General features: G+C 47.0%; 114 protein-coding genes and 1 pseudogene (1 of these 115 cut by a window edge). 62 read left to right on the top strand and 53 right to left on the bottom strand.

What is annotated here, in order from left to right; translation table 11 throughout:
* Both K9W43_07385 and K9W43_07380 read right to left on the bottom strand, forming a co-directional pair.
* A partial coding sequence (locus tag K9W43_07385; GenBank protein ID MCF2137056.1) for a hypothetical protein occupies nucleotides 1–725 on the bottom strand: 725 nt, incomplete at its 3' end.
* Nucleotides 726–729: 4 nt separating this feature from the next.
* Nucleotides 730–1758, bottom strand: a complete 1029-nt coding sequence (locus tag K9W43_07380; protein MCF2137055.1) for a hypothetical protein — start codon at nucleotides 1756–1758, stop codon at nucleotides 730–732.
* Nucleotides 1759–2010: 252 nt separating this feature from the next.
* On the opposite strand from K9W43_07380, the gene K9W43_07375 reads away from it, so the two are divergent.
* Nucleotides 2011–5034 (top strand): right-handed parallel beta-helix repeat-containing protein, encoded by a 3024-nt coding sequence (locus K9W43_07375; GenBank protein MCF2137054.1) that lies wholly within the window; start codon nucleotides 2011–2013, stop codon nucleotides 5032–5034.
* A gap of 287 nt (nucleotides 5035–5321) precedes the next feature.
* On the opposite strand, the gene mtnP is transcribed toward K9W43_07375, so the two are convergent.
* Nucleotides 5322–6095, bottom strand: a complete 774-nt coding sequence (mtnP, locus tag K9W43_07370) for an S-methyl-5'-thioadenosine phosphorylase (protein ID MCF2137053.1) — start codon at nucleotides 6093–6095, stop codon at nucleotides 5322–5324.
* Between the two features lie 280 nt (nucleotides 6096–6375).
* Nucleotides 6376–7044, bottom strand: coding sequence for a phosphoribosyltransferase (locus K9W43_07365; protein MCF2137052.1), 669 nt, complete (start codon nucleotides 7042–7044; stop codon nucleotides 6376–6378).
* A 206-nt stretch (nucleotides 7045–7250) separates the two neighbouring features.
* On the opposite strand from K9W43_07365, the gene K9W43_07360 reads away from it, so the two are divergent.
* On the top strand, nucleotides 7251–7733 hold the full coding sequence (locus K9W43_07360) for an acyl-CoA thioesterase (protein ID MCF2137051.1): 483 nt from the start codon (nucleotides 7251–7253) through the stop codon (nucleotides 7731–7733).
* A gap of 24 nt (nucleotides 7734–7757) precedes the next feature.
* Here K9W43_07360 and K9W43_07355 read toward each other — a convergent pair whose 3' ends face one another.
* Nucleotides 7758–8597: a 50S ribosomal protein L11 methyltransferase gene (locus tag K9W43_07355; GenBank protein ID MCF2137050.1), complete on the bottom strand. Its 840-nt coding sequence runs from the start codon at nucleotides 8595–8597 to the stop codon at nucleotides 7758–7760.
* Between the two features lie 104 nt (nucleotides 8598–8701).
* Between K9W43_07355 and K9W43_07350 the strand changes: the two genes are divergently transcribed.
* The 3 genes from K9W43_07350 to K9W43_07340 all read left to right on the top strand — a co-directional run bounded on the left by K9W43_07350 (nucleotide 8702) and on the right by K9W43_07340 (nucleotide 10873).
* Nucleotides 8702–9862, top strand: a complete 1161-nt coding sequence (locus K9W43_07350; GenBank protein MCF2137049.1) for a tetratricopeptide repeat protein — start codon at nucleotides 8702–8704, stop codon at nucleotides 9860–9862.
* Between the two features lie 10 nt (nucleotides 9863–9872).
* A complete protein-coding gene (locus K9W43_07345) occupies nucleotides 9873–10331 on the top strand; it encodes an NUDIX hydrolase (GenBank protein ID MCF2137048.1) in 459 nt (152 codons plus the stop codon).
* An 83-nt stretch (nucleotides 10332–10414) separates the two neighbouring features.
* Entirely contained in the window at nucleotides 10415–10873 is a 459-nt protein-coding gene (locus K9W43_07340) for a hypothetical protein (protein MCF2137047.1), read from the top strand.
* Between the two features lie 32 nt (nucleotides 10874–10905).
* On the opposite strand, the gene K9W43_07335 is transcribed toward K9W43_07340, so the two are convergent.
* From K9W43_07335 to K9W43_07325, 3 genes are all read right to left on the bottom strand, one after another.
* Nucleotides 10906–12408, bottom strand: a complete 1503-nt coding sequence (locus K9W43_07335) for a DHH family phosphoesterase (GenBank protein ID MCF2137046.1) — start codon at nucleotides 12406–12408, stop codon at nucleotides 10906–10908.
* A gap of 70 nt (nucleotides 12409–12478) precedes the next feature.
* A complete protein-coding gene (locus tag K9W43_07330; GenBank protein ID MCF2137045.1) occupies nucleotides 12479–12817 on the bottom strand; it encodes a hypothetical protein in 339 nt (112 codons plus the stop codon).
* A 138-nt stretch (nucleotides 12818–12955) separates the two neighbouring features.
* Nucleotides 12956–13486: a hypothetical protein gene (locus tag K9W43_07325; protein ID MCF2137044.1), complete on the bottom strand. Its 531-nt coding sequence runs from the start codon at nucleotides 13484–13486 to the stop codon at nucleotides 12956–12958.
* A gap of 237 nt (nucleotides 13487–13723) precedes the next feature.
* Here K9W43_07325 and K9W43_07320 point away from each other — a divergent pair, with 237 nt between their 5' ends.
* Genes K9W43_07320 through K9W43_07310 form a run of 3 tightly spaced genes read left to right on the top strand, consistent with a single transcriptional unit; the run spans nucleotide 13724 to nucleotide 15590 of the window.
* Entirely contained in the window at nucleotides 13724–14005 is a 282-nt protein-coding gene (locus tag K9W43_07320) for a cupin domain-containing protein (GenBank protein ID MCF2137043.1), read from the top strand.
* A gap of 31 nt (nucleotides 14006–14036) precedes the next feature.
* Nucleotides 14037–14840, top strand: a complete 804-nt coding sequence (locus tag K9W43_07315; protein ID MCF2137042.1) for an HAD hydrolase-like protein — start codon at nucleotides 14037–14039, stop codon at nucleotides 14838–14840.
* 54 nt (nucleotides 14841–14894) lie between these two features.
* On the top strand, nucleotides 14895–15590 hold the full coding sequence (locus tag K9W43_07310) for a hypothetical protein (GenBank protein ID MCF2137041.1): 696 nt from the start codon (nucleotides 14895–14897) through the stop codon (nucleotides 15588–15590).
* A 10-nt stretch (nucleotides 15591–15600) separates the two neighbouring features.
* On the opposite strand, the gene K9W43_07305 is transcribed toward K9W43_07310, so the two are convergent.
* The 3 genes from K9W43_07305 to K9W43_07295 form a co-directional block, all read right to left on the bottom strand.
* Nucleotides 15601–17559 (bottom strand): ATP-binding protein, encoded by a 1959-nt coding sequence (locus K9W43_07305; GenBank protein ID MCF2137040.1) that lies wholly within the window; start codon nucleotides 17557–17559, stop codon nucleotides 15601–15603.
* A gap of 161 nt (nucleotides 17560–17720) precedes the next feature.
* Entirely contained in the window at nucleotides 17721–18338 is a 618-nt protein-coding gene (locus K9W43_07300; GenBank protein ID MCF2137039.1) for a hypothetical protein, read from the bottom strand.
* A 49-nt stretch (nucleotides 18339–18387) separates the two neighbouring features.
* Nucleotides 18388–19605 carry an MFS transporter gene (locus K9W43_07295; protein MCF2137038.1) on the bottom strand — a complete coding sequence of 406 codons (1218 nt, stop codon included), beginning with the start codon at nucleotides 19603–19605 and terminating at the stop codon, nucleotides 18388–18390.
* Nucleotides 19606–19678: 73 nt separating this feature from the next.
* Between K9W43_07295 and K9W43_07290 the strand changes: the two genes are divergently transcribed.
* Together K9W43_07290 and K9W43_07285 are read left to right on the top strand one after the other, a co-directional pair.
* Nucleotides 19679–20041 (top strand): hypothetical protein, encoded by a 363-nt coding sequence (locus K9W43_07290; protein MCF2137037.1) that lies wholly within the window; start codon nucleotides 19679–19681, stop codon nucleotides 20039–20041.
* A 75-nt stretch (nucleotides 20042–20116) separates the two neighbouring features.
* Nucleotides 20117–21883: a DASS family sodium-coupled anion symporter gene (locus K9W43_07285; protein ID MCF2137036.1), complete on the top strand. Its 1767-nt coding sequence runs from the start codon at nucleotides 20117–20119 to the stop codon at nucleotides 21881–21883.
* Nucleotides 21884–22184: 301 nt separating this feature from the next.
* On the opposite strand, the gene K9W43_07280 is transcribed toward K9W43_07285, so the two are convergent.
* The gene (locus K9W43_07280; protein MCF2137035.1) at nucleotides 22185–22415 is read right to left on the bottom strand and encodes a hypothetical protein; all 231 of its coding nucleotides are present in this window, start codon (nucleotides 22413–22415) and stop codon (nucleotides 22185–22187) included.
* A 169-nt stretch (nucleotides 22416–22584) separates the two neighbouring features.
* Here K9W43_07280 and K9W43_07275 point away from each other — a divergent pair, with 169 nt between their 5' ends.
* From K9W43_07275 to K9W43_07240, 8 genes are all read left to right on the top strand, one after another.
* The gene (locus K9W43_07275; GenBank protein MCF2137034.1) at nucleotides 22585–22833 is read left to right on the top strand and encodes a ribbon-helix-helix domain-containing protein; all 249 of its coding nucleotides are present in this window, start codon (nucleotides 22585–22587) and stop codon (nucleotides 22831–22833) included.
* A complete protein-coding gene (locus tag K9W43_07270) occupies nucleotides 22799–23308 on the top strand; it encodes a type II toxin-antitoxin system VapC family toxin (protein MCF2137033.1) in 510 nt (169 codons plus the stop codon). The genes K9W43_07275 and K9W43_07270 overlap by 35 nt, the downstream gene beginning before the upstream one ends.
* Before the next feature lie 218 nt (nucleotides 23309–23526).
* Entirely contained in the window at nucleotides 23527–24405 is an 879-nt protein-coding gene (locus tag K9W43_07265; GenBank protein ID MCF2137032.1) for a hypothetical protein, read from the top strand.
* Between the two features lie 164 nt (nucleotides 24406–24569).
* Nucleotides 24570–25337 (top strand): hypothetical protein, encoded by a 768-nt coding sequence (locus tag K9W43_07260; protein MCF2137031.1) that lies wholly within the window; start codon nucleotides 24570–24572, stop codon nucleotides 25335–25337.
* Nucleotides 25338–25413: 76 nt separating this feature from the next.
* Nucleotides 25414–25617 (top strand): hypothetical protein, encoded by a 204-nt coding sequence (locus K9W43_07255; protein MCF2137030.1) that lies wholly within the window; start codon nucleotides 25414–25416, stop codon nucleotides 25615–25617.
* 146 nt (nucleotides 25618–25763) lie between these two features.
* On the top strand, nucleotides 25764–26939 hold the full coding sequence (locus K9W43_07250; GenBank protein ID MCF2137029.1) for a hypothetical protein: 1176 nt from the start codon (nucleotides 25764–25766) through the stop codon (nucleotides 26937–26939).
* Nucleotides 26940–26947: 8 nt separating this feature from the next.
* Nucleotides 26948–27721: a hypothetical protein gene (locus K9W43_07245; GenBank protein MCF2137028.1), complete on the top strand. Its 774-nt coding sequence runs from the start codon at nucleotides 26948–26950 to the stop codon at nucleotides 27719–27721.
* 69 nt (nucleotides 27722–27790) lie between these two features.
* On the top strand, nucleotides 27791–30427 hold the full coding sequence (locus tag K9W43_07240) for a DUF5814 domain-containing protein (GenBank protein MCF2137027.1): 2637 nt from the start codon (nucleotides 27791–27793) through the stop codon (nucleotides 30425–30427).
* Here the strand turns inward: K9W43_07240 and K9W43_07235 are convergent, their stop codons facing one another.
* The 8 genes from K9W43_07235 to K9W43_07200 form a co-directional block, all read right to left on the bottom strand.
* A complete protein-coding gene (locus K9W43_07235) occupies nucleotides 30428–30697 on the bottom strand; it encodes a hypothetical protein (GenBank protein ID MCF2137026.1) in 270 nt (89 codons plus the stop codon).
* 439 nt (nucleotides 30698–31136) lie between these two features.
* Nucleotides 31137–31394 (bottom strand): DUF131 domain-containing protein, encoded by a 258-nt coding sequence (locus tag K9W43_07230; GenBank protein MCF2137025.1) that lies wholly within the window; start codon nucleotides 31392–31394, stop codon nucleotides 31137–31139.
* 13 nt (nucleotides 31395–31407) lie between these two features.
* Nucleotides 31408–31971, bottom strand: a complete 564-nt coding sequence (locus K9W43_07225; protein ID MCF2137024.1) for a hypothetical protein — start codon at nucleotides 31969–31971, stop codon at nucleotides 31408–31410.
* A 9-nt stretch (nucleotides 31972–31980) separates the two neighbouring features.
* Complete coding sequence (locus K9W43_07220) at nucleotides 31981–32985, bottom strand: MBL fold metallo-hydrolase (GenBank protein ID MCF2137023.1); 1005 nt, start codon at nucleotides 32983–32985, stop codon at nucleotides 31981–31983.
* 161 nt (nucleotides 32986–33146) lie between these two features.
* Nucleotides 33147–33749 carry a hypothetical protein gene (locus tag K9W43_07215; GenBank protein ID MCF2137022.1) on the bottom strand — a complete coding sequence of 201 codons (603 nt, stop codon included), beginning with the start codon at nucleotides 33747–33749 and terminating at the stop codon, nucleotides 33147–33149.
* Between the two features lie 249 nt (nucleotides 33750–33998).
* On the bottom strand, nucleotides 33999–34886 hold the full coding sequence (locus K9W43_07210; GenBank protein ID MCF2137021.1) for a hypothetical protein: 888 nt from the start codon (nucleotides 34884–34886) through the stop codon (nucleotides 33999–34001).
* Nucleotides 34883–35953: a 5,10-methylenetetrahydromethanopterin reductase gene (locus tag K9W43_07205; GenBank protein ID MCF2137020.1), complete on the bottom strand. Its 1071-nt coding sequence runs from the start codon at nucleotides 35951–35953 to the stop codon at nucleotides 34883–34885. The genes K9W43_07210 and K9W43_07205 overlap by 4 nt, the downstream gene beginning before the upstream one ends.
* 154 nt (nucleotides 35954–36107) lie before the next feature.
* Entirely contained in the window at nucleotides 36108–37592 is a 1485-nt protein-coding gene (locus K9W43_07200) for an NYN domain-containing protein (protein MCF2137019.1), read from the bottom strand.
* 471 nt (nucleotides 37593–38063) lie between these two features.
* Here K9W43_07200 and K9W43_07195 point away from each other — a divergent pair, with 471 nt between their 5' ends.
* The 3 genes from K9W43_07195 (at nucleotide 38064) to K9W43_07185 (ending at nucleotide 40747) form a co-directional block, all read left to right on the top strand.
* Nucleotides 38064–39053, top strand: a complete 990-nt coding sequence (locus K9W43_07195; GenBank protein MCF2137018.1) for an alcohol dehydrogenase catalytic domain-containing protein — start codon at nucleotides 38064–38066, stop codon at nucleotides 39051–39053.
* A 108-nt stretch (nucleotides 39054–39161) separates the two neighbouring features.
* Nucleotides 39162–40436, top strand: coding sequence for an endonuclease Q family protein (locus K9W43_07190; GenBank protein MCF2137017.1), 1275 nt, complete (start codon nucleotides 39162–39164; stop codon nucleotides 40434–40436).
* Nucleotides 40433–40747 carry a hypothetical protein gene (locus K9W43_07185; protein ID MCF2137016.1) on the top strand — a complete coding sequence of 105 codons (315 nt, stop codon included), beginning with the start codon at nucleotides 40433–40435 and terminating at the stop codon, nucleotides 40745–40747. The genes K9W43_07190 and K9W43_07185 overlap by 4 nt, the downstream gene beginning before the upstream one ends.
* Nucleotides 40748–40757: 10 nt before the next feature.
* On the opposite strand, the gene K9W43_07180 is transcribed toward K9W43_07185, so the two are convergent.
* On the bottom strand, nucleotides 40758–41063 hold the full coding sequence (locus K9W43_07180) for a transcriptional regulator (protein ID MCF2137015.1): 306 nt from the start codon (nucleotides 41061–41063) through the stop codon (nucleotides 40758–40760).
* A 227-nt stretch (nucleotides 41064–41290) separates the two neighbouring features.
* On the opposite strand from K9W43_07180, the gene K9W43_07175 reads away from it, so the two are divergent.
* The 4 genes from K9W43_07175 to K9W43_07160 all read left to right on the top strand — a co-directional run bounded on the left by K9W43_07175 (nucleotide 41291) and on the right by K9W43_07160 (nucleotide 45551).
* Nucleotides 41291–42547: a hypothetical protein gene (locus K9W43_07175; protein ID MCF2137014.1), complete on the top strand. Its 1257-nt coding sequence runs from the start codon at nucleotides 41291–41293 to the stop codon at nucleotides 42545–42547.
* Nucleotides 42548–42735: 188 nt separating this feature from the next.
* Nucleotides 42736–43182 (top strand): hypothetical protein, encoded by a 447-nt coding sequence (locus K9W43_07170; protein ID MCF2137013.1) that lies wholly within the window; start codon nucleotides 42736–42738, stop codon nucleotides 43180–43182.
* 123 nt (nucleotides 43183–43305) lie between these two features.
* Entirely contained in the window at nucleotides 43306–44829 is a 1524-nt protein-coding gene (locus K9W43_07165; protein MCF2137012.1) for a type II secretion system F family protein, read from the top strand.
* Nucleotides 44830–44897: 68 nt separating this feature from the next.
* On the top strand, nucleotides 44898–45551 hold the full coding sequence (locus K9W43_07160) for a hypothetical protein (protein MCF2137011.1): 654 nt from the start codon (nucleotides 44898–44900) through the stop codon (nucleotides 45549–45551).
* A 57-nt stretch (nucleotides 45552–45608) separates the two neighbouring features.
* On the opposite strand, the gene K9W43_07155 is transcribed toward K9W43_07160, so the two are convergent.
* On the bottom strand, nucleotides 45609–45887 hold the full coding sequence (locus K9W43_07155; protein ID MCF2137010.1) for a hypothetical protein: 279 nt from the start codon (nucleotides 45885–45887) through the stop codon (nucleotides 45609–45611).
* A 320-nt stretch (nucleotides 45888–46207) separates the two neighbouring features.
* On the opposite strand from K9W43_07155, the gene K9W43_07150 reads away from it, so the two are divergent.
* Complete coding sequence (locus K9W43_07150; protein MCF2137009.1) at nucleotides 46208–46771, top strand: ribbon-helix-helix protein, CopG family; 564 nt, start codon at nucleotides 46208–46210, stop codon at nucleotides 46769–46771.
* 20 nt (nucleotides 46772–46791) lie between these two features.
* On the opposite strand, the gene K9W43_07145 is transcribed toward K9W43_07150, so the two are convergent.
* Nucleotides 46792–47217, bottom strand: coding sequence for a hypothetical protein (locus tag K9W43_07145; GenBank protein ID MCF2137008.1), 426 nt, complete (start codon nucleotides 47215–47217; stop codon nucleotides 46792–46794).
* A gap of 224 nt (nucleotides 47218–47441) precedes the next feature.
* On the opposite strand from K9W43_07145, the gene K9W43_07140 reads away from it, so the two are divergent.
* The 4 genes and pseudogenes from K9W43_07140 to K9W43_07125 all read left to right on the top strand — a co-directional run bounded on the left by K9W43_07140 (nucleotide 47442) and on the right by K9W43_07125 (nucleotide 49027).
* Nucleotides 47442–47912 carry a hypothetical protein gene (locus K9W43_07140; protein MCF2137007.1) on the top strand — a complete coding sequence of 157 codons (471 nt, stop codon included), beginning with the start codon at nucleotides 47442–47444 and terminating at the stop codon, nucleotides 47910–47912.
* Nucleotides 47913–47915: 3 nt separating this feature from the next.
* Nucleotides 47916–48236 carry a hypothetical protein gene (locus K9W43_07135; GenBank protein ID MCF2137006.1) on the top strand — a complete coding sequence of 107 codons (321 nt, stop codon included), beginning with the start codon at nucleotides 47916–47918 and terminating at the stop codon, nucleotides 48234–48236.
* A gap of 233 nt (nucleotides 48237–48469) precedes the next feature.
* A pseudogene (locus K9W43_07130) lies at nucleotides 48470–48784 on the top strand (restriction endonuclease).
* Complete coding sequence (locus K9W43_07125; GenBank protein MCF2137005.1) at nucleotides 48773–49027, top strand: DNA-directed RNA polymerase subunit H; 255 nt, start codon at nucleotides 48773–48775, stop codon at nucleotides 49025–49027. The pseudogene K9W43_07130 and the gene K9W43_07125 overlap by 12 nt, the downstream one beginning before the upstream one ends.
* 8 nt (nucleotides 49028–49035) lie before the next feature.
* Here the strand turns inward: K9W43_07125 and K9W43_07120 are convergent, their stop codons facing one another.
* From K9W43_07120 to pseI, 4 genes are all read right to left on the bottom strand, one after another.
* Entirely contained in the window at nucleotides 49036–49806 is a 771-nt protein-coding gene (locus tag K9W43_07120; protein ID MCF2137004.1) for a hypothetical protein, read from the bottom strand.
* Between the two features lie 74 nt (nucleotides 49807–49880).
* Complete coding sequence (locus K9W43_07115) at nucleotides 49881–50657, bottom strand: competence/damage-inducible protein A (protein ID MCF2137003.1); 777 nt, start codon at nucleotides 50655–50657, stop codon at nucleotides 49881–49883.
* A 38-nt stretch (nucleotides 50658–50695) separates the two neighbouring features.
* Nucleotides 50696–51370, bottom strand: a complete 675-nt coding sequence (locus K9W43_07110; GenBank protein ID MCF2137002.1) for an HD domain-containing protein — start codon at nucleotides 51368–51370, stop codon at nucleotides 50696–50698.
* A gap of 42 nt (nucleotides 51371–51412) precedes the next feature.
* Nucleotides 51413–52462, bottom strand: a complete 1050-nt coding sequence (pseI, locus tag K9W43_07105; GenBank protein ID MCF2137001.1) for a pseudaminic acid synthase — start codon at nucleotides 52460–52462, stop codon at nucleotides 51413–51415.
* 127 nt (nucleotides 52463–52589) lie between these two features.
* Here pseI and K9W43_07100 point away from each other — a divergent pair, with 127 nt between their 5' ends.
* From K9W43_07100 to pseC, 3 genes are all read left to right on the top strand, one after another.
* Nucleotides 52590–53363, top strand: a complete 774-nt coding sequence (locus K9W43_07100; GenBank protein MCF2137000.1) for a glycosyltransferase family protein — start codon at nucleotides 52590–52592, stop codon at nucleotides 53361–53363.
* A 99-nt stretch (nucleotides 53364–53462) separates the two neighbouring features.
* Nucleotides 53463–54467 carry a polysaccharide biosynthesis protein gene (locus K9W43_07095; protein ID MCF2136999.1) on the top strand — a complete coding sequence of 335 codons (1005 nt, stop codon included), beginning with the start codon at nucleotides 53463–53465 and terminating at the stop codon, nucleotides 54465–54467.
* Between the two features lie 12 nt (nucleotides 54468–54479).
* Entirely contained in the window at nucleotides 54480–55616 is a 1137-nt protein-coding gene (pseC, locus tag K9W43_07090; protein MCF2136998.1) for a UDP-4-amino-4,6-dideoxy-N-acetyl-beta-L-altrosamine transaminase, read from the top strand.
* 46 nt (nucleotides 55617–55662) lie between these two features.
* On the opposite strand, the gene K9W43_07085 is transcribed toward pseC, so the two are convergent.
* The 3 genes from K9W43_07085 to K9W43_07075 form a co-directional block, all read right to left on the bottom strand.
* Nucleotides 55663–56115 carry a GNAT family N-acetyltransferase gene (locus tag K9W43_07085; protein ID MCF2136997.1) on the bottom strand — a complete coding sequence of 151 codons (453 nt, stop codon included), beginning with the start codon at nucleotides 56113–56115 and terminating at the stop codon, nucleotides 55663–55665.
* Nucleotides 56116–56162: 47 nt separating this feature from the next.
* Complete coding sequence (locus K9W43_07080; protein ID MCF2136996.1) at nucleotides 56163–56807, bottom strand: glycosyltransferase family 2 protein; 645 nt, start codon at nucleotides 56805–56807, stop codon at nucleotides 56163–56165.
* A 111-nt stretch (nucleotides 56808–56918) separates the two neighbouring features.
* On the bottom strand, nucleotides 56919–58007 hold the full coding sequence (locus K9W43_07075; protein MCF2136995.1) for an N-acetyl sugar amidotransferase: 1089 nt from the start codon (nucleotides 58005–58007) through the stop codon (nucleotides 56919–56921).
* A 106-nt stretch (nucleotides 58008–58113) separates the two neighbouring features.
* Here K9W43_07075 and K9W43_07070 point away from each other — a divergent pair, with 106 nt between their 5' ends.
* A complete protein-coding gene (locus K9W43_07070; protein ID MCF2136994.1) occupies nucleotides 58114–58746 on the top strand; it encodes a methyltransferase domain-containing protein in 633 nt (210 codons plus the stop codon).
* Nucleotides 58747–58962: 216 nt separating this feature from the next.
* On the top strand, nucleotides 58963–60363 hold the full coding sequence (locus K9W43_07065) for a hypothetical protein (GenBank protein MCF2136993.1): 1401 nt from the start codon (nucleotides 58963–58965) through the stop codon (nucleotides 60361–60363).
* 16 nt (nucleotides 60364–60379) lie between these two features.
* On the opposite strand, the gene K9W43_07060 is transcribed toward K9W43_07065, so the two are convergent.
* The 5 genes from K9W43_07060 to K9W43_07040 all read right to left on the bottom strand — a co-directional run bounded on the left by K9W43_07060 (nucleotide 60380) and on the right by K9W43_07040 (nucleotide 62811).
* Nucleotides 60380–60883, bottom strand: coding sequence for a hypothetical protein (locus tag K9W43_07060; GenBank protein ID MCF2136992.1), 504 nt, complete (start codon nucleotides 60881–60883; stop codon nucleotides 60380–60382).
* 24 nt (nucleotides 60884–60907) lie between these two features.
* On the bottom strand, nucleotides 60908–61864 hold the full coding sequence (locus K9W43_07055) for a hypothetical protein (GenBank protein MCF2136991.1): 957 nt from the start codon (nucleotides 61862–61864) through the stop codon (nucleotides 60908–60910).
* 161 nt (nucleotides 61865–62025) lie between these two features.
* On the bottom strand, nucleotides 62026–62430 hold the full coding sequence (locus K9W43_07050; GenBank protein MCF2136990.1) for a hypothetical protein: 405 nt from the start codon (nucleotides 62428–62430) through the stop codon (nucleotides 62026–62028).
* Entirely contained in the window at nucleotides 62318–62545 is a 228-nt protein-coding gene (locus K9W43_07045; protein MCF2136989.1) for a transposase, read from the bottom strand. Before K9W43_07045 ends, K9W43_07050 begins: the two co-directional genes overlap by 113 nt.
* Nucleotides 62518–62811: a hypothetical protein gene (locus tag K9W43_07040; protein ID MCF2136988.1), complete on the bottom strand. Its 294-nt coding sequence runs from the start codon at nucleotides 62809–62811 to the stop codon at nucleotides 62518–62520. Before K9W43_07040 ends, K9W43_07045 begins: the two co-directional genes overlap by 28 nt.
* A gap of 398 nt (nucleotides 62812–63209) precedes the next feature.
* On the opposite strand from K9W43_07040, the gene K9W43_07035 reads away from it, so the two are divergent.
* From K9W43_07035 to K9W43_07020, 4 genes are all read left to right on the top strand, one after another.
* Nucleotides 63210–64052, top strand: coding sequence for a glycosyltransferase family 2 protein (locus K9W43_07035; protein MCF2136987.1), 843 nt, complete (start codon nucleotides 63210–63212; stop codon nucleotides 64050–64052).
* Between the two features lie 427 nt (nucleotides 64053–64479).
* On the top strand, nucleotides 64480–65322 hold the full coding sequence (locus tag K9W43_07030) for a glycosyltransferase family 2 protein (GenBank protein MCF2136986.1): 843 nt from the start codon (nucleotides 64480–64482) through the stop codon (nucleotides 65320–65322).
* A gap of 91 nt (nucleotides 65323–65413) precedes the next feature.
* Nucleotides 65414–66244: a glycosyltransferase family 2 protein gene (locus tag K9W43_07025; protein ID MCF2136985.1), complete on the top strand. Its 831-nt coding sequence runs from the start codon at nucleotides 65414–65416 to the stop codon at nucleotides 66242–66244.
* A 19-nt stretch (nucleotides 66245–66263) separates the two neighbouring features.
* A complete protein-coding gene (locus tag K9W43_07020; GenBank protein ID MCF2136984.1) occupies nucleotides 66264–67307 on the top strand; it encodes a hypothetical protein in 1044 nt (347 codons plus the stop codon).
* A gap of 141 nt (nucleotides 67308–67448) precedes the next feature.
* Here the strand turns inward: K9W43_07020 and K9W43_07015 are convergent, their stop codons facing one another.
* Together K9W43_07015 and K9W43_07010 are read right to left on the bottom strand one after the other, a co-directional pair.
* On the bottom strand, nucleotides 67449–69017 hold the full coding sequence (locus K9W43_07015) for a (Fe-S)-binding protein (GenBank protein ID MCF2136983.1): 1569 nt from the start codon (nucleotides 69015–69017) through the stop codon (nucleotides 67449–67451).
* The gene (locus tag K9W43_07010; GenBank protein ID MCF2136982.1) at nucleotides 69018–70442 is read right to left on the bottom strand and encodes an FAD-binding oxidoreductase; all 1425 of its coding nucleotides are present in this window, start codon (nucleotides 70440–70442) and stop codon (nucleotides 69018–69020) included. It lies immediately after the preceding gene.
* Nucleotides 70443–70663: 221 nt separating this feature from the next.
* Between K9W43_07010 and K9W43_07005 the strand changes: the two genes are divergently transcribed.
* From K9W43_07005 to K9W43_06990, 4 genes are all read left to right on the top strand, one after another.
* Complete coding sequence (locus tag K9W43_07005; GenBank protein ID MCF2136981.1) at nucleotides 70664–71149, top strand: hypothetical protein; 486 nt, start codon at nucleotides 70664–70666, stop codon at nucleotides 71147–71149.
* Complete coding sequence (locus K9W43_07000; GenBank protein ID MCF2136980.1) at nucleotides 71146–71616, top strand: hypothetical protein; 471 nt, start codon at nucleotides 71146–71148, stop codon at nucleotides 71614–71616. Before K9W43_07005 ends, K9W43_07000 begins: the two co-directional genes overlap by 4 nt.
* A gap of 1113 nt (nucleotides 71617–72729) precedes the next feature.
* Nucleotides 72730–72894, top strand: coding sequence for a hypothetical protein (locus K9W43_06995; GenBank protein ID MCF2136979.1), 165 nt, complete (start codon nucleotides 72730–72732; stop codon nucleotides 72892–72894).
* A 320-nt stretch (nucleotides 72895–73214) separates the two neighbouring features.
* Nucleotides 73215–73973: a hypothetical protein gene (locus K9W43_06990; GenBank protein ID MCF2136978.1), complete on the top strand. Its 759-nt coding sequence runs from the start codon at nucleotides 73215–73217 to the stop codon at nucleotides 73971–73973.
* Between the two features lie 73 nt (nucleotides 73974–74046).
* Here the strand turns inward: K9W43_06990 and K9W43_06985 are convergent, their stop codons facing one another.
* Nucleotides 74047–74355: a hypothetical protein gene (locus K9W43_06985; protein MCF2136977.1), complete on the bottom strand. Its 309-nt coding sequence runs from the start codon at nucleotides 74353–74355 to the stop codon at nucleotides 74047–74049.
* A 71-nt stretch (nucleotides 74356–74426) separates the two neighbouring features.
* Between K9W43_06985 and K9W43_06980 the strand changes: the two genes are divergently transcribed.
* Nucleotides 74427–75155 carry a PD-(D/E)XK nuclease family protein gene (locus K9W43_06980; GenBank protein MCF2136976.1) on the top strand — a complete coding sequence of 243 codons (729 nt, stop codon included), beginning with the start codon at nucleotides 74427–74429 and terminating at the stop codon, nucleotides 75153–75155.
* A 2-nt stretch (nucleotides 75156–75157) separates the two neighbouring features.
* Here the strand turns inward: K9W43_06980 and K9W43_06975 are convergent, their stop codons facing one another.
* Nucleotides 75158–75997 carry a transglutaminase family protein gene (locus K9W43_06975; protein MCF2136975.1) on the bottom strand — a complete coding sequence of 280 codons (840 nt, stop codon included), beginning with the start codon at nucleotides 75995–75997 and terminating at the stop codon, nucleotides 75158–75160.
* 170 nt (nucleotides 75998–76167) lie between these two features.
* Here K9W43_06975 and K9W43_06970 point away from each other — a divergent pair, with 170 nt between their 5' ends.
* Nucleotides 76168–77637 carry a hypothetical protein gene (locus K9W43_06970; GenBank protein ID MCF2136974.1) on the top strand — a complete coding sequence of 490 codons (1470 nt, stop codon included), beginning with the start codon at nucleotides 76168–76170 and terminating at the stop codon, nucleotides 77635–77637.
* Here K9W43_06970 and K9W43_06965 read toward each other — a convergent pair.
* Nucleotides 77601–78068: a hypothetical protein gene (locus tag K9W43_06965; GenBank protein MCF2136973.1), complete on the bottom strand. Its 468-nt coding sequence runs from the start codon at nucleotides 78066–78068 to the stop codon at nucleotides 77601–77603. The two genes, K9W43_06970 and K9W43_06965, sit on opposite strands and share 37 nt — an antisense overlap.
* A 93-nt stretch (nucleotides 78069–78161) precedes the next feature.
* Here K9W43_06965 and amrS point away from each other — a divergent pair, with 93 nt between their 5' ends.
* From amrS to K9W43_06945, 4 genes are all read left to right on the top strand, one after another.
* The gene (gene amrS, locus K9W43_06960; GenBank protein MCF2136972.1) at nucleotides 78162–79208 is read left to right on the top strand and encodes an AmmeMemoRadiSam system radical SAM enzyme; all 1047 of its coding nucleotides are present in this window, start codon (nucleotides 78162–78164) and stop codon (nucleotides 79206–79208) included.
* A complete protein-coding gene (locus tag K9W43_06955) occupies nucleotides 79172–80116 on the top strand; it encodes a DUF2797 domain-containing protein (protein MCF2136971.1) in 945 nt (314 codons plus the stop codon). Before amrS ends, K9W43_06955 begins: the two co-directional genes overlap by 37 nt.
* Before the next feature lie 65 nt (nucleotides 80117–80181).
* A complete protein-coding gene (locus K9W43_06950) occupies nucleotides 80182–81036 on the top strand; it encodes a hypothetical protein (protein ID MCF2136970.1) in 855 nt (284 codons plus the stop codon).
* 123 nt (nucleotides 81037–81159) lie between these two features.
* A complete protein-coding gene (locus K9W43_06945; GenBank protein MCF2136969.1) occupies nucleotides 81160–81987 on the top strand; it encodes a hypothetical protein in 828 nt (275 codons plus the stop codon).
* Here the strand turns inward: K9W43_06945 and K9W43_06940 are convergent.
* The 7 genes from K9W43_06940 to K9W43_06910 form a co-directional block, all read right to left on the bottom strand.
* Nucleotides 81984–82808, bottom strand: a complete 825-nt coding sequence (locus K9W43_06940) for a radical SAM protein (GenBank protein ID MCF2136968.1) — start codon at nucleotides 82806–82808, stop codon at nucleotides 81984–81986. The genes K9W43_06945 and K9W43_06940 overlap by 4 nt on opposite strands.
* 6 nt (nucleotides 82809–82814) lie before the next feature.
* Entirely contained in the window at nucleotides 82815–83207 is a 393-nt protein-coding gene (locus K9W43_06935) for a roadblock/LC7 domain-containing protein (GenBank protein ID MCF2136967.1), read from the bottom strand.
* A 100-nt stretch (nucleotides 83208–83307) separates the two neighbouring features.
* Nucleotides 83308–84318 carry a hypothetical protein gene (locus tag K9W43_06930; protein MCF2136966.1) on the bottom strand — a complete coding sequence of 337 codons (1011 nt, stop codon included), beginning with the start codon at nucleotides 84316–84318 and terminating at the stop codon, nucleotides 83308–83310.
* A 45-nt stretch (nucleotides 84319–84363) separates the two neighbouring features.
* Complete coding sequence (locus K9W43_06925) at nucleotides 84364–85035, bottom strand: hypothetical protein (GenBank protein MCF2136965.1); 672 nt, start codon at nucleotides 85033–85035, stop codon at nucleotides 84364–84366.
* A 44-nt stretch (nucleotides 85036–85079) separates the two neighbouring features.
* Nucleotides 85080–86228, bottom strand: a complete 1149-nt coding sequence (locus tag K9W43_06920) for a hypothetical protein (GenBank protein ID MCF2136964.1) — start codon at nucleotides 86226–86228, stop codon at nucleotides 85080–85082.
* Between the two features lie 4 nt (nucleotides 86229–86232).
* The gene (locus tag K9W43_06915) at nucleotides 86233–88008 is read right to left on the bottom strand and encodes a DNA topoisomerase VI subunit B (GenBank protein ID MCF2136963.1); all 1776 of its coding nucleotides are present in this window, start codon (nucleotides 88006–88008) and stop codon (nucleotides 86233–86235) included.
* 46 nt (nucleotides 88009–88054) lie between these two features.
* Nucleotides 88055–88957 carry a hypothetical protein gene (locus K9W43_06910; protein ID MCF2136962.1) on the bottom strand — a complete coding sequence of 301 codons (903 nt, stop codon included), beginning with the start codon at nucleotides 88955–88957 and terminating at the stop codon, nucleotides 88055–88057.
* A gap of 279 nt (nucleotides 88958–89236) precedes the next feature.
* Here K9W43_06910 and K9W43_06905 point away from each other — a divergent pair, with 279 nt between their 5' ends.
* The 10 genes from K9W43_06905 to K9W43_06860 all read left to right on the top strand — a co-directional run bounded on the left by K9W43_06905 (nucleotide 89237) and on the right by K9W43_06860 (nucleotide 101520).
* On the top strand, nucleotides 89237–89662 hold the full coding sequence (locus K9W43_06905) for a DUF86 domain-containing protein (GenBank protein MCF2136961.1): 426 nt from the start codon (nucleotides 89237–89239) through the stop codon (nucleotides 89660–89662).
* A 94-nt stretch (nucleotides 89663–89756) separates the two neighbouring features.
* Nucleotides 89757–90725, top strand: a complete 969-nt coding sequence (locus K9W43_06900) for a radical SAM protein (GenBank protein MCF2136960.1) — start codon at nucleotides 89757–89759, stop codon at nucleotides 90723–90725.
* A gap of 100 nt (nucleotides 90726–90825) precedes the next feature.
* Nucleotides 90826–92223: an FAD-dependent oxidoreductase gene (locus K9W43_06895; protein MCF2136959.1), complete on the top strand. Its 1398-nt coding sequence runs from the start codon at nucleotides 90826–90828 to the stop codon at nucleotides 92221–92223.
* Between the two features lie 223 nt (nucleotides 92224–92446).
* Nucleotides 92447–92899, top strand: coding sequence for a hypothetical protein (locus tag K9W43_06890; GenBank protein ID MCF2136958.1), 453 nt, complete (start codon nucleotides 92447–92449; stop codon nucleotides 92897–92899).
* A gap of 18 nt (nucleotides 92900–92917) precedes the next feature.
* A complete protein-coding gene (locus tag K9W43_06885) occupies nucleotides 92918–95101 on the top strand; it encodes a CDC48 family AAA ATPase (protein MCF2136957.1) in 2184 nt (727 codons plus the stop codon).
* 156 nt (nucleotides 95102–95257) lie between these two features.
* Nucleotides 95258–97780 (top strand): glycosyl hydrolase-related protein, encoded by a 2523-nt coding sequence (locus K9W43_06880; GenBank protein ID MCF2136956.1) that lies wholly within the window; start codon nucleotides 95258–95260, stop codon nucleotides 97778–97780.
* Between the two features lie 88 nt (nucleotides 97781–97868).
* Nucleotides 97869–98759 carry a hypothetical protein gene (locus K9W43_06875; protein ID MCF2136955.1) on the top strand — a complete coding sequence of 297 codons (891 nt, stop codon included), beginning with the start codon at nucleotides 97869–97871 and terminating at the stop codon, nucleotides 98757–98759.
* A 94-nt stretch (nucleotides 98760–98853) separates the two neighbouring features.
* On the top strand, nucleotides 98854–99129 hold the full coding sequence (locus K9W43_06870) for an LPXTG cell wall anchor domain-containing protein (protein MCF2136954.1): 276 nt from the start codon (nucleotides 98854–98856) through the stop codon (nucleotides 99127–99129).
* A 243-nt stretch (nucleotides 99130–99372) separates the two neighbouring features.
* Nucleotides 99373–99663 carry a hypothetical protein gene (locus tag K9W43_06865; GenBank protein MCF2136953.1) on the top strand — a complete coding sequence of 97 codons (291 nt, stop codon included), beginning with the start codon at nucleotides 99373–99375 and terminating at the stop codon, nucleotides 99661–99663.
* Nucleotides 99664–99741: 78 nt separating this feature from the next.
* A complete protein-coding gene (locus K9W43_06860; GenBank protein ID MCF2136952.1) occupies nucleotides 99742–101520 on the top strand; it encodes a hypothetical protein in 1779 nt (592 codons plus the stop codon).
* Between the two features lie 10 nt (nucleotides 101521–101530).
* Here K9W43_06860 and K9W43_06855 read toward each other — a convergent pair whose 3' ends face one another.
* The 3 genes from K9W43_06855 to K9W43_06845 form a co-directional block, all read right to left on the bottom strand.
* Complete coding sequence (locus K9W43_06855; protein ID MCF2136951.1) at nucleotides 101531–102733, bottom strand: aminotransferase class I/II-fold pyridoxal phosphate-dependent enzyme; 1203 nt, start codon at nucleotides 102731–102733, stop codon at nucleotides 101531–101533.
* Nucleotides 102734–102833: 100 nt separating this feature from the next.
* Nucleotides 102834–103223 carry a roadblock/LC7 domain-containing protein gene (locus K9W43_06850; protein ID MCF2136950.1) on the bottom strand — a complete coding sequence of 130 codons (390 nt, stop codon included), beginning with the start codon at nucleotides 103221–103223 and terminating at the stop codon, nucleotides 102834–102836.
* 98 nt (nucleotides 103224–103321) lie between these two features.
* The gene (locus K9W43_06845; GenBank protein ID MCF2136949.1) at nucleotides 103322–104296 is read right to left on the bottom strand and encodes a hypothetical protein; all 975 of its coding nucleotides are present in this window, start codon (nucleotides 104294–104296) and stop codon (nucleotides 103322–103324) included.
* A 313-nt stretch (nucleotides 104297–104609) separates the two neighbouring features.
* On the opposite strand from K9W43_06845, the gene K9W43_06840 reads away from it, so the two are divergent.
* Nucleotides 104610–105755, top strand: a complete 1146-nt coding sequence (locus K9W43_06840; protein MCF2136948.1) for a hypothetical protein — start codon at nucleotides 104610–104612, stop codon at nucleotides 105753–105755.
* 78 nt (nucleotides 105756–105833) lie between these two features.
* On the opposite strand, the gene K9W43_06835 is transcribed toward K9W43_06840, so the two are convergent.
* From K9W43_06835 to K9W43_06825, 3 genes are read right to left on the bottom strand one after another with little or no spacing between them, the layout of a single operon-like run.
* Nucleotides 105834–106898: an ABC transporter ATP-binding protein gene (locus K9W43_06835; protein ID MCF2136947.1), complete on the bottom strand. Its 1065-nt coding sequence runs from the start codon at nucleotides 106896–106898 to the stop codon at nucleotides 105834–105836.
* The gene (locus K9W43_06830; GenBank protein MCF2136946.1) at nucleotides 106898–108544 is read right to left on the bottom strand and encodes an iron ABC transporter permease; all 1647 of its coding nucleotides are present in this window, start codon (nucleotides 108542–108544) and stop codon (nucleotides 106898–106900) included. Before K9W43_06830 ends, K9W43_06835 begins: the two co-directional genes overlap by 1 nt.
* 29 nt (nucleotides 108545–108573) lie before the next feature.
* Nucleotides 108574–109695, bottom strand: a complete 1122-nt coding sequence (locus K9W43_06825; protein MCF2136945.1) for a thiamine ABC transporter substrate-binding protein — start codon at nucleotides 109693–109695, stop codon at nucleotides 108574–108576.
* Nucleotides 109696–109775: 80 nt separating this feature from the next.
* Here K9W43_06825 and K9W43_06820 point away from each other — a divergent pair, with 80 nt between their 5' ends.
* Complete coding sequence (locus tag K9W43_06820; GenBank protein ID MCF2136944.1) at nucleotides 109776–110696, top strand: hypothetical protein; 921 nt, start codon at nucleotides 109776–109778, stop codon at nucleotides 110694–110696.
* A gap of 50 nt (nucleotides 110697–110746) precedes the next feature.
* On the top strand, nucleotides 110747–111334 hold the 5' portion of the coding sequence (locus K9W43_06815; GenBank protein MCF2136943.1) for a GNAT family N-acetyltransferase. The gene runs 282 nt beyond the window's last position; the window shows 588 of its 870 coding nt (coding positions 1–588); it begins with the start codon at nucleotides 110747–110749; its stop codon lies beyond the right edge, outside the window.

Genomic DNA, 111334 nt, shown 5'->3' with positions numbered 1-111334 from the left:
GAAACCGAAGCCTTGTACGTTCGACTACCATACCGATACTCAAGCTCCCAGACAGGAACATGGATCAGATAGGTCTCGCCAACATCAATGTCGTCATTGCGCTCGTCGATCTTGTCAACCTCATCCATTATCAATGCGGTCTGTCTCTCGAAGGCTAGGTTCTTTGCGATCTCCCGCGCCTCATCTTCACCGACTTGGCTATGCAGGACCTTCCCATCGAACTCCTCAGCATGTGCATGACTGAAGTATTCCTTCGCACGTGTGGGGATCGGGAAGTTCTTGATATCCTCGTCAATATTCTCTATACCCGGTACACTGAGCTCGTAGCGTCTCTGGAATCGCCCGGACTCGGGTTTCCAGTAGAAATCAATTCGCTTGTATGCACCGCGATACTGTGGCCACTCGTCGTAGAAGTTCGCATCCTTGCCCATACCCTTGTAGGTAGTATCTGCATCGACACGACTGATCCAGAATGGATAGAAGACCAGTTTGGCCTTGACAAACTTGGCTGCAACCGGAAGGTCATGCGGAGCACCGAGCTGTTTGGAACACCAATCAAGTAGGGTTCTCTGGGCCTCTGACTGCGGGAAGTGAACTCGAATCATATAATGATCCTTGAACTTCTTGCCAGCCGTTGTCTGTGCTGTACCACAGTATGGACAGACCAGCAGAACATCTCCAGGACCCGCCTCGAAATCAGCATCACAAAACGCACATCTCACCATGATATCACCCCCGCTTCTCCCGCTGCGTCATAAGCAGCACTCTGAAGCCAAAGAACGCCATGATCACACCAATGATTGCAGCGACAGCACCACCAATGATACGGCTGGTTGAATCAATCAGACTCCCGAGGTAAGCCAGTTCGCCACCGACCCCACCGACAATGATACCGATGAGACCGATCAGGGCCCACATAATTCTCTGGCCCTTGGTGATAGGAATCTCTCCAAGAACAACCTTACCTGAGTGAGCATCGAGAGCGCACTTGTACAGATCACCATGGAACTTGTACCGGATAAGTGCAAAGGGCGCTTGGAGATAGGTCGTTCCTCGAACATCTGTTGTGGTCCTACAATCAAAGAGCTCTGTAAGAGCCGACTTGGCCTGCGCACGATGACGGTCAGCAACCCTACTGTGAACCGCCTTCTCGAATTCCTCCTGTCCGATCTCGGCATTTAGAATCGTTGGGTTCAAGTCCTTGATCTTTTCAAAATTATAGGGTTCTGTGTCTTTTAGATTAATAGTCTCAAGATATTCTTCAAGACCATAGATCCGTGCCCCTTTTCTCGCCAAGAGCCGCTCATCTGTGTCTGTATGAATCTCATCCTGAACAGGGACATATCCGGTCTCGTATTCCGTCACTGTACGGGTCTGAGTGTGACCTTCACTATCGGTATAGGTCTCAGTCCGTTGAACAGGAACCTGAACCGTCTTATAGCCTTTGTACCAAGAGTCTGCCTTGACCTTTGCAGTCCAGACCGGCACGTAGATCAGGGTGTGTTCAACCACTTCGGCATCACGAACGAGGGACTTATTCATGCCCTTGTTCTTCTCGAGGAATTTCTTGAAACCTTTAATTCGGTCATCCTCGTCCTTTGCTGCCTCCATGAGATGATCACTGATCGCCTTCCCTTCGATTGTGGAGGTCTGCCCGCAATAGGGGCAGGTGATGACCACATCGTCGGGGCCGGTTCGGATATTGCCATTGCAGACTGGACATTTGAACATGTCCACTGTCTGTGCATCCGATCCCATCGCAGAATTCACCTTTTAGTGTAAACATTTGCGAATCCCAAATGTACCTTATTATGACTTGCGGTGATATTATCCATCCCTTAGTACATGATCATTCTGCCAGAATCTATTGTCATAGGTCAGGTGTGCGACCACAAAAAAGCGAAGACTTTTGAGGGGTGAAAAAACACAGAGTTCCAACGGTCATTACATTTTACGAGGTTTTTGACTGTTCATTCATAGAAACGTCTGCCACCAATTTAGGTGAAAATAGTGAACAAGCACGTCATCATACCGTACCTATTTGTAGTAACAATGATCTTTGCACTGGCAATAACTCTAAGCGGTGTAGAAAAAACAGTCATCAGACAGGATACACAGCTCATGCCGGAAAATACTGACTCGGGCAGTGCATTGGCCTATACCACACATTCCCCCATTCTAATCACATCTAATGCGGGTTTCTCAGCACAAGGTTTTCCAGGCACGGGAACTGCGGGTGATCCGTATAGGTTAGAGAACCTCTCCATCTCAAGTAGCTCGCAGACTCGAATAGAGATCAGGACAACGACTGCCTACTTTGTCATCAGAAACTGTTACATCACAAATTCATCAGGATCTGACTATACATACTACGGCATAGATTTGCATGACAATGATCATGGGGCCGTTGAAGATTGTATCATCAAAGTTCAGAATGAGGGTATTTACCTCAGTAACAACAATGACACAAGGATAACAAATACCACCATAACTAGTCCAGTATTCGGGATCCATGCAGCAATCTCAAATGACCTCTACATCCACAATTGTTCTATTTCCGATGTTCAATATGCAGTCATCATCAGCAACGTTGATGATGTGCTCATAGATAACTCGACCTTTAGTACAACTGATTACATGGGAATTAAGGCAACTATATGCAATAATGTCACGGTTTCACGGAATCTATTTACTGGCACAGGAACACAAGGAATCTATATCCACACTTCAAATACGTGGAACATCACTTCGAACAAGATCACCTCAACAGTTTCAACAGGCATCTACATGAATACTGTAAACTCTTCATACGTGACAAACAATCTCATTGCTAACGCTTCATCCTATTGCATTTCAATCACACAAGCGTATAATATATCGATGGCCCATAATACGCTCTATGGGATAGCAACTGGGATCTTTGTGAAACTAAGCCATACTTTCTCAGTAGACATGACCACAATAACGGGATGCGAAGTTGAAGGTCTCTATGTTCAAAGCTCGTATGATTACTCGCTGACCAACAGTGTCTTCGAGTCCTGCGGCGTCTACCTAGACGATACGAATCTGGATCATTTGATACTCCAAGAGAACAATAACACAGTCAACGGGAAGAAACTGGGTTACTTTTTGAACAGGACCAATGTGCTGGTAGATGGTACCAAGTATGGACAGATCATTATCGTCAACAGCACGGGAACGAAAGTATTTGGTGGAACTTTTTACAATGCCTCAATGTTGGTGACACACTCAAACTTTACACGACTCACCTCATGCATATTCGAAAATTACCGCAATACCCTTCAGATATTATATTCGGCAAATGTGACGATGAATAATTGCACTATTAGCAACTCAGCCACCAGTGCGTTATACGTGAATTATTCCGACAATTGTACGATCATGAATAGTGTTATTCGCGATACACAATTCTATGGGGTATTCATACAATACTCGAAACGGATGTACTTCCTCAATAACACTGTAAGATCAATACCACAACATAGTGTGTACGCCGAATATTCGCCTGATTCCCGCTTCATCAACAACACGGTATCAAATAGCGATACATCAGGAATTACAGTGTTAGCCTCGAACAGAACTCTCATTGAAGGAAATTCGGCCATAGCAACAAAATATGGAATCTACTTGTACATATCAACTAATGTTAGCATAACTAACAACTTGGTCACAGAATGTTCCGATTATGGAATCATAACCAATGGTGCATTCGATGTGTCTGTGAGAAACAACATCGCAATTACAAATAGGTACGGTATCTATGTCACCAGTTCCAATAATGCGACTCTGACAAACAATGCGGTAATAAAGAACAACATTACCGGGATTGTAGTTTTGTCCACAAGTAATGCCACATTCGTGGAGAACGTGATCAGCAAGAATCCAATTAACGCACAGGATAACGGCACGAATAATGCATGGGATGACGGCGTGAGCAAGGGGAATTCATGGAGCGACTATAATGGGACTGGGAACTATTCGGTACCCGGAAGCGCAGGCTCAATCGATCACTATCCCAGTGGGGTCACAAGACCAGTACCGCCAGAAGTCGAGGGGCCAGCAACTGCATCAATCATTGAAGACTCGACAGGCAACACGATCCTGTGGAACGCCCGTTCATTTAGTCCGAGCCATTATATTATAAAAAGAAATAACACCGTTGTCACTTCAGAGAACTGGGATGGCTCTAATATCTCATACAGCACCGATGGATTGGAACTTGGAACGTACAACTTCTCGATCACAGTATATGACAGCTTTGGCTTTACGAACACGACCTTTGTCATTGCGACCGTTGCGGATCAGACCGCTCCCGTTGTGGACCATCCACAGGATGCCTTCATCGAGGCCGGAAGCACTGGCAATGAAGTGATCTGGGCAGCCTCAGACCATCATCCGGCGACCTACTCAATCTTCAGAGATGGAGCAAACATTGCAAGTGGCACATGGACGAATACGGAAACTGTGAGAGCCAGCGCGGATGGACTTGATCTGGGAACATACAATTTCACAGTTCTCATAAAAGACGAGTCTGGAAACCAAGCAGTTGATTCTGTGTTCATCACTGTACGAGATACGATTGCTCCAACTATCACAACTCCTGAAGATATTGTCTACGTCATTGGAACGCGGGGGCACGTGATCTACTGGAACATCACTGACTTGTATTCAGCGAACTACAAGATATTTCGTAATGGAACACTTGTCATGTCAGGCCAATGGGTTGACTCGGCAGAGATCAATGTGGACTATCTCATGGCAGGGACGTACAACTTTACCATCGTAGCCTACGACTCGTCAGGAAATATGGTATCTGATACTGTGATCGTCACCGTGAGCCCTGCACAATCTACCACTACCACTACAACGACCACTACCACTACAACGACCACTACCACTACAACGACCACTATTCCAGACGAACTGATGGTTCCTGCGTGGGTCCTTGGACTGGTCGTAGGAATAATGTCGGTAGTCATTGTCATCATTATTGTGATCATGAAACGGCAGTAGGAACATCCAGTTGCGGAGTCACTAGACTCCGCCTCACCACTTTTTTATTGCATCAATGCACTACTCTTTTTGACAACAAGCATATGAGACTGTGGAGGCAATACCAGTGTGCCCATTCGACAAGACAGAGTTAGACCCAGAGGAGGAGGACGATGAGTGGGAAGACGAGGAAGACTGGGAAGAAGAAGATTGGGGCGATGATTGGGATGACATTGATGATGACGATGACTGGTAAGAGGAGCCCATAGAAAAAGAAGAGGCCGCAGTGCGGCCACAATATATCTTTATTAAAATATTCCGCCCTTCATCGCGGTCTGGCATTCACAACTCGGGGTCTCAGGAATCTTGTCAATCATTGCAAAAGTCAACTTGCGAACACGCTCGATGTTACTGGCCATCGTCTTCAGGACGAGCTCATGCGTGACAACCTCGTCACCATGAACATCATAGTCCGTCGGCATGGAGATGTTGACGAAACAGATCCCCGCCTCACGTGCAAGAGCTGCCTCGGGATAGGCGGTCATTCCGATGACATCCCACCCCTGATTGTGATAGAACATGGACTCAGCACGGGTCGAGAACCGAGGACCGTTGATGCATACGTATGTTCCCTTGTCATGCGCCTTGAAACCGAGTTCCTGAGCGGTCTCAAAGGCGATCTTCCTCAACTCGGGACAGAACGGCTCTGCAAATGCAAGGTGCGCGATGGTTCCACCCTCAAAGAATGTGTCCTTTCGAGTGCCAAAGGTTCGATCAAAGATCTGGTCCGCAATGACAAACTCACCAAGCTTGATCTTCTCAGGCTGAAGACTCCCACAGGCTGCGGGACTGATGATACGTTTGACACCAAGAGCCTTCATTCCCCAGATATTAGCACGGTAATTGATCATATGCGGGGGAATCGTATGACTGCGCCCATGTCTTGCCAAAAATGCAAAAGAACGCCCTTTAACAGTGCCAACAATGAAATTATCAGAGGGAGCTCCATAGGGAGTGAACACTTTTACTTCGATTGGGTTCTCCACAAGGGTCGGGTCGTAATTGCCACTGCCTCCGAACATTCCAATCTCGATCGGTAAGAGCGATTCGAACTCAGACTTCTTGCTTCGGTCAATGACCACATAATCCAGTTTGGCCTCAAATGCCATTTTTGATACCACTCCTGTTTCTCTCTGACCGAAGGCTCTACCTTCTCACATTTATACATAGTGTCATTATTCAATCAATAATTTTTAGACGAGTAAAGTTATAGAAAAATGCTCGTAAAAAGAAGATAGTAAAAACAAAACAAGAGGCGTATCTGGACATGCCAGACCGCCAGTAATTGATTGACCATACTATCTATTTCTTGAGTTTCCACTTACCCTGTGGAGAATCCTTCAAGTGTCCAAGGAAGATCATATGATTACGAACCTTCTCAAGTTCGTCATCGGGTAAAACAACATTGTTGTATTCTCGAAGGTGCTTCTTGACATCACGGGTCTCCATGTCGGTCAATTTTTCACCCTTAAACACTTCAAGAACGAGATGTGCAAGATCTTCCATCCGATTCCATGGGAATATCTCCCAAGCCCAGGTCACCTCTACACCGAAGTAGTCAGGCTTGAACTTGGAGCCAACAATATGCATCAGGGTAGCAGACCGGACATCGGCGGGACCCTGCTCCTTCACATGTTCCACGGCCATGGTCAGGCTCTCACCCGTATCAGTGATGTCATCTATCACAAGAACCTTCTTCCCCTTGATATCAGCATTCAGAGGGCTGGTCAATCGTGCCTTACCATCTTTCGTGGCAGTGACACCCCAGTGATCCACCTTTACACTGTAAAGTTCTTTGACTCCCAGCAGGTCACATTGGATTCGTGCATGCACCCAACCACCACGGGCGATGCCAACAATCACATCAGGACGCCAATTAGATTCCTTGATCTTGAGCGCAGTCTGATTGGCGTACTTGTAGATATCATCAAAGTCAAGCAAATAGCAGAGGGGGCCTTTAAGATCCATCATGAGTCACCATCCATATGGCCGCGTGGCATTGTATGTTAAAAATCTGCGCCTCAGTGCGAAACCATGTCTGAAGAGAAGATAGCGCGATTCCCATAATAGAGAAGAGAAGAAAGAGGGAGAATAAGAAGAACATATGAACAGCACGAAGATACTATAAACAAATGAGATGTGTCGGGAGTAGCAGTGATCACAAGGAGATGCCTGCAATGGATGGTAAATGTGTCGCGGACTCGAGGACGACGATGACTCAGGTCGTATTTCCAAATGATGTCAATAACAATGGTACCTTGTACGGAGGACGCCTTCTGGATTGGATCGACACACTAGGGGGAATTGTGGCAAAACGCCACAGTAGAAGCACAATAGTGACGGCCTCGATCGACTCACTGAATTTTCTGAACCCCATCCGCCAACGGGATATTGTGATGCTAGAGGCGTGGATCAACTATGTGGGAACTGCATCAATGGAGATCGAGGTACGAGTGACCTCAGAGAATCCGATAACGGGCGAGACCCGAAAGACATGCAGGGCGTTTCTCACATATGTCTCAATTGGTCCAGATGGCAGACCAAAACGAGTACCGCCACTCATCCTAACAACGGAAGATGAAAAGACAAGATTTGAACAGGCAAAGAAGAGAAGGGAGGAGCGACTTCACATCAGGACTCTTGAACCAATAGAGTGGTAAGAGAAGGGCCATCTATCGATCAGTCTATGAAACGCGAATCTCAAGGCTCCTCACATCCCCAGGAATATACCGGATAGCAACTACAACCTTATCACCAGTCTTTAGAGGAATGGGCGGGTCAAAGGGAAGAAAGAGATCACGCCAGCCATCCTCCATAACGAGATGGATTGATTCCGAGAGGTCGGCCTCAAAGAGACCAACCAGACCATGTGCAATACCATCCGAGACCGTAGTAAATGAGATCTCAGATTCCACGATCTCGGGCGCATCGGGATTGGTAAAATCGTGAGTGACAAGTAGGACAGCATCTGCAAGATCCCTTGACTCACCCCGACCAACTGTCTGAGGGACTCGTGGAAAGCCAAGTCCCGAGACCTCAAAACGCGACCATAACGAAGGGCACTCTACAGGCACAATATAGACACGAGCAGATCTTGGAAGGATGATCCCATTTTCCTTGAGTATATGCTTTGCTGCATATCTGCACGCGGGGACCTGTTGCTCGACAAGCATCATAGAGGAGAGCATCTCGCAGATAACAACATCCGCAGGCTCATCGGGGATAAACTCCGAAAAGTGCGCCGTCACGAAATCGATTTGGGTAAGACCATTGCGCCTAGCTGCGTGCATGGCATAGTCAATCGACATCTTATTAATATCAACAGCAGTGACTCTTCGCGCTCCCGCCTGTGCGGCGAGCATAGCCAAGACTCCCGTACCAGTCCCGAGATCAACAACATAGGATTCGGGAGTGACAACCTGTCGTATCGCTTCTTGGAACTTGTGAAGCCGTAACCGGTGACTGAGTAGACTCACAGCATGGAGCAGCGAGAAAGGAGTCGCATATTTTCTGGAACTCATCATTTTTGCCATATCGTGACCTACTTATAATCAAGATGCTCCTCAACGATTGATAGTTCAGATACGTCGTTCGCAATAAACACCTAAAAATCCACGAGGTTCAGACTTTGCAGACAAAGGAATTCGATCGTGCTATTGAGGCTCTTGAAGATCAGCGCTTCAAAGAAGCCACGGTCATCCTTGAGGATCTTGTGGAGACCAATGGTAATGATCCAGAACTGCTCGTCTATCTTGGTCTCGCATATCTACAGAACGAGCAGCCCAGGAAGGCTATTGATGTCCTCCTCGTGGCGAATGAACAGATCGAGAACCATTGCGTGGTCGCGCAGTTTCTAGGGAGAGCCTACAAGGCGATTCGCGATTACGACTGCGCAGAAACATATCTGAAACAGGCCATCAGTGCAGATCCTGAACTGTATGAGGCATGGCTCGATCTTGCGGAAGTACTCTACTTCACTAAACAGTATGGTGAGGCTGCACGAATACTGGAAGAGGCTGTCGTCCGGTTCCCTGAAGATCCAGCACTGCACTCGCTCCGAGCGATGAGCTTCTATCGTCTTGGTGACTATACGGAAGCAGCACGGGCATGGGGGGCGGTCAGTGCCCTGCGACCGGAATCGATCGTTGCCCTTGCAAACTATGGATACTCACTCCTCTTTGTCGGAAGAATCGATGATGCCAAGAATGTGATCGACAAGGCCAAAGAGATGGCCCCGGACCATTACAGGACGATCATGCTTGAGGGCGAAATGGCATTTCAAATGAGAAACTACAAGACGGCACATAACGCTTTCACCAAGGCCTTACATCAATGCCCAACAAGCATCGAAGCACTCAGTAGACTTGCGGTGATCACATACCAATTACACGACGAGATTGCAGCTGAAGGATATCTGAACAGGGCAAAGAGACTTGTAGAAGAAGAGCCAACCTCATGGCAGCGACTTTGTAATGTGCACGTGCTTCTGAAGAAGTTTGATGATCTGCTTCACTGCTTGAACATGGTCATCGAAGAAGATACAACCTCAGCAGCAGCATGGATTGCACTTGCCATTGAAGAAACCCGGAGAGGTCATTCTGAAGAGGCAAAGGTCGCATGGGTCAAATCGATCAAGCTCAGAGGGTATATCAAGACCTATTGCCCACAGTGCAATCAACACATGAGAATCCCTGTAGTAAACACAGCAAAAGTGAATCTTGATATCCCTGTCTATTGCGTGTATTGTGATAGGGAACTCGCATTGCCCGAACATCTATCAACAGTATGAGATGATCTTAATGTTGAGTGATAGATTGTATCCCAAACGCCCAATATGCGGGGTGGGTGCATTTGTCATAGGGCCAAAAGGATTACTCATGGCCCGCCGCGACAAGGAACCCGGCAAAGGACTCTGGAGCGTTCCAGGTGGCGCTGTTGAACTTGGCGAGACTCAAGAGGAGGCTGCCAAGCGGGAGATCCTTGAAGAGACTGGCATTCATATAGAGATTCTCAGACTGTTGGGTACAGCAGACCTCATTGAGCGAGACCCCGATGGAAAGATCATGTTCCATTATGTTCTCAACCATTACATTGCTAGACCACTTGACACAGAAACCCATGCTGAAACACCTGAGGGGGAAGTTGCATGGTTCCCACTTGACAACCTACCAAAAGACGAGATCCCTGAACTATTGTGGGGGGCCATCCAGAGGTACATGAGCGACCTCAAGGCTGCTGCAAACAAGTTAGAACGATAGGTATTGACATGTAACATATCTTCCCAAGAGATAAATAGGTTGAATACATTCACACTCCAGATAGATAAAGGAGCTGAACCAATATGTTCCGCACAATAATGGCCCTTCTCGTTGCACTAATCACTGCAATTCTCATCGGCGCTTTCCAGATCTTAGGGTTAGGAGTCGCTGACATCCAGACACTCCTTCAGAGTGCCAGTCTCACTAATGCCCTTGCGTATCAGGGTGGACTCCTCTTTGCACAGTTGATGCTGCCATATTCGATGGCTTTGAGCGGCATCTACGGACCACTGGTCGCATTAGGCGTTGCTGGCTTTGTTGCCGGACTGATCTCAAAGAACGGTATCAGAATGCTCATTGTCTCAGTAATCACTCTAGTCCTCTTCTTTGTCGGATACGTTGCGCTGACGATGGGTGCTTCACTTCAAGTGGACATCATTGCAACAATTGCTAAGAACATCGTCATTGACCTTGGGGTAGCATTTGCATTGCTCTTTGTCCCGGGTATGATCGGTGCATCACTGACCGCTGAAGAATACTAATAATAATATAATGTGGGATCATTCCCACATACTCATTTTTTTACGTCGCCACGAAGCACTTGTGCAAATCTCATGGATACTAGTTCTAAAAACTCATCAAGATGCTCACTGAGAACAAAGGCTCCTGCGGCCATGGGGTGACCACCTGCTTCCACGACGAGCTTGCCATATTGCTCATTTAGAATATGAGCAACTTCAACAAAGGTCTCCTTCAGATTGATACCGCGCTTCACAAGGAATTTTTGTGCCCGGCCAGAGATCTTGACAAAGGGGGAGTCATCTGTCGTCCGAGTGGCAATTCCAAGGACTGGACGATTTGTAGGAACGATTCGTGAGCCCTGAGCCATTCCAATCACAATACCCACAATAGTATCCGGGGTCTCGGGATCGTTGACAAGGTACATACCCTCGATCTCGTCGTAACCGTTCTGTTCAAGCCTACGAAGGGCCTGAGCCAGATTCTGACGATGGACCTGTAGCAGAGTCCGAGCCTGAACGTAGGCCTCTTCTGCATTCATGCACACGAGCACTCCAATCTCAGGACGCGAGTTTCGACCACAAGCGTTTAGAAGAGTAGAGAATTCTTTGGCATTTCGCATCTCGCTTCTGAGAGGACGGTGCAGCAACTCCACAACATCACCAATGATGCCCTGAGCAACATGTGTGCTGTAACCAGCGTCAATGATCACATGAATGATTCCTTGAATTGCGCGTGACTTTTCATCAGGAGAGAGATCGGTCCAGACCCGCCACTCATCATATTCGTTTTTGAGCGGAATGTGCCGTGACTCGAAGAATTCGTAACAGGCATCACGTTCCCCGGTCAACCCGGGTAAGTACGGATCAGTGGCATATTCGAGTAGAAATGGCAAGGGTCGGGTGTTGATCCCAAAGAAGGTCAGGTCACGTTTTATCCTGACGATCGAATGTTCTTCTGCGACTGCAAGTATCGATTTGTTGACCCCGACAAAACCTCGACCATAGTATCTCTGGAGATCACCAGTTGCACCGACAATTGCCAATTCGCTGAGATCTACATTTCGCGGGTCGGTGGCCATGGCCAGGAGGAACGACACACCTGCGCCTGAGACCTCATACGAACCATCGATCCCGTGATTGTGCGGATTGATCTCGATGATGCGTTCACTGTGAGGCTCATCGGTACCCGGAGTATCATCTTGGGGGAGATGGTGGTCCAAGATGATAACATGTTGGATATACTCTTCAGTCTTAACAAGTTCCTCAATCGAGCGCTTTTGCCCGGTACCCAAGTCGCTGAAGATCAAAAGGTCAGGTCGGTTTTCACGCACCAAATCGCGAACTTCTTTGATGGTCTCAGAATTTAATTGATGAATATTTCTCCAGATAGGAGTAAGGCCCGATCGTTCAAGGAGCTGGAGAACAATGGCTAGTGCAGTTATTCCATCAGCATCAATATGAGAGATCGCAACGACACTCTTTGCGTCACGAACTATATCAGCAGCCTCTGTCAAATAGTCCTTCATCTTTTGGGGTATGGTCTCAAGGATATCCATTGTCCTCAGTTACGGGGACACAGGGGATAATATAAGTCGGCCGCTCTGTAGTGACGAGTTTAGCGAGGGATCACTCTGCACCACGAGCAACTCGGGAGAGAGCAAGAAAGATCACAAAGAAGGCACTTGCAACAGCAGCGAGAGCCTTTGCGGCTTTTTGCCACAGTGTCTTTGGGACTTCAATATCCCGCAGCTCGTTCGTGATTCGGCGGAGATAGACACGACGGTCTGTATAGAGAGCTTCTGAGTCGTCCCATTGTGCGGAATAATCGGACCAACTAACATAGAAGGGCGGCTCCGGGTTGGTTGCGATCCACCCCTCCCAGATCGTAAGAAGGTCGTTCTTATGTGGTGAAGGGATTCCTGCAATCACCTTCCGAATCCGTGTATCAATCTCTGTGTCAATCATTTTTTTTTCGCACCTTTGTCCCGACATTTACATATTTCGTAAAGGGATTCAATGCTATTAAAGATATATACAACGTCCATTTTCGACGCTTTTTCGTCAGATTGTTTCAAAAAAAAGGAAGAGGGGAAATCCCCTCGATTATCTTGCCTGAGCCAGCTCTTTCTGCCAGCCCTTAAGGTCACTGCGCAGCTTGGCAATATCGGTAGGATTGATCGGGTCAACACGACCGTACGTCTTGAGAATCCGAACCCACCGCTGCATCTTAACAATGAGATTACTGCTCCCTCCACGTTCTTCGAAGAGCTCAGCGGTCTCACGGATTTTATCGGCAAGATCACTAGCGATCATCCCATCACGAATTTGAGAATCGAGGGTGTCAAGTAGTGAACTGAGAGAAGACACTTTGGCCTTTTCCTCAACAGAGGATGTGGCATGTCCTGCAGAAGCAGGGGCCGCAGTTCTTGCAGGCATTGTTTTTACCAGCGAGATCAACTCGTCGATCTTCTCACTATTTGCCGCCACTGAGAGTGCAAGGTCAGAGATCTGTTCATCCATTCCCACTGTTCGCGTCAACACTTCAATCATCTTGTTGAGCATCTCGGTCATGCGAGTGAGCGCTCCATTGATCTCGGTGAGCTTCGCACGGACATATGTGTCATCCTCAGCCATGTTAATCATACTCCTAAATCTGTCACGAATCGTGTTACTCTCACATCGCACATGGCAAAGGCATCACATAAAGTTTCTGTGGCCGTTCTGTCCACAACTGAAGACTATTATATACTCAAACATTGCACCCCAAACAGTAGAGTAACCACCGTAGAGGAGGCAGCTTAACTGTACGTCGTCAACTATCACGAACGCGAAGAGGTGGTCGTTAATTTACCAGGTAGTGAGAAGACCACTATGCGATGGCTAATTGGTAAGAACACCGGCGCAAGAACGTATGCAATGCGGATTTTCGAGATAGCACCAGGGGGAAAGGTCCCACTTCATCATCATCCTGAAGAACACGAGATCTTCGTCCTGCAGGGCCAGATCACATTATTGGGTGAACATGGTACGAAGATAGGCAAGAAGGATGATGTCATTTTCATTCCGCCAAACGAGCCTCACGGGTATGATAACACCGAGGGAAAAGAACCCTTCAGATTCATTTGCGTCATACCGCTTCTTGAAAAGGAATAGGCAATGCCCAATGTTTCAAGGAGTGAGATGAGTGAATCTTAGGGATAAGAAGCTCTGGTTGTTTGATGTCGATAATACACTTATCCAAGACATAGAGCACCCTGTAGTATTTGATGACGCCAAAGTACTAGTCGACGCATTACAAGAGGGAGGAAAGACCCTTGGAGTGCTGACAAACACGGGACGACTCTCCTCACGGCAGATCTATACTGCTCTAAAACGTGCGGGATTTGCGTTCGACCTTGAAAAGATCTTCAGTGCAGGAGCTGGCGCTGCGGCGTACATACACAACAGACAGCCTAACGCAAGATGCTTTGTCATCAGTGAGGGCGGTGCACGAGACGATTTCATAGAGAGAGGGCTGGAGGTCGTCAACAATCCACCAGTGGACTATGTTGCAGTGGGCGCGGATAGAGGTATGACATTTCAAGAACTTAATTTTGCAGCCAAGATGCTTCTTGATGGAGCAAAACTAGTATGCATCAGCGGAAGCAGACAATATCCGGGAATCTATCTTGGAGTGGAAGATGTCTACATCGGAGAGCTATCAATTGTACGAGCCCTCGAGGATGCAACTGGCGTGAAGGCTGTAATCGTTGGAAAGCCCCTCCCGGAGATCTGCATAGAGAGCGTAAAGGCACTCGGTTTCACTCCGGAAGAGTCGGTCATTGTAGGGGATAATCCTAATTCGGACATTGCAGGAGGCAATGCCGCAGGACTCACAACAATACTGGTTCGCAGACGTGACAATATTATCCCCTTTGAATCGGGAGACCTCGACACCACTCCTACACTTGCGGTGGACAGTCTTGAGGAAGTCATCGATCTGCTGTAGAAGACAGTGACAACATCTAAACGTCAAAGGCTCGATACTTGTGATGAAGACACAATGCCATCAGATCTACCAAGAGACCTCATCCGATTTGAAGTGGACCGTGAGGGTCTGTCCATTGGTGCCATTCGGCTGAGCGATCTGCAAGTAGGAAGATCAAGACCTGAATTTGAAGAGTATGAGAGGACTATCTTCAACAAGATACGTTCACGATGGACGTTAGAAGATCTGGCAACAGATACGGTCTTTCGATCCTACCGTGACCTCTACTGGACATTTGGCATGGATCCCACCAAGCAGAGGGTCTCAAGTGAGGCACTGGTCAGACGCATTCTCAATGGGAACAACCTGTGGAGAATCAGTGACGTTGTGGATGTGATCAATCTGGCCTCCGCATACCACGCAATACCGATAGGTCTCATTGATGAAGACACCATTGATGGAACACTGGTTGTGAGAACCGCAAAACGCGGAGAGATATTCCGGCGCATCGGTGGAAAAGAGCTCACCTGTCGTGGACGAGAGATCGTCCTGGCGGACCAGTCAAAGATCGTCTGCTTTGGCTATGCCACTCATGACTCCGATCATACCAAAGTGAGCCCTCGGTCAAAGAGAGTGCTTGTCCTGTTGTACGGTTCTCCAGAGGTCTCGGCCAGCAAGATGAGTTCTGCAATGGACACAACGGCCTCGATGATCTCACAATGGCTGACCTGTGAGATAGGCCGACCGAGACGGTATGTGCCGTCCCGGTGACCAGATTAGTTTAGAACTCCAAGAGCGGCTCACCAAGAACAATGCGTTCGAGAAGACTGTTCTTTGATGCCTTTTTGATGATCTCTCCGAAACGCTTCTTCAGACGCTGATCATCAACGTACTCGGGTTTCTTAATGCCCATTGATTTGATGACTTGACTGAGCACATATTCAAAGTCAAAGATAATGCATGGGATCATCTTCCCACGCTTTGTCGGACACTTGTCCTTCTTTGCAAGCCCGAGCTTGATGGCCTCACGGGTCTCTTTGAGATAGAAGGCGAGGGACTTCTCATAGTTCAGGGAACCACGTTTTGCGAGTTCTTTCAGGAAGGGTAGACCAAATCGGGTCTTGGCGATTTTCTCGATCTTGGCAACAAAAGCGTTCACAATGTCATTATAGGAAACCTTCTGCGCTTGACCACGGGTCTCAAAGACTGGCTCATCATCCTTAGCCGTCTTGAATTTCTGTTTCAGCGCTGCAAGTTCTGCCTCGCGTTGCCGCCGTTTCTCTGCTTCGGCCTTGCGCTTTGCCTCCTCAGCCTTACGTTTCTCTTCCTCTTTCTTCTTTCGTTCCAATTCTTTACGACGCTGTTCTTCCTGTTTCTTACGCTCTGCTGCCTTACGACGCTCTTCCTCCAGTCGTCGCTTTTCCATCTCTTTGAGGATCTTCTCCTGCTGCTTGACGAGAGCCTCCATGTGCTTCTTCACATCGCGTTCTGTCAGCGTGATATGTTTGGTCAGCAACCATCGTACACCAAGACGATTAACGCGCGGCTTCAGGTCAGCCGATGAAAAGATGAATGAGGCGGTCTGTTGCCCGGGAAGGGCATTGATGATCTCTTCGGCCTCCTTCTCACCAGCAATCGGTTCAAGAATACGCTCCAAGACCTTGAGCGACTGCTCACTACTGATACGACCAGAGGCGATCGTGTTGAACTGCTCGAACGCCTTGTAGTCGATGTCTTTGGGGCTCTGAGTTGCAATCAGACACTCAATACCGTACTTACGCGCCTGACGGAAGAGAAGAAGGAAGATCTCTTTTGGTCCGGGAGCCTTCATGCCTGCGGGGATAAAGGGTGCAGCCTCATCCATAAAGAGAATCATTCGGGGCTTCTCAGTAAAGCCCTGACGAAGCATCCATGAATACAATTGATTAAGAACAATGGCGATGAAGAAGTGTTTCTCTTCCTCGCTACGTAGCGTCTTGAGAAAGATGACATTGAGCGGGGTCTTGCCACCAACGGGACGAGTGAGTTCGTCAAAATCGATCTGTCCCTCCTCTTTGAAGAGGAGCTGCGAAGAACCCACAGTCAGACTGCGAATTGCAGATGCAAGCTTTTCCCGCTCTGATAACTTCATGAACGGCTCAAGGTCAACACCCACCTCTTCAGGTGAGGCCACCAACAAGTTGGCCAGATCCATGAGGTGTTTGACATCGATGCCCTTTTCCCATGTCACACGGAGTAACTCGTACAAAGCAGCAAAGGACTTGCTCTCCCAAGAACGCGAGAGGCCTGCGACCTTAGCAAGTACTTTTACAAGCGTGCGAGCAGAATTGTCCAAGAGCCGGATCATATCATCGGGGTCGGCCTTCTTGTCAGGGAGCTTCAGAGGATTAATCGAGATTGCCAAGCCCTTGCTACTTGCGGGCGTATAGACACGGACCTGAACTTTTTCCATGTACTCCTTAAGCCGGGCGGGATCAACGCCTTTCTCTTTGAGCTTCTTGGGATCCCCCGGAATCATCAGTGAAGCAATATCACCCTGGGGATCAAAAGCAATTATGGGAATTCCTTGAAGAGCTGCCTCTTCCAGTATCACCTTACTTAACACGGTCTTCCCAGAACCGGTTGATCCAAACACGCCACCATGTCGTCGTAGTAGATCAGTACTAATCTCGAACTTTTCATTAGTCCGTTTTCCATCCTTACCCAATTTGTAGCCAAGCCACAATTTTCCATCAGCCATTGCAACCACCGTTCACTAACCTTGTCTGATACCGATAACGATCTTAGTCAATACTCAACGAAGAATAGTTGAGAACTGAGCCCTTATTTCGTTTATTGGTGGGACTTGAAAAAGAAAAGCATGGCCGGAGAGGAGAAAATCCTCCCCAACCTGAGATACTATTACTCACCAACTGGCTCGTACTTGTGACCAAGTGCGAGGACAATGATAACGACCAGAGCAACTGCAAAGATGCCCAGTGCACCAGCGGCCCACTCATAAGAAGCAGAGAGATCCCATACGGCCTTGAGACCGACCAATAGGGCGGCCATGATACCACCCAAGACAAGGGATACGAGCATGAATCTGGCGGTCATCTCCTTGACCTGTCCCATCTGACCTTCCTCAGTAATAGTGCGAGAGAAGTAAGTGAAGATGAACAAGAATACGTATGCGATGACGATCATAGAGGCGATATTGAAGAGAATCTCTTGGAATACCGCACCCTCGTCCAGAGCACCAAAGATGAGCACAGTAGCGATGGCCATCAGGTACACAAACATATTACTAATTAATTTATCTTCAGGGTGCACAAAGCCCGTGATCTCTGTGAACGTGTTTATCACGCTCATAATGACGACAACGGCAAGCAGGACCACTCCACCTAACCACATGTAGTAGGGGTACGATGTGCCGGTGACACTGAGTCCTGAGAGAATCCACTTCATTATAAGTGAGAAGCCTAGCAGTGCCAGACCGATGCCTGATAATACATTACTGATCGTAGTGAGTCGAACCATATTTCCATCTCCCAAAAGGGGTTGTACCAATCATTAACGCACCTACATATTAATCATTGCTGATTATTTCAGGGGACGAAGATTCATGGACCTCGGGCATGAAATAGGTTCCAATGATGGCTATCAGGATGAATAATGCAACTAGACCACCGAGACCCCAGAGCCCCCAAGTAGTATAGGCAAAGGCACCTGTTCCGGGACCAATGATCATTCCAGTACCGAAGAAGATGCTATAGACACCCATCGTGCTCCCACGCGATTCCTCACTGGATACGTCGGTCAGGTAGGCCATAGCAGCAGGCGGAAATGCACCGGCTAAGAAGCCCAAGAGTGGCAGAACGGGCCAGATCGCCCATAGGGCAGCAAAGTCAGAGGCATAGGCCACCAAGAGAAATGAGAGGACCCCAAATCCTAGCAGACCAGCTACAATGAAGGGACGTCGCTTCATAAAGTGGTCAGAGAGATGGCCCATGATTACAATCCCTGCAACGAGCGAGACACCCAACATCCCGAATAGGATAATGAGATCTGTTGCAGTGAAAGTGAAGTGTTCCTCGAGGATATTCTCGGCATTGGCAATTAAAAGTCCGTACAGAGAGATAATGGGGACGTAGACTGGAAGCATCATCTGAATCCTTTTGTCCTTAGCAACATGGCTAAGCAACTGTCTAATGGAGTACTCGTGATGTGCCATGGTTGCGGTCTCGCGGATGGTAAAGAACGCGATTATAGCGCTGATAAAACAGGCACCTGCCCCAGCCATTAAGATAAGAGTAGGCATAATACCAAACTGGAGAAGGATAATGCCAAGACCATAACCACCGGCCAGACCCATTAGGGTTGAGAGATCAAAGTAACCCATTAATCTGGCACGATTATTCTCAGAGGAGGAGTCCGCAATCATAGAGAGGGTACTTGTCACCTCGGCTGCGGCACCCATTCCGAAGATCCCAGAAAAGATGAAAATGATCGAAACAATTGGCGAGAGCGCGAAGAGCAAGGCCGCACCACCAGTCAAGAACAGACTCATAATAAAAATCGGCCTTCGACCAATCTTGTCACTATAGGAACCAAAGATCGAAACAGTTGCCAGTTCAACTACTGGATAAATCATCAGGACAATGGCAACCGTCCAGTCCGAGAGACCACCAAGGTAGTTGTTACTCTGAATACTAGCAATCGTCATGTAGAAAGAGGCCCTCATGATCATGTTGACCAAATAGAGAGCCATTAGCGTAAGAAAGTGACCTGAAGCTCTGAGACCCATCAATTTCAGCTCCAATGAATTGTAAGGTGACAAAGACATCAGCGTTATAAGTTGTTCTAAGTACTCATAAGATATGCCCGGAATCAGAGTCCCGGATGGTGCCGGAAGCATTGAACTTGTCTATGTGCTTCTTTATCGACTCCGCACTCTTAGTGAGGAAGAGAAACGTACATGGTTCAATGAATGGGCCGAGATCAAGGCAAACCTCCCGCACGGTCTCAATATCATCGTGGAGGGCTTTGGAGCATTTGGCACATCCTACACTGGATTCACCGTCTATGAGGGGACCATAGAAGCATTCAGGAAGCACTTTGAGACCCTTGAACAAAAGAGTGCACATTTCGTAGAAAAGACTGAAACGATCATTGGTACAAAGGGATTCAACCTTCCTCTGACGGGAATTGACGAGATCATGAAACATCGCCCAGTTGATTGATCCCTTGCCGCTGTCAACCACTTTTTTATCAGAAAACTCCCGGGATAGACTCGCATAATCCATGGATGTGAATCAATGTCCAAGGTATCAAAAAAGACCATTGCCATCCTCATTATTGCATCAATGATAGGTCTCATCCTGTACAATGTGGCGCCTCCCGAGATCACGGCAGGAAAGTATACTGTGGACATTGAGATTGAATCATCCGGAATATCTCTTACACGCTCATTCAACGTCACCTTTGTTGAGTCTGGTGAGACATCTACATCTACTGTGACGATCAACGGTACTTCGACAAATGTCACCATTGAACTGACCGATACCGTCGTCATTGCCCCAGATAATGCATTCACCATCAAGATCTTGGCCACAGGCGAGCCATTGGAGGCGGATGAGATCCATGGCGTCTTCCATGGGGCGTCAACGGGAGATGTCAGCTTACGTCCCACACGTCAGATCGGCCAGACGTTCACAATTGCATATCAGCCGCTGGTCAAGTCAAAAGGTGCGGCCCTGCTCCTTGGAACCGTTGCAGTGCTATGGTTCACAGAGGGGATCAGTCTTGTTGCGACCTCGATCATGATACCAATTCTGATCGTGCTATTAGCGATACAGGGCCCGCGGACCGCCCTCGCTCCATTCTTTGATCCTGTCGTCGCGCTCATCCTTGGCGGCTTTCTCATTGGCAGGGCATTGAGCAAATACGATCTCGATAAACGAATGGCACTGCTCATCCTGTCAAAAGGCGCAGGATCAGGTCCAAAGCTCATCTTGACGGTCATGGCGGCATCTGCATTCCTCTCAATGTGGATCAGTAACACCGCATCCGCAGCTATCATGATTCCAATCTCGCTCGCCGTCATCTCACGTATTCATACAGATGAGGTCAGAGAGAAGTACGGAAAGGCCCTCGTACTTGGTGTGGCCTATGCGGCAACGCTGGGTGGTGTTGCAACCCTTGTCGGTTCCACGCCCAACCCTCTTGCTGCATCGTACATAAGCACGTTCTTGGGCGAACAGTTCTCGTTCATGAGATGGCTTCCCTTTGGTCTCCCAGTCGTCCTCATCATGCTTCCAATCATCTGGCAATGGCTCATGTTCAGATTTCACATCCCAAAAGATGTTGAAGAGATCAAGGAGCTAAAACGCATTTCCGAGAAGGAATACCATCGTCTCGGACCAATAACCACTCAGCAGAAACTTGTCCTTCTGATCTTCGTGAGCGTAGTAGGACTCTGGCTCACTGAGAAGCTCCCCGACTTCATCGTTGCAGTAATTGGTTGGCCAGGTCATGGCATCTCAAGCTCAATCGTGGCTTTGATAGGAGGCTTCGCCTTGATGGTGTTCGGACTGATTGATGAGAATGACATATCTCACGAGATTAGCTGGTCATCATTATTGATCTTAGGCAGTGGCATCGCCCTCGGGGGCGCTATGATCGACACAGGTCTCTCCACGTTCATAGCTCATCAAATGTCGGCACTCCGTGCACTACCGGGAATTCTGGTCATCATCATAATAGGAGTCGTTGCAGTCTTGGTGACCATGGTGGCTTCAAACACTGGAGCCGCAGTCATATTGATCCCTATCGCAATCCCCCTCGCCTCAGAACTGGGAATCGATCCCCTGCTCATAACAATGGTGATTGCTATTGCGGTCTCGATGGACTATGCACTCCCAACTGGGACACCCCCATCGACTATCGCCTACAGTACCGGAAAGATAGAGATGCGTGAGATGGTGACGGCGGGTCTCGTCGTAGACATGATCGCCATCCTTGTCGTCACAATTGTAGTCGTCTATCTATGGGTGCTGATGGGGCTGGTTGTCATCTATAATTGATGGCATCAAATATTGAAGTGAGTCTGTACTGTTCAAGAAGAAGCAGAGAGGCTGATCGCCTATAGGAGCTGACATTAGTTTGACATTAGGAACTATAGATAGATATGTCGCAATCCGCTTGGCAGATGCAACTCCTGTCAAATTCCTAAGAACATAGAATAGCTCCAGTACGAAAACACATGATAATTGTCAAATCTAGTCTGCCTGTCTTAGTCAATCCAACTAGCTTCTCTGTGGTTGATATTAGAAGAGGATCTTTCTTTTTCTAGTAGGCAAGTAACATGCCATTGTCATGAGCATGCTATTTTTCTGTCCGTTCCCATTTCATGGCAATCTCATATGAGACCTCTTCTTCAGCAGATTGCAACAATTCGGAAATTGGCTCTTCAAGTTCGAGTTCAGGTTTGTCATCAGGTATGGAAATTAATATATGATAATTTCCGCGCTTAACCAAAAAGAAATTTTTCCCTTCCAGTTTTGCCTTCTTTGGAATGCGTATTCGCCGTTGGGCATCCATGCGCACTCGAATCATTATTGGCACCACAAGTAACATTCTTCTCTAGACATATAATCTATTGGATACTCTTCCGCTCTGAAAAAGTCAATGAAGTGATACAAAGTAGTACAGGATGTGACATATCAGAAGCAACAAGATGTAAACATTTATACAAGTTGTAAACATAATAGTCAGGGTTATCGGCTTGACTGTAGCATCAGTAAGACTTACGAAGGAAGAGCAAGAATTTCTTGAGCGATTGGTGGCTGAAGGTGTATTTTCATCTATAAGTGAGGCACTCAAGGCGGGAGTTAGAGAGTTGATGCAAGAAGAAAAGATCAAGTCATTGCGATGGAAGACTTTTGATGAGACTCGTACTTATTTTGCTAAAAAGAAGACCCACAAGCGAGGCTTAGAGGATGACCACAATGAGGAAGATAGCAATATACCTTGAAGCCTCTGCCCTTTGGGATCTTATGTATGGAGAACCGGGCAAAAACCTTGTCGAATATTGTTTGATTGAAAATAACGAGGTATCATGTCGGACTTCCGCATGGACACGACTAGAGTTGGCACGAGCAGTACAAAAGAGGATAAATCAGAAAGAGATCACAAAGAAGGAGGGTAAAGACCTTCTTGAATTCATTGAAGTCAAATGGCAACAACTAATGTACAAGAACCAATTAGTGGAATTACAGATCACAAATGAAGTACTTGATTTGGCAAGGCAATTTATATCAAAATATAACTTGTACGCCTCAGATGCACTCCACCTAGCCTCAGCAATAGACCAGAGATGTAGTGCAATTATCGTGGACGATTTCCATTTTAAGCGATTGAAGAATCGCATGAGCGCTCATAAACTGGCAATTTGGTCAACAACAATGAGAATCGATACATTTCAGAAAAAATTCAAGCAGTTGACTTGATATGTTGCTATTCCTAATGCCACTGTCTAAATCGCATATCACAAGTTTATCATATTTTGACACTGCTCATCTATGCCTGAGAACATATCAAAGAATACAGATGAAGAGCTGGAAAGAAGGACACGCAAAAATGGAGGATCATCCTGTCACGCCCACAAGTCACATCAAGTTAAAGTGCGTTTTATGTATGAATCATCAAGAGAGGAGAAAGATTAAGTGTGTCTAAGAACCATGATGATCAGGAAAAGGATACACATTACGACTTGTCTAATGAACAAGCAATAGATTATTCCGGATGTGAGAAGGGAAATTATCATCTCGGATTATTCATAGATGCATGGCTCACAGTATGTATTTTCATAGATACTGTCTTCTTGTATATTGTGAATATTGCCTTTGAAGGGCATATCATTCCTACAACAAATGATGAATTGGTAACAAAAGCAGGAATACCTTATTTCGTGATTTTAGTCGCAATACTTGTGTTCTGTTATATGACATATAAAATAATCTCACCAGTAAATACTGTAACATTTTGCCCACCGATTTTCTTGAAAATTTTATTGAAACATATGTCCATTGATGATTCCCGGTTTGCAGAAATTTACAGGAACATCAATTTGACAATGCTCAAAGCTGTATCCACTCAAAAGTTCATAGTAATTACAAATATTATTATTTCTATCCTAACATTATTCCTGACAAACAATTGGGCAAACTCCACCAATAACGCAGCTATTAATATAAATAAGATAATGGGACCAATTTTGATGGCGCCCATAATTATAATACTATTTAGTTATACCCTACAAAGAGAATTTGGAAAATATAAAAAAATGAGCGACCAGGTAATCAAGGCCGATGCTCGAAAGCTTGTTGAAACAATTGAAAGAGAACCCGGTAGGCAGCAACCTGAATCAAATCCGGAAGACGATCTTCAGAAGAAAAACAAGACCAATAGGTTCATCGAAGACATTAATAACACTCTACAAACTATCAACACCAATCAACTACCGACTGCTATGGCAATTATTCGGATTTTTGCATTACTGAGTATACTCTTGTGGTTCCTTATCATACTTGTTTCAAGTAAATGATTTTGAAGCTCATCATACAACAGCAGAACAGGTTCAAGAACATATTCATGTGAGAATAATAAAAACACCAATTAATGATCCAAGAGATAACAGTGGTACAACAATAACATGTGCGAAGAGCTTAAATCAGGGACCGAGGTGCAGAGAGAGCGAGGCGTCAAATAATGGACTGGCTAGCAAAGATCATTGAAGGAAAGGCTGACGAATTCGTTCATGCAAAGATACTCAAATACGGCAAAGGGGTGCACCCCGGACCACGTGCATTTCTGACCCTGTCTTCAAAGAAGGTGGGTTTCAAGGCCGACCTTGACTTCGAGAAGGTCTTTATCCGGGCCTATGCAAATAGTGTTCCAGAAGGCCAACAGAAGATCGCAGGCGTCATCACAACATATCAGGACAGACGCGACGAGTTCAGCAAGATAGCCATGCCATTGGAGTGGAGAGTAGCAAAGGGCAAGGGCGCCACGACCTACAAGGCGAAGATCAAAGAGGTAGTTCCATCAGAACATTTGAAGGAACTCTTAGAACATGATGATCCAACGACCTTTTTCCTGCTAACACTCAGCCCACAGGACGGCTCAAAACCGTGGAAGATCACTACAAAGACATCGTTCCCGAAATCGCCAGCCGGAGGTGACGAGGGCGACTCTGAGAAGGACCCCGTATTTTCAAAGGGCGCTCTGGGCCGAACTCCTGAGGTCTGGGACTTTCTCCTCAAAGAGGTCCTCCTCGATGTTGCAGATAAGATACCGGACAAGACCAAGAAGATCAAGATCCATCAGGACATCATCATCGAAGAGATAGAGATTCCAGATGATCCGGGTCTCTCATTCGCCGAGAAACGCAGGCTTGCAAAGAAGACTGGCAAGCTTATACGCCGAGTAGATATCGATGGGACCACGTACACTTCCGAGTTTCCGTTCACGGCCTGAGAAACAACTGACCGTGACCTTTAAATCCACATCAAAATAAAAATGGCAAAGTACACAGTAAATAGGTGGCACAGATATGCTCCAGATAGATATTCTAACTTTCTTTCTCCCTCTATCAATCGTCTTTATAGCCTTTGGAGTGTTTGCATTCGGCTGGCTAGCTGTTCATGTGGAGCACAGCCGCCACTTTTCAAAGACTAAGGTCGCTCTTGCGGGGATCATTGGTGCAGTCTTTTTCGGTCTTGGACTTCAATTCTTGATGCTCTGGATGGGCGTGTAAGAGAATCATCATCATCATAGATGAGTCTGTTATTCAGCAGCGGCGGTCCAACTGTAATAAACAGGATATACCACAATATCATTCATAACGGAAAAGAAGTTTCTCTTTCATGTGAGGATAATATCCTCTAGGTAGAGGAGAACAAGTTGCTTCCTGAATCAGAACTCAAACGAATGGCAGGGGAAAGTCAACGTGGATTGGTCAGCGAGTTTCAGGAAAAATATACAAACCTTCGAACACGAGCATTCCGAGTCCCAATCGATCATGCAAGAAGAATTGCTGAGGAGTACGATTGCCCGCTACAAGTTGCAATCATAGCGTATCTCATAGACATGGACAACATTCTGAATCTGCGAAATGCGATCGACCTCATTGCATTTGAGCTTCAGAGAAGAGCCTCAGTGAGAGAGGAGATACCGAACATTCCAGGTAACATCTTGGAGTTCGCAATCAATGAGGGAAAATGGATCGAATACATCTATGGAAAGTTTTCACGTGAGATGGAGATTAAGACCAGGAATATTGCGAATCTCGAGAGCGCCCTTAACACGGAGAATGCCACTGCTGAACAAGCACTCATCGTGCTTCGAGAACGATCAAGGGTTGCTGGTGGCATAATCGCACCGCTGGTCCAAGAATGGTTAAAGGATCATCCGAAGTCCACATCAAAGGATGCACTCGTTGCCTTCGGCCCTGCTCTCACAAAGTGGCCACGTGCAACATTTCTAGGGCGCCTTCCTGTATTACGCCGACGCAATCAGGCTCTCTTTAGACTCCTTCTGAAGGTGCTGGGTACAGCCTCCGACTCCACAACAGTGGACTCGATAATGGTCTCTGTCAGATCAGTGATTGAAGATCTGTCACAGGACCTATCAAAGCTAAGCCCCTTGGCTGTAGGGCATCTGCTTCTGCATATGGTGCCCAAACCACTAGGACGTGGCGACAAATCACGATACATTGAGTTTGGTGCTGCATCCACACGGGGCAGTAAGGCAGAACCTGATATGACATCACCTTATGATTTCTTGGAACGAGATATATATCTGGCAAAACGTCGTCCTGATGAGGAACGGGAGAGGTATCTTGTCCAACGAATCTCCAGAGTACTTCACGTTCTTGAGTACCAAGAGATCTCACTTGAGGATGCCATTGCCCAGACACTAAACGAAGTCGCCACGAGATTCAAGGTGGACTCATCACCCATAGGGGAGTATACCGAGAGCGTTGTAGACGAACTCCGTCTGGCACCAATAGACCAACGCGAGATCCAGGCAGCAAAATTCGTATTCAAGTTCATTAATGACAACATCTACAACAGGTGACCAACATCATGATGCGCAGTAATCCGATGTACTGGTTAATTGACATCGAGACCTATGATTTCGATATTGGTGTGCTCAAGGGGACAGAACTGAGAGGAACCATCATGATCCTCTCCAGTCAACTGTGGTCACTGATTCGAGGAGATACTGTGTTTTCCATGCTAATTGGGCCGGGAATCTTCAAAGGGACCGCACAAGTAAAAGGGAGAGTCGTGGATGTCATCGAGTTTGTCGGGGGCCTGATGTTTGATCCAAGCAAACTCCGACTTGACGAGCCGCTTCCTGAAGTTGATATAGTTCACCCTGAAGTGATCGACCCACTCGAGTCGGGACGTGAGGAGGAGATTGTCACAATCATCCGTAAAATCATCGTTGAACATGGCAACATCCTTCCCGGCCAAATCATCATGAAGCAGCATACTGAGGCATCCGTCCCGATGACTGCACACGCAATCGATCTTGCAAAGAAGATCAAGGTCACGCATGTATCAGGAGTGCAACGCGCCAAGTTCATTCTGGCTGGAACCAACGGCCCCATGTATAAACGGCTAGTCACACATTATCACAAGAGAGGCTTTCTCAATCCCGAACGTGTGAAAATAATGACGATTCCCTTCCGACGATTCTCCAAATTTAGTGATGATGAAGCAATGAAGGATTGGATGATTGTTGAGAAAGCAGGTATGGAGACACAACTCGGTCAAGAAGCGTACCGTGCAGAATTTGAAGAGGTCATGAAGGCAATCAAACAGAATGAGGAGAAATATATCTTCGAACTCTGAAACCTATATCCAGACCAGACCACAAAGGTCTTTGCTTGCTAATCAGGCACCAAGATGAGGATATCCACGTTGGAAGTAGCCGATGCGAGAATTCAGAAGCTATTATCAAAGCCGTTCACTATGGTCTTTCGAAAGACCAGACAAGAACTATCTTGCAGAATCGAGGTCTACTCTGCTGTCCTCAAAGACCGCCAACGCGCACAACTTGCGGGCCTGATAGAATTTGGAGAGAAACAGAACGGGTTGCTCGAGATACGACGATCGTGGTTCGTTAAGTTCAACAAGCCCGTCTATTATCAGCCAAAAGAGTTTCACGAAATCCTCAGAAAAGCCAAGGGGATCATCATCCCAAAAGAGGCATCACCACCATTTTTGAAAAAGCTCCTGAACTTTCTTGAACGGATCCAGACAACGAAACCGAACATCGTGTCAGTCTGTATGCATTGCCTTAGAGAAGACAGACTGACTGTCTTGACAAGGAAGAATGCCGTAAAGGTTTCAGCAACAGAAGTTGTCTGTATGACCTGTGCACTCGCAGATCTAAAGTCGGAATTGAAGAGTATCGGCGTGAAGATGTCACGGGGTATGCTCAGGCAACTTGAGTTCCAAGTGGCACGTACCAAGTCCGTTCCTCGTGTGATCGAGATGCTCATGCCGGGTTTCGACCCCACGAGAGACCCTGACCTTACACTCGTAGATACGATCGACGCCATTGAGGTTGGCGTGAAAAAGAAAGTGGCAGACCTTCCACTTCCCGATGACTTCAAGAAGATCCTGAAGAAGAACGGGTATGTCGATTTGCTCCCGGTTCAGAACCTTGCCATCAGCGAGGGGCTTCTTGAGGGAAAGAGCCTCCTCATCGTCTCATCGACCTCTTCGGGAAAGACGCTCATCGGGGAACTTGCCGGAATTCCCAGAGCGATGAAGGGCAAAAAGATGCTCTATCTCTCCCCGCTGGTTGCTCTCACGAACGAGAAATACGAACTCTGGCGAAAACGGTACAGAGAACTGGGTCTCAGAACCGGGATCAAGGTGGGCATGTCAAGACTGGATGTGGGAAAAGAAGGACGACCGATCATTGATACAGATGTATCCAAGTCAGATATCATCTGCGCCACATACGAGGCATTGGACCTGATCTTTCGCTCACGCGAAACCAAACAGCTTGGAGAGATCGGAACGGTCATTGTTGACGAGATCCAGAACCTTGCTGATCCGGAGCGGGGTCCAGAACTCGATGGCCTGCTCGTAAGACTGAGACATCATGCACCGCGTGCACAGATCCTTGCTCTATCGGCAACCGTTGGAACACCCGAACAGCTCGCTAAAGAACTACGACTCAAACTTGTCAATTACACAGGTCGCCCCGTACCCTTAGAGCGTCACTTGGTCTTTGCTAGAAATGATGAAGACAAGTGGGGCATTATTCGAAAACTGGTGGTCAGCGAATTCCGTCACATCAGTAGTAGTGGCAATCGCGGACAGACGATCATCTTCACCTTCTCACGACGAAGAGCGCACGCACTGAGCGATTGGCTCCGTGACCGGAGGGTCTCAGCCACCGTCTATCATGGAGGACTCTCGTACTACAGACGAAGACGGGTGGAACACGCATTTACAAAACAACGCTATGCGTGCGTAGTCACGACTGCTGCACTCGGCGCGGGTGTCGATCTTCCTGCATCTCAGGTCATCTTTGAATCACTGGCTATGGGCGCAAACTGGCTCTCGATAGCCGAATTCGAACAGATGCTTGGTCGTGCCGGAAGATTAGGAAAACATGATCGTGGAAAGGTCTATGTTGTTGTTGAACCAGATAGAAAGTATCACAGCGGCCAAGACAGGACAGAGGATGCAATTGCAGCAGAACTCCTTAATGGCGTTGTTGAGGATGTTGAGCCATTTGCTGATCTTGAGACCTCAGCCGAACAGGCACTCGCATCCATCAGTGCCACGGGAGTGAGAAAGCTTGAGGATGTGGCAAGAGTCTACCGAAAACATCTCTCAATGTCAGTACCACCATCAGATGCATTGAAACATCTTGTCCGCCACCACATGGTGCGAGTACAAAATGGGATCAATGTCACTGCGCTCGGAAAGGCAACAACACTCTCATTCTTGAAACCCACCGAGGGCCTTGAGGTCTACAAACTCACAGACAAGATGGATGTGCTCGACATCGCCATCAAGCTGGAACCCTTCGAGAATGTATACTTGAGCAGTAAACTCCAAGGCGAGGTTGATTCTGCATTCAAGACGCACATGCCTACTCGACTCTTTTCGGGCGTCTTCTCAGACATAAGCGATCTCTCACAAAAGCGAGGCGGGGCCGCCCGTCTACCAAGTTGGGTCTTTGATGTCTTTGCAAAATGGGCAAGTACGTTCTTCAACTGTGGCTGCCCACTCTATCCGGAATGCGACCACGGAAAGATACGGCTCGGACGTTGGTTGGTCGAACATAGAAAGGCGGGATTGAATCCCACTGGACTGGCAAAGAAGCTGCACGATGAGTTTCATCTCTGGGCGTATCCGGGTGACATATACTCGTGGCTCGACTCATTAATTCATAATTTAAAAGCCGTACAGAGAATTGCAGCAGTGGCCGGAAAGGTCGATCTGGGAGTTGAGATCGAGGGGCAGATCGCAATGATCGAAAAGCCCCTCAAAGAAGAGACAGGTACAGAGAAATCGGCGAAAGAGGAATGATCAGCGCGAGATGGCGTGGCTGGTGGGATCATCAAATTCGAACCTGACGCGCAGATTGTTGATCGCATTGACATCAAGGGAATCGATATTGAGATCGACCCACAGATGAAGATCGCGCCGGATACGTTCTCTGGGGGATATCTCAGTAGAGACCCCAAGAGGATCTTCGGACACCAGCTCAAACTTTGTGCCGCCACATTTGCATGCGCCTTCAAGGACCATATCAATATCACTTGTAGTCTCGCCACAGTTTCGACATCGGAATATCATGTTACTCTCCAACAATACCCGTTATCTAGATGACTATAGTATTTGGTAATCTTTCGGTAATACTCGGATGGTATCGAAGATTATGTATCACCTACAACTATCTTAATAGAGCCAAAGAGATAGAGTCTTATGTGCGAGTCAGCTCGGACTAAGATGAGATGAGTGGGGTCGATACGATGGGAAAGACCTGTGCAATCTGTAGAGAAAAACCAAAATTGCGATGCGACCACTGCAGAAACGAATTTTGTACCGCCCATGCCATCAAGTGTCCATCCTGTGGGACCATCACGTGTATCAGGGATCTCGGGAGATCAACAAACTGTCCCGTTTGCAAAAAACCACTCAACATATGCCCAGAATGTCTGGTGAATGGCGTGATCGTGCGGACTATTGGAGCCAATCCAGCCATCTGTCCTGAGTGTGGCTGGTCCGCATGATTTCAGAAGGGAAACAGAAAGAAGAGAGAGAAGAGGATTATTCCAATTAAAAGAGCGAGGACCCAGCCTTTCCAGCCATAGCCCCAGACTATTGGTATCGGTCCAAGAAGGATAAAGCCCTTACTCTCATGTTCAACAACATCAACATCACCGTGCGACTGAGCAAAGTGAAGCCACAGTCCATAGACCACAAGTATGATCCCGATAACCATTAACATCAGTGAAAGTGCTGGATAGAAAGTGTTTACCTGCATCATCATCTATGACTGTCACCTACTCATTACATTCATCAGTGCTCATTTTGATATCGAATACCATTCGTTCATAACCACCAACCTGTTGGCCTTCGACAGCCCAAAGCACAACGATGTCCTCAGAGATCTCATAGTCCAGCAAGCTCTCAATCTCGACAATAGTTGTACCTATAGGGAATCGCCAGATGATATCGAAATCGTAGGGGGCCTCTTCTTCTTCAAGCCAGGTCTCAATCTTGTTCCGGCCAGTCAGAAGATTCCCAACAAAATCGATTACAAAGATAACTCCAATAACACTTGTGGTACCTTTGGGGATGATATCGGTATGCCTCACAACAGACCGAACTCGTTGGCCATTGATCTCAACACGCTCCTTATCCAAAAAATATTGCATGTTGTCCCACAGCTTTGAGACCTCGGTCTCGTAGAGCGAGTCATCTGCAAGTACATGAGGATAGTACCCGGCGGGATCATCATACTCGTAGATCAACCGCTCGTGAATCTCGCCAGTCCGTGAGACCGAGAAAAAAGAACTGGCATGAACAGGAGTGACGAGCTCTGATGCAATGCTCTCGTGAACCATTGTTCTCACCTACTCCAGCGGAATTGCAGCAAGCCCCTCTTTAGACAGTCCATCCGCCATGACGCGCCCGTTCTCCGTAAAGCAGTACGTAATCACAGGGCTGACCGCTTTTGCAAACTTGATGAGCCCGGGATAGTCTGTATGGGCACTCAGGGGAAGACCACCCTTTCCATATTGTGATAATGTCCACCCAGAGAGATTAAAGTCCTCCGTGGTCGCCTCGATCTGTTTGGCCAAGTGCGACCCCATCAGCTTTGCAAGATTATAGAACATATGTCGATTGGAGGAGGAAACCACCACACAACCGGCCTCGAAGAGATGCTTGGCCTCTTGCGAATCGAGCGGCGTGAATTCGAGACCTGAACCATGACGATTATAGACCTGCGAGACTCGATCTATACTCTTGTTTCCTGTAACCACGTCAAATCCTTCACGCTGCAGAAGCGCGATTGCCTCTTGCGCCTTGCCGAGTGAGTAGGCATGAAAACGGGGAGTCTTGCCCTCGTCTAGGGTCTGCTTTGCAGTCGTTACGATATCACCATACACTCGTTCACGGCTTGGAAACACCCAGCGTGGTTCACCATAGGTGGAGTCCATGATCAGGACATCCGCATCAACAGGATGCGCTCGCGAGTGAACTAGACTGTCTTCTGTATTAAAGTCACCAGTATAGAGCACTCGCTGATTGTCTGCAAGCTCGATGAGAAACATTGACGAACCGAGGACATGTCCGGCATTCAGTACGGTGATGATCAGATCACCATAGAAGATGCTGGAGCCGGTCTCGACAATCGTGACTTTACTGTGGACACGACCCCCACGTGCGGTGAATGTATCTATAGTTCCCTTAGTTGCAATGATCTCACTCGCGTGCTGGATGGATCGTGTATGATCAGCATGAGAATGAGAGAGCAGTGTGGGTCCATTAGGAACGCTTGTATCAAAACCAATCTGCATGTCACCGTACTCGAGAACGAAACCTCCTCTACTTGCTCGGACATTTACAACAGACATGGTTGTTTAAGAGAACTGTACCTGTAAGAAAAGGCTTTCCGAGGAGGAACTATGACATCACATCAGTTCTAGAACTAGGACGCACTCGTAGTCGTGACAAGAGGTGGGCGATGTTATAGGCGAGATCTAAATGAAAATTTACAGGTCCCTTGCCAATACCATTACAATATTGATGGGATGTCAAATATATCGAACATGATAGATAGAGCAATGCCCATAACGCCTAGCACGACCGCCAAAAACACTGAAAGACCGAGTCCCATACGATTAGCATTCTTGATGAATTGTTCAGCCCGTGCTTGAGGCCAATTCTTAGTCTTTAGCATTGCCTCTCCAACAATCGTGGCGTATTCTTTCTTGTAATGCCCAAGATGAAATGTTGCGAACAGATAGCTTCCCAGAAGGACCACTATACTTAGAATACGCAGTAGGAATGGAACCAATGGAAAAGTAATGATAAGAGCTGCAAATCCCGCACATACCAAGACTGCCAATATCATATCATATCGGTGTGGATTACGGACAAAAGGATTCTCGTGGTTTTTAAGATCAGGCTCTAGAAGTGTCCATACTATTTGATCACGAAGGTCTTGCAGACCCCAACCGCCATGTAGTAGCAATTTTTCACCGTTCTTTTCCAGACGAGGTCTTTTCATCGGAATTGCAAAATCTATTTCCACTTTTGAGGGAGGGTCTTTTCCTAACGCATACGCAATGCGTTCAACTTCAGCATGAATCTGTTTTTCGGACACTTCAGAACTCATTTTGAATCCCACATTATTATAAATAAAACAGTTATAGATGAGTCGTGAATCAAATCTCATACGAACATTATACTTCAATCCTAAATGTAGAAGGATTAAGTTATTATTTCTTCGAATATGATAACACGAGAATAGTATGCGATGTTTTGTAAATAACCATCGTGCGGCCTAGATTAATTCAAGACTGGTCAAGTATCAATCGTGAAAATCAGTCAACACCCGTAAAGGAGTAAGAGCATGACCTATACACTAGAGAAGCTTCCGGTATAGACTGATTTCCTGACTGAGAGGCTTAGTGGTCAACAAGTCTAACAGAGTACGTTTTCGTTCACGCAGAGTGAGGTGGATCTCACTAATTCCCAACTCTTGAGCCAATTCGATAACGGCCGCTGCTACAAATGTGTCCTCGACTCGATCCGAGTCCCACACAAGTGGTCCGATCAACAAAGTCTTCTCCCAAATAGAATAACCAATGACAAGACACAGTTCATCATCGATAGTTATGCTTCTCACAGAGCCTTTACGGAGACCTACAGCAAGTGAGAGCCAGACGCATGAACTATCAAGCCCGGTGAGATGACGCTGCTCCCAGACAAAATCACGAATCACTTCAGGATCAATTGAGTTGTCCCACTCGATACTCTTGTCATGTGTTGCTAAGGGTGACTGAATTATACCATATACGATTTTTTCGACAGACGAGAAATCTAATTCTTCGAGGGTCGGACGAACCCAAGCAGGCAACAAGAAAGAGTACGGGAAAGGAGGAACCGGCCCGGGAAGACTGACCCCTTCAGGAATCACAAGCGCATCAATATCACGGATTGCAGCGGTCCTGAAGAAGGGGAGCGATGACTTGATCAGACTACGGATCAATCGGTCTCGAAAGTCAGGGGAGAGCGTGACTGAGGCAATCATCATCCCCAAACGTTTACGGTCTCTGAAGAGTGCAACCCCGCCGACCGGTGCGTCTTCGATCGTAGTCACGTAAAAGAGAACATCATCTAGTAGTGCAAAGGCCTCAATGTCTTTGCGCAGTGCCTGAGAGACTTCCACACCGGCGGTCGCACACATCTCAAACCACTTGTCAAGCTCTGGTGGCATCAGCCGACTGTTGTAGATCATACCCTTAGTCATGAACGTGCCTCCTTGAAATAGGGAATCAGTTCCCGGCCGATCATCTTGATCGCTTCCCGTCTATCCGGACCAATAGGCGAGCCTACAATAAAATGTGTGACTCCAGTTTTAAGCAAATCCTCGATTCGCTCAATGCAATAATCACGGTCTCCAACTATTGCAAAGGACTCGATCATCTCTTCAGTGACAGCCTGAGATGCCCCGTCAAAATCGCCGTTCTCAAGAAGTCTAGCAATCTGCTCGCGTTGCTCGATGGTAAGGCCATGTCGCTCAATCACTTCGTCTGGAGACCCGGCGACGATAAATGCAACGACCATTCGTGTGTCGCCAGAGAGAGCCTCTTCACGAGTAGGAGCAATACTGAACGCAGTATAAGCTCCAATATCAAGATCGGATATATCACGACCCGTCCCCTTCAATCCCGTCCTGATCGACTTGAGTGCCGCATCAAAATCACGAGGGTGACTCGCATTAATGAGAATTCCATCAACGTAGGGTGCGACTCGTCGTAGCATTGTCGGCCCCTGCGCCCCGGCATAGATGGGAATATGCGGGGCGGTCTTCACAACCTTACCATCCTTATAGACTGCCTTACCAGACTCGTCAAGTAACGGTCGCCTTGGCACAGAGGATAATTTTGCCCGACGAAACTGGAAGACTTTCCCATCCAAGGTCAGACGCTTTCCCTGAATGAGTGCACGCATTGACTGAATACTCTCGATCACCGTTGTCACAGGACGATGCCATTTGAGCCCCAATGTCTCAAGGGTCACTCGATCGCCAGCACCCATCCCTACTACCGCACGACCATGCGAGATCTCGTTGAGAGTGACCACTGCCGCTGCCGAGAGGGCAGGACTGGTATGGTACGGATTGGTCACGCCCGGACCTATCTTCACATGTGACGTATTGAGAGCGATTGCTGTGAGCGTACACCATAGGTTCCGGTTATTGTAGTGATCAGTTATCCAGACGTGATCGAACCCCACCTGCTCAGCAAGTCGTGCACACTCAACTATCTCCTTTACTGGTCGATCGGGTACAAACTCAATGCCCAAGAGAACCATCAGATTAACACCAACGTTAAGAAATACTGAACGACCATCAAATAAATCTGTCATTGCACAATAAATTAATAAATCTTTACTCGGGTGACCGTCAAGTAAACATACAATCACGATAACGGATTCAGATGATTTTAAGACATAGTATTGTTAAATGTCATTTATAAATTGGAGAGAGTCCTAATTTGTCTTGATAAAATGTCAACCAGCCTTTGTTTATAGCAAGCTGAACCAATACCGTTAGTTTTCCTAGCGATAGAGAGGATAACACCTCACATTGGTCTTTAACCATCTTAGCAAGACCATAACGCCCTTTCACTCTGAGATCACTATGTGCCTTTAAAAAATCTTCAAAGGCGACCCATTCTTCGTTGGAGAATGGATCGTTATCACTATCATTTGGATCCCAATAGTCAAATTTTCCAGATTTGGGGAAAATAAGTTGGAATGAGTGACTTGTTTCGATGATTATTCCACGTTGATCTTTAGCCACATCGAGTAGATGCCTTAAACTTCCATATGATGACTTGGAAACAATCCAACCATCACCAAGTTCTCTCATACGTCCTAAGACAGCCTTGCTCGTAGGAATCACTTCATCTTGCCTCAGTGATTCAAGTGCCTGCTCGAGCAAATCTAAATCTGTATCATCAAGACTGGAGGGTTTCTCACGTTCTGCTTTGTGAATCAACGAAACATAATGCTGAAGACCATCTTGCCTAACTTTGACTATTCCATATTCTTGAGCTTCTAACACATAGTCTTTCAAACGCTTTATCCCTAGATAACGTAACGGATCATCCATCAATGATCTAAGTGCAATACCAATCCATGCCAATTCGGGTTCACGAGTGCCCTGTGATTCAGCTTGATGCAAAACCGTTATCAAAGGACTATAACGATCAGGATCTACTTCCTCGTGAACATCTTCTTCATCAATATCGGAATTTTCCAAGGAATCTTGAGCTGTCGTAGAAGCCCAAACTTTTTCGTAGGCTGCATAGTACTCTTCTATAGAATCGAACTTCGTGGTTTGTTTCCAAGTGGGATATTTTGCATCAAGTCGTATTTCGATTTCGCTTAAATCTTTTGCAGGAGTCATGCCATCTTGTTCCATTTCTTCAAGAATAGACCTTAAAAATTCAAAACGCATTCTTTGGCCTTCGAACCCTGTTTTTGAAGCACTACCACTCCGACCCATAATGTCATTCCATTCAAGAATTACATCGGCTTGCTCTATTAGCATTCGATTCGCTCCAACTGGGGGTATAACTAATATAATCTCATATTGATGTTGCCTTAGTCTTGCCAAAGGGTATGCATAATCAATATCGCCAGAGATAAGCACTATCTTTTGTGGGTGTGCATTATTCATCGCAAAAAGATACATGTCTGTAATAATCATGTGATCCACAACATCTTTCTCCGAAAGGTGTGGTGCATCTATCAAGTGTACACCAGAATGTTGAAGCTCTTGCTTCAATTCATGTGGAAAATCCTTCATCTGAGCGTAAGCAGATATTTGCTTAATTGGCCCTAAACCTGTAAGATATTTACGTAGTTTTTCTTCGACAAGCGAACCACGTATATTCTTAGGTGGAGCACAATTTTCGATATCCCAAAATACGGCTACTGATGTCATTAGTAAATACCCTCGTATACCAATAATTTGCTCGAGGCAAGTTGAATTCGAGTCCTGCCACTAATAAAACAATAATCTACAATCAACAAATAAATCTTCTTAGGCCAGAGAATAAAAAGTCGTAATGCTACTACAGAGTATGTTAAACATTTACAAAGATAGTTAATGCCCGGTGCAAGAACTTGCAGGGTTGCCAACAGCCGCTGAAGACTTGGACATTCATGAACACGAGAATAGGAGTTTAACTACTTCCGACAATATCTCACGAATGACCTCTTCTATGATGGTGAGGTAGTTAGTGCCTACTGCCGTTGGTGGGCGAACTCTGAACCTACCGACATAAAATGTCCAACTTACAATCAATGGTAAAGGCGAAACAGCAAATAACGATTCAGGCGAGAGGAACGAGGGCTCGCTAAAGTCGAGCGAAGGGATTATAGCATATGAAGACAGATTTAGATAGCGGTAGCAATGAAGTCGCTAATTCTCACACGGGATGGACTCCAACTTGGGGACACACCAATGCCATCACTCATGCCGGGCGAGACCCGAATTGAGATCCGTGCTGTAGGGCTATGTAAATCGGATCTAGCAATCTGGCAGGGTGAAATGAATGCCGATCTCCCACTCATCTTGGGCCATGAGATCTCAGGGTTTGTACATGAGAGCACAGACCCCTCCCTCAAACCAGGGACCCCGGTGACCACAGAGATCTTTCGTTTTTGTGAACGCTGCTACTACTGCCGACATGGAATGCGTCAACACTGTGTCAATAGAGAAATATTAGGAATGACAACGGACGGTGGCCTGGCCGAATATATCAGCGTATCCACAGATATGATCCATGTCCTGCCAGAAGGTGTTGATGCAATTGAAGGGACATTCACAGAACCCTTAGCATCAGCGATTGCCACAGTACAGGCCGCACCTGCTACAAAAGACGAGGTTGTTGCAATAATTGGCTCGGGACGGTTAGGGCTTCTCACTGCACAGGTATATGATGCGGCCGGAGCCGAGGTCTATCTTATTGGTAAGAATCACTGGAAGCTTGGACTGGCAAGACAGCTCGGATTACGTCACGTGATTGATAACACCCAAGCAGACTGGAAACGAAAGATCCTAGACAACACAGAAGGCGCAGGCCCAAGACTGGTTGTAGATGTCACAGGATCAAAAGAGGGGTTGGACACAGCCTTGGATATCGTGAGAGAAGGAGGTACTGTAGCCCTGAAGAGCTTGGTCGGAGTCAATGGAGGAATCTCACCAGCGATGATCGTAAACCGAGGTCTCAAAATTGTAGGGAGCCTTGGTGGCCCCTTCAACACTGCACTGGACATGCTTGCAAAGGGACGCATCGAAGTCAAGCGACTTGTGACGAAACAATTTGTTATTGACGAGGGGATTGCCGCTTTCGAGTATGCAACAAAACCAAATGCCATAAAAGTAATTATTAATATCTGATGCGACCCGACCGGGTCAAAATGTCTAAAGAGGAATCTCGCACGATTAGCATGATCACTATTTCAGATAGTGAGAAGGTTCGTGCAGATTTAACACGAGGAACATATAATGCTACAGATTGATGCTGACTTTCATATTCATTCACCTCACTCGATCGGTGTCAGCAAGGACATGACAATTCCAAATATCGCAGCAGGGGCAAGACGGAAGGGGGTCATGCTGGTGGGAACTGGAGATGCAACACAACCGGATTGGCTGAATCATCTTCGGACCACCCTTGAACCCACAGATGAAGGTCTCAAGTATGAGGATGTCTACTTCATCATCACCGTAGAGATAGAAGATGAGGATGCGATCCACCATGTCGTGCTATTGCCTGATTTTGAGGCTGTGGAACAACTGAGAGAATTTCTGAGACCTCATTCCCCAAATCTGGATCATGAGTGGGGCGGTCGGCCCCGTGCAAATGTAAATGGGGGGATGCTTGCAGGTCTGGTCAGGGACGCGGGAGGTCTCATCGGCCCGGCCCATGCGTTCACACCATATCGTTCAATATTCCGCGAAGGAAAATACGACTCACTCGCAGCCTGCTATGGTCAAGAGGTGCAGCATATCCATTTCATCGAGCTGGGACTCTCAGCAGACACGGAGATCGCGGATCATATTCCAGAACTTCGAAACCGTACATTCATCACATCAAGCGACGCGCATTCGCCGACACCAAATAAGCTTGGACGAGAATTTGTCAGACTTGAGGTCGAACAGCCAACATATGATGAGATAGCAAAGGCCCTCAAACGGGAGGGGGGACGAGGCGCGACGCTCAATGTTGGATTGGATCCACGCCTTGGCAAATACTATCTCTCATTCTGTAGCTCTTGCCGCCGCACTCTGATTCTCGAAGAGGGAGATGGTCCACCAAGTTTCGATGAGATGAATGTGTACTTCCGTGTGGGGTCTCCTGAGGAACAGGCAGAGTTGCTCAGCGATATCCACGAGAGAAGGATCAAGTGCCCAGCCTGTGGAAAGAGATTGCGACTCGGTGTACGCGATAGAGCAAAGATGATCGGAGAGGTGAAGAGCAAGTCACCACCACACCGACCACCATATCTTCACATGCCACCACTTACTGAACTGATCCGAGTCTCATTAGGTGTGAAATCGACAACATCTAAACGTGTCAGAAGCTTGTACGACCAGCTTATCTCAAGTGTTGGCACCGAGACCTACATCTTGACAGAGGCTGATGAACGACCAATTGCAAATGTTAACAAGAGAATAAGTGAAGTCATTCTCAGTTACCGCTCAGGAGAGGTCGGATACATTCCGGGCGGTGGAGGCCGGTATGGCCAAGTGGTCGCTCCATGGAGTGAAAAAACATGACTGTTGTAAAAGGGATCATTAGAGAAGTTGGGAGAAGCACCACTACACGTGTTGGGACGCATAGATGGTATGGAACAACAACAATTGTTGTCCAGGATGAGGAGACAGGTCAGACGTACAGTGTCAAGCTCTCAGCAAAGGTCATGGATCGGTGCAGGTTCCTGCCTCGTGTGGGCATGCCTGTCATCGTTCATGGTTTCGTTGAAGAGGCAGAGTATGGACTCTCGGATTTTGTGGTCTCACGGGTGTCTGATGTGAAACATGCAGGTGCAGGCGTAAAGAGAGTCGTTGACCTAAAGGATAAAGACTGAAACAAACGACCTACTGCCGTTTTCCTGCGGGACGGATCAAATAACCGGGCAAGAGGATCCACTCGGACTTGCACTTGGGACAACGTGATGGACGTTTTGCAGACTTGGGAGTGAATACGTAACCACACTTCCCACAAGAGGCGGGACGGATCAGCACTCGCTTCCCCTCGCGTTTTGCAGATTTTGCAATATGTTCAATGTCTTCGAAGACAACGTTACGGTTCTCAAGACCAAGAACTTCTGCAATATCCTGTGCTGTGAGCGGGTGATCCGATTCTTCTAATAGCTGGGCGATTCGTTCTCTACGAGTTTGCATCGGTGTCTTGATAACATCTGCACAGATATACTTTCAGCACGTACCAAATATTCCGCACGTGCTAACTGTTTTTACTGGAGTCCCAAGTTGAGTCCGCACGTGCTGAATTGGAATGCTTTCAAACCTCTCAAGTTTCGGTGCTCCCTCCATGATGCCTATATACGTTCAAGTAGATATATGAGACAAAGAATATGGATTAGCAACATACCAGAAAAGAGTGTGCCTTGATGCCACAGATGCGACTTGCCGATCATCAAAAGTCTCAGCCGTCATTTGACGAGAGAGTATGCAGTAAGTGCATGGGCCATAGGGCCCTGTGTGGGATTCGTCCCTGCCCACTGGTCATGCGTGCACTCTCGTTGAGCAAGATCGACAGCGCAGTCAGTGGGATGAGCCTTGAGGGATCGTCCCCACCATCAGTCTTTGTGGGGAGTTTTGGATATCCAAAGGTGCTGGCTGGTCCGCTGGTCCCACCGATCCGCGGAGAACGAGCAGCACTCATGGAACAACCGAATCTCTGGCTCGACTTCTCAATGGATGAGATCTTGGCACTCCGATTCCGTCTGGTTCGGACTAAACAACTTCTCCCTGTTGACGCAGCGGTCGATCCGCCACGTGTTCTTGCTGAGACCCAGACAATGGCATTATCTGAAGCGCCTACTGATTCCGAGGCACTCCTTCTCAAGCGACCCGAGTTCACCAGTGTGTTCTCGGAACGAACTCTGCCAGTGGGGCCTTCAGCACCGCTCAAGTCGTTCACCCTTGAGGATAATCCAAAGGTCCCTAAACCTGTTGACAAGGTGACTTCTGACACGGACCTGAAGGCAGTAAGTGCAGTGACCACTCTATTTGACGAGGGGATCTCTCAGGAACATCTGACACGACTCTTCTCAATAGGTCTCCTTGGAACAGGAAAGAGACGCCGTCTGGTCCCGACAGAATGGAGCATCACAGCAGTTGATGATATTGTGTCCAAGAGGTTGCATAGACAGGTACTTCGCCACAGATCAATCAACGATTTTCTCGTCTTCTCCGACCACGCACTTGGAAATACCGTCACTATCCTGATGATGCCAGGCGCATGGCAATTCGAAGTCTTGGAATGCTGGTTGAGCGGGCCACGACCTTCGGTCATCTCGGATCACGAGTATGCAAAGGGCAGATCGACCTATGCCTCAAATGTAGTCGGAGCATACTATGCGGTTCGCCTTCCTGTTCTCAAGTATCTGGATGATATCCGACGACAGGCCGGGGCGCTGGTCTTTCTCGAAGTAAATCCGCGAGAATGGGTACCACTCGGTGTCTGGCGCTTTAGAGAGATTGCCAAACGTGCATTCTCACGGGAACCAACAAAGGTCACGACTCTTGAGGAGGCCCTTGAGATGGCTGGTGCCACTCTCATCAACACAATTGATCGCTACTTGGAAGCATCAGATACCATAGTACAATACAGGACACAGACCCGGCTAGATGACTTTTTCTGAGAACATTAGAGAACCAGGCAAATAGCACATATAAAATTCTATTAATTAGCGCGCGATAATATCTCCCGAACATGTATATCTGAGACGGGTATCGTTTCCATGAATAAGATCTGAAAATTCTCTTGCACATTGTGAACAAAAATTGCATACAAGAACCAATAGTAGTATGAAGAACGGAGTAGTAATCAATGAATATCTCAGCAAAATTATTTTTTCGGGCGGGCGTGATTTTACTATTTATTATCGTATTTATTCAATTAGTAATAATTGGACTCCAGAGCGCTCCTAGTGACCAGACACTACTTGTCAATGTTATATTTATTTTCCTTACTGTCATAGAAATGCCAACGATCAACATGATTGTTCTGGGATACTATACTGAGAGGTACAATGAGGAAGGAAGTATTCGTGAACCGAGATCGGAGCTGGGCACAGGGCTGGTCATTATAGGTCTTGCAGGCATAATTCTATTAATAATATTCTGGAACTCCGTTATCGATCTGGTGACGCCAAAGACTCTTGTTAACATGGCCATAGGACATTATTTGTTTGGAATATTTTATGCAGGAGTCACGATTCTTGGATTTAGGAAAGGACTCAAGCTAAGGCTTGAACCGACAAGTCCTGTAGAGTAGACAATCCGAGTCGATCAAGTAACACCTGATGAAAGGAGGCGCACAATTCAAAGCCTCGTTGCAAATTCAGAATGTCGTGTATTTTAAGTATCCACGCGAAGACAAGATGGTCAGAGGATGTAGATGACACTATACGAACGAGCGTGCCATGTAGCAGGAAAGATGCCCATCTTTTCTCGTGCAGGAAGACACCAGCATAGTCATGATCTGGAACGTGCCACAAGGTTTCTGGCACCGCTCATTCGAATCACTCCGCAAGAGGTAGTTGCGGGAAGCTACCTCTACTCAATTCTCACATTGATCACAGTCTTTGGTGTTGGGCAGTTCTTGGGACTCTCATTATTGGCGGTCGTGCCACTTGCCGTCATCAATGCATTGTTCGTCTATTTTGCCTTTTCCACATACCCGGTAAATCGTATGAATTCATACAAGTTGAGTCTCTCTGAAGAAGCGGATATCATCTTCGAACAGTTCTTGCTCATCTTTCAGTCGGGAGGCACCATCTTCGACGCCATTGAGATGGTCGCGGAATCCGATCACCCGTATCTCTCACAGGCATTCAAAGAGATGATAGCAAAGATCATGGAGGGCATATCTCCCGAGACCCTGCTCTCAGAGTTTGCGCGAAACCAACCCTCTGATGACCTTCGAAGATACATCACCGCAGTCCTCTCAGCAATGGAACAAAAGACAGATCTCTTAGAGGCCTTGTCGGGAGAATCGTATGAGGCAGATATGGTACTGCGTTCCAAGAATCTCGAACTCGAGAGCAGGTTACTCATCGTTGCTGCGCTGGTAACCTACACGCCGATCATGTTCACCCTTGCAGCATCACTTGCGGGGTTTGCCACAAATCCTCTTGTCATGCTGTTGATCCCAATACTTGTCGGGCTGAACGCCATCTTGCGAACAAGATTCTCTCGCGCCTTTGCAGCGTACTTTGATAGACCACAGAATGAAGGGATCACTAGACCCACGCAAAAAGAGATCCTTCGAGAGTATGATGAGTTCCTCAACCTTCTGATGCTTGTGAGTGAGCGGCTAAGAACAGGCGATACATTAGAGGTTGCATTGGCGCAGAGTAGAGATGATGCCTCGCCAGAAGTGAGACCGATCGTAGACAGGTTTCTTGAGTTGATATATGAGCAACAGATGTCACTTCAAGAGGCGATCGAGGAGGCAGCCTCACTCGCACTGGGCCAACGTGTAGCGTATCTGTTCCGCCTCATGGGGCGAATGTGTGAGGCCTCGGCCACAGACGCCGGAATCCGGTTAGGTAGGATCGTCACACGGTTGATCAAGAGGACAGCGGTTGCAAAGGAGAGAGAGTCGATCATTGCTGCACAACGGCTGAAGGTGTACCTGCTTGGTCTCACAAGTGCGATCGTACTGGGACTATTATCTGCCCTTGCACCGTTCCTCTTTGTGGCCTCACTCTTCAAAGGAGGAGGCACGACCTTTGGAACCATATCGATGTGGGATCTCGCGCCTCTACTAATTACGTTACTGGCTTTGACTATATCAACAGGCTATCAGAGCACATTGATGATAAATGGCTCCAGACCGCGACTAATGGGTCTCATCAGTGGCACCTTATACTGGTTGTCGTTTGTATTTGCAGGTTCGATGATGGGACTTCTCTCATAGGCCACAGCGAACATAGGTTTTTTAGTACGAGTGACTATGACTCTCATTGTTGCTCCGAGGTGTGAATAATGCTACAACTAGGAGTGTTTGACCTTAGTCTTGACGAAATCATGGCCTTCTTCCAAGACCCGGTGGTCGTTGGATGGGTGCTTATCGGATCGGGTATCCTTGCCGCAATCTGGCTTTTCGAGAACATCACAGATCCAATTCCCTTGCTGGGAACCATCTTTGACATTCTCGTAAAAATCGGTTCCTTTCTGGGATTCTTTGTGGGCGCACTGGATATCCTTGTAGGATACGTCGTGTACGTGACAAATCCCAATGGAGTCATTGTGGCTGGAGTTCTTGTTGTCGTTGGATTCTCGTTGGTGATGCGATTACTATCAAAGATGCCTATCGCGGCTGTGTTTGCACTGGCTGTTGCCATCTTTGCAACTTTCACAATCTACGGCCTGCTGGCACCGTACGCAGCATACCCGTACATTGGCCCATACATCACTCAGATCATTTCACTGAAGTGGATGGCGGTCATTGGCTTCATCATTTTCGCAGTGGTCTACAACGTCGGAGGTCTACTGATAAAAATAATTCAGTTCATTGGGAAGATCTTCTCATGGACTCCGATCAGCATCATCATCGGACTTGCTGCAATTGGCGTGGGAATAGTAGTCATCTTTGCGCCAACTATGCTGGGTCTTGTCATCCCATGGCCAGCACCGTGAATTTCTAAGTAAATAAATTAGAGGGGCTTGCCCCTCAACTCTTTCTTTTTCTATAGATCAGGTAGGCACAGTGAGAGTCACAGGTCGGATCTCTCTAAAAAACAAGAACTGAATATCACTCTCTTTATAGAACATAGCAGCATCTTCCATCGCAGTCTTGGCTGCAAAAATGCCTGAGAACCATTGACTGACGTAAAACTCACGTTCGGGTATTTCATCTTGCATCTTAAGACGCTGAAAATCATCTGGAATATTGAACCCGAGAGGAACAAGCAATGCGACTCTAAAGGCACGATCATGTGTTCGCATCTCGAGCCAAAGTTCACAATAGCCCAAATCAAGACCTCAGTTGTTCAGTTGATTAAGTGGCTGAGAATTCACTTTAGAATGTTTCTTTGCTAGCCTATCGAATCAGTCCCTAATACAATATTGGACCCACGAAAGCACACCTTACTAAGAGCACTGGATGTGAAACAATGACACAGTTGAAGAATCAAAGGGGTAAAATATTATAATTAACACTTGGCGGAAGGGAATTCCGAAGATTGAAATAGTAGGAACACATGATACCTGTTCATTCTCAGTAGTGGTAAATAACGAATATTAACCAACACTGCAGAAAGAGGAAGTGCACCATTCAGGAGGAGAACCTGCAAATGGCTCGAAAACAGTCTGAGCAAGATACTACAGATGAGGACAAAAAACGAATCATCAGCGTCACAATGAGCCAATCATTGGTTTCACGAATTGATGATCTTGTACAAGACAGAATTGGACGGTCACGTGCCCAGTTGATCGAGGATGCGGTCAGATGGTTTATCGACCTGACTGTATACAAATGGAGCGAGCGCGGAATATACATCGATTCGAGTCGAGTTGTGTTGGAGAGCGAGACTCTCTCGTCATTGTATTTTTCAAAACTCACCCCTGCTGATCAGTATGAACTAGGTGTGACTGCTGGAGCGCAGACACCAGTAGCAGATGTGGTAAGACTATTCTATGAGAAAGACCCACAAGATCCTAAGAATTACCAACTCGTCCTTCGAATTCTTCAGGATCAGGGGTGGGGCGCAATCAGTCTTCATGAGAACCTTATTGTCGTCGGCAGCCCATTCTATCCGGCACCGTTCGTTAGAGGATATTTAGAATCTTTATTGAAGGTCAAACTAGAAAGAGTTACGACCAGCACAAAAGATACAGTGGCTCTCAGAATCAAATAGTAATGAGATCGGAGAGCCCACTACCATTGTTTTCCGACTTCTAATATCTCGAACTCGCTCTCGTAGAGCCCAGGTATGCTCTCAAGGATCTTTCGGATATGCGGCTCCTTCTCAACAATATTGTCAGTAGCAAAGTATACTTCATAGATACAGCGGTTCTGTTCATAGCAGAATCCCGTAGTATAGAGAACAGTGAGGTCAAGCTCTTTAAACAGATGCGTCATTGTCTGCATCAGTGCGGGGTTGACCTTCTCAACTTCTAAACGTACACGTGCACCACCCGATCGTTTCATCGGAATGAATCGAATCTCGCCTGTTCGCTCAAAATAGATCACTATGGCCGCTTGAACATCGGTCGACACACTGCTCTTATAAAATTCCTCAGGGATCCTTATCGTACGCTCTGCCATAACATCAACGATCATTCCCTTTGTTAACCCGGCCATCCCTTATCGCCTCGGATCTAGTCGTGAAATATCTCTGCATCAGTCTATTTGTATCTTCGTACTATGTGTAAACCGAAATAATAACCTTCGGCAATGACAAAATCCAACGAGACCTACACTGCTGACTCGACAAAAGAGACCTAAGCGAACCTATATATGTCATAAGTTACATTTTGAAACTATCCAATAAACGGTGGAAGTGTAACACTCGGATGTGATCATATATGCAAAGTGTATGGATAATCCTTGCAGGTTCAACCCATGTATTTACAGCGGTACTGGTCATGATATTCGCAGTACTGATGTTCGGAGAGAGTATGTGGGGTGGCTCTGCAAAGCGATTCAAAATGTACAGTATCGGATTAATTGTCTTTAGTGCTCTGACCTATGTAATAGCTGGCTGGTGGTACGTAGTATACTATGGGGCGGACAAAGCAATAATCACGGCTGGAGAAGTGGCATGGGCTCACACGCTCATAATGGAAACGAAAGAACATATTTTTATTTCCGGGTTCTGGTTTGCGATAGCTTTGGGAATCATTGGATATTTTGTCACTGATGAACAATTGAACGATCCAAACTTCAGGAAGACAATAGCCCTTCTTTCAGCAATGTTAGTAATTGGAGTCATGCTCATAGAAGGCATGGGCGGAATTATCATTGCGGGACTAAAAATCGGATTTGGTGGTGCGTAGATAATGGACGATGAAACGGCTAAAGCCACACAAATTTCTGCACTATTTTCATTAATGCTTGTATCGATAGCCAATACGATCATAACAATTGGAAAAGAATCAAGTGAGGAGTTCAAAGGGGTCTTTATAGCAATAACAGGCCACCACTGGACAGGCCATGGAATTGTAGTATTAATACTATTTTTCGCGTTTATGGCTCTAGGGTATGTGTTGGTGAAACGTGGAACCCTTAGACAAGACATTGATCTCTACAAGCTTGCATTGACAACAATAATAGTAATGGCAATTGCAGATTTTGCGATCTTCCTATATCTATTTATTTAATATTGGTAGTCTAGATACATGTAATGTTGTACGTTGCATGTATCGATCTCCTCTTTTTCCAGTCCACAATCGTGTCAATCAAGTAGACACTAGAATTTGCTACGGATCTGTCCGACTACTCACCGATTCTATCTATCACCATATGCGACTGACATTTTTCGGGGACTACTACTTGACAATCTTTATATGTTCACTAAAGAGCGAACATATTCGCGCTGTACAGGTGTTTTGACATGGTGGATCTACCAAGCATAGTTATCAAGACTAGGCAGCTCTTGAGACTCCGGGGTTATAAGGCCGACGAACTGTTCGAGTATGAGGAACGGTGGGTGCTATTCCCTGAGAGAGTCAAAGATGATGTCGTCACAAAATCCGTTGTGTGGATCTTCAAAGAGCCACGTGTTGTCGGAGTGGCCTTAGTAAAAGACATTGCCCGGAATATGGAGGAAGTTCAAGCTCCAGAGGGTATGCTCATCGGAGGCAGCAGATTCACGCCCGCTGCGAAGAAACAGGCACGAGAGAGCCATGTCGAATTGATCCAGGGTAACTATTCGTCTTTTGACCTCTTCGATCACGAACTGGTCCCCAAGCATAGGATTGCCACTAAAGATGAGATTCAGATAGTCCTCAATCACTACGGGATAGACAAGACACAACTCCCACGGATTCTTAGAAGTGATCCCGCTGCTCGTGTGCTCGGAGCCAAACCCGGCCAAGTCGTCAGAATCGAGCGCGATAGCCGGACCGCTGGTAAGACCTACTATTATAGGCTCGTCGTCGAAGGCTCCTAGTGAATCATCTAGATGATCACAACGCCCATCCACATACCCACCAAGAACATGATGAGTGCAGTCAGAAGTGGTACTGTGGTATTGTCCGTGCCCTTTGGACTCACAAGTTCGATCAGAGTTGCAGATACTGCTCCGATAAGGGCAAGGACCAACATTTGAGGCAACAGCATAGTAGAACCTGACAGAAATGCTCCATAGTGCACCACACCAAAATACCAGAATGCAGCAAAGGCCCCAATGAATCCAAAGACAAATAGGGCCATAGAACCATGGAAACTCCTCTTTGAACCATTAATCGTGCGTGTGTGATTTTTCCCGTACAAAATCCCAATGGGTGCAGAGAAACCATCACCGAACATCATGATGTGGATTGCTGCCGCTCCGATGAAATAGAGCCGTTCATACCCGCTGAATGTGAAGATGCCCGTAAGAATTGTTAATGAAACCGCATACCAGAATGGCCCTCGGACACTTCCCTGCTCCAAGTCTTCGGGTCGTGCCATCGCCTCAAAATAGTGACTGAAGCGATCAGAACCCGCAATCAAAAGAAATCCAACAAACGTGGCCGCCAATACCGTTGCCATCCAAGGATGAGGATAATACGGAACAGTCCAGATCGCACCGCCCGCAAAGAGGTGAATCACCTTTCTCGTAAAGTCGGGGCTATAGTTCATCTTTCGGCGAAGTAAATCACCAATTGTCAAGACCATGAGCACGTAGAAGAGGCCTATTGTAAAAACAACAAGATCACCAAGTTCAATGACCAGTTCAATCTGCACCAATTTCACACTCGAAAATGGAACGAGAAAACCAACGGATATATCTGTCGGAGATAGATGCTGACCACCATTGATCAGGATTGATGGTCGACTACATCTACCCCGGATACATGAGCCAGATCGTGGATTGCAGATTGGACGAGCTTCTTCAACTGTTCAAAATCGTCCCCTCGTGCTGAGACCCAGACCCTGAGAACATTGGTCGTCCCATAACGTTTGGGCATTGACTTGATATAGACACCGGGGTGTTTCTTCATCACCTCGTCTATAAATGGAGCGAAAACGCTCTCGTCATGGATCTTAAACTCAACTACTTCTTCATAATACGTTCCAGCAAGATTTGATCGTATCCATGGAACAACTTCCTGCTCGAAGATGTGCTTGAGCTCGGAAGGCACACCGGGTAAACATATGATCACCGTACCGTCCAACTCTAAACGTATGCCTGGAGCACCCCCCACGCGATTATCAAGTGGAATAGCTCCATAAGGAATCGTGGCCATCTTTTTTCTTGCCGGGAACATATCCGGAGAATCTACGACGCCTTGTTCGTAAAAGTGCAAATATTGCCTGCGCACTATTTCAAGGGCAGTGGGGTCTTCAATCAGATTTAACGAGTATTTTGTTGCAATGGCTGTAAGAGTCATATCATCATGGGTCGGACCAAGACCACCTGATGTTAGAACCAAGTCGCACATTCCCGTAAGAAAATCCAAGCCCGCCCCAATTTCGGCAGGATCATCACGCACAACGGCCACACGCACGAGTTGCAGTCCCAAGACAACAAGTTGCTGTGCCAGCCAATTAGAATTTGTATCCAAGATGATCCCATCAAGAACCTCGTTTCCAATTACTAGAATTCCAACTGTGCGAATATCTCGTGTAATATCTATTCACCACCAAAATATAATTCCCGCTTCAACGATAAAACAACATCTTTTAGAACCTGAAGCCTCTCCTTTGCCATTCGTTTGGCGGGCGGAGTAATCATGCTTCCTGCAATTTTTTCTGCAAGCGGGAGAAACTCTTCCAGCTTGCTATGAAGATCCACCAGTCCCATCCCGGGTTTAAGCTGAAGCCCATTGATAACATAATGGATAAACCCAATCACCCCCAGTTTTACAAGTTTGTCAGCTTCCCATAATACCTGAGCCTCGACAGTATCAAGAGGCGTATCACGTACAAGACCAACATGGGAGCGGATCGCATATGTGACACGCTCAATCATTTTTGAATCAATACCTTCATCAGTCAAAATCTGTGTGGCAATTTTTGCACCCTCAACGCCATGATCATCAGGCCCACCAAGACCGGGTTTGGCAACATCATGCAACCAAGCAGCAATTAATACAACATCCATGTCCGCACCTGCTTCTTTGGCCAGATAACAGGCAGTTGCAACAACACTTGCAACATGATCCCTGCGATAATTGTAAATTGGAGGCCCATCTGTGTTAACAATCCGTTGCCAGTCCTGATTCGCAACTAATGAGGTCTCACGTAAGATCCTTTCTTTTAGCCGAGTAATGAGAGGGTTGTTCATTATTGAAAGTAACTCAGGCAATTAAAAATAAACATGTCGGCGATGATAAGCGGAACTAGAAAACTATTCCAGCAGATCCCATGTGAGAGGCGTGCCTCGTTTAATTTCTTTTTTCGCTGTTCGCCCAAGCACATCCTTCAGAAATTTTGGGGGAAGACCGTATCCGGGCCGAATCGAACGAACATTGTCAGGAGTTAATTTTTCACCAGCAGCAATATCCTTCACTATAAATAGCGAACGCGCAAACTCTCGGCTCTTCTTCTTCTTACTGGTCAAAGAATAATCAACTACACCCAGAGCCTCCTCGACCTCACGTACACTTGTAACCATGGATTTGAATTCATCAGGCTCCAATGAGAATGCTGCATCGGGCCCTCCCATATCTCGATCCAAGATTATATGCTTCTCAATCATACATGCCCCAAGTGCCACTGATGCAATAGGAACGGAAACCCCTTTAGTATGATCGGATAGGCCCACAAGACAATCATAGCGGCTCCTCATGTCCGGCATAGTTCGCAGATTTACTTCCTGTAGTGGGGTGGGATAGGCAGAGGTGCATTTTAAAATAATTATGTCGTTGTTGTGTTGTCGTCTACATGCTTGGACTGCCGCTTCAATATCTTCAGTCGTAGCAATCCCCGTCGAGATAATAACAGGTTTACCTTTAGAAGCAACATACTCGATCAGAGGAATATCAGTGATTTCAAAAGAAGCGATCTTATAGGCCGGGATATTTATTTTTTCTAGGAAATCTACGGCAGTAGAATCAAAAGGTGACGAAAAACATACAAGCCCCTGCTCCTCTGCATATTTCTTCAGTTTTGGCTGCCATTCCCAAGGCGTATATGCTTCGCTATAGAGATCATAGAGAGTGCGCCCGTCCCATATGGTCCCCTGTTTTATTTTGAAATAATCGTTGTCGGAATCGAGTGTGATAGTATCGGGCGTATAGGTCTGCAACTTGATTGCATTAGCTCCCGATTTTGCAGCGGCATCAATGAGCTTCACAGCAAGATCATAATCTTGTAAATGATTGGCAGAGATCTCAGCAACAATGAAGACGGGTTGGTTATCGCCAACTGCAATATTATCAATCAGTATAGTCTTCATTTAGTCACCAACTAATCCAACTATAAACATCATATATAGATTCTTGGAGAAACAGAATAGCATGAAGCCAATTTATTCGATAGACAAACTCATTAACGTTTGCAAATACAAAATTTATTGAAAAACAATGACTCAAAATATTGTGTGCATTGTCCAAGCACGGATGAACTCATCCCGCCTCCCAAAAAAATCTCTCAAAAAAATAGGTAGTTGGTCGATCGTTGAACTCGTCTTAAAACGGGCGAGTCAAGCTCACCTAGTCAATAAAGTCATCTTAGCCACATCCACCAATCCGTCAGACGACCCATTAGCAGAATATGTGAGGGATCTTGGTTTTGCGGTATTTCGCGGGTCAGAAGATGATGTTCTCTCAAGATTCTTCGAGGCCGCAAAATCTCAGCAGGCGGATGTTGTTGTGCGAGTCACTGGCGACTGCCCGGTCATCTCTCCGAAACTCATCGATTACGCGGTTGTATCATTTCTCGAAAGAGACGTGGATTATCTCACTATTTCCATAGGAGAAAATAAGGAGTGTGCATATCCGAGGGGATTTGATGTCGAAGTGGCTAAGTTTGAGTCCTTGGCAATAGCAGCTTCAGAGGCCACCGAAAAATATGAACGAGAACATGTGATGCCATATTTGTACACGCATCAAGAGAATTTCACCACAGAGTATCTCTTCCCGGAGCCTCCGGATTGCAGACCAAGATATCGACTATGCGTTGACACTGAAACTGATTACAGACTAATTTTAGCCATCTATGATCATTTCAAAGAAGACCTAATTAATGCGGATCATCGCAAAATAATAGAGTTTTTAGACGCCCATCCAGAAATTGCTACAATCAACAGTGGTGTCAAACAGAAGCATTTCAAAGAAGTAGACACAAGAATGACATAGCAAAGTTCAAATTACGGCCATTGTTGTGTTTGGTGGAATAGTACATAACCAGAGAGTGAGTACCTTTTGATTGATTTTGATAAAAAAATTGCTGAACTCGTGCATGATAGGGTAATCCTGATTACAGGGGGCACTGGTTTCCTTGGGAAGAGCCTCGTGAAAAGATTTCTAAGGTACTCCCCTCAGTCCATCAGAGTCTTCAGTAGAGATGAAGTCAAACATTTTCATTTTAATGTCGAATTTGGTGAAAACCCATACATTCGAAATCTGATAGGCGATGTGCGGGACTATCCACGGTTGGAACGCGCAACAAAAGGTGTGGACATAATAATTCATGCAGCCGCATTGAAAAGAATCGACATGATTGAATACAATGTGGCCGAATCGATCAAGACCAATATTATTGGAACCTTGAATGTGGCAAATGCCGCTGTTGCCAATAATGTGCGCCATGCCCTGTTTATCTCTACAGACAAAGCATGCGCCCCATTGAACTCGTATGGTGCATGCAAACTTCTTGGAGAACGCATCTTTACAGAAACCAATTATAGTAAAGGAAAATCAAGGACGCTCTTAAGCTGTGTACGTTATGGAAATGTACTTGCCAGCACCGGCTCGATCATTCCAATTTTCAAGGAAAAAATCGAGAGAGGAGAACCGATCCCGCTAACCCATCCGGACATGACACGGTTTATCATATCAGCAGATCAGGCTGTTGATTTGATCATGAAAGCACTTGCCTATAGTGTAGGCGGCGAGGTCATTGTACCATTCATTCCGTCAACACGCATCATTGACTTGATTGATGTACTAAAGGACTTGCTTCATGCAGATAATCCCATTGATATTATAGGGATACGCCCCGGTGAAAAGATTCACGAGCTTCTCATCAATGAATATGAGATGCCTTTAACATATAAATATAAAGATATTTTTGCGATTACATCACTCATAAGAAAATATCAAGACGAAATTGAACAACCCATCTATATGCAAAAGGGCCAACACATGGCAAATGGGGAACTAAAAGAATACTCATCAAAGGATCACGTGCTTTCAAAAGAAGATCTTAAAAAGTATTTAGAAAAATTAAACCTACTCTAAGGAAGTGGGAGAATGAGAATTCCATATGGAAAACAATGGATCTCCGAGGAGGACAAACAACGAGTTATGGAAGTCTTGGATTCGGACTTCCTGACGACTGGCCCTTTTATCGACACCTTTGAAAAAGAGTTTGCCAAATATGTCGGCGCGAAATATGCTATTGCGGTCACAAGTGGAACAGCAGCGCTTCATCTTGCTGCAAAAGCTCTGGGAGTCGCCCCTAATACTGAAGTGATAACCACACCCATGTCGTTCGCGGCAACATCAAATTGCGTTCTCTATAACTCAGGATCCCCTGTATTTTCAGATATAACTGAACGCGGTCTACTTGACCCCGAACAGATTCCCCAACATATTACAGAGCGAACCGTAGGTATCATTCCCGTGCATTATATGGGATTGCCAGTCGAACGCACCGAGATTTCTAAAATCGCTCATGAGAATGATCTATTTGTCATTGAGGATGCAAGTCATGCGATAGGTGCAAAATATAGAGATTCGAAAATAGGGGACAATCGTTATTCAGACCTTACCGCCTTCAGTCTACATCCAGTGAAACATATCACAACAGGCGAAGGGGGTGTCATCACTACCAATGACAAAGAGATGAATGAACTTCTCCGAAGTCTTAGATCTCATGGAATCACAAAGGATCAGAGAAAGTTCCAAACACAACATACTGAACCATGGTATCAAGAGATGCATCAGCTCGGCTATAATTATCGGCTGACTGACATTCAGGCCGCCCTCGGTCTGTCGCAACTATCACGAATTGATCAATTCATCAAAAAGAGACGAGAGATAGCAGGAACATACAATGACTTTTTCGAAAAATACAGCGACAAGGTCGAGATTATTCAAGAGAGAAATTACGAGTTTCATGCATATCATCTCTATGTGATCAAAGTGGAAAATGCAAAAATGCGATTAGAATTATTTAATTTCTTGAAAAACAGAGGAATATTCTGCCAAGTTCACTATATTCCCATTTATTGGCATCCATATTATAGGTCGTCGGGCTATAAGGACGAATTCTTGCCACAGACAGAGGCATTTTATGAGAGGATCATATCATTGCCGATGTTCCCCAAACTCACCGATGAAGAGATTCAGTATGTTCTCGAATCACTTCAACTTTTCTTGAAATAGCCATGTACCGTTCATACGACAAATAAGGTTCATAAACAAGCGAAAGTCAAAAGACCAGTTCGTAAAGATAAGCATCCGCATCGGGGATCTTCTCTTTTCGAACAAAGCCTAATGATCCAAATAAGCGCTGTGACGGAATATTACCTTCAGCAATTCTGGCTGTTGCTCGGAGATATCCCTGAGATTTCAAATAAAGAAGAACTAGCTTCAGAGAACGTTTCCCAACTCCGTGTCCCATAAGTGTCACTTCACCAATGAAAATACCGATCTCAGGTGCGGGACTTGAAAGGTGAGACACATTCACGCTCCCAACCTTACGTTTACGTATGCCATCGTCTACGGATATTATCCAATCAAGTCGATCTTTTCGGGTAGTCCAGAACTTGTAATGCTCGTCCCAATGTAACGGAGAACTCTGTGCATGGAAGTAGCGATACACATCAGGATGCGATCTCCAAGCTAGAAGCAGCTCAAGATCTTCATCTTTAACAGAATCCAAGAAAACGTATCCATCATTCAAACTTGGCGCTTCCAATTCACTCGCTCCTAAAAGTCCCGTATTGATAGTTGTTTCCCATACCTATCAAATAATTGTTTTCGACCTTTCTGAACAAGATCCTTTTTTGAGGTCAGACTAGTATCCATTCTGTAGTAGGTGTATAATGGCTCGGGAATATGATATCCTCGTGCTGTGGGGAGTATTTTCATCAAAAAATCGTACTCAGGGAAGACCAAGGTCTCATCATAATACCCGTGCAGCCGTATAAGTTTCATTGAATGCATAATGCCTGCCGCGAGTGTATGGAAGAGATTATCCTTGACGGAAACAATCTTCTTAATCCCATTTATGACTTCATAGTAGTCGCAATATACAAAGTCAATAGATGGATCCCTGAGAAGTGCATTATACTGTTTCTCTAGAATACGCGGCTCAAAACAATCATCTGAGTCAAGTAATATAAAATAGGGAGTGGTCGCTTTCTTAAGAGCACTATTTAGAACTTGAACCGCACCCCGGTGATCGCACAGAAGAACATCGATATTCTTGTATCTCTGAACGATATCCAGTGTCTGATCAGATGAGCCATCGTCAACCACCAGTATTCTATAGAGGTCTGGGGACAGTGTTTGATTTATAGCACTATCAAGAGCGCGTTGTATCGTATTCTGACTATTATAGGTTCGAATTATGACGGTTATCGCGGGTTTCAGGATTGAAACACATCCCCATTGTTCATAGATTGAATATCTAGTGAATACACCAGCCTATTAACGTTCTATGCTCTAGGAATCTGTGGAATGTCAGAGAGGCGTTTTCAGAACCCATTCGCCATCGCGCTGCTCGAAAATGTCCCGATTCCAGAACTTTTCCACAATATCCCAGAACTCTTTCTCGGTATAACCCAGAAAGTCGATATAATCTTGTAGTGCCCGCTGATCAAGGATTGAATCACCCTCACGAATAAGACGCCTTGCTTCTTCAAGTGTAAGACGCCCCTCTCGTACTCGTCTACTAGCTATATCGGAAACTCGTTGAAAACCGAATTTCGGATATTTCATCCAAAGATGCACCATATAGGCGACCGAGTCTATTTGTTCAAAGTTCTCTATGTAACCCTCACGAATCCATTCATGAGTCAGATCTCTGAACCCATATCTCTTAGCAACAGAACGATTACGAACACTGCTCCAAGGGATAAAGTAGCTCATGTATATGACTATAGGAAGATCCTTGTTCTTATCTAGTTGAATAGAACTGACCTCAGGACTGGTCAGACCATGCTTCACCCACCAGTCACGGTCTTTCTCTAAGGCATCAGACATGGCCTGTACTACGGGGGTGGCATCATAGAAATTGGTCTCGGTTGAACCATATTCAAAAGCAGAGTTCTCCCCGAAAACAACAAGAGGAATATCAAATTTCTGAGCTACAAGTGTAGGGATTGTATATATTGCATATTCGACAAATTTCAGACATTCCCCTGTTTCTTCAAAAGCAATTCGTGTTGCTCTTCTGAACAGATCATGATTAATGGTATACAGATAATGGTTCAGTTTGAAGGTTTCGATTAAATTCCGAAGGTTGTGAACTCCGGCATTTGTATGCGTAAAACTATCCGTAACTGTAACAAGAAGCGGATGCATATCCATCTCTTTAACCAAAGTGTGTGCAAGAAAATACGAGTCCTTGCCACCACTGACCGGCAGAATACAGTCGTAACTTCCATCATCACTGCGGTACTTGTCGCACAGCTCTCGCAGTTCCTGTTTTCGCTTATCCCAATCAACAGTAGAACGCAAGTCATAGTTACGACATGCTTGGCATACACCATCTTTGAAAATTGATCCCGGACGTGTGTTAGGCATTGTGCATCGCTTACAGCGTTCCATGAAGAATCAACCTCAATTATGCGGAGTACCCAATACTGGCAAGTTTATAAGATTGTTGTTTATTGGCCGAGTTCACCGTCATAGCGCAAAAATCGTGGTTGCTACAATGAAAAAAACTGAACAGGAAAAATTTTGGGAGGGCAATTTTGGGGACGAATACACCATCCGGAACGTTGGGGACTGGGATGCGTTTTACAAAAGTCAGTGGGGAGTAACTCGAACCTCATTGAATGAAGAATTTCTGACGGGAATCCCCCACGACGCAAGAATTCTTGAAATAGGTTGCAACCGTGGAAATCAACTTCAGGTCCTTGAAAAACAAGGCTTTACAAATCTCTGGGGCATCGAGATCAATAAAAAAGCAATCGAAATTGCGCGTGAGAATAAAAAATTTAATATCGTAGAAGGTTCCATCTATGATATCCCATTCAAGGAGGGGTTCTTTAATCTTGCATTCACTAGTGGAGTCCTTATTCATATTCCCCCAGAGAATTTGCAAAACGCAATAAAAGAGATCTATCGTGTTTCCCGAAAATACATTTGGTGTTTCGAGTATTTTGCCGATGAGTGCACGGAGATAGAATATCGGGGACATAAGAATCGACTCTGGAAAAATAATTTCCTTCGAGTATTCCAAGAAACCTTCCCCGATCTAATTCTGGTCAAGAAACGAATGGTCAAATATCTCCACAATGAGAATGTTGACATAATGTTCCTTCTGGAAAAGCAAGCACCGTAAGTTGATACACACGCATCCCGTATATAATATATTAGCGTCGGACATAGACAATCTTTTTCTAGGGCTCTTGGCGAAAACTTGAACAACTACTTTGACTCGAAAGGATTAGAAAATAAAAAGACAGAACAGGGTTTAAGAAAAAAACAACAATAGACCTAACAAGCATCAGCACCAAGAATTGGAAAGGGATATGAATCCATGACGGATATAGACAAGATGTCTGAAGAATTTCTAAAGTTTGAGAAAGACATGAGTCTTTTCTCGAAAAGGATAACCGGGATTTTCTTTTGGGAGAGAATACGATTCAGAGTCTATACCTATATTTATAATAACATCGCGGGAGAAACCACTACCTCATTTGCTACAAAGCATTCGCACAAGAATCTCATACTGTTCTATATTCGTGCATTTGTAAATATATTTAAAAATCCGTTCCTCTGCAGAAAGAAAGACATCCTCTTCGTGAACAGTCCAAGACGGCTGATGTTTGAAGATGGTTACTGGTGGGACATATACGTTGATCCAATACTTGCAAAGATTAGTCGATCCTATGTATTACTTGAACCGGATTTTAGGCTTCAGCACCGGGCACCTGCAAAGACAAAAAACATGCGATACATGGATTTTCTCGTTTTACTTACAGAAATCAAGAAGCGACTTGGACTATGCAAGCTGAGATTTAGTCCTGCCGAAAGAAAATTGATTAGACAAATTGAAGTCACAATCTATGACCGATTCGGAGTCAAAATGAATCTCAGAGATCTAATATACAATGTGCTTCTCAAAAGAAAGACCATACTCCCACTCTATAATATAATGCTGAAACGAATAAAACCGAAAGCCATAGTTTGTATAGTCGGTTATGGCAAAGAGGACTTAATAGAGGCCGCAAACGAACTCGCGATTCCAGTTGTGGAATTACAACATGGAGTCATTTATCCCATGCATCTCGGATATTCATTCGAGGGAGAACATGCCACAAAAAGGACATTTCCGAATTACCTTCTCCTATTTGGGGATTATTGGTGTGATTCAGCCAAGTTCCCACTACCAAAAGATCGGATAATTAGTGTAGGATACCCCTATATGGAGATTCAAATGCAAAAGTATGCCCACTTAATAAAAAAGAAACAAATATTATTTATCTCACAGTGGGGAATAGGAAATTCAATCCCACAATTCGCAGTACATTTTTCCAAAATAATTAATGGGGAATATAATATAATATACAAACTCCATCCTGGTGAATGGCACAATTGGAGAGAACGCTATCCGGAACTGCTTGATTCCGACATAGAAATTATCGAGGGCCGTGGGACAATATTATACAAATTATTTGCAGAGTCAATAATCCAAATTGGAGTTTCATCCACAGCACTCTTTGAAGGCCTTGCATTTGGTCTGAGAACATTTTTAATCGATGCACCAAGTGTGGGATTCCTTAGCAAATTAGAAACATCAGGATATGCAAAGAGGGTATCGGCCCCTGAAGAATTACTAGAATATCTTCACGAACACAAGGAGAGTAAATTATTCGATACAGAATACTTCTTCCGTCATAATGCAGTAAGAAATATAATAGCATTTTTGGACCGACTAATCTCTGTGAGTAAGTGACATTCAACGACCAAGTTTACTTCTTCATGTCATTTTTAAACGGATGCTCCTTGATAAATTCATCTCGAAGTTGGACTGCAAAATCCAGATCCTTATTCCTCTCTGGTCGAAGATTCTGCAGCTTTGCATAATAGGCTCGCGCATCCCGTATATACTTGGTATCAACATCATACTTTTTTGCTAGTGCCTCAGCGGTCTCTAAAAGAGATGCATAGAGTGGAAACCAAAAGATGTGATCCTTTGGACTCGGGACATACTGGTATGGATTTCGTTCCATACTAACCTCTTGCGATGGTGCCCACATAATGAAAACACGATCATAGATATAGCCAAGAATCATAAAAAATATTAATAGCACCGCTGAAAATGCAAATGGCCCTAATGTACCCATGTTCGCGAATATAGGCACATACTTGAAGAAAGAGATAGCAAGTAATAGAATCCCATAGAACAACCCCCAAATCCCTCGAATCTGTACAATCCGCCATTGCTGTTTCATAAGCCACTTTCTAAGTTTCAATGTAATCGCCTCAATCAAAAAGCTTCAGCCAAAAAGCACCCCTAGCGAGTTTCTAAGATCCCTTGCCTTTTGCATATCTTTCGTATGCCCAACATCTAGAGCCGCATATTGTTGGAGATACGTTAGTATTTTGTCAATGCTGGATGTATCCAATCCTTCTTTTAGAAATACCTTCCGAAAGGTATTGAAAAGTGCAATATATACTGGAAATAACATGATATGGAGATAAGGCTCTGGTAGATACTGATAGGGATTTCTTTCGAACTTAACAATCATATCTGGAGACCAAATACGCAAGCGCCGATCATAAATCCATCCAAGTGTTACCAAGAGCAGAAAGAGGGGTAGAGAAATAAAGAGTAGTCCTAATACGAGATACTCGAAGGAAAGCGCATCATCTACAGTGAGATTTGCAGAGGGTACAAGCAGAATTACATAGGATACCCCAAATACTAAGACATCCTGCACAAGACCCGTTGATGATTGTATCCATGTCAACCTAAGAAGGTTAATCTGAAAACTAAGTTTGATCCTAGCACGCAAACTGATTGGTTTTTCATGGGGCTCGATATCACCAGTAAATGGATGCGCTGTGATATATTCTTTTGCGGCTGGAAGAGCTGAATTGATATCATGTTTCGAAAGGCCCCGCTTAAAGTACGAGTTCAGATATACGATACAATCTTGAATTGCATCAGTGGACAAATTCATCTTTTTTAAGACGTCACGCATAACCATTAGAAAGCCATAAAATACAGGATAATCAAAGGCATACCCTTTGTAATTAGAAACGTACTGATAGGGGCTTCTTTCAGTAGTTGCTTGCACTTGTTGACTCCACATCTTTGCCTTTTCGTCATAGAGCCAGCCTATGCCCATAAAGAGAAGCGTCAGCAAAGATCCAAGAGTCAAAGCCCCAATAAGACCCATATCCGCAAGTATTGGAATATAGAGATAATACCTACTCCCCAGTACAAACATTCCTAACATTAGACTAAGTAAAGATCTGATTGTGCCAATTCGCCAATACTGCTTCATGAACCATTTCTTTGCCACGTCTGTCGCACATCTCCACGGACAAAAGACAGAGAAAAGAATTCTGTTAATTAAGGTATCCGTAATATCCGGCTCTGTGTGAAAAGTCACCTCCCATCACACTCCAGGAAGTTGAGCCGCTCGATGTTGTGCAGGAGCACCTTCAGCAGGACCTCGCGTCGTTGTTCGCGGAATCCTCGTGAGGTCAGGCCGCCTCCGAACCTCACCTTCATCATACCAAAGACGGTCTCGACCAGACTCCGCTGCCCGTAGGCGTGTCTGGCCTTCCAGCCCTCGGGGTCTCTTCGGTACTCCCTGATCAGCTCCTTATAGCCACGATACCCACGCGACCGGCCCGTCAGGCCCCTCTTGGGTTCGATGGCGGGATAGGCACCCCGGTCATGGATGTACTGGACGTTCGCCCTTTCGGGAGAGGTAGGCCTTGTCCCCGTAGACCCGTTCGAGTTGTGGGGCCACGACCTGATCAAGGAGGGCGACCATGTGTCTGGCATCGCCCCCGGGTCGGGACCGGACCCGTGCTGCAAGGACCAGGAGGGTGTCGGTGTCCACGACGGCGTGGAGTGCAGTAAATCGCCGTCTCAGCGTCTTTTTGAACCGCAGCGACAACCACTCCCCTCCTGTGGAGTGGGAGAAGCCAGTGGAATATAGTCCACGGCGACGGTCCGTGGAGGCGGTCGCGCTCTGCCAAGGAGACGATACATGCGATGGAGGAGGCGAGTGTCCAGTCGTCGGAGTGCCTGTTGCAGAATGGAATAGGAGGGGGGCCGTGCCAGCCCGAGGCGCTCAAGGACCTGAGGCATGAGCGAGAGGTGGGCGACAAAGGCCCTGTAGCTGAGGCCGGAATCGATAAAACTTGAGGCCCAAGAGGACAAAGAGGGCGGGGAGGGGGCAGTCCGGCAGGCGACCGAAGGAGGAGGACCGTTTGGGGAGCATAGTACTAAGGTTGATACGTGCATCAAGCAAGAACTGAGAATGACGAGCCTTGGTGGCATCGTATGATGAGTAGTAGTGCATGAATCATAGGAGGCTGCCAAGCTGGTCACATAGTCTTGTATTACCTCATTGACTTTTCACACAGAGCCAAATTATGCCATAGATTTTTAAAGTCCGGACTCGGAACGGCGATGAGATTGTGACTAAAATTGTGATCAATTAGGTGAAAACACTAGTTATTCAACCTAAGGTACAATATACAATCATACATATGAGAAACGAATCCGCTATACGATTTGGAACACGACACCAATACATATCCCTAGGAGGTGGAGAAATGGTCAGAGTCATGGCACTCACTGAATATTTCAACGAGGAGGAAAACATACCAGGTCTTGTGGAAAACATAATGGCCCAGAGCCTCACTCCCGAGTACTGGATTCTGATCGATGATGGCTCTACAGACAACTCAACACAAGTGTTCGTAGACCTCCTCGAAAAATACGACGTGCCATATTCAATCACCTATGGCGAGAAAAAGCAAAACCCTAGCCCGAACTTGAAAGGTCGAGCTTTTAGAAGAGTGCAAGAACTCAACTCGGACTGGCTTGACAAGAATCAGTTCGACTTCCTCATTAAACTCGATGCCGACACAAGACTCCCAGAGGGCTACATTGAACGTGCAGTAGACCTCCTTCAGAAAGATCCGCGAATCGGCTGTTTCTCCGGACAGGTGCTTGGTGAATATCTCGGAAAAATGCCATGTGGAACCGGAAAACTTGTACGTTGGGAAGTCATCAAGCTGACTAGAGGGCAATACTGGGATCTCGATCCTGACACCCTATGGAACATCAAGGCACACCTTCATGGGTTCAAGGTCTTGGTCGGAAACGAGTCCTTCACCATGAAGACTACTCGACCGACATTACTTCTTAGTCGTAGAGGCGCCTTCTTAATGGGACAACGAACAGCATATATCAGAACCAACACGTTACTTGTATTCAAGTCATTAATTAAAAAAATCTTCGATAGAGCATACCCATTACAATTTCTCAAGGGGTACCTTAGCGAATGGCTAAGACCATGGAATCGATGGCGTTCTAACGATCCTGATATAAAATACTTTTACAGCCTGAAGTATCGTTGGGATTTACGACACGGCCGAAGAGAGAAATTGTAATAATTAATTGTACTTCAAGAAAATAGAGAAAAAAAACAGAGGTAGCATTCCATATTTGTCTTCAGAAAACAGGTAAATCGAACCAGTATAGAATTTCAAAACTCATGGATTCGGTCTTCGGTCACATTTTGATAGTACTGAATTCTTGATTCAGACGACCTACACACGACCCCCATATAAAAATAAATAGTACATTATTAAAAAACAGGACATAGATAAATTAGACCGCAACCCGAAGAAGTATTTTAAAAATAAGTGTGGCCAATACTATAAAATAAAATGACAGTTATTCATAATACAACCCTCTACTTGGATAAATATCAGAGAATACGCATTCGACAATTAAAACTCACTCCTGCGTTAGAGTTAAGTTACGAACCATTAGAAAACCCAACAGAGATCGTCACTATTAATGGATGGTACAAAAATGGTCAGAGTCATGGCACTCACTGAATATTTCAACGAGGAGGAAAACATACCAGGTCTTGTGGAAAACATAATGGCCCAGAGCCTCACTCCCGAGTACTGGATTCTGATCGATGATGGCTCTACAGACAACTCAACACAAGTGTTCGTAGACCTCCTCGAAAAATACGACGTGCCATATTCAATCACCTATGGCGAGAAAAAGCAAAACCCTAGCCCGAACTTGAAAGGTCGAGCTTTTAGAAGAGTGCAAGAACTCAACTCGGACTGGCTTGACAAGAATCAGTTCGACTTCCTCATTAAACTCGATGCCGACACAAGACTCCCAGAGGGCTACATTGAACGTGCAGTAGACCTCCTTCAGAAAGATCCGCGAATCGGCTGTTTCTCCGGACAGGTGCTTGGTGAATATCTCGGAAAAATGCCATGTGGAACCGGAAAACTTGTACGTTGGGAAGTCATCAAGCTGACTAGAGGGCAATACTGGGATCTCGATCCTGACGCCTTATGGAACATTAAGGCACACCTTCATGGGTTCAAGGTCTTGGTCGGAAACGAGTCCTTCACCATGAAGACTACTCGACCGACACGTCTTCTTAGTGGAAGAGGGGCATACTTAATGGGACAACGTATGGCCTACGTCAGATGTAACACTATTCTCGTGATAACCAGATTAATTAGACGACTTCTCAATCGATCGTATCCGTTACAATTTCTCAAAGGATACCTCAAAGAATGGCTGAAACCACATAATCGATGGCGCTCTGATGATCCGGATATAAAATATTTCTACAGCCTAAGATATCGTTGGGACTTAAAGCGTGGAATACGAATACGCACATAATTATAAATATCATAAGAAATCTATAGGAATGATATAAAAATCGGAAACCATGCAACACAATACGTGAAAACAAAGGATAGTTGATGAACAAATGGTCAGAATACTTGCCCTCACTGAGTATTTCAATGAGGAAAAGAACATACCAGGTCTTGTGGAGAACATAATGGCCCAGAGCCTCACTCCCAAATACTGGATTCTGATCGATGACGGTTCCTCTGACAACTCAACACAAGTGTTTGTAGACCTCCTTAAAAAGCATCACATATCCTATTCCATAACATATGGCGATAAAAAACAAACTCCAAACCCCAACTTGCAAGGTCGAGCTTTTAGAAGAGTGCGAGAACTCAACTCGGACTGGCTTGACAAGAATCAGTTCGACTTCCTCATCAAGATCGATGCCGACACAAGACTCCCAGAGGACTACATTGAACGCGCAGTAGACCTCCTTCAGAAAGATCCGCAAATCGGCTGTTTCTCCGGACAGGTGCTTGGAGATCGCCGGAGGAGAATGCCCTCAGGAACTGGAAGACTAGTCCGGTGGGGCGTAGTGAAATTGACCAGAAACAGGTATTGGGATCTTGATCCTGATACTCTATGGGACATCAAGGCAATTCTACATGGGTATAGAATAATGGTAGGGGATGAATCATTTACCATAAAGACAATTCGACCCACTGCAGTTCATAGCCCAAGGGGCGCATATCTAATGGGGCAACGAATGGCCTATGTCAGGTGTAACACGCTTTTAGTAGTAGCACGGTCAATCAAACGCGTCGTTAAGCGAGACTGCCCGTTGCAATTTCTCAAAGGATACCTCAGCGAATGGCTAAAAATGGGAAACCCATGGCGCTCCAATGACCCAGATGTCCGATATTTCTATGGACTATCATATTTTATAAAATACGGCCTGAAAACATGAATAAATGGAGAGACTGATTGTGAAAATAACACGCATTGACTGGATATACATCATAATCACAATTGTAGCAACACTATTGATTTCGCTGGCGGGTTCTATAATTATAGGATTTCCAATCCTCAGACCCGATAGTAATCATTACCTCGTAGTAATTGATATACTGAGAGGAAATCTGTCGCCAAGTAACGCAGTACCACCGTTCTGTTACAGGCCACTCATGCCAATAATCGTATCATTAGTCCCTGGTGATTCAATCATTGTATGGACTACAATAACTCTTGTACTGAATTCACTAATTGCTCCAGTGACATACTTTCTAATCCGAGAATTTGATGTGGACAGCTTTGGGGCATTTGTTGGAACTGGACTGACCACCGTCAATTGGATATCAGCAGCCTATGGAATATGTGTACTAACAGATGTTCCTGCAATGCTTAGCCTAGCGGTCGCACTCCTTCTGATAAAACGTGGTGAAAGAGCCTCATTGATCATCCCGGTCATAGTAATCGGAACCCTCTGTAAAGAGGTGGCAATATTGGCTGCTGTGGCGTGGTTGTTCCGAGCAATCCTCCAGAGAAATCGACGAGGCTTCATAGAGGGAAGCATTGCAATGGCACTATCGGCCGCGGCATATCTAGCAGTAAGAGGTATTTGGTCCTTAATTGGCGTTCAACCAGATTGGTACTGGCAATGGAATAATTTGTACAATTTTGTGGTCATTCCGGAAGTAGTGATCAAGACATTCTGGCTTGGCTTCATGTTCTGGCTTCCAGCCATAATCGTTGCCGTGATTGTACTATGGAAGGATTACCAAGCCATGCGTCCAAAGTTCGAGTGGATCTTGTATCTCTCCCCATTTTTGTTGCTGTTATTTGCTGGACTCTTTATGGCTTATTTCAGTCTGAGATTTGTGTGGCCTCTATATTTCGCGTTGGCCCCAGCAGCAGGCTATGCAGCAGAATGGACATGGAATCATATTATCAGTACAATCAGGACACATTCGTGGTTCAAAATCAAGTTCAATACACGGGAATCGGAAGACGTTCTATCACGCGAAAATTGAGCGGGAAAAATATCAAATAAGTAAAGGTTAGTTTAAACTTGGACTTGAATAAACCATTGCCCTATTTGGAGAGCATTCTCATTTGAGTTAAAGCCACGCTATAGATATCACAAACACAGATATGCCAAACATGGAACACTACTATAGCAGACCAGCCTTCTGTGCAAACTTCCTGTATCCCTTCATCACCAATTTGACGATATTGAGCCGAAGATTGAACTTGATCCACTCATCATCAGTGGGTTCTTTGAAGAAACGACCGAATTGTGCGGCATACTCGTCCTCACTATCAAATTGCACAAGCCGCTCAACGGCAGCTGGTGAGAACATCAGTTCCACATCAGGGTTCTCAGCGCGAACCGGAATCACATCGATCTGTTTCTTTCCGGTCACAAGAATATGAAACCGATCACCGTCAATATCGTAATCGATGACTGCGCCCTTCTTGAGACCGTCAAAGATCTTCGGATGTCTTCTCAGGTACTCCATGAATTGCTCTTTTAGTGGGTTCGACACTTCACTCGTTTCTCCATGCTCGCTCACATATTGTAGCACAAAAGTTGGAAGGTCAATAATCTTCATATCACTTCCAGCATATTTGGCTCCATCTTCAAGCCCTCTGTGACAGAAAGGACAGGCTGTAACAAGAATCTTTGCACCAGTATCCTCAGCCTCAGCAATACGATTCGCCGCGACGGCATCGGCAAGATCCCCAAAGCTGCTCTTCACACCACCGCCAGAACCACAGCAATGGGCATAGCGCCGGTTGGTCAACATCTCTACGAGTTCAAGCCCCTCAACGGACTGGAGAACCCGACGTGGCGCCTCGTACACTCCTGCATGCCGACCAAGATGACAGGGATCATGATAGGTGACCTTTACACCCGTGGGGGCCTTAAAGCCCACCCGTCCCTCTTGGACCATCTGGTCAATGTACTCGGTTATGTGCATGACCTCGAAGGGATACTTGTACCCCTCTTTAGGAACATCAATCTTCCATGTCCTGAAACATCCAGCACAAGCTGTCACAACGGTCTTTGCACCAGTCTTTTTAATCGCCTCAATATTATGTTCCGTCAGTTCACCAAAGGGCTCGGTATGACCCAGACGCAGGAGAACGGATCCACAGCACTTCTCATCGGACATGACTGTAAAATCAACTCCGATCTTGTCGAGTAGCTCGACGGTCGTGCGCGCGATCTCTTTCTCACGGTACGCGCTAGTACAACCAACAAAATACACTACCTCTGCGGTCTCCGGCCAGTCCCGTTCCCCAAAGAGTTCCAAGCGTTTCTCTGCAGGCTCCTTGTAGGGGTTTCCATGTTGGACAATCGACTCCTCAATCGCATCATGCTTGGGCACAGTGATCCCGGCAGCGACCACATCACGCCGAAGTGCCTCCACCATCTCAGGAAGACGGATCCCGTCGGCATTGGCCGTACAGGTCTCTTGGCAACTCTTGCAGGTGGTACATGTATAGAGCCAGTCTACAAAATCCTCGGTGACCTCAAGATTCCCGTCGAGAAGATCGTTCATGACCATGATACGACCACGTGCGTCATACACCTCAAACCCAAGCACATTCTTCACTGCACAAGGGAGATACACATCTCTGTGTGAGGCAACCGTCTTGTCAGCCAACGAACAGTCGCCACATCTAGCGCACAGCCAGAGCTCATCTTGGTATTGCCTGAGATTTGTCAGTTCCATTTAGTGCACCTCCTCAAACACATGTGGATTGAGAATATTATCAGGATCCAGCGCCTTCTTTATCGTGCGATGGACTTGAAGGAATACGGGATCGGTCCGTCTCATCACACGGTCTTCCCAGAGCAATCCACTCCAATAGGGACAGGCACCAGTGTCTATTATGGCGTCAAGCATCTCATTCCAGATCTTGAGGACCTCGTCCATGCGCTCTTTCGCAGGCGTGAAGATCGTAAACCAGCCTGTCGCATAGGTCCGGTCTGAACCAAGCACGCTGGCAATCCACTTGACGCCATTTTTCGGCATGTTGTATTTCTTGAAGATCGCCCACAACTTTTCCATGATGATAGGAATTGTTGGGATCGGCCGGAGATGACAGGTGTTAAGCCAGAACCCATTATTGAATAATGGCTGAACAAGATTGAACATCTCACCCCAATGCATCTGTGAGGCAAAGTTCCCAAGATCCTTTCCCCCATGTTTGAATGCGATCTCTCGGATGAGTTCCATCTTGCGTTGAGCCAGTGCCTCATCGGTCTCTTGAACGATCGCTGCAAAGAGCGAGTGGATCTCAGGATGACTGTCCAAGAAGCCGGGGAAGAATGTGTCAGTGGACTGCCGATCAGCAAGGAGATTAAGCTCCTCCGTCAGCCCGTACTTTTGAACCTCAAGAAATGCAGCAGTAGAGTCTTTGAGCGTCTTAAATCCAAAATCGCCATACGTGAAAATCTCGGCCTTCGGATAGATTTTCAGAGTCAATTTGGTCTTTACACCAAGTGTTCCGTAATCGCCCATGAAGAGGCCTGTCAGATCATTGTAAGCAGAATATCGGGCAAAGAGCTGGGCTGTGCGATTCCAACCAGTGCCTGTCCGCAAGACCTCGCCATTGGCCAATACTACTTCTACCGAGACCACACTCTCGGCAGTAGGTCCAAACTTTGAAGCCGCATAGCCAATACTATTACTACTTGCAGAACCTCCGACAGTACCCGCATTGCCACCGTAAGGCCCTCGAAAGCCCAGCTTGTATCCGTGCTCGTCAAGTCGGTGGATCAACTCGGCCCATCTCATACCCGCCTCCACGGTCACGGTCATGACATCTTCGTTCAGATAAACGATCTTGTCCATCTTGGTCATGTCAAGCATGACTGCTTCCTTCACACGTGGAAGACATGCACCACAGATACCATTACGGCCACCAGCAGTAATGAGTGGGGTCTTTGTGGAGGCACAGAGCCGGACTACCGCCTGCACCTCTTCCACAGTCGTGGGTAAGACAACTATGCCGGGGCGCTCTGCTGTCAGATGAGAAGCATCTTTACTGTACGCTGAGATGATCAGTTGATTATCACTGACACGGTCGTCACCGACGATTCCTGCAATGTCAGAATAGAGCGGGTGAACGTTCGCTGGCTTGATCACTTTCATTTTTGGACCTCAACCGTCACCTTCACTACGCACTATAAGTAGTAAACGGATGCAAGTCGTCATGCGTTGAAGTCCACTACTTGTAATGACGAAGTGCAAGATAGTAAAAAATTGCAACTTGAAGAACAGAGTTCAATCCTGTGATACCTAACGCTTCAATAAAATATGAAAAAGCACTTACTTTATCTATAGCAGTATGAGAGTCAGAGTGAGGAATGGCATTGAGCAGACGAATCGCAGTTGTTCTTGGACGAGGTGGCCATACCGCACAGACCTTTGCCCTAGTCGACTTGTTGGGCCCGCAGTTCGAGTATCTGTACCTCATTGGTGCACTTGATCGACTAACACCTCGAAAGGTCCGCATCCCCGGAAGGACGCTTCCAGTGCTCCCCCCGCGCCTCCTTCCACAGGACTCCAAGATCATGGCGGTCATCAGAACCCTCGTGACACTCATGCTCTCGTTCATTTACTTCATTCTCTTTCGCCCCGCCGTGGTCATCAGCTGCGGTACAGGTCTGACCGTTCCAATATTCTATACGGCCCGTGTGCTTGGTATCAAGACCGTGTTTGTTGAGAGTATGTCCAGAGTGACAGAGATGTCCATGACGGGAAGAATCCTCTTAGGCAAGACTAATCTGTTCGTGGTCCAGTGGCCCCAACTTGCAGCCAAGACACCGGGAGCGATCTATGGAGGGCAGCTCCTATGATATTCGTCACTGTCGGTACTGCTCATTTTGATCCGCTCATCATTGAGATGGATCGCCTTGTCGGAGACGGCACCATCACCGAACCTGTCATTGCTCAAATCGGACGCGGCTCCTACATTCCAAAGCACATTCGGTATTTTCGGTTTATCCGTTCCCTCGAGGCTGCCTACAAGAAAGCAGACATCATCGTGAGCACTGGCGGGGCGGGCACTACAATGGAGTGCGTCAAGCGAGGTCTCAGATTGGTTGTCGTCGAGAACAAGTCGCTAATGGAAGGCCATCAGGCACAGCTCATTGGAGAGATGGCTCGGCGTGGTCACCTGATCTGGTGCAAAGAGGTCTCATCTATTGCGACATGCATTGAAGAGGCACGCACTCATTCATTCACACCCTTTGTCAGTGATCCCCCTCGAATCCATGAGATGATCAAAGACCTCATCAGTAATACATACGTAATTGACCGTTGACTGTAGTAAGGTGGACGTTCTTGGACAGTTTGACCAGAGTCCGCTCACCAGCGGCAGTGGACAACAACAACAACCTCCATGTGATGTTGAAGGTCATTCGTGAGGTGGAATGGGAGTATGTAAGCTCATATCCACGATGCCCACGAATGTCTACTTTCTCTGTGGCTATTGATCATTCTCCCAATCATGGCGAATCGTATAAATTACTAAATTATTCGGCTTTTTACACTGATCAGTTGATTCCTTTGATTATATGTTGGAAAAAGAGGGATGCGTGAACTTGCGTCTGACCACTAATAGCACTGAGCTTGTTTTGTGAGAGGCTCTTGACTTGATATTTAGGCATATGCCATGAATGAGCGATTTGATTATTAGTGTTCTACCCCCATCATATTTAGTGACGTTCGTGTTTTCATCTGTCAAGTATCTTCGGATACTTGCTAACCTGGCGGGGTTTTATTGCCAAACTCTATGAAGAATGGATAGACTAAAGAAATGGGGATGCTTGCTTAGATGAAGAGCAAAACAACCAGAACGATTCCACGATATTTGTTTTCGGGGCCAAAAGAAAAACGCATCAAGCGTATTCACATGGGGGTTGGGCTGGTGGCAATGCCAGTTCAACTGTTCCTTTTTTCATTTGATTTCATCCAGTGGTTTCATACTACTGGTTTGTCTTTTCCGGTATTTCTTATAATTATAGGGTCGCAAACAGCTACGCCAAACTTGGACATATTTGGACATTGTTTGTAGGAGTTTAAATACTCCCGGTCACAGGTCACATATGACCTTCACCATGATGGTGAGGTTGTAGTAGCCCACTGCCGTTGGTGGGCGGACTATGGACCTACTGTCCAAGAAAGTCCAACTTACAATCAACGGTATGCGTATGGATCTTTACCATGCAGCAAGTCGAATGAAGAATTTCTGTACCATGTTCTTGAACCACGAGTCGGTAGTATTACCGAACACGATCGAACACGTTATCTTCAGTATATGAAGAGTGGGCGACGTATGTTTTTGGCAACAGGGTACCTGTCAGCTATAATCTTTCAGTTGTTATGGTCTTTTGTTGCCATCAAAACGAGCAGTGCAGGACAAGTGGGTCTGTTCATGATATTTCCGGCATATATGATGTTGATGCTTGTGAATCTATTTCTGAGTTTTACCATTATAGGACGAACTCGATATCGGGATATTAAATACTTGATAGATGCCGAACGTGACTGGTCACGAGAATGGGAGCGTCAGAGTACGACCGTTGAAACTATTACCTGAATACTGTGATTTTACGTTAGTATAATCGCCAATGGAATTAAAACTAATATCAATCCATAATTGATTGAACTTGTGATTTTTCAAGTACACAAGTATGTGCCCTATGTGCCCAGACATATTTGGCGCCAAATTAAATCTCGAAAAAAGCGCCAAAATTCCGGCCCGAAGACCCTTCTAATATTTCCATGTATGTCTGGATATTACGTGGGGTAGTATCAGCATAATCTCTCAATTTGATGCGCTGTTTATAAGCATAAAAGTTCCAGTGGAAGGTAAGGTAAGTTATCCCAACAGGAAAACTAACTGCGAGTTGAAGTATCTTGAGCAAGAAGGCAACCACTACCAAGAAATCTTCCAAACGATCTAAACTTGTGAGGGTTTCAGGTCTAGGAATCTCAGTGAAGCTCTACCGCCAGGAGGGAGTGACCAAATCCGCCACGCAGGTCGCTGCTGCTTTACGGGCTGTTCCATACAAACCGAAAAAGAAGAACGACATAGCTGCCGGATTCGTTGATGTCAAAGCGACTGGCAAGAGAATCAATGCGACCTTTGTTGCAGGATTCAGGGTTCGAGTCTTGACCTACGATGCTGATGGCAATCTCACACCAGTTCACTATGTGAGTGTTGACAGAGGCCACGTGTTCATCAAGCTCGACAAGGGCACAATTGAGGTTCGTGGTTCCGAACGCATCGCGCGCAAGTTCTGCCGGATGTACGAGGAACTGACGGGCGCCAACATCACTCCACTAAACCTTAACGGCGGTACTGAGAAGTTGTACTCTCACGCAAAGAGCGTAGATGCTGTACTCCTCTCTGGGATCGAAAAGGGCAACCTGAGCCAGATGGAATTCAGAGGCCATGGCATCCAGACAGAGGCGGAGATCGGGCTCTACAAGCGGAAGTACAAGGGCGAGATCACCAGATTTCGTGGAACATTCTCATATCCTAGCAAGGCGTTCTTGACGACCATCATAAACGCAGAGGCGGGATCACTGATGGTCTACAAGAGCGGCGATGGTATCCTGGAGAAGGATCTCACATGGATCGTCGAGTTGATGGAAGACGCTGCACTAGAGTAAAAGCCTCACGCCCGAGCGGGGTCACTGCGACCCCCTCGGCCATCTCTTTTTTTTCATGTCCTCAATGATGAGCTCAATCATCAGATGCTAGCCACTTTTTGGGATCGCCCTTGTAGCCAATAACGGTACGTGTATTATCTACATACCAACGGGTCTTCTCTCTAAACTCGGGCCAGAATTCGAAAAAGAGTTGTGGATTCTCGGACTCGATGATAAGAAAACCATTCCATTCGGTGCCCCATGCATGGCGATAGTCACCGATAATGGTTAGTTCCTTCGGCCACGACTCGGCTCTAAAGGTCTCCCAGAACTTTTTGGACCGTTGGGCCTCCTCTTTATCCATAAGTTTGAACCGATAGAACACGACAAATCCGTAAGTCATTTCCTGCACCTGACCTGGGGATGGGGGCGTCGAATTAAAAAGATTGGTGTGGAAGTAAAATACGAGGATTGATGAGTACCGACGAAAAACATATCGTGCGAAGAGAACTTCAGCACGGGAAGATCGCCTATAAATTCCAGTGGAATGTCACAAATCACGAACGGCTCGGCAAGACCACGGGAGACCTTGCAGCACTATGGGCACACCTCAACACGATCGTTGAGGGAAAGATTCCTTCAGAACCCTTTACTTCACCGTTCTATCGACGGGCATCATCACTTCGACTCAAAAAGATGTCAAATGCAACGAAGATCGGGCTGCGAAATAGATTCTTACGCAAGGGTCTCATAAGTGAGAATGTGAACGACGATCTTGTCAAGAAGATACGAGAGTATCACAGATTACGCGGCGACAAGTCATACTCATCCGACCACTCGATCCTGACAGAGTTTCTCAACCATGATCCTCAGACCCTCGCAATTGAAGTTCCGGTCTGGTCAGAACAGGAGGGACTCTCGGGGCACATTGATCTCGTGAGGTTCGTCAACGGAACGATCGAGATCGCAGACTATAAACCGGGACCAATGGAACGCACAAAATCACGATTTTTGAATGCAGTACCGCAGATTGCCGCATACGGGGAGATGATGGCACATCATCTGGCAGCGACGCTGAGGAGCGCGATCGAGGCGCCATTACTTCCGAAGATCCAATGCAGTATCTTTGACACACACTCGTGCTGGCATTTTGGCGCAGAGATGTTCGTCAACCTGCGAGCGGCAAATCTGCTTGATGAGTGAGTTCAATGGGAATTGCCGTTCTGGAGGATCGTCCATGTGACATCTTCCTCGATGTCAACGGGAACCTGAGCTGCTCTACTGTATTTGAACTGGATAGTCGGCCGTTCCGACACGAGACCCTGCCGTATCCGAGAAAAGTAGCTCTCTGTCAATACACCAAACCGACCCAGAGCCGGATCGACAGGGACCCATCCTTTTCCATCTAGAAACACTTCACACCACGCATGAGGCTCGGGAGTAGGACCGCCCTGAAAATAGTGTCCCACAACTCGGCGCGAAGGGATCTGTACGGCTCGGGTCAGAGCAATAAAGAGGTCCGCGTGCTCGTCACAGTCACCCTCGCGTTCCCGCACCGCACGAGCTGCGCCCCGTCGCTCCTCAAGGTAGGTCTTGAGCTTCACGCTCTCACGGACAACTTTCATGGCTTCACGGGCATAGGACTCATCACTGTGGCTTCGTTCGGCAACCTTCTCAGACAAGCGCTGGATCATCGAGTCTTCGGTCTCCCAGTATTTCTGCATCTTACAATATGTGCCAATTATACTACGTTTGATGGGTTCGGGAGTGTCAACGGTCTCCATCAACCAGTCACGAGTCGTCGTGTCAATTCTGAGAATGACGGTGGGAGAGAAGCTCTCACCAGGACTGAGATCGGGAACCTTGATGACAGCCACCATATTGCGTTCCGCCTTTTCTACAACACGCGCGGGGGGAAAGACATCGATCGAACTCACAAATTGGTTCGCCATATCGGTAAGAAGAAACCAGACCATCTTCCCGTCTTTGATCCGAGAAGAACCTCGATTATGGATGTTGGCCTGCATTTCAATCTTAAGTCTCAAGGGGCTCACCATTTATGAGTCGGTGAAGTCGAAGATTTTTCAAACGGTTTTATTGTTTTGGATGATATACTAAATTAGCAAACCGTGGAAAAAAAGCAATCCGCATAGATTTATGAGGCCGCAAGCAATGGGTAGTTTGTGCCTCTTCGGTACATAGCGGAGGTCTCCAAATGGCAGGAGAAGAGAAGGACAGTAGCCCAACTGGTGACGAGAAGAGTGTAGTTGACGAGCTCCTTGAAGAGCTTGGCGTAGACGAGGAGATGCGAAAAAAGCTGGTTGAGTCAGGGCGTGCCACTGAGGATATCATGAAGGTGGAACCTGCTGAGCAAGTGCGTCGCCGGTTAGAGATGGAAAAGAGTATAGAGCGAGTACGGGACAGCCTCATCCAGATCGAGAGAGCGATCTCAGCAGTTGATGAGGCCACGGATGCGATCGAACGTAATCTGGTGCCCGTCGTACTTACGTTTCTCGTCAATCTAAAGGGCAATCTTGTGTCATTACGCACTACGATTGTTGGTCGTAGTAAGAGAAAGGCTAAGACGAACTTACAGGAGAGTTATGTGAAGACAGTAGTAGCACCGATCATCGAAGAGGAGTTCACACCGATAGAGGAAACCCTCACTTCAGGAATGGCCACACCCATCCTCGAACGAGTACGGGAGATAGGAAGCCAACTCAAGGATTCGATTCGGTTGGCAATGGAAGAACTGGCTGCAATCAAAGCCAGTCTTGATGATTATATACAGAAGAGTTCTACAGAACTGGAATTTTTGACACAAGAATTGAGCATGAAGCCACGGTTCGAGCTACCTCCGGATGTACAAGAAAAGATGAGAGCCATGGAGCGCCGAATTGAGGAGTTGACCCGTGATCTTCGCTTGACACAACAAGTTCTTGAAAATCGAGAGGACGAGATCGAGGGGCTCAAAGCAGAGCTTTCCACTTCGCAGACACTTGTTGAGGCAATGGAGTCCACTATTGCATCACTGAAGGCTGGACCGGGACCAGACAGTGCAATGGTCGCAGAGCTACGTCAGCAGATCAAGAATATTGAGGTATCAAGGGATATGCTCAAGGAAAACCTTGACGCGACACTCAAAGAACTTGAAGAGGCCAAGGCAAAGACCAAAGAGGCATTGGCCCAGCTTGCCAAGAAAGACTTGGAATGTCAGGACTATTCCACAAAGATCGAACAGCTCAAGCAAGAGATGCAACGGTATAAAGATCGACTTGGCGAGATTGACGAGATGAAGACACAGCTCCGCGAATACCAGTCGGGAGAACGTGTGAGAGAACTTGAACGAATCAAGAGCGAGTACGAGCGGTTAACTGCGGCCAATGAACGGTTCCAAAAAGAACATGCCAAGATGAAAGCCGAACTCGATGCAACAAAACGGCGAATAGAGAGTTATATGGGTCTCATGGAGTCCACAGAAAAGACGAAGGCATTCCTCATGCTGGAGGAAACAGGCCAGATGACCATTCGTGAGATAGGACGGTCGTTAGGGATCTCTCCGGCACAGGTGACCAAATGGGCCGAGGACTTTGAGAGGCTAGGCATTGCAAAGATCGATGGTGACACATTGATCATAGAAAACGGACATCATAGTGAACCTGAAGGAACGGAATCACCAAAGTAGGATGACATGCGGGTGAGAAAGACGGCAACATGGAACAGGCTGTCGATCTTTAACGCACTATCGTAGAGCTGCTTCATCTGAGCCAATGATGCCTTACCGTCCTTTAGATAGTCATGAACTGCAGGCCGCAATACATCAATGAGGTATACCTGACGCAGTTGCTCCAGAGTCTCGACAAAGGATGTGTCCAATGAACCGGTCGTGACGGCTGAGATCGCCTTTTGGAGAATGGGACGACATGAGGGAGTGGTAGAGATCGTCGTATTTGTCAAGGTCTGGCTTGCAAGAGAGATGTATTTCTCGATGGCCTGTTGTGGGTCCATCATAGCCAGTAGTCGGGCCTCGGAACACTCTTTTAGAAATGGCTCACACTGGCCCTTGACAGTGTCCAACAGATTTGCGATTCTCTTGATCTTTTGACTGTCTGCCATGAGAATCAATCATTTATTGTATCATTCACTTATAACAATACGCTACGTGACTAATACCAAGACTGAATAAGAAGATCGGGAAGTATCAGACTGATGATAAAAGAGGCAGTACTCTACGAAAAATTGGACAATGGAGTCCAATGTAATCTCTGTGCTCGAAGATGCATCATTCGTGAGGGGCAGTCCGGATTCTGTAGGGTGCGTAAGGTCAAGGATGGAGTCCTCTACACAGAGGTCTATGGTCTCATCGATGGCATGGCTGCAGACCCAATCGAGAAAAAACCGCTGTTTCATTTTGCACCAGGCTCCACAACCTTCTCGATCAGCACATCATCATGCAACTTCAGATGCCAGTTCTGTCTGAACTATCATTCATCCCAGAGGAAGACACCAGTCGGGCAACAATTGACACCGACAGAGATCGTGGATCTGGCCCAGCAGTACGAGTGTGATGGAATCAGTTACACGTACACCGAGCCGACCATCTTCATGGAGATTGCTCACGATACAGCAAAGATTGCCCATGAGAGAGGTATGTTCAACACATTCGTCACCAATGGATACATGACAACGGAGGCTGTCGACTATATTGCCCCGTACCTTGATGCGGCAACCGTGGACTTCAAGGGGAGTGCAAACCCCGAGTTTTATAAAAAATACATGGCGGTACCAAAAGTCGAACCAATCTTCGAATCGTTACTCCGCATGAAAGAGAAAGGCATCTTTATTGAGTTGACGAACCTGATAATTCCGCAGATCGGCGACCATGAGGACGACACGCGAAGACTTGTCGAATGGGTGGTCGAGAACCTCGGACCATTGACACCAATGCATTTCACGGCATTCTCACCAATGTACAAGATGACCCATCTGCCACGGACTCCGGCCAGTACATTGGAGAAACATATCAAGATCGCAAAGGAGGCGGGACTTGTGTTCATCTACTCAGGAAACGTACCAGGCATGGATACTGAAAACACCTACTGTCCCAATTGCGGTTTTAAGGCAGTGGAACGATATTCCGTATTCATGAAAAAGAACAATCTCGCCAAGGATGGCACCTGCCCAAAGTGCGGAAGCGATCTGAACATTCATGGGGCAAAATGGATGGGACAGGGAGGAAAGACATTCTGGTTCTAATCGACTCGCCTCTTCACATCATCTCACCTACGTGGAGAGAGACAGCACAGGGTTTTGTGCACGGTCTCACTGGTTGGACCTCAGACAGTGACCAGCCGGAGTTCTATGAACTGAAGAGAGGCGAACAGATCAAGTGGTCCGTCACAGGTCCAAAGAGATGCGTTGGCTTCAGAGGAAGTGATGGACGGTCTCATCAATGTCCGGAGAGAACAATTATCCAAGGACGAGGGACTCAGTGTGGACCGTGTTCGGGGATGGACTATCTGGCCGAGTGCATCCGCTGCAACGGCTCTGTATGCAATGCGACTCCGCAACGAAGAGAGCAGTGCAAGAATACAGAATATGTTGTGTACATCGTGGTCTTTGCGGGAGGAAGAGTCAAGGTGGGAGTGTCCACTAAGGAGAGATATAGAACTCGCTGGGTCGAACAAGGCGCAGACTTTGCAGGGATCATAAGGCAGGTCAGGGACGGGAAAATAGCCCGTCAGATAGAGAGCAAGATAGGGGCCTTGCAGAACGTCGCAATGGTAGTATCACGCAGAAAGAAAGCAGATGCATTATCCAAAAGGATTGAGGCAGCAGAGGCTGCACGGTTGGTCAAGGCCGCACTCTCAGAGGTACCATCTGATCTTGCTGACACTCACAACATAGAGTTGGAAGACCTGAGCCGATATTACGCAATAGACGAGCTGGATTCCAGACCACTCCCATGGCGAACACAATCGAACTCGATTGAACATCTCTCAATCGTGGGAGAGATTGTCGGCATGAAAGGAAGTTTTTTGATCACTCGTAATGGTACAGCCTTTCAGTACATTGACCTCAAAGGGATAATAGGATATACACTGGTCCCTGACAATTCTGCACACGTGACAACGCAGGCTGGACTCCTTGACTTTTTTGAGTGAGCCACAAAAGTCCTATCACATACAGCCAGTAGCTTCATATTCATGTTTGACAATCATATCACAGAATGAGCGGCGTAGGGCTGGACCCAGAAAAGGTCCGATATATCTCATTGGTACGAAAAGAAGGCGGAGAGCCACTACTAGGTATCCCCTATCGTGAGATGAGTGTCGATCCCGATCTCGTCGCCAGCTTTGTTCTTGCAATCATTATTTTTGAGAACCGTGACCTGAGAACGTTTTCCAAAGAGGGATACATTGTAATTATTGAGGAGGGATTGCATACAGTAGGTCTCCTCATCACAGACAAGATCGATGACGATAGAACCTACCGAGAAGCTCTCAAGTTGATCATAAACACGTTCGAGACACGGTACCAATCACAGCTCAAGTCATGGATGGGTGATATTCGACCATTTCGAGAGTTTGCACTCTTCATAATGAGCGTGTTTCCATATCGGGAGATCAATCCTGATTTTGTTCCCTCGCTGATCAAAGAGTCGGATGCCACACCAGACCACCGGGCCAAAATCCCATGGGCTGTGGGGGAAACCGATAAGAAACTACAATTGGTAGTGGGGTTCATCAACGGAAAACGCACTGTCAGAGAGATCATAGAGGCGGCTGAACTGAACCCTATGGAGGGCATCGCCATATTTTCTCTGCTTGACAAGTACAAGTGGGTCTCATTCAAACGCTCGATTCGTGAAAATACGATCCTCAAGAAAGTCACGGAACCACCAAGTCTCCTAATTGGAGCGTACGGGGAACAGATCATCGACATCGTAGAACTCTGCGACGGTACTAAGACGCTGGCCGAGATTGCAGAAGAGGTCAACGTGACAGCGGATGTAATTACTACGATCACTAGAAGACTTCTGGACATGGGCGTCGTGGATTTTTATGATAAGGTGGAGGGCTAAAAGGATGGTTCACTATAGGAACGTTAATACACATCGCGTTCACGCACAACCTCTAAATAGAGGTCTTGTTGAAGCAATCAAAAGCACCATCCGAAACGCCACAATACGGGGGGAACGATAGTAGTGTCCCTTGATGTCAAAAAAGTGCGGTACATTTCATTGATTCGCATGGAGGGCGGAGAATCAATACTTAGTATTCCATATGCCGAACTATCAGTGGACCCTGATCTCATAGCAGGATTTGTCACAGCAGTAATAATCTATGCAAACACGCCCATCAGAACAATTCGAAAAGCTGGATATGACATTCTGATCGAGGTCGGCGAGACCGTTCTTGTGCTCCTCGTCGTCACCCCAGTTCCAGACGAGACCCCATACAGGAAGAAATTAAAAAGAATTTTGTCTCAGGTCGAAGAAAAGTATGGGAAGGAACTGAAACGTTTCGAGGGTGATGTTCGCAGATACAGAGAACTTGCCTTGGACATAATTGTAGAGTTCCCGTTCAACATTCCAGCACATAATCTCGTTCCAGTAAAAAAGAACATGGGCATCCAAATCCCATTTCGTGTGGGAGTTGTTGACCAGAAGACGGAACAGCTTGAAGCATTCATCAATGGTAAGAAGACTGTAGAAGAGATCCTGAACTTAATCGACCTTCCGGATGAGGAGGTCGTTGCATTGCTCTCGATGCTGGCACGTTACAGGTGGATCGACTACAAAAAGAGGCTGACTGAGAAAGATACTCTCAAGAGCCAAGACTGCTCCGATGTTGTCCTTGCATCGTTGAAACAACAGTTCGGAGAAGCAGTAGACGAGATCCTCAACGCTTTTGGGAGTGGGAGAGAGATCAGTGCGATCATGGAAGACCTGCCATACGACACCAATGCGATCTGGTTTTTGATCAACAAACTCTTAGATGCTGGATGCCTGAGTCTGACGGGGCTGGACTAGAGAATCGTATCATGCCCGGGAACTCCGACTACATCGCTGCGACATAACTTGCATTCAAAAAATTGATCGAGATGTTCGGCTGCCATTTCTCGTGCTCTTGCAAGCTCCTCAGGAGTGGGAGGACGAGTACCATTGAGCGACCCACATGGCACTAGCGGCATTATGTTATGAAATTCAGCACCTGCCTTGGCAATCTCCTGTGCAATCAGACCCATCTCTTCTAGATTGATACCGGGCATGAGAACCGAGTTCACTTTAATATGTATCCCATGGCGTCGGGCCTCGCGTATGCCATCGAGTTGGCGCTTCACAACGGCCTCGCCAAATCCCTCAAAGATACGCTCACGATCGAACTTGACCCATTCATAGACCTTTTCGGCGGTCTCAGGCAGAACCGCGCTCATCGAGACCGTGACTGTGCGAACGCCGATCTTAGAGAGCCGGGGAATAGAGTCCAATAGAAAGACACCGTTACTGCTCAGACAATAATCAAGATCATAGTCGAGTTCTGTTGCCGCTTCCATGACCTCGAACGTCTGCTGATTGTACAATGGTTCTCCCGGTCCTGACACGGCCACTATTTTTAGATTGGGCCGTTTTGCCAACTCTTCTTTCAACCGTGAGAGTGCCTCATCAACATTCATCACTCGCAGAGCACGCCCTGGAACGGGCATATTGCAAGTGGTGCCACCATGTCGATCGCAAAAAATGCATTTCACATTACAACGTGGAGCCACAGGAAGATGAATGCGTTCCCACACACGGGTATGATCATTTGACCAGCATGGGTGAATACCAAAGGGATAGTTTGCAAGATCCATGAGTTTCTACGCCAGCTCTTGAATAAGTCGATTAACTTCGCGCACCACACGTTTTGCATCATGGAACACAAGTCCCATCTTTGCATTCTCGGGTGCGGTCACAGTGAGGAGATAACCACCAGAGACCGCAAGAATAAGCGAGGTCCCCATAGTCCCCTCAATGATGATGGATTTGAGATTACCTTGGCGGAGTTCACGAACTGTCTGTTCACCGGCTGCATAAGCACTAGCAATAATAGCTGCAACAGATGCGTCTTCAGTGGTCGTATGGAAATAGCTCACAAGTGGGAGTCCTTCAATTGAGAAGATTGCCGCTCCAAGGATAGGAGAGGTCCGAGAGAGATCTCTGAGCAGTTCCTTGAGTAGTTGCAACACATCCATTGCACTTTGATTATGCATCCTGTTACCTCCGGAGGATAGAAGCGACCATTTGCGCATTCTGCTATCGCGGGTGAGTATATTAAAAACTATGTCCTGATAAGGTTTCCCTAAGTGTACATTACTCGATCAGACGAACTGATGTGACCGTGTCACTGTGCAGCGAATGTGTGGGGGACTTCATCACTCGAAGGACGTTATCAGCCTCTTTCTCAAGACCCACATCCTTCAACATCTGCACATATTCGAACCCCGTCGTGATTGCAAGGCCCTTGAGAGGCTTTCCAGCCTTACAAGACGCTACCAGATCCTCGGCACGGATAAGCTTGCAGCGAAATCGGTCGTCCCGATGTTTATCAAGATGGGCGATCCCCTTCTTAGCAATACCGCGGTTCTCGCGCTGTTCAGCAGTGTAGGTCTTCCGTTTTGCGATCATCTGGAGGCGAGGGATACCATTCTTGACCAGTTCTTCGGACTTGAGGGTTCCACTATAGAGATCATGAACACTCTTGTTTGTTGTAGTTATCAACCAAGCAGTACCATAAGCGGCCTGATAGCGCATTCCCTTCAACATCTCAGACTCGCTGAGTAATGTTATAGAACGATAGCCCTTGTACTCGACAGAGATCGTCCACTCGGGATTGTGGTGGGTGATCATGAGATCGGGGGTGAGACCAGTTCCAAATCCCGTCTTGGGCACACTGGTCTCAACATCGGGAAATACTTTCCCCACCCATGCTGTGAAGGCCTCGTGGAATATGTTATGCCGAAGGTTTCTGGCCTCCTGTGGATGACGAAGACCCGCCTCACGATAGAGAAGGGGCATCTCCACCTTTTGCCCGGTCTTCTGTTTCACCTCGGCCTTTGTGGTCAGACGCCCGCGCGCATCGTTCTGCTGAACGAGCCGGATCGCCGCCTCCTCGCCAATGATCTCGTAGATGACCTTCCCCAACGAAGTACCATGCGGAACTTCACCCTCGTCGATTCTTCGCCGAGCCTCTTTCTCAGCCCATGCAAGGACATCTTCCGCATCGCTTCCGAGAAGCATTACTATGGAACGCAGTTTATCCTGCAGGCCATGAGAATTTGTAAACCGTTTGAGGGAAGGTGGATATGTGACTCTACGTGGCAAGAACAATCATCTATCCTCTATAGTTATATTATTGCTACAGATAGATTAGAAGATGTCCTTTATGAGTCTGACCTCTTGGGTCTCATCGTCATAACTGACAAGGCCAGCATTCCGCAGATCGTGAATTGCCTTAATGACAGCGGTGGCCATGATGCCCGTACTGGACTCGATATTCTTTCGCGGGATAGCGGTTCCAGTGTTGTGAAGGGTGTAGAGGACACGAGCGTGTGGTTTTCCGCCAAAGACCGTCTCGATAAGTGTGATATAGATAGCAAGAAGATCGCTGACATCCACTTTCTCTTTCAATTTGTCCTTCTCTGCGGCAGTTTCGCGATAGAGTTCTGAGACACGGGTCAGCTGTTCAGTGATCTCATCCATCTCTTTCTTGAGTGAGTCGCGTTCCTCAATGAGCTTTTTGACTTCCTCTTCTCGATTCGACTCGATATCCGCAAGCTTCTTTCGGAGTTCTTCAGCCTCGGTCTCAAGAGCCTTCAACTTAGTAGAAGTCTCTTCTAATTCGCTCTTCTTGGCCTCTAGCTCCTCAGTGAGTCCCTTGACCTTTTCTTCTACAGCCCAAGCTTTTTCTTCAGCCTCTCGACGCGCATTTCTCGCGGTCTCGGCATCCGCCTCAAGCTGTTCCTGAGCGTCCAAGATCTTTGTGATTCGTTCTTTGAGTGTGTCCAGTGTCTTGATTAATTCCTCTCGCTCTCCAGACATTTAGAGTTACCTCCAAATCATTCAATACTCCTGTGCTATTTGCACTATAAGAGTTTCACGCCAAAGTTACTTGCCTTAGTGCGTATGTATTGAATATACATCTTACGTAATTCATCAAGCGGCAGTCCAAATGCCTTGAAGGCCTCAAGCTCGCCCTTTCGGCGCTCGCGTAAGAGCCGTTCATTCTCACGGCGAAGGATCTTGTCCTGACTGATCGCAGGGATGTTCCGATTCTGCTGGGCACACTTGATGTCTGACTTTGACATCTGTTCCAGTGAGTGCTCGATATCCACGAGCATCCCATTAGGACTCCAAAAATCATCGGTTGTGAGGCCAAGTAATTTTGCCTCGGGAGTTGCGAGACCCCGAATGTTGGCCAGCTCGATGGAGTTTGACTTGATCGTCGAGAAGATCCGTAGTGACCATGGGGACATGTCAACCAGTACCAAGATGGGGACTTCCTCATTAGCAAGTCTGCGGATCCATGCGCGCATATTTCTACCCGGTTGACCGAACAGAGAACCTACACCAATGTGAAGCTCTTCGGGTATGCCCAACTCGATGAGGTTACGAGCCATTGCCTCTTTCTCGACCAGAATGGCCGCATTAATATTAATATCATGGATCGTCACATCAAACGGGCGGGAAGAGATGAACCAGCCGTATTCGCCAGCCTCTGCACAATTGACGGCCTTGCCGGAGAGATCGGTCACGGTCACATCACCGTAGAACGTTCCTTTTGGTGAACTGACAACGCCAAACTCCTCTCGCGGAATCGACTCGCCGCTTATACGTAATACTCGTTCACAGAGATTGATGAGTCGATTGGTCTCAGTCTGGTCGGAGATCTTCAGGACCTCTTGAACATACTTGACCTTGTGCATATAGTAAAAGTCTCGAAGGCTCATTGACATACCCTGTTCAAGATGCTCCTTGAACCGTGTGAGACCGTAAATCAGGGAGGCAATGGTCTTCGCGCTCTCAAGCTTTCTGCCATCGATGAACGATGGGCGCTCGTCTACCGGGATGTAACCATGTTCCGGTTGATAGTTCACGTTCTTTTTGGAAGAACCATAATATCCGATCTCTGGAAAGGCACCATCATCAATGGTCTCAGCAAGCGTGTCCAGCACGTTCCCGATCAGGGACACTACATCATCACGATGCCTTCGGAGGACTTCACCATCAGACATATTCTCACGCTCCATCGAAGAGTTTGCGGATCGTCACAGGTCGCCCAGTAGCATCTGACAACACATGCGCCATGAAGGTGTAGTACCGCTGGAGCTTGTTCTCGCGCTTCTGTCGGCGCTGAACTCTGTGTCGCCGTCTGACATCCTCGCCGATCTTCCTCAGACACCACTTGAGACCTAATCGGATCTCTCGCCGCACTGCATCAACATCACCAATGTACTCTTTCCCAACGGTCTTGTAAGGGACACGTGTCGAACATATATGGACAAGAAATGCAAGCGGATCCTCTGGCCGGAGACCATAGTTCTTCAGATTCAATTCACGAATGACGCGATTCGAGACATCCGACCCCTCATCGTAGAGTAGAGGGATCCTATTTGCAAATCTATAGAGTCTCATACCTTGGGGGAGATCACCACCATATGCCACCGCGGTCTCAACAATGAACGGATGGCCCTCATGAACACTGGGAGACCTCTGCGTCACAGCTATGAATTCGGGATCTAACCGCTTGAGACCTGCCTCCAGCAACTCCTTCCCAGCAGGTGACAGCGACTCCGAGGAGGGCGCGATGAAAGCATCATATGAAGTAAGAGTATGCATCATAGTCAGTAGATCTTCATCGGTCACAGTGGAAGGGGACTGGCCCGGGTCTAATCCGGCACGGCTCAGAAAGTCTTCAGATATCGTTTTTCCCACACGCTGGAAAGACCCCATCATGAACGATGCAAGAGTCTTTTTCCGAGTCAGTGCAATCATATTCTTCAGGGTCTCGACATCGATCCCTCGTGGATGTGGCTTCATCTCGCGGGGCTTACGTGGCAATGAGGTATACACACGCGGATACTCGTAGGTCGTGCCATCAGGACTCTTAAACTGGATCGAGGCATAGGGAACAATGATGCTGGTCTGAACAAAATACTCGATGATCTTTCTCTTGCTACGCAACCAGTCCCCCTCTAAGAAGAAGGAGATGGTCGTTCCGTGTTCGGTCGGATCCTTTGGGATCTGGACCTCCTCAACAATCACAGGCTGATTCTTTTCGATGTCAAGCCGCATGACAAGACGAGTATAGTGAGTGTCACCGATCTGCCCGGTCAAGACTTCTACCGGCTTCTGGGTGGTGACCTGCCCGTAGAGCAGGGCAAGACTGCCACCAAGTCCGAAAGTACCCCGAGTCTGCCTGAGTGTGAACTTGGTACCAGCAAGCATCTTCCCAATGAGTTGAGGAATAACAGTACGTGGAATTCCAGTCCCATTATCACGCACAATAAGATGGAATGTCTGAGGACCAGAAGTCATGAGTTCTGAAGGGTCTTGCTCCTCGGTCCGAGTCAACTCCACCTCAATTGCTGGAAGAACTCCTGCGTCCTCACAGGCATCAAGACTGTTCTCTATGATCTCGCGTATTGAAACATAGAGAGAACGCGCGGGATTATCAAATCCGGCAATGGTCCTGTTTCTATAGAACCACGCTGAAACCGATAGTTCAACAATATCCGGAACTGACTGGGACGCCACTTGCAAGACTCTGACTCCTGATCGGCTGTCATGAAACGATAGGAGGCTGATGCTAAGAAGCACAGTATTACAGACGAAATACTCGTTTGATTGCCACTGTGCATTTGTCGTCAACAGCAGAAAGTCCAGTAATGTATAGGTAAGAGGACATAGACTTGCAAGGGTCCGATCCAAATATGATAGAGGATGATCGAACAACAGACTAGGACATCCTCGTGGATACTCTGATGGTACTAGACTCGCATAGGGCGATACCAACAATCCTCTAGTGTACAATCAACGGGCACATAGTAACTGAAATGGACTAAGGCAATACGTAAAAGCGTGGTAAGAAGATGAAACTCAGCAATAATAGCACAATCAAGAACGCAGTTAAGACCCCCCAAACGATCTTATTCCAGTGTAAAATTGTCGCGCCATCAAATGGTTGAAAGGGAATCATATTGAATCCACCCAGAACAGCATTCAATTGAATTACATATACCAACATATATCCAAGTGGGATAACTAGCGCACCGGTAGTACCAATGATAATGAATGCAATTATTGTAGTGATTATAGCAAGAACCGCATTCGATAAGGGGCCTGCAAGGTTAATCAGGCCATCTTCTCTAGTAGAACGGCTTCCACTGGAATACATGACCCCTGTACCGAAGATAGGGATTGAAAACAGAATTGCAAGAGCAGAGAGATAATAACCTTGCGCGGTCATTCTAAATTCGCTCCAGAGTCCATAATGTTGTGCCGTGAACTTGTGAGCAAATTCGTGGACAAGAAATGAGGTAACAAAAATAGAAATTAAAGTCACGGGAAACCATCCCAAACCAAACGCAAAATATTGCCCCATTTTGTAAAAGCCACTTATAAAACCAAATGGCGGATCCCCCATAAGTGAAACAGACACAAGAATAACTAGAAGGATAGAGATTAATAGATGACGCATCTCTGTGGAGGAGAACCTTTTTCTGCCGGGCGCACTGCGTCGCCTGCGAGGGCGCTGATTGCCAGTATTCATCCCGTACTCTTCGGCCATTGGGATTGGTGAGAAAGACTCCATGATTTTTTGTCGCGCATGATCACGGACAAGATGCAGGCTTGGGCAACCATGACTCTCAGGTAATCGATGTTCGGCACAAAAGACACCATGACAGTAAGGACATGTATAACACAGGTCTTCCTTTCCACAGAGAGAACATGTTGCCATCATAATCACCGGGCTATTCCGCCACTTTCAGGGTTTGTCAACTGTAGTTATATTCGTATTTATCAGGGAATCGTCATAGTATATCGGGATTTCAATACACTAGTGACACAAATCTATAGTTGAGTATGTTGGAAATATTAAAAATAGAACGCGATTGGAATGTTTGACTGTGGAAACATGATCCTATCTGGTAGTGACTCCAAATAGTTATGTTCACGAAATCAGAAATATAATCCAAAATAGTTAAGAGCACATGAATGAGATACTTGGTGACAAAATAAAATGGCTGTAGATACAAATTACATCAAACGCAGGTTGAGGCGAATCCAAGAAGAAATCGAACACCTAAAATGGATCAAGCAAACACTTGAAGAAGAAACAGAGGAACCTTGGCGAGGTATTCGCTTGGCGGAACGAACAATTGAGATCATCACACACGCAATCAGTGATGTTACAATCCACATCATTGCACACAAGAGATTGTCAAAACCAATGACGCACAAGGACGCCCTCATGGTTATCAGTCAAAACGGTGTGATAAAGAATGATCTTGCCGAGAGCCTCATGAAATTTGTAGAACTTGCCAACGGTATTCTCCATGAATTTCAAGACGTTGATGAGAGCAGTATCATCAGGTCTGTTCCAATGTTGATAGTAGATGCGGATACCTTTGTGCAACAGATCACAGCGTCATTGCCCTATCTCTGAGGGCAAATCTTGCGTTAAATATTAAAAATAACAGCAGAGATAGTGCAGCCATACCTACATTATTATCTGCATGTGCTCATAATCACATACGACCATGACAGAACCAGAAAAGGCTGAAACCCCAAACGTCTTTGGAATCGTTCCCTCGCGTCGCCTAGGTCAATCGTTAGGAGTCAGTCCGATCCCCAACAAGGCGTGCAACTATTCGTGTGTGTACTGCCAGCTTGGTCGGACGCATCATTATGTACGCCAACGTCAGACATTCTATGATGTAGACGATATAATTAAACAATTAAAACAATACCTTGAACAGATCCAACCGAATCAATATGATATCATCACGATCGTTGGCGATGGAGAACCAACACTCTACTCGGAACTTGGCACACTCATCCAGAGAATAAAGGCACTCCAATCGAAACCTGTTGCAGTCATCTCTAATGGTGCACTCCTCTTTGAGAGAGATGTGCGAGAGGAGGTTGCTCAGGCGGATGTGGTGATGCTGAACTTTGATAGTTGGGATCAGGAGAGCCTCAGACGGATCAATCGACCCCTGAGCAGGCTCACTTTTGAAAGGCGAATAGAGGGATACAGACAGTTCCGAAAGATCTTCACAGGAATGCTCTATTTGGAAGTCATGCTGGTGAAGGGTCTCAATGACAGTGACGAGGCACTAATGGCCATCGCAGACCTCGCGCGTGATCTTCAACCAGACAGAATTTTTGTCAACACGCCTGTCAGACCACCTGCCGAGCAATGGGTGGAAATTCCGGACGAAGAAAGAGTTGCAAGAGCAAAAGAGATCCTCGCAGCGAACAGAATAGACTATCTCCCAGAGGGTGATTTCGTATCATTGAGGGAGAACCCAGTACGGGCAGTACTGGACATCATCAGTCGCCACCCGATGCGGATCGAAGACATCAGGACATTGTTACTCAAACGTGAAGGTACTCTGGACACAGAACAGACCTTGAAAGAGATCGTACAGGAGCTGGAATCCAACCCTTCAGTGACGGAGATCAAATACGGCTCAGCAACATTTTATCGAATTTCGGTGAGATAGAAGGAAAAATCGGAGCAAAATACCCTGAGGCAAATCCTTAAGAGCGGACTGAATCCAGCGCGCTCACGGTAAGCTATTCCCCCTGAGAGAGTGCTCATCGTTGAACTATGACGTTGCTATTGTGGGCAGTGGTCCCGCTGGAATTTTCTGCGCCCTCGAACTCATCGAGCATCAACCCGACTTGAAAATTGTAATGATCGAGAAGGGGAAACCTATCAAGAAGCGATACTGCCCAAACTCTGAGGCAGCAAGAGGATGCAAGAAATGTAACCCATGCCACATCCTTGCTGGATGGGGTGGTGCTGGAGCTTTTTCTGACGGCAAACTTACTATCTCCACCCGAGTCGGTGGTTGGCTGGACGAGATTCTCGGCGAGAAGAATCTGATGGAGATGATCGAGTATGTTGACAAAAAGTATCGCGACTACGGCGCACCTGATGAACTCTATGGAGATAAAGAAGACGAGACCGAAGAATGGTCGCGTAAGGCTGCACTGGTCGGACTTGAACTCATCCCGCAGAAAGTACGTCATATGGGGCGCGAGGGATGTATCAACGTAATGGGCGCAATGTATCAGGCGGTCTCAAAAAAGGTCGATGTCCTCTTTGATACAGAGGCTAAAGACATCCAAGTCGAAAACGGTCGCGTCACGGGGATCGAAACCAACGGTGGAACAGTGCTCCATGCAAAGTATGTCGTGGCTGCCCCGGGCCGTGTCGGTAATGAATGGCTCTCTCATCAGGCCGAACGGCTTGATCTTGAAACAGAAAACAATTATGTTGATATCGGAGTCAGAGTAGAGATTCCGGCACCAGTAATGAAGGACATCGCGGATTCCCTATATGAACCAAAACTCGTCTACTATTCCAAACAATTCGACGATAAGGTTAGATTGTTCTGTTTCAATCCGGGAGGCGTTGTCACCACTGAGTACTATGATGAGATCCTCACCGTGAACGGTCAGTCTTACGCACATATGAAGACACCCAACACCAATTTTGCACTGCTCGTGTCTACCAAGTTCACAGCTCCCTTCAAGGAACCTATTGCATATGGTCAGCATGTTGCCCGTCTCGCTAACATGCTTGGGGATGGTGTCCTCGTGCAGCGGCTGGCCGATCTCAAACGCGGCAAGCGGAGCACCCATGAACGGATCAAACGATCTCCGATCAAACCGACATTGCCAAGTGCCTCACCTGGCGATCTGAGCTTTGCACTTCCCTACAGACACCTGAGCTCAATTCTCGAAATGCTTGACGCCCTCAACAAACTATGCCCCGGTGTCGCCGATGATGGTACACTTCTCTATGGCATCGAGGTCAAGTTCTACTCCTCAAGGATTAGACTGAACAAGCATCTTGAGTCGAAGATCGAGAACCTATATGCAGCAGGCGATGGTGCCGGAATCACTCGTGGTCTCATGCAGGCATCGGTCTCAGGAGTGATCATTGCAAGGGATATCCTTCGAAAAGAAAAGGGAGCAGAAGAAGAAGAGTAACATCACTGGGAATTCGCGCCCATCACTGCCTGCGACTGTCCGCGACCCTCGTCACTGTCACGATCACTTGTGACATTTCAAAAATCTTAAATACCATTTGGTCCCTAGTACTAGTGAACATTTAGTCCCTAGATGGACTTGAAAGGGAAACAGAACACAGAAGCCCCTTCGGTGACTCAGGGCGGCATTGTCCGCCCCGGGGCTTCACATGGAGGTATGCCCTATGATAAGTGATGATTTCGATAAGATAGTACGCCAAATGATGGAACAATTCTTTGGAGGCCCCGTACCGATGGGTCCCGATGGGAATGCCACCTTCCGATTCACAATGATGACGACGACAGGCCCAATGGTCGGGGGAATACCGGAGATAGAGACGAAAAGAGATGATATGAGACCGCAAGGGCCCAGAGCAGAGAGAATAGAGTTAGACGACAGAATCATTCTGCTCATCGACGAGATACCTGGGAACGAGGGCCCAACTGTAAGAGTAAAGGGTAGTAGAGTCATCCTCACCTTTGCGGATGACAAGACAGAACCAATGGAATTTGAGATGAAGTCAAAGATTGATGTGAAAAAGTCCTCGATCTCCTTCAGAAACGGAGTTGCAGAACTCAACCTTGTAAAGGCAAAAGGCTTGCATGCAAAGACTGAAGGCGAACTTAAGTATGAATAAAAAGGGGGATAGAAAACAATGTCGGAGAATAGTGTGAGATTAAAAGTAGCCGCCGCGATGCCCAAGGATCAGGGTCGCGGCATTGTACGGCTCAATTCAGATGTCAGAAGTAAGTTAGGAGTCAGGTCGGGTGATTACGTCCTGCTCAAGGGAGCAAAAGAGACCGTGGCGATATGCTGGCCTGCGCTGCAAGAGGATGAGGTCCTTGAGATGATCCGCATGGACGGTCTCATCCGATCCAATGCGGGGGTCAAGCTCGGGGAGATGGTAGAAGTCAGTCAGGCCAATGTACAAGAGGCCACACGAGTTGTATTGGCACCCAGCCAGAAGGTGCGTTTTCCAGCAGGTTTTGAGGATTACGTCAAACACCAGATCTTGAACAAACCGGTGACTAGAGGAGACCTCATCGTCATTGCTTCAATCGGTCAGGGTCTTCACTTCACGGTCACTGCTGCATCACCCGGTAAACACGTACGGATCGGTCCACGAACTCAGGTAGAAGTTCTCACCGAGCCGGCCAAGCCTGAAGAGGTCAGCGTGCCTCAAGTGACCTACGAAGACATCGGCGGACTGGGCAAGGAGCTTCAGAAGATCCGTGAGATGATCGAGTTGCCCATGAAGAGCCCAGAGCTGTTCAAACGTCTGGGAATCACTCCACCAAAGGGAGTGTTGCTTCATGGCCCACCAGGGACAGGTAAGACTCTGATCGCAAAGGCAGTGGCCAATGAATCAGGTGCGACCTTCAAGGTCATCAATGGCCCAGAGATCATGTCCAAGTTCTATGGCGAGTCCGAACAGAAATTGCGAGAGGTCTTTGAAGACGCCGAGAAGAACGCACCCAGCATCATATTCATTGATGAACTGGACAGCATAGCACCTAAGCGAGCAGAGGTCACTGGAGAAGTCGAGCGACGAGTCGTGGCCCAATTACTCTCACTCATGGATGGGCTGGCTGCCAGAGGTCAGGTTATTGTCATCGGTGCTACAAATCGACCCGATGACGTTGATGAGGCACTCAGAAGGCCAGGTAGGTTTGACCGCGAGATTGAGATAGGCGTTCCTGACAAGAAGGGTCGTCTTGAGATCTTGCAGATCCATACGAGATCAATGCCACTGGAAGAGGGAATAGACCTTGAAAAGCTGGCCGCGATCACGCATGGCTTCGTTGGTGCAGACCTAGCAGCACTTGCACGAGAGGCAGCCATGAAGGCGCTTCGAAGAGCATTACCGCATGTTGATCCGGACACGGGAGACATTCCTCCGGATGTCCTGAATAATCTCTATGTCACCCAAGACGACTTTGAGAGTGCCCTGTCAGAGGTCTCACCTTCCGCACTTCGGGAGGTCCTTGTCGAGAAGCCAAACGTCCGATGGGACGATGTTGGTGGTCTTGAAAAGGTGAAGGCCCAACTGCGTGAGGCTGTAGAGGCACCACTGAAGCATCCCGAGATCTTCGAAGAGATGGGTATCAGAACACCCAAGGGTGTACTTCTCTTTGGCCCACCAGGGAACGGGAAGACACTGTTGGCAAAGGCAGTGGCCACAGAGAGCGAGGCCAACTTCATCTCGATCAGAGGCCCGGAGATTTTCAACAAATACGTTGGAGAGTCCGAGAAGGCAGTTCGAGAGATTTTCAAGAAGGCACGTCAGACTGCGCCATGTGTCCTGTTCTTTGACGAGATTGATGCAATAATGATGGCACGTGGAAGATCTGACGACACGGGAGTATCACAGAGAATAGTCAACCAGTTCCTTGCAGAACTTGATGGCATGCAATCGCTCCAGAACGTGCTTGTCATTGGAGCGACCAACCGAGCAGACATTCTCGATCCGGCCGTGCTGAGACCGGGTAGATTTGACTCCATCGTCTTCGTACCGCCACCTGACAAGGAGGCACGACTGGCAATTCTCAAGGTACATACCAAGAATATGCCACTGCACAAAGATGTCGATCTGGAAGCCCTCGCTGAGAAGACGGAGGGATACTCAGGTGCCGACTTGGAGAATCTGACCCGTGAGGCGGCAATGACTGCTGTACGAGGCGACTGGAAACCCAAACCTGTGCAGATGAAACACTTTGAACAGGCGATGGAAGAGGTCAGACCAAGTATCTCGCCTGACGACTTGCGACAGTTCAAGGCAATGGCCGAAACAGTACTAAAGAGAAACCCACAACGTCAAGAACCACCGGGTTACATTTGAAGCGACGCCCCTGAAAAGGGCCCGCCGGACCAGCAGTAGAATCTGCTGGCCGATTCTTTTTTTTTATTTAGGGGAATGAACACAGAGGAAATATCCCTATAAGGTCACCTTGCTAACATCGAGAGTGCAAGACCTCAATCAAGGATGTGAGTGGCTATGGGATTACGCTGGATCGTCAACCTCTGTCCGTTCCTGCATTTTGATAATTCAAGGATAAAGGATTACGAACACAACATTAGCATAGCCTCTTGGAACATCAAGAGCATCTTGGACTTTCTGGAGGTTGATGATACTCACAAGTTCTGCATCGAGCAGGTAACACTTCTTGAAGGATTCAAACGGCTCTTTCCAAATTACTGGGACGCACTGCATCAACGGATCCTTGAGGGGCGTGTCGAGATCGTTGGGGGAACCTACGTCCAACCGGACTTTGTGATTCCCGATGGAGAGTCCATTGCGCGTCAGTTCCTCTACGGTGTCAAATTCTTCCACAACGCCTTTGGCATCGAGGTGAGGTCAGGCTGGGCAATTGACACATCAGGACACTGCTCGCAGATGCCTCAGATCCTGCGTCAGTCTGGCATGGACACCTACTTCATTTGGAGAGGTATGCCATTTGATGCGCCCAGCGAGTTCATCTGGAAAGGACCAGACGGCAGTCGTGTGAACGTGGTCTGGCTCTCCGCAGGATACGAGTGCGCCTCATGGCTCTCAGAGAATATGAGAGAGGCGTTTACCATGATGCTTGGAATTGTTGAGGACATAAACAAGAGAGCATCATCACAGAACCTGTTTATTCCGATTGGCGGAGAACTTGTTCCTCCGGCGCCACACCTTGCAGATATTGTCAGAGAGTGGAACCGAACGTTCCCGGATATGAGAGCAGTCATAGTCACACCGAGAGAGTATGCAGAGAAGCTGAAGACAGTCCAGTCCGGTCTTGCAACGATCACAGAGAATCTCACAGCAGGACGCTTCATTCCAGTTCGCGTAGGTGGACTCAGTTCGCGCGTTGGCCTGAAGATCATGAACAGAAGACTGGAAACCCTGCTCTACCTCACAGAACTCTATCTTGCATTAAAGGGGAATATTGACCACAACAATGCCCTAGATGATCTCTGGCGGATCTTGCTATTCAATCAGGATCACAACATCATCAGGGGTGTCATTGGTGATGGACCGTACATGCTTGCGGTCAAACGATTCGAAAAGGCCATTGAACAGACAGAACAGCTCCTTGAAACCGCAATCGCAGATTATTCTGCTGATCTTAAGACCGCACAAGAGGGTGTGAACGTTGCAGCCTTCAATCCTCTACCTTGGAAGAGAAATGGTATTGTAAGAATAGCGATTGATCTCTCCAGCCTGAATTCAGAACACTTTAAGGTCATGGCCGAGAACGATGAAACGACTGAAGAGGGAGAAGAAGAGGAAACGGAACACAAAGAGGGACTTCCGTATCAGATCTTGGAACAGGGCGACGATGGAATTGTTGAGATGTTGTTCATCGCAAAGGATGTTCCCAGCATGGGCCACAAAGTCTTCAAGATCGTACCGTCAGAGAGCCCTCCTGAATTTGAGTCATTCATCAAGACTGGAACCTCTTGGGTCGAGTCTGAGAGATATGCCATCGAGTTTGACCTGTTCAGTGGAGCCATAACCAGAATATTTGACAAGCAACATCGATTTGAGGCATTGAGAAAGGAAGGCAATTACCTTCACATCGAGAATGATGTCGGAGACCTCTATCGATATTCTCGAAGCGAGCTGGCATCTCCTGATGCCGATCTCACAACTCTCAGAATGTCAGGAGAAGTGAAGATAGTTGAATCGGGGCCCATTCGTGCGACAGTTGAAGTCACGGGGGATGTTGCGGGGTCAAGACGTACCCAAAGAGTTTGCCTCTACCATGGCCTTGACAGAATTGATTGTGAGACCCGCCTTGATTTCAGGGGCCAAGACAAACGTGTGTCAGTAGTATTCCCGTTGACGATCTTTGCCGAACGTGTCACTGTAGGAGCCCAGTTCGGAACTGAGGAGCGCCTCACAGTAAGAGACGAGAGCGGCTGGACCGAGCCAGCAAGAGGTACCTTTGCTGCCCTTGATTGGGTCGATTGTAGTGGGCCCGACAATGGTGTTGCCATATCGACCGTTGGACTCCATGAGTTCTCATTCACTGATGGAATGCTGCGAATGACACTGCTCAGAAGCGTTGATCATCTCTCACGCGGTATCGATGATGACGTGACAGAGGCCAAGACCGCACTGGAGAATGGACAACATACCTTCAAGTATGCCTTGATGCCGCATTCTGGAAACTGGAAGGATGCTAAGATTTGGCAGAGAGCAACAGAACACAGAATTCCTCTCATTGCAATTCCTTTGGACTCATCAGGAACAGAGTCGTCAAGCCGTTCAGCACTGACGATCGAAGACATGGACTTGGCGGTCTCAAGCCTGAGGCCAGGTGAGGCTCCAAACGAGATCATTCTCAGACTCTATGAGCCAGAAGGAGTCACGGGGACTGCAACCTTGAAGTTTGACAGACCTGTTGAGAGAATTCGTTTGGTCGATATCATTGAGAGAGATATCGGAGAGATCCCCTCGAACGGCAACTCGTGTACGCTTCAGGTCGATGCTCATGCAATAATCACTTTGAAGATACAATTCAAGTCATGATGACCGACGAAGACACACCTACGATAGGCTTTTCAGGAACAAGATGTAGACGGACTATTGAACGACGAATAATATAGAGGGACTGCACATGAGTTACTTTTATCCGATCTCACCACTTGTAGGAATTATCCATACCAGCTATGCGGCCCAAGCAGGGGTCATGGATGAGAAATGGGCTGTCCGTGTGGTCCGAGGGAAAAAAATCCTGGCTGAGAAGACCATCAACAATTTAGATCTTGAGAATCTTGTAGGAGTAATCTATGGGCATGCACGAATTGAGGGTCTCAGCCGGCACGCTGTAGCAATGTGTGCAGGAAGATTAATGCAATTCGCAAGAAGATATCAGGAGTCGGGGGTCTGCCCAGATTTTGAGGTACCGGACCTGATCAGAAGCGATGGAACACGAGTGGGTGGTGGGTCCACTGAAACAGTCACAGCCACAGATACGGCTGAGGCCACACCAGTACCCGAGACAGTCGAAGACACTTCCGCTGTCGGCTCAGACATCGCACCCATTGGCTATGTTCCCAAGCTACAGCCTCTTGGTGGAAAGGCTCTATGGAATAGTGCAGCCAGAGCAAGGGCGCATCTCGTATTGAACATGGCAATCTATGGAGGGCAACTCCCAGAGGGACATCTCGATGCGATGTTTAACGGAGTCATTGAGGATCTCATTCACGAATGGAGTGCCAACAATAATGCAGAGGAAATAGTCAGGGGGTTTGCCACGTTAATCCAGAGTTGCTCTGACGAGAATCAGGTGCCGGTGACTACTGAAGGGGCATCGATTGAGACCGGACCCTGTATGATCATGACCGTGGCGAACGAGATCGACCCCACCCGACAGAGAATTCCGAAGGGGTATCCCTGTGCATTCCATGAGGCTCTTGCAAAACGAGTCAGTGAGATCACAGGGGTCAAGATACACATCAATGCCTCATCGACCGGATGCAGGGTCACGTTCAATGTGGATGCGTAGACAACATCGCCGACAATCTTAAATCAATCGGACTGATTCAATTTACAATCAGACGAGACATTAGTAAAGGGTCTCGAATGGGAGAATCTATCAAATGGCATACCTTACATGGCGTGAACACATTCGTTCTGGACCAGTCTGCCTTGGTGTATTGGTGCTCATTGCAGGTGCAGTCGTTGCACTCCTGCCACGTATGGGCTCAGAGCCTTTCGGGGCCAACACCGGACTTTTTGGTGCACTGATTGCCGTAGTGGGTCTGGTCCTCATCCTTATCGGATTCTTCTTCACCAAGAAGAAACGCGATTCAGTCCTTGCACCGATCGACACACGACAGGACGATGTTCCACCGCCTCCACCCCCGCCGGACTAATCAGTACATATATCACCTAAATGGCCCTAGAACGGATACTGTTCGTTTCTTGGGCCACCTGTTACTTTTTCTCTCGCATCATCTGTCTCGGTGAGCTGATCCCAACACAGTTCATTCTGTGATTTTCAACAGCATCGGGGCTAGATGGAATCGCCGTCGAATGATTTGCAAGCGCACACAATGCTAATATGTAGTAAAGTCAAGAAACATACACCCACCAAGGATTAGGACGGGATTGGAAAAATGACGATCCTAGAATATCGAGACAACCTGTTTCACGAGTGTACTGGTGAGCCTACCACACCAATAACATTGAAGGTCGATGATGCTCAAAAGAAGCTCATCTTGACTGTACCGACTGGCGTCAGTATGATCCAGAGACGTGCTGCCGAACGTAATGCACGATCTATCGAAAAGTCAGGATTTCAGACCGCAAAGAAGGGCCGTATCGGAAGAGGATACGAGCTTGTCATCGAAGGCCACGGTGGAGCGCTTCCTGATCGACTGAAGCGATCTCCAAGAGAAGTATACTAGTCCAATAACGGCACATGTGCCCCAGTTATCGTCAGTAGATACTACTCGGGGCAGAGTCACAACTGAGGTGTAAACAATATGTCGGACGAAGGTGTTAGACGATTAATAGAAGAGGCAACGAAGGAGTCTCTAAATCAGTCCTTTGTAGAGGCGGGACAGAAGTATATCACTGCCGCCGAGACCCTTGAACAAAAGGGGGACTACGAAGGAGCAAAGAAACTCTACATTCAGGCTGCCGATGCGTATGAGAAAGCTGCAACAAAATATAGAGACTCAAAGAGTTTCAAGAACGCGGCCCTGAACATGTGTAAAGCAGGAGATGTGTATTCTGACATAGCCGACTCGGACAAGGCAATCCGCTCCTACGCGGTTGCTGCCGAGGATCTCTATCTGGCGTCAGATGAATATCTAATGTGGGGCGAACCAAAGGAGACCGAAAAAGGAGTCGCTCTCGCAGTGACGGCCAGCCTCATTTACCTAATGATCGGTATGGAGGATAAAGGATTCCAGACAGCACGAGCGTTCATGTCAAAGAATGCCTCAAAACTTCAGTTTCCGGCCACAGTCCGACTCAGTCAAATACCTCAGATGCTGGAGAGTGCTCTCAAGTCAATTAATCTTGAATCATTTGCTTCAGCAGAGAACGCTGTAGTCACTGAGTTAAAGGCCGCACTGGCCAATGCGAATGCACAGCAATTTGTCACGTATGTTGAAAAAGGGCTCAACATGGCTCGTGAGATCTTGCGTGGTCAGTTGAAGGTTCCAAAAATCTCAGCACACCTTGATCTTCCTGTTGACATGACCTTTAGTGAAGAGTTCCCGCTGCAGGTCGTCATTAAGAATGATGGCGACGGTGATGCATTGCAGTTGAAACTCGAATGGGTTCTTGACGAGGGTCTCAAACTATCAGCTGGTGACAAGATCAAAGCACTGGGTACCGTTGCAGCAGGCCAACAGATCACACTTGAGATCAAAGCGAAGGCTGCGGACGAGACCCTGATGGGTGCCAAAGAATACCAAGTGCTTGTCAGGGGCACATATGCCGATATGCTAAACACCGAGTATAGCTTACAGGCCGGACCGGGAACGTTCGTATTACGAGATTACAAAGTCACAGAGAAACTCCAACATGATGCTGATGTCTCCGATGGAAGAATCAGCCTGTTGAAAGATACTGTGGCGACCTCCGATCTTGAACAAGAACCTATTCTACGCCTCATAGATGGATTATCTGCTACGCTGACTAAGGCGCGCGAAGAGATTCAGAACAAAGAACTCGATGCGGCCAGAGCTCGGATCAATGTCATCAATGAGATGGTCGATGTTGTAGACAATCTCATGGGTGACGAGGAGATGGCCAAGAGACTACAGACCTCCAGAGAGGAGGCACAAAAGACCTACGCACGAGGAGTGATCATCAGTCTGCAAGAGGAACTCACACGTAGACTCGACAAGAGCAGCGGTGAGATAGAATCACAAGTGGGAGATGTCGTTACAGAATGGGACAGACTGGTCGCGGACTTGAAGAGCGTAGTGGACGATGTAGCGGGCCTCAGACAAAAGCTCTCCGACGTTAAGGCGGAGATCGATAAAGTATATGGTCTTCTACCAACAGCATCTACAACTGACGATCCAGCAGAGGCGACAAGACGAACTCAGGTGAGAAAATCTGTGGAGGCGATCACCTCCAAGATCAGTGAATTGCGGACAGAACTTGAGAGGATGACCACGGCCCCAGCCCTTCAACCGGGGACCCATGCATCTATCCCTGACAAAGTACGCCTCACAAAAGAGACCATACAGAATCTCAAGTCAGACATTGGAAATCTGATGGAACAAAAGAAGGCCGAGCTATAATTCTCGGCCCCTATTTCTTTTTCGACATGAAGTCGTCAAGACGGTCCATTGCCTCACCGATCATCTCCGGAGGCGGGAGAAAGACGCTTCTGAAATGAGATGCACCATAATGAGGATCGAATCCCGAACCAGGTACAAAGACAACACCAGTCGAATTGAGAACATCAAGCACGAACTCCGTGTCATTGGCCCAACGCCCGCGTAGATCTATCTTGGGCATAATATAGAATGCGGCCTCTGGAAGCTGAGATGATACAGAATCGATCTCATTGAGCCGTTTCCAGATGAGGTCTCGTCGCTCTCGCAGACGATGCATCATATCCTTGAGATGAGGGCCACTGCTCTTGAGAGCTGCAATGGCGGCCCATTGGGCAGGAGCATTGACACAGATCCTGATTCTGGCCTGACGCATCATTGCATCACGAATCGGGTCAAGTTCGCCGTCCTGATCATGGAAGTACACATACCCAACACGCCAGCCCGGAGCGAGGTACACCTTGCTGATCCCATTGAATCCGATGACAGGAATATCTCCTGCAACTTTTACCATGGGAGTTGTGTCCTTATCGTAGGTGAGCTGGTCGTATATCTCGTCTGAGACCAGAGGCAGGCCATACTCGCCAGCCAGATTTGCAATCTCGCGTAGGGTCTTTGCATCGTAGACTGCACCAGTAGGATTGTTGGGGTTTATGACCAGAATACCGGCCGTCTTGTCATTGATCTTCTTCCGCAGGTCATCCACATCAGGACTCCAGTTTTCCTCCTCGATGGTATGATAGGTCACTGGGGTTCCACCGAAAAATGAGACGTAGGATATGTATGGCGGATAGGCAGGGCCCGGAACCAAGAACTCCGACCCGGAATTGACCAATGCACCAGCAAGAAATTGAATCGCCTCAGAGATTCCGGCGGTCACAATGATCCGCTCTGCATCAATATCAATCCCATTCACCCGCTTCTCTTTCTCCACAGCAGCCTCTTTTAATTCAGGCAGACCGTCAGAAGGAGAATAATAGCTTGCGCCTTCGCGTGCAGCATTACAGAGAGCTTCAATCATGAAGTCGGGAGTCTTCCAGTCATACTTGATCGGATCCCCAATATTGAGATAGAGAGGAGTGTCACCAGTACGTTGTTGGTAGGCTCGTGCAGCAACAACAATGTCACGGATCGCATATCTGAGATTCGCCGCTCGTGCGGTTATTCGTGATTGCATTACGTCAACTCCGACTCTGGGAGCCGGGCAACGGCCTATATCTGGTTTTCGACATGTGTAAATTCATGCCAGAGTAATGGTTCAACAGAACGAACCGAGATCATCCGGATAGAAGTGCGCCGATTTCACGCGCATACCGTCGCATCTGAGTGACTGCAAGACCCATGGAGGTGATGTCTTTAGCAGAGCCCATGACTAGAAAATCACCAGCCTGGGATAATACAACAAACCCAGACTCTCCGCGAATGACAACCTCATACAGATCATTAAGCCCAAGACGCTGGGCTGCCATCTCACCCTGAACCAACAATGCTGCACTAACAGCAGCCATGAGGTCCGGGTCTGCATCAGAGTCTTCAGTGGCAAAATAAGAGATCTTCACACCTTGTCTACTGACTACTGCAATCGCATCAAGGTCTGCAACGTCAGTGAGTCCCATTAAGAGTTCAATAAGTTCCTTTTCCTTTGCGGGATCCAGTTGAATGGACATGTTCGCTCCTCCGTAGGTCATTCCTCTCAATGCGAGAGGCATTAAATAACTTGTTCATTTGTAGACTTATGAATAATGAGGGGATAAATGGTCATTGATTATTTGGCCACAAGCTTCCTCTTACGTTTTGTCTTTGGCTTGACCGGTGCCTCTTCGGCCTCAACCTCACTCTTGAAGAAACTAATGAGATCACTGAGCCGCTCTTTCATCTCCGTCTTAATAGGACTTAGAATCGCATCCGGTGTGCCTTTCAGAAGTTCGATCCCCAGAATCATTCCGTCCTTGACTATGACACGGGGAATGAATCCCTCAGCCATAAAGGTCCCCTCTGGAGGATCCTTCACAAGCTCGAATTTACGTTCGATTTTTTCTTGCCCGAAGATGGAGGTCCTGCGTTCCGTCACAGTGTAGAGCCGATTATAGACGATCAATAGCTCACGCCGATAACCCTCGGGAGGAGCCGTCTCCTCCAACTCATGAATCATCGCCTGTATCTCAGCATCACTGACAGCTCCAACTCCGGAACTGGCCGCGACTGAAGCAGATGCTGCCGAGGCCGATCGAGCTGTTGTTTTGGGAGGTTTTGTCGGGGGAACAGTAGTGGTCTTCTTAGGTGGTGTCGGTGGGGGAGCAGTAGTGGTCTTCTTGGGCGGTGTAGGCGGGGGAGCAGTAGTACTCGCTGCAGGAGAGGCAGTCGAAGTAGATGCGGACACGGCTTTGGGCTTCTTGGGCGGTGTCGGTGGAGGTACACTTTTCGATGGAGCAGATACCCCAGGTTTTATGACCCGTGTGGCTGTTGTAGTCCCATCAAGCGCGGTGAAAAATGTTGGAGGTTCTTCGCCTTCATCCACAGGACGCACCTTGAAATGAAAGCCGTACTCAGTTCGCAGGTTGGTGGCAACTCTTGCACCAATGAACTTTTTCCGAATTCCTGCTTGATTACCCTTCCAGAGATAGATACTGCGGGTCGAATCATCCACCACGCAAAAGACACGAGTGGAATCAAGAGTGTCCTTACTGATATCGATCTCTTGAAGCGTACCATCATCCGAGACTTCGTAGCCTGTGACCATTTTAACTCACTACTATTACTTTTCGCCGGAGCCCAACATTTTCATGAGGGATGATTCGTGCTAAATGAATGTTTGCACAATCGACAATAAATCACGGGGTATGAAGCCTTTATTATTCTTTGTCCGTTAGACATAGATGCATATCGAATAAATTTTGAGCCTGAAAACTATCTAATATTAAGTCTTCACACATATCATAACAAATTAAAATCAACTGCAAGGCTATTTGTTTTCTGCAACTACAACCACAGATCACCAAAATTGACACCACTAAGAGTTAAGTTGTACCGTTACAACATACTTTTCGATGAGGATGAGCGATTCAAAGGCATCACTGAGCTTCTATATGAAACAGTTGTCAGAGGCTAAGAAACTGGGGCCTAAACAGATTCTTGGAGGCCTCGTCCTGTCAGTACTGTTAATGGGAGCATCAACATTTGGCCTACTCTACTACGTTGCAGTGCTCACACCATTCAGATTCGCATTTGCGGATATTGTGAAGTACACATCATACATGCTGTGGGGACTTGCGATTGCAACAGTCATTGCAGCATTCATCTGCTGGCTCATCATACGAAAACCCAGAACAATCACATTACTCCTCAAGATTCATTCATTCTTGAAACATGGAACAGGAGAATATTTCATCTGCCCGGATGTCCCAGACCAATCGAAGAGCACGGTCATCAGAAGATCGCTGTATGGCTCAATTCTGGTCGCAGGGATAGCACTTACGATAATGAGCTTTGATCTCATGGGCACCGCGACCGAGATGGACATTCTCAGATTCGGAGCAATCGTGATGGTGGCCAGTGTTGCCATTCTGCCCATCACTGTCATGCAGCTCTACTATGCGCCTTGGATCATCAAAGACTCAGGTCTCTTCCATCTCGATACACGTGACCGGTCTCTGAGCAATGTGGGTGATGATCTGGAAGACCTCCTTGAATTCGTTGCAGGGATTGATATTATCCTTGTCTGGATCGAACTCACGATCAATACCGAACTCTGGGTCGCACCATTCGTGATCTTTGTGGTAGTGGGACCACTGTTCTCAATCATGCTAAACTTCACCCTTATCTTCACAGCCGTAAAAGACAGAGCAACAATAGCAATGATCAGTCTGCTCTTAGAACGTTATAGAGTACCCGACATGGTGAACTCACCGGATTATATCAGACGACGTGTCTTAGGTCTGATCGATAAACGAATGCTTGTAGAGGAGATCGTCAAGTCAGAGGCTGAGACCGCACCCGAGATACCTATCGAGCCATCATCAATTCCCGAACTTCTTGATGAGTATGGCCAGATGCGCGCAGAATCAGGAGAATCGGGTGAGACCCCCATCAAGAATGCAAGGGAGACCCTCGAACAGGAAGAGACATCAGAAGAAGAGCCTCTTGCCGCAACAGAGCTTGCATCATCTAACAGACGAAAAACATCAGACAGCGAACAATGAATAGCGGACACAGAACGCCTCGCTAACAGTACAGAGAGACGAAGACTGCAATCACGCATGTAGATACATTGGATGCCTCTATGAAGAGATACGGATCACGATGGCATCACGTGGATCGAAACTTAGTGAGACCCGCTCCCCAATTGCAGCACGCAACCTATGTGCAAGATCAACATCATCAATGAGAGCGACCACCGAGCATCCATCAAGCGAGACCGTGACACGATAGACACCCACTCGTGGAACCACACTCTGGACCACACCTTCGATCTCCGAACCAGGATCTGTATTGACCGAGATATCCTCGGGTTTGATAGCGAAGGTCACACGCTCACCAGTGGGGCCATCACCAGCAATCGTAAAGTGGAACCCGTCCATCTGAACCTTCATCAGATCACTTTGCGACTCAATAATAGTACCCTCGAAGACGTTACCATCACCAATGAACTGAGCAACGAACTCGTCTTGTGGATGTTCATACAATGCCTCAGGCTCACCAACCTGCACGACTACACCATCACGCAAGACAGCGATCTTGTCCGACATGGCAAAGGCCTCCTCTTGACTATGAGTCACATAGAGAGCAGTGATGTCCAACTTTTTCTGGATCCGGCGTATCTCAGCCTGTAGGCGTTCTCTCAGTTGTGGGTCCAGAGCGGAGAGAGGCTCATCCAGCAAAAGAAGACGGGGATTTCGAGCCAGGGCCCGTGCAAGAGCAACACGTTGTGCCTCACCACCACTTATCTCATTGACATGTCTATTGAGCAGGCCCCTGATGTTCAGTAGATCGGCGAGTTCTTCAACTCGCGAGACCACCTCTTCAAAAGGCCACCCCGCCATATCAAGCGAGAAAGAGATGTTCTGAAAGACGTTCATGTTCGGAAACAATGCTGTTGATTGAAAGACCATTCCGATCTCCCGGTCTCGTGGCGGAACATTGAGAACGCTCTTATCGTCAAACAGGAGGTTTCCACTATCAGGGCGAATAAAACCAGCCACCATTCTCAGAGTCGTGGTCTTCCCGGCACCACTCGGGCCCAAGAGAGTCATCAGTTCTCCATGCTCGATCGTGAGATCAATCGGGCCGATCCGCGTACCATCAGCAAACACTCTGCTTAGAGACCGTAATTCTACACGCACCATCACAAAGCACCTCCGGCGGTCTCACCTGAAACCCTCTGAATCACTAGGAAGGCCACAAGACAGACAATCACCAAGACAAAGGCGGCGGCACCAGCCTCAAGAAATTTCCGGACTGCAAGGTACTGGTAGATAGAAACTGCCAGCGTATAGTTCTGAGGAAGCGCGATAAAGATCGTTGCAGACATTTCGCCAATTGCCATTGCAAACGCGAAGACGCCACCGACCAAGATACCGGGGGCCAAGAGGGGCAGCTCTACAAAGAATAGCCGTTGAAAACGCGAGGCACCAAGAGAGTCAGCCTGCTGCAACAGTTCGGGATCAATATTTCGAAGTGCCAGTTCTATTGACCGGGCACTGAAGGGAAGACCGATGACTGTCTGGGCGATAACAATGAGAAGCCAAGGGTTGGTACTGAGCCCAAGCGGAACAGCAATTGCCCGCAAGAGACCATAGGCGATTGTTATCGAAGAGATCCCAAGAGGGAGCATGATCATAATAGATGAGACCTTGGGAAGGGTCCTGCCACGAGCGACCTGAGCATACGCCAGAGGAATTCCAAGAACGATTGCAAAAAAGGTGGCGATACTAGCATAGACGACTGAGTTGATCAGCGGAAGCAGTCCACCACCAGTACCTATCACTAAGAGGTTAGCAAATCCTGCCAGACTGTAGGAGTGCACGATCGGATCATAAATGGCTGCAAACCCAATGGCGGCAATTGGTCCGACCATGAGAAAGACCATGACGACAACATACACAACCACTGCAAAACGAAGACCCATGTTCAAGTTGGAGAAGGTGAAGGTCTTGATTGATGATGTCTTGCCGGGATCGCCCGTCTGTTGCCCACCCAGTTTAAAGTAAGATGCTGCTAACGCGAGCGTGACCACAAGCTGCATGAGAGCCAGAGAACTGGCCTCACCATAGTCGAACATCCGAAACGCGCTCCAGATCTCAACCTCAATGGTCGAGTATTGACCATGGCCTAGTGCAAGGACGATGGGGAATGACATGAAACAAAAGAGGAAGGTGAGGATAGCAGATGCGGCAAGTGCAGGGCGTATCTGTGGAAAAATGATCCTCTGCCACTTCTTAATAGAGGTTGCACCTAACAGCTCTGCCGCCTCCTCAATCTCGGGGTTCAATCGTTCCAGAGAAGCGGACACCATCAGGGTCACAAGTGGAACATTGTAGAATGCATGAGCAAGAACGATCCCGCCCATTCCAGAGGCCAAGTCAAGAACGGAGGTCGAGGAACCGAGAATAGTCATTGCCAGTGTGTCAAGAATTCCGTACGGACCGAACATTCTCAGAAACCCCACAACCACAACAATAGGTGGCAGGACAAAAGGAACGATCAGAGCAGCATGGACTATTGAGCGTCCCTTGAACCTGAACCGTGCAAGAAGCACTGCTGCTGGCAATCCGATGACTACTGAGAGAATCGTGCTCAAAGCTGCCTGCGTGAATGTAAAGAGTCCTATCCTCTGAACGATCGGCGAACTCAACACCTCGGCGAGAGTAGAGCCTCTCGGATCAAGCAAGCCCTCGATTAGTACAACACTCACTGGATAGATGATAAAGATAACAAGAATGACGAGCGGCATGAGCAGTAGCAGGTTCTGAGCAGTCAAGCTACGCCTCATGCCAATATCTCCAGTCTATGTTCTCCAATCTATGTGGTCATAATCAGGTCATACTCATCCAACCAACTGGACAGATTTGCCTGAATGAGTGTTGCGGGGAGAAATTCGTTAAGGGGATTTATGTTGTCCGGATGCACCGCATAATCGAATACCGTTGGAAGATCAATATTCAGATTTGCGGGGTACATCCATTGGTTCAGAGCAATATGTGATTGCACAGCCTCTGTCAGACAGTAGTCAATGAAGGCCTTTGCCAGTTCGGGATTAGGACCATTCTTGACCAATCCCATACCTTCCACCTGTAACCATGCATAGTCCTTTGCGTTGTAATGCAGGGGGGCCGTTCCTACTGCTGGTTTTGAGTCCGGAGAGTAATAGGCGGAATATGCAGGATCCGTCCCATAGCTTACCATCATGTGGCGTGAGGGGTCCGAGTCCCACTTGGACCATGCCTCAGACCAGCCCTCTTGAACATCAATGTGTCCTTTGACATCACTCCACCAGCTGCGCCAATCAGTCCCAAGAATCCCATGATACACTGCGATCTCACTGAGGAGAAACGCGAGTCCGGGACTGCTGAGATGTGGATTCTCAGTGACAAGCATTGACGCAACATCGGGCGTTCCAAGCTCGGAAAAGGTGAGGCTGTCTAGCGAGGGCATGACTGTAGTATTCAATGTGTTAGATGAGTAAATGATGGTGACAACTCCAAAGTCAAACGGAGTAAGATAATGATCAGGATCAAGAATCTGTACAAGCGTATCATTGACCAGACCGATATTCGTTGAGTTGTACGGCACAAGCACGCTCTTCGCCTGTTCCTGAAGAATAAGCAGATTATCAATCCCAATGACTACATCGGCAACAGGATTCCCAGCCTCTGCAACCAAGCGGGAAACAATACCGTTCGCGTCTGTGTTCAGTCGCACGATCTCCACGTCCACACCATGTTGCTGTTCAAAGGGGCCAAAGACGGTCTCATCAATGGTCTTTGACTCGTCACCCCACAGGAGAAGACTATCGTAGGTGTAGACATACATCTTAGGACGCGGCCAAGTGATGAAGGCAAAGGCGGCGATTATCACGCTCACGATCACGACTACTGTGATAATCAACCGTTTAGGATCTCGTCTCCGTGGATACTCGGTCATCTCTCTCACCATATATGGGAGTTATACAACACAGTTATATATACAGGTGTGATAAATATCTTTCTGAAGGTTGAAATTCCATGAGACCCCCCTGCGAATTGGTACAGAAGGAATTCCTCCCGGCGTTCAGATCACGTCTGGCACTCGCACTACATGAGAGAGGCCTGTCCCAGAATCAGATTGCGCGACAGATGGATATCACTCAAGCCGCAGTGTCAAAGTATCTGAACAGGCCAATTGTCCCAACATTTGGAAAATCAGCAATAGAATCAGGCGTTCAAGAGTTAATCAAGATCATCGAGCCACAGAATGCACGACAGGACGACATGGTCAAGATTCTCTGTTCCACATGTATGGAATTGAGAATAGGTGGTGATCTATGCCACCGACATAGGGCTACTGTCCCCCAACTTGGAGAAGTCAAGTGCAAGATCTGTAGCGACCTGCTCGGACGACAGAACAAGTTTGTGAAAAGAGCAGAGATACTTGCAGACATGGACAGGGCTATCGAGATCATCGAACGTACAACTGGATTTATTCAATTACTTCCACAGGTACGCGCAAGTCTCGTAGCGTGTTCGGAAGATGCAACAACCGTCGAACAGGTTGCAGGGGTTCCCGGCCGAATCACAGACATCAAGGGTCGCGCAAGGGCCCCGGCCGAACCAGAGTATGGGGCCTCGCAACATACGGCCAGCCTGCTTCTGTGGGCCAAGAATAAGATTCCAATGTCACAGGCGTGTATGTGTATCACTGGAAGAGATGATGTTGCGGAAACAGTCAAGAGCCTCGGATTCAAATTGGTTCAATTAAGAGAGCCAGCATCAGAAGTTGAAGAGATTACTAAGTTGGCCGAACCCGCAATAAAGAGGATTAAGCAACCACCGTATGCGATTCAGATACCAGGAGGATTTGGTATAGAGCCAGTGATCTATCTGTTTGGAGCGACAGCAACCGAATTGGCGCAGATCTGCGAGTCGATCGTGAAACAAATCAGATGACCATACCAAGTGATACACACTCTTTTGTTTATTTTGACCAACGGGTAGGTATGACCACTGTGATGACTTCACCTCAGATTCGCCAAGGTGTGCTCAAAGATTGTAAGGACATCTTGACAATATATCAAACAACGCGCTGGTTAGATCACAAATACACCCATGTGGACGAAGTCAAGAAAGAACACCAAGGATTGTTTTTCCGACGCTGGGGATGGCTTGTGGCCGAGATCGATGAGAAGGTCATAGGGGAGATCATCTTTCGTACGGAAGAGAATCCCACACTTGGGACTGTTGGGATAATTACCAGTGTTGATGTCGATGTACGTTACCAGAAACATGGAGTAGGTAGAGAGTTGGTCAGCAGAGCCGAACAGATACTCTCTGAACGTGGTGTTTCGAGAACATTTACAGATACACCACCTGAAGCGTACAACTTCTGGATGAAGCTTGGATACTTCGCCAGACAGCCACTGCTCACAATTGAAGCAGACATCTCAAGTGTAGTAAATAGCAGGAGCAGGACGATCCAAGCAAGGCCATTGGAAAAATTCTATCACTTGCCATATAGTGTGAAGTTCTCGCATCTTGCACCTGTCGGACATCTATCACGGTTGGCGGAACCTGTACTAGAAGGTACA

Source organism: Candidatus Thorarchaeota archaeon (assembly GCA_021498125.1).
Taxonomy (GTDB): Archaea; Asgardarchaeota; Thorarchaeia; order Thorarchaeales; family Thorarchaeaceae; genus B65-G9.
The sequence above is the reverse complement of the archived record's forward strand: the minus strand, read 5'-3'. Positions and strand labels throughout refer to the sequence as shown.

Coding starts and splice junctions, on each gene's coding strand:
- K9W43_07325 (MCF2137044.1), bottom strand. CDS start 13,486: ATGGCTGAGGATGACACATATGTCCGTGCGAAGCTCACCGAGATCAAT.
- K9W43_07150 (MCF2137009.1), top strand. CDS start 46,208: ATGGCTCGAAAACAGTCTGAGCAAGATACTACAGATGAGGACAAAAAA.
- K9W43_06860 (MCF2136952.1), top strand. CDS start 99,742: ATGTCGGACGAAGGTGTTAGACGATTAATAGAAGAGGCAACGAAGGAG.
- K9W43_07320 (MCF2137043.1), top strand. CDS start 13,724: ATGCGATGGCTAATTGGTAAGAACACCGGCGCAAGAACGTATGCAATG.
- K9W43_07165 (MCF2137012.1), top strand. CDS start 43,306: ATGACACTATACGAACGAGCGTGCCATGTAGCAGGAAAGATGCCCATC.
- K9W43_07010 (MCF2136982.1), bottom strand. CDS start 70,442: ATGAAAGTGATCAAGCCAGCGAACGTTCACCCGCTCTATTCTGACATT.
- K9W43_07100 (MCF2137000.1), top strand. CDS start 52,590: ATGACTCAAAATATTGTGTGCATTGTCCAAGCACGGATGAACTCATCC.
- K9W43_06835 (MCF2136947.1), bottom strand. CDS start 106,898: ATGGTGCGTGTAGAATTACGGTCTCTAAGCAGAGTGTTTGCTGATGGT.
- K9W43_06935 (MCF2136967.1), bottom strand. CDS start 83,207: ATGCATAATCAAAGTGCAATGGATGTGTTGCAACTACTCAAGGAACTG.
- K9W43_07305 (MCF2137040.1), bottom strand. CDS start 17,559: ATGGCTGATGGAAAATTGTGGCTTGGCTACAAATTGGGTAAGGATGGA.
- K9W43_06830 (MCF2136946.1), bottom strand. CDS start 108,544: ATGAGGCGTAGCTTGACTGCTCAGAACCTGCTACTGCTCATGCCGCTC.
- K9W43_07360 (MCF2137051.1), top strand. CDS start 7,251: ATGGATGGTAAATGTGTCGCGGACTCGAGGACGACGATGACTCAGGTC.
- K9W43_07145 (MCF2137008.1), bottom strand. CDS start 47,217: ATGGCCGGGTTAACAAAGGGAATGATCGTTGATGTTATGGCAGAGCGT.
- K9W43_07300 (MCF2137039.1), bottom strand. CDS start 18,338: ATGGTTCGACTCACTACGATCAGTAATGTATTATCAGGCATCGGTCTG.
- K9W43_06955 (MCF2136971.1), top strand. CDS start 79,172: ATGGATGGGACAGGGAGGAAAGACATTCTGGTTCTAATCGACTCGCCT.
- K9W43_06825 (MCF2136945.1), bottom strand. CDS start 109,695: ATGACCGAGTATCCACGGAGACGAGATCCTAAACGGTTGATTATCACA.
- K9W43_07335 (MCF2137046.1), bottom strand. CDS start 12,408: ATGGATATCCTTGAGACCATACCCCAAAAGATGAAGGACTATTTGACA.
- K9W43_07055 (MCF2136991.1), bottom strand. CDS start 61,864: ATGTTTGTACTGGGGAGTAGGTATTATCTCTATATTCCAATACTTGCG.
- K9W43_07355 (MCF2137050.1), bottom strand. CDS start 8,597: ATGATGAGTTCCAGAAAATATGCGACTCCTTTCTCGCTGCTCCATGCT.
- K9W43_06940 (MCF2136968.1), bottom strand. CDS start 82,808: ATGGATCTTGCAAACTATCCCTTTGGTATTCACCCATGCTGGTCAAAT.
- pseC (MCF2136998.1), top strand. CDS start 54,480: ATGAGAATTCCATATGGAAAACAATGGATCTCCGAGGAGGACAAACAA.
- K9W43_07310 (MCF2137041.1), top strand. CDS start 14,895: ATGCCATCAGATCTACCAAGAGACCTCATCCGATTTGAAGTGGACCGT.
- K9W43_07295 (MCF2137038.1), bottom strand. CDS start 19,605: ATGGGTCTCAGAGCTTCAGGTCACTTTCTTACGCTAATGGCTCTCTAT.
- K9W43_06870 (MCF2136954.1), top strand. CDS start 98,854: ATGGCATACCTTACATGGCGTGAACACATTCGTTCTGGACCAGTCTGC.
- K9W43_07185 (MCF2137016.1), top strand. CDS start 40,433: ATGACTGTTGTAAAAGGGATCATTAGAGAAGTTGGGAGAAGCACCACT.
- K9W43_07245 (MCF2137028.1), top strand. CDS start 26,948: ATGATGCGCAGTAATCCGATGTACTGGTTAATTGACATCGAGACCTAT.
- K9W43_07215 (MCF2137022.1), bottom strand. CDS start 33,749: ATGAGTTCTGAAGTGTCCGAAAAACAGATTCATGCTGAAGTTGAACGC.
- K9W43_07365 (MCF2137052.1), bottom strand. CDS start 7,044: ATGATGGATCTTAAAGGCCCCCTCTGCTATTTGCTTGACTTTGATGAT.
- K9W43_07070 (MCF2136994.1), top strand. CDS start 58,114: ATGAAAAAAACTGAACAGGAAAAATTTTGGGAGGGCAATTTTGGGGAC.
- K9W43_07160 (MCF2137011.1), top strand. CDS start 44,898: ATGCTACAACTAGGAGTGTTTGACCTTAGTCTTGACGAAATCATGGCC.
- K9W43_07175 (MCF2137014.1), top strand. CDS start 41,291: ATGCCACAGATGCGACTTGCCGATCATCAAAAGTCTCAGCCGTCATTT.
- K9W43_06885 (MCF2136957.1), top strand. CDS start 92,918: ATGTCGGAGAATAGTGTGAGATTAAAAGTAGCCGCCGCGATGCCCAAG.
- K9W43_07205 (MCF2137020.1), bottom strand. CDS start 35,953: ATGGTTCTCTTGGGCATTGAGTTTGTACCCGATCGACCAGTAAAGGAG.
- K9W43_07255 (MCF2137030.1), top strand. CDS start 25,414: ATGCTCCAGATAGATATTCTAACTTTCTTTCTCCCTCTATCAATCGTC.
- K9W43_07285 (MCF2137036.1), top strand. CDS start 20,117: ATGTCCAAGGTATCAAAAAAGACCATTGCCATCCTCATTATTGCATCA.
- K9W43_06875 (MCF2136955.1), top strand. CDS start 97,869: ATGAGTTACTTTTATCCGATCTCACCACTTGTAGGAATTATCCATACC.
- K9W43_07220 (MCF2137023.1), bottom strand. CDS start 32,985: ATGTCTGTTGTAAATGTCCGAGCAAGTAGAGGAGGTTTCGTTCTCGAG.
- K9W43_07270 (MCF2137033.1), top strand. CDS start 22,799: ATGACCACAATGAGGAAGATAGCAATATACCTTGAAGCCTCTGCCCTT.
- K9W43_07075 (MCF2136995.1), bottom strand. CDS start 58,007: ATGGAACGCTGTAAGCGATGCACAATGCCTAACACACGTCCGGGATCA.
- K9W43_07380 (MCF2137055.1), bottom strand. CDS start 1,758: ATGGGATCGGATGCACAGACAGTGGACATGTTCAAATGTCCAGTCTGC.
- K9W43_07025 (MCF2136985.1), top strand. CDS start 65,414: ATGGTCAGAATACTTGCCCTCACTGAGTATTTCAATGAGGAAAAGAAC.
- K9W43_07065 (MCF2136993.1), top strand. CDS start 58,963: ATGTCTGAAGAATTTCTAAAGTTTGAGAAAGACATGAGTCTTTTCTCG.
- K9W43_07345 (MCF2137048.1), top strand. CDS start 9,873: ATGTTGAGTGATAGATTGTATCCCAAACGCCCAATATGCGGGGTGGGT.
- K9W43_06980 (MCF2136976.1), top strand. CDS start 74,427: ATGAGTACCGACGAAAAACATATCGTGCGAAGAGAACTTCAGCACGGG.
- K9W43_07180 (MCF2137015.1), bottom strand. CDS start 41,063: ATGCAAACTCGTAGAGAACGAATCGCCCAGCTATTAGAAGAATCGGAT.
- K9W43_06890 (MCF2136958.1), top strand. CDS start 92,447: ATGATAAGTGATGATTTCGATAAGATAGTACGCCAAATGATGGAACAA.
- K9W43_06965 (MCF2136973.1), bottom strand. CDS start 78,068: ATGGCAGACAGTCAAAAGATCAAGAGAATCGCAAATCTGTTGGACACT.
- K9W43_07340 (MCF2137047.1), top strand. CDS start 10,415: ATGTTCCGCACAATAATGGCCCTTCTCGTTGCACTAATCACTGCAATT.
- pseI (MCF2137001.1), bottom strand. CDS start 52,462: ATGAAGACTATACTGATTGATAATATTGCAGTTGGCGATAACCAACCC.
- K9W43_06970 (MCF2136974.1), top strand. CDS start 76,168: ATGGCAGGAGAAGAGAAGGACAGTAGCCCAACTGGTGACGAGAAGAGT.
- K9W43_07280 (MCF2137035.1), bottom strand. CDS start 22,415: ATGATTCGAGTGCGCATGGATGCCCAACGGCGAATACGCATTCCAAAG.
- K9W43_07170 (MCF2137013.1), top strand. CDS start 42,736: ATGAATATCTCAGCAAAATTATTTTTTCGGGCGGGCGTGATTTTACTA.
- K9W43_06905 (MCF2136961.1), top strand. CDS start 89,237: ATGGCTGTAGATACAAATTACATCAAACGCAGGTTGAGGCGAATCCAA.
- K9W43_07230 (MCF2137025.1), bottom strand. CDS start 31,394: ATGATGATGCAGGTAAACACTTTCTATCCAGCACTTTCACTGATGTTA.
- K9W43_07235 (MCF2137026.1), bottom strand. CDS start 30,697: ATGATATTCCGATGTCGAAACTGTGGCGAGACTACAAGTGATATTGAT.
- K9W43_06920 (MCF2136964.1), bottom strand. CDS start 86,228: ATGTCTGATGGTGAAGTCCTCCGAAGGCATCGTGATGATGTAGTGTCC.
- K9W43_07035 (MCF2136987.1), top strand. CDS start 63,210: ATGGTCAGAGTCATGGCACTCACTGAATATTTCAACGAGGAGGAAAAC.
- K9W43_07030 (MCF2136986.1), top strand. CDS start 64,480: ATGGTCAGAGTCATGGCACTCACTGAATATTTCAACGAGGAGGAAAAC.
- K9W43_07050 (MCF2136990.1), bottom strand. CDS start 62,430: ATGCCAGACACATGGTCGCCCTCCTTGATCAGGTCGTGGCCCCACAAC.
- K9W43_06880 (MCF2136956.1), top strand. CDS start 95,258: ATGGGATTACGCTGGATCGTCAACCTCTGTCCGTTCCTGCATTTTGAT.
- K9W43_06925 (MCF2136965.1), bottom strand. CDS start 85,035: ATGTCTGGAGAGCGAGAGGAATTAATCAAGACACTGGACACACTCAAA.
- K9W43_06910 (MCF2136962.1), bottom strand. CDS start 88,957: ATGATGGCAACATGTTCTCTCTGTGGAAAGGAAGACCTGTGTTATACA.
- K9W43_06900 (MCF2136960.1), top strand. CDS start 89,757: ATGACAGAACCAGAAAAGGCTGAAACCCCAAACGTCTTTGGAATCGTT.
- K9W43_07200 (MCF2137019.1), bottom strand. CDS start 37,592: ATGACATCAGTAGCCGTATTTTGGGATATCGAAAATTGTGCTCCACCT.
- K9W43_07290 (MCF2137037.1), top strand. CDS start 19,679: ATGCCCGGAATCAGAGTCCCGGATGGTGCCGGAAGCATTGAACTTGTC.
- K9W43_06985 (MCF2136977.1), bottom strand. CDS start 74,355: ATGACTTACGGATTTGTCGTGTTCTATCGGTTCAAACTTATGGATAAA.
- K9W43_06995 (MCF2136979.1), top strand. CDS start 72,730: ATGATATTTCCGGCATATATGATGTTGATGCTTGTGAATCTATTTCTG.
- K9W43_07330 (MCF2137045.1), bottom strand. CDS start 12,817: ATGATTGACACAGAGATTGATACACGGATTCGGAAGGTGATTGCAGGA.
- K9W43_07000 (MCF2136980.1), top strand. CDS start 71,146: ATGATATTCGTCACTGTCGGTACTGCTCATTTTGATCCGCTCATCATT.
- K9W43_06855 (MCF2136951.1), bottom strand. CDS start 102,733: ATGCAATCACGAATAACCGCACGAGCGGCGAATCTCAGATATGCGATC.
- K9W43_07190 (MCF2137017.1), top strand. CDS start 39,162: ATGCTACAGATTGATGCTGACTTTCATATTCATTCACCTCACTCGATC.
- K9W43_06845 (MCF2136949.1), bottom strand. CDS start 104,296: ATGGTCACAGGCTACGAAGTCTCGGATGATGGTACGCTTCAAGAGATC.
- K9W43_07225 (MCF2137024.1), bottom strand. CDS start 31,971: ATGGTTCACGAGAGCATTGCATCAGAGCTCGTCACTCCTGTTCATGCC.
- K9W43_07015 (MCF2136983.1), bottom strand. CDS start 69,017: ATGGAACTGACAAATCTCAGGCAATACCAAGATGAGCTCTGGCTGTGC.
- K9W43_06950 (MCF2136970.1), top strand. CDS start 80,182: ATGAGCGGCGTAGGGCTGGACCCAGAAAAGGTCCGATATATCTCATTG.
- mtnP (MCF2137053.1), bottom strand. CDS start 6,095: ATGTTCGGAGGCAGTGGCAATTACGACCCGACCCTTGTGGAGAACCCA.
- K9W43_07140 (MCF2137007.1), top strand. CDS start 47,442: ATGCAAAGTGTATGGATAATCCTTGCAGGTTCAACCCATGTATTTACA.
- K9W43_07195 (MCF2137018.1), top strand. CDS start 38,064: ATGAAGTCGCTAATTCTCACACGGGATGGACTCCAACTTGGGGACACA.
- K9W43_06865 (MCF2136953.1), top strand. CDS start 99,373: ATGACGATCCTAGAATATCGAGACAACCTGTTTCACGAGTGTACTGGT.
- amrS (MCF2136972.1), top strand. CDS start 78,162: ATGATAAAAGAGGCAGTACTCTACGAAAAATTGGACAATGGAGTCCAA.
- K9W43_06850 (MCF2136950.1), bottom strand. CDS start 103,223: ATGTCCATTCAACTGGATCCCGCAAAGGAAAAGGAACTTATTGAACTC.
- K9W43_07135 (MCF2137006.1), top strand. CDS start 47,916: ATGGACGATGAAACGGCTAAAGCCACACAAATTTCTGCACTATTTTCA.
- K9W43_07260 (MCF2137031.1), top strand. CDS start 24,570: ATGGACTGGCTAGCAAAGATCATTGAAGGAAAGGCTGACGAATTCGTT.
- K9W43_06840 (MCF2136948.1), top strand. CDS start 104,610: ATGAGCGATTCAAAGGCATCACTGAGCTTCTATATGAAACAGTTGTCA.
- K9W43_06820 (MCF2136944.1), top strand. CDS start 109,776: ATGAGACCCCCCTGCGAATTGGTACAGAAGGAATTCCTCCCGGCGTTC.
- K9W43_07210 (MCF2137021.1), bottom strand. CDS start 34,886: ATGACTAAGGGTATGATCTACAACAGTCGGCTGATGCCACCAGAGCTT.